At 64.6% G+C, this 112,230-nt stretch carries 109 protein-coding genes and 1 tRNA gene (2 of these 110 only partly in view); 60 read left to right on the top strand and 50 right to left on the bottom strand.

All coding sequences use genetic code 11. From position 1 onward, the window contains the following. The 8 genes from hisG to NSO95_RS14030 form a co-directional block, all read left to right on the top strand. Window positions 1-395, top strand: partial view of an ATP phosphoribosyltransferase gene (gene hisG, locus NSO95_RS14065; protein ID WP_257596940.1) — the 3' portion only. The gene continues 262 nt to the left of window position 1, outside the view; 395 of the gene's 657 nt are visible here — the last part of the coding sequence; the start codon falls outside the window, past its left edge; it ends in the stop codon at window positions 393-395. Next, window positions 395-1,687 (top strand): histidinol dehydrogenase, encoded by a 1,293-nt coding sequence (gene hisD / locus NSO95_RS14060; RefSeq protein WP_257596939.1) that lies wholly within the window; start codon window positions 395-397, stop codon window positions 1,685-1,687. The genes hisG and hisD overlap by 1 nt, the downstream gene beginning before the upstream one ends. Beyond that, window positions 1,684-2,130, top strand: coding sequence for a transcription antitermination factor NusB (gene nusB, locus NSO95_RS14055; protein WP_257596938.1), 447 nt, complete (start codon window positions 1,684-1,686; stop codon window positions 2,128-2,130). The genes hisD and nusB overlap by 4 nt, the downstream gene beginning before the upstream one ends. 231 nt (window positions 2,131-2,361) lie before the next feature. Beyond that, complete coding sequence (gene thiL / locus NSO95_RS14050; RefSeq protein WP_257596937.1) at window positions 2,362-3,237, top strand: thiamine-phosphate kinase; 876 nt, start codon at window positions 2,362-2,364, stop codon at window positions 3,235-3,237. Window positions 3,238-3,377: 140 nt separating this feature from the next. Next, window positions 3,378-5,525, top strand: a complete 2,148-nt coding sequence (locus tag NSO95_RS14045; protein WP_257596936.1) for a sodium-translocating pyrophosphatase — start codon at window positions 3,378-3,380, stop codon at window positions 5,523-5,525. A gap of 239 nt (window positions 5,526-5,764) precedes the next feature. Next, on the top strand, window positions 5,765-6,865 hold the full coding sequence (locus NSO95_RS14040) for a GNAT family N-acetyltransferase (RefSeq protein WP_257596935.1): 1,101 nt from the start codon (window positions 5,765-5,767) through the stop codon (window positions 6,863-6,865). Window position 6,866: 1 nt separating this feature from the next. Continuing rightward, window positions 6,867-7,748: a transcriptional regulator gene (locus NSO95_RS14035; RefSeq protein ID WP_436278040.1), complete on the top strand. Its 882-nt coding sequence runs from the start codon at window positions 6,867-6,869 to the stop codon at window positions 7,746-7,748. Between the two features lie 32 nt (window positions 7,749-7,780). Beyond that, on the top strand, window positions 7,781-8,692 hold the full coding sequence (locus NSO95_RS14030) for an acyl-CoA thioesterase (RefSeq protein WP_257596934.1): 912 nt from the start codon (window positions 7,781-7,783) through the stop codon (window positions 8,690-8,692). Window positions 8,693-8,870: 178 nt separating this feature from the next. Here NSO95_RS14030 and NSO95_RS14025 read toward each other — a convergent pair whose 3' ends face one another. Then, on the bottom strand, window positions 8,871-11,180 hold the full coding sequence (locus tag NSO95_RS14025; protein ID WP_257596933.1) for an EAL domain-containing protein: 2,310 nt from the start codon (window positions 11,178-11,180) through the stop codon (window positions 8,871-8,873). A gap of 226 nt (window positions 11,181-11,406) precedes the next feature. On the opposite strand from NSO95_RS14025, the gene NSO95_RS14020 reads away from it, so the two are divergent. The 4 genes from NSO95_RS14020 to NSO95_RS14005 all read left to right on the top strand — a co-directional run bounded on the left by NSO95_RS14020 (window position 11,407) and on the right by NSO95_RS14005 (window position 14,983). Beyond that, complete coding sequence (locus NSO95_RS14020) at window positions 11,407-12,906, top strand: carotenoid oxygenase family protein (protein ID WP_257596932.1); 1,500 nt, start codon at window positions 11,407-11,409, stop codon at window positions 12,904-12,906. Window positions 12,907-13,028: 122 nt separating this feature from the next. Next, window positions 13,029-14,180: an alginate export family protein gene (locus NSO95_RS14015; RefSeq protein ID WP_257596931.1), complete on the top strand. Its 1,152-nt coding sequence runs from the start codon at window positions 13,029-13,031 to the stop codon at window positions 14,178-14,180. A 315-nt stretch (window positions 14,181-14,495) separates the two neighbouring features. Further along, window positions 14,496-14,708 carry a cold-shock protein gene (locus NSO95_RS14010; protein WP_257596930.1) on the top strand — a complete coding sequence of 71 codons (213 nt, stop codon included), beginning with the start codon at window positions 14,496-14,498 and terminating at the stop codon, window positions 14,706-14,708. A gap of 65 nt (window positions 14,709-14,773) precedes the next feature. Next, window positions 14,774-14,983: a hypothetical protein gene (locus NSO95_RS14005; RefSeq protein ID WP_257596929.1), complete on the top strand. Its 210-nt coding sequence runs from the start codon at window positions 14,774-14,776 to the stop codon at window positions 14,981-14,983. A gap of 26 nt (window positions 14,984-15,009) precedes the next feature. On the opposite strand, the gene uvrC is transcribed toward NSO95_RS14005, so the two are convergent. Next, a complete protein-coding gene (gene uvrC / locus NSO95_RS14000) occupies window positions 15,010-17,055 on the bottom strand; it encodes an excinuclease ABC subunit UvrC (RefSeq protein ID WP_257596928.1) in 2,046 nt (681 codons plus the stop codon). Window positions 17,056-17,304: 249 nt separating this feature from the next. On the opposite strand from uvrC, the gene NSO95_RS13995 reads away from it, so the two are divergent. From NSO95_RS13995 to NSO95_RS13985, 3 genes are all read left to right on the top strand, one after another. Beyond that, window positions 17,305-18,234, top strand: a complete 930-nt coding sequence (locus NSO95_RS13995; protein WP_257596927.1) for a division plane positioning ATPase MipZ — start codon at window positions 17,305-17,307, stop codon at window positions 18,232-18,234. 108 nt (window positions 18,235-18,342) lie between these two features. Next, window positions 18,343-20,046: a WS/DGAT/MGAT family O-acyltransferase gene (locus tag NSO95_RS13990; RefSeq protein ID WP_257596926.1), complete on the top strand. Its 1,704-nt coding sequence runs from the start codon at window positions 18,343-18,345 to the stop codon at window positions 20,044-20,046. Beyond that, window positions 20,043-20,846, top strand: a complete 804-nt coding sequence (locus NSO95_RS13985) for an esterase/lipase family protein (protein ID WP_257596925.1) — start codon at window positions 20,043-20,045, stop codon at window positions 20,844-20,846. Before NSO95_RS13990 ends, NSO95_RS13985 begins: the two co-directional genes overlap by 4 nt. Before the next feature lie 7 nt (window positions 20,847-20,853). Here NSO95_RS13985 and NSO95_RS13980 read toward each other — a convergent pair whose 3' ends face one another. After that, window positions 20,854-23,859, bottom strand: coding sequence for a porin family protein (locus NSO95_RS13980; protein WP_257596924.1), 3,006 nt, complete (start codon window positions 23,857-23,859; stop codon window positions 20,854-20,856). 245 nt (window positions 23,860-24,104) lie between these two features. Between NSO95_RS13980 and infA the strand changes: the two genes are divergently transcribed. The 7 genes from infA to NSO95_RS13945 all read left to right on the top strand — a co-directional run bounded on the left by infA (window position 24,105) and on the right by NSO95_RS13945 (window position 31,472). After that, window positions 24,105-24,374 (top strand): translation initiation factor IF-1, encoded by a 270-nt coding sequence (gene infA / locus NSO95_RS13975; RefSeq protein WP_257596923.1) that lies wholly within the window; start codon window positions 24,105-24,107, stop codon window positions 24,372-24,374. A 6-nt stretch (window positions 24,375-24,380) separates the two neighbouring features. Further along, window positions 24,381-24,956 (top strand): Maf family protein, encoded by a 576-nt coding sequence (locus NSO95_RS13970; protein ID WP_257596922.1) that lies wholly within the window; start codon window positions 24,381-24,383, stop codon window positions 24,954-24,956. After that, the gene (locus tag NSO95_RS13965) at window positions 24,949-25,911 is read left to right on the top strand and encodes a ribonuclease E/G (RefSeq protein WP_257596921.1); all 963 of its coding nucleotides are present in this window, start codon (window positions 24,949-24,951) and stop codon (window positions 25,909-25,911) included. Before NSO95_RS13970 ends, NSO95_RS13965 begins: the two co-directional genes overlap by 8 nt. Beyond that, the gene (gene yacG, locus NSO95_RS13960) at window positions 25,908-26,084 is read left to right on the top strand and encodes a DNA gyrase inhibitor YacG (RefSeq protein ID WP_257596920.1); all 177 of its coding nucleotides are present in this window, start codon (window positions 25,908-25,910) and stop codon (window positions 26,082-26,084) included. Before NSO95_RS13965 ends, yacG begins: the two co-directional genes overlap by 4 nt. 2 nt (window positions 26,085-26,086) lie before the next feature. Beyond that, complete coding sequence (locus NSO95_RS13955; protein WP_257596919.1) at window positions 26,087-29,602, top strand: CHAT domain-containing protein; 3,516 nt, start codon at window positions 26,087-26,089, stop codon at window positions 29,600-29,602. A 107-nt stretch (window positions 29,603-29,709) separates the two neighbouring features. After that, window positions 29,710-29,785: transfer RNA gene (locus tag NSO95_RS13950), tRNA-Phe, on the top strand. A 58-nt stretch (window positions 29,786-29,843) separates the two neighbouring features. Continuing rightward, window positions 29,844-31,472: an AMP-binding protein gene (locus NSO95_RS13945; RefSeq protein WP_257596918.1), complete on the top strand. Its 1,629-nt coding sequence runs from the start codon at window positions 29,844-29,846 to the stop codon at window positions 31,470-31,472. A gap of 6 nt (window positions 31,473-31,478) precedes the next feature. On the opposite strand, the gene NSO95_RS13940 is transcribed toward NSO95_RS13945, so the two are convergent. Then, the gene (locus NSO95_RS13940; RefSeq protein WP_257596917.1) at window positions 31,479-32,378 is read right to left on the bottom strand and encodes an SDR family oxidoreductase; all 900 of its coding nucleotides are present in this window, start codon (window positions 32,376-32,378) and stop codon (window positions 31,479-31,481) included. A gap of 27 nt (window positions 32,379-32,405) precedes the next feature. Continuing rightward, window positions 32,406-33,287 (bottom strand): hypothetical protein, encoded by an 882-nt coding sequence (locus tag NSO95_RS13935; protein ID WP_257596916.1) that lies wholly within the window; start codon window positions 33,285-33,287, stop codon window positions 32,406-32,408. A gap of 167 nt (window positions 33,288-33,454) precedes the next feature. Here NSO95_RS13935 and purC point away from each other — a divergent pair, with 167 nt between their 5' ends. The 4 genes from purC to purQ all read left to right on the top strand — a co-directional run bounded on the left by purC (window position 33,455) and on the right by purQ (window position 38,164). After that, window positions 33,455-34,255 carry a phosphoribosylaminoimidazolesuccinocarboxamide synthase gene (gene purC / locus NSO95_RS13930; RefSeq protein ID WP_257597056.1) on the top strand — a complete coding sequence of 267 codons (801 nt, stop codon included), beginning with the start codon at window positions 33,455-33,457 and terminating at the stop codon, window positions 34,253-34,255. Window positions 34,256-34,298: 43 nt separating this feature from the next. Beyond that, window positions 34,299-37,151 (top strand): M16 family metallopeptidase, encoded by a 2,853-nt coding sequence (locus NSO95_RS13925; RefSeq protein ID WP_257596915.1) that lies wholly within the window; start codon window positions 34,299-34,301, stop codon window positions 37,149-37,151. A 96-nt stretch (window positions 37,152-37,247) separates the two neighbouring features. Beyond that, window positions 37,248-37,487, top strand: a complete 240-nt coding sequence (purS, locus tag NSO95_RS13920; protein WP_257596914.1) for a phosphoribosylformylglycinamidine synthase subunit PurS — start codon at window positions 37,248-37,250, stop codon at window positions 37,485-37,487. Beyond that, entirely contained in the window at window positions 37,487-38,164 is a 678-nt protein-coding gene (gene purQ, locus NSO95_RS13915; protein WP_257596913.1) for a phosphoribosylformylglycinamidine synthase subunit PurQ, read from the top strand. The genes purS and purQ overlap by 1 nt, the downstream gene beginning before the upstream one ends. Window positions 38,165-38,167: 3 nt before the next feature. On the opposite strand, the gene NSO95_RS13910 is transcribed toward purQ, so the two are convergent. From NSO95_RS13910 to NSO95_RS13885, 6 genes are all read right to left on the bottom strand, one after another. Further along, window positions 38,168-40,519 (bottom strand): putative bifunctional diguanylate cyclase/phosphodiesterase, encoded by a 2,352-nt coding sequence (locus tag NSO95_RS13910; protein ID WP_257596912.1) that lies wholly within the window; start codon window positions 40,517-40,519, stop codon window positions 38,168-38,170. Between the two features lie 100 nt (window positions 40,520-40,619). After that, window positions 40,620-42,443, bottom strand: a complete 1,824-nt coding sequence (gene glmS / locus NSO95_RS13905) for a glutamine--fructose-6-phosphate transaminase (isomerizing) (RefSeq protein ID WP_257596911.1) — start codon at window positions 42,441-42,443, stop codon at window positions 40,620-40,622. Window positions 42,444-42,459: 16 nt separating this feature from the next. Beyond that, window positions 42,460-42,825 (bottom strand): type II toxin-antitoxin system VapC family toxin, encoded by a 366-nt coding sequence (locus NSO95_RS13900; RefSeq protein WP_257596910.1) that lies wholly within the window; start codon window positions 42,823-42,825, stop codon window positions 42,460-42,462. Window positions 42,826-42,828: 3 nt separating this feature from the next. Further along, the gene (locus tag NSO95_RS13895) at window positions 42,829-43,107 is read right to left on the bottom strand and encodes a ribbon-helix-helix domain-containing protein (protein ID WP_257596909.1); all 279 of its coding nucleotides are present in this window, start codon (window positions 43,105-43,107) and stop codon (window positions 42,829-42,831) included. Window positions 43,108-43,138: 31 nt separating this feature from the next. Then, window positions 43,139-44,044, bottom strand: coding sequence for a DMT family transporter (locus NSO95_RS13890; RefSeq protein ID WP_257596908.1), 906 nt, complete (start codon window positions 44,042-44,044; stop codon window positions 43,139-43,141). Between the two features lie 77 nt (window positions 44,045-44,121). After that, entirely contained in the window at window positions 44,122-45,147 is a 1,026-nt protein-coding gene (locus NSO95_RS13885) for a glycosyltransferase family 2 protein (protein WP_257596907.1), read from the bottom strand. Between the two features lie 363 nt (window positions 45,148-45,510). On the opposite strand from NSO95_RS13885, the gene NSO95_RS13880 reads away from it, so the two are divergent. Beyond that, window positions 45,511-47,142 carry a hypothetical protein gene (locus tag NSO95_RS13880; RefSeq protein WP_257596906.1) on the top strand — a complete coding sequence of 544 codons (1,632 nt, stop codon included), beginning with the start codon at window positions 45,511-45,513 and terminating at the stop codon, window positions 47,140-47,142. Here the strand turns inward: NSO95_RS13880 and NSO95_RS13875 are convergent. Then, window positions 47,097-47,966, bottom strand: a complete 870-nt coding sequence (locus tag NSO95_RS13875; protein ID WP_257596905.1) for a hypothetical protein — start codon at window positions 47,964-47,966, stop codon at window positions 47,097-47,099. The genes NSO95_RS13880 and NSO95_RS13875 overlap by 46 nt on opposite strands. Then, window positions 47,959-48,609 carry a class I SAM-dependent methyltransferase gene (locus NSO95_RS13870; RefSeq protein WP_257596904.1) on the bottom strand — a complete coding sequence of 217 codons (651 nt, stop codon included), beginning with the start codon at window positions 48,607-48,609 and terminating at the stop codon, window positions 47,959-47,961. Before NSO95_RS13870 ends, NSO95_RS13875 begins: the two co-directional genes overlap by 8 nt. Window positions 48,610-48,835: 226 nt before the next feature. Between NSO95_RS13870 and NSO95_RS13865 the strand changes: the two genes are divergently transcribed. Further along, window positions 48,836-50,359 carry a TadA family conjugal transfer-associated ATPase gene (locus NSO95_RS13865; RefSeq protein WP_257596902.1) on the top strand — a complete coding sequence of 508 codons (1,524 nt, stop codon included), beginning with the start codon at window positions 48,836-48,838 and terminating at the stop codon, window positions 50,357-50,359. Between the two features lie 4 nt (window positions 50,360-50,363). On the opposite strand, the gene NSO95_RS13860 is transcribed toward NSO95_RS13865, so the two are convergent. The 4 genes from NSO95_RS13860 to NSO95_RS13845 all read right to left on the bottom strand — a co-directional run bounded on the left by NSO95_RS13860 (window position 50,364) and on the right by NSO95_RS13845 (window position 53,405). Beyond that, window positions 50,364-51,695, bottom strand: coding sequence for a tetratricopeptide repeat protein (locus NSO95_RS13860; protein ID WP_257596901.1), 1,332 nt, complete (start codon window positions 51,693-51,695; stop codon window positions 50,364-50,366). Next, on the bottom strand, window positions 51,695-52,381 hold the full coding sequence (locus NSO95_RS13855; RefSeq protein WP_257596900.1) for a DUF4331 domain-containing protein: 687 nt from the start codon (window positions 52,379-52,381) through the stop codon (window positions 51,695-51,697). Before NSO95_RS13855 ends, NSO95_RS13860 begins: the two co-directional genes overlap by 1 nt. Next, a complete protein-coding gene (locus NSO95_RS13850) occupies window positions 52,381-53,049 on the bottom strand; it encodes a DUF4331 family protein (protein ID WP_257596899.1) in 669 nt (222 codons plus the stop codon). Before NSO95_RS13850 ends, NSO95_RS13855 begins: the two co-directional genes overlap by 1 nt. 125 nt (window positions 53,050-53,174) lie before the next feature. Then, window positions 53,175-53,405: a hypothetical protein gene (locus NSO95_RS13845; protein WP_257596898.1), complete on the bottom strand. Its 231-nt coding sequence runs from the start codon at window positions 53,403-53,405 to the stop codon at window positions 53,175-53,177. 112 nt (window positions 53,406-53,517) lie between these two features. On the opposite strand from NSO95_RS13845, the gene NSO95_RS13840 reads away from it, so the two are divergent. Continuing rightward, window positions 53,518-53,646, top strand: coding sequence for an entericidin A/B family lipoprotein (locus NSO95_RS13840; RefSeq protein ID WP_257596897.1), 129 nt, complete (start codon window positions 53,518-53,520; stop codon window positions 53,644-53,646). Window positions 53,647-53,713: 67 nt separating this feature from the next. Here NSO95_RS13840 and NSO95_RS13835 read toward each other — a convergent pair whose 3' ends face one another. From NSO95_RS13835 to NSO95_RS13800, 8 genes are all read right to left on the bottom strand, one after another. Beyond that, the gene (locus NSO95_RS13835; RefSeq protein WP_257596896.1) at window positions 53,714-54,358 is read right to left on the bottom strand and encodes a DUF938 domain-containing protein; all 645 of its coding nucleotides are present in this window, start codon (window positions 54,356-54,358) and stop codon (window positions 53,714-53,716) included. Further along, window positions 54,307-54,759: an ABA4-like family protein gene (locus NSO95_RS13830; RefSeq protein WP_257596895.1), complete on the bottom strand. Its 453-nt coding sequence runs from the start codon at window positions 54,757-54,759 to the stop codon at window positions 54,307-54,309. The genes NSO95_RS13835 and NSO95_RS13830 overlap by 52 nt, the downstream gene beginning before the upstream one ends. Then, the gene (locus tag NSO95_RS13825) at window positions 54,759-55,466 is read right to left on the bottom strand and encodes an NAD(P)H-binding protein (protein ID WP_257596894.1); all 708 of its coding nucleotides are present in this window, start codon (window positions 55,464-55,466) and stop codon (window positions 54,759-54,761) included. Before NSO95_RS13825 ends, NSO95_RS13830 begins: the two co-directional genes overlap by 1 nt. Continuing rightward, the gene (locus NSO95_RS13820; RefSeq protein WP_257596893.1) at window positions 55,459-56,616 is read right to left on the bottom strand and encodes a deoxyguanosinetriphosphate triphosphohydrolase; all 1,158 of its coding nucleotides are present in this window, start codon (window positions 56,614-56,616) and stop codon (window positions 55,459-55,461) included. The genes NSO95_RS13825 and NSO95_RS13820 overlap by 8 nt, the downstream gene beginning before the upstream one ends. Before the next feature lie 67 nt (window positions 56,617-56,683). After that, window positions 56,684-57,382: an aspartate/glutamate racemase family protein gene (locus NSO95_RS13815; RefSeq protein ID WP_257596892.1), complete on the bottom strand. Its 699-nt coding sequence runs from the start codon at window positions 57,380-57,382 to the stop codon at window positions 56,684-56,686. Window positions 57,383-57,480: 98 nt separating this feature from the next. Continuing rightward, the gene (locus tag NSO95_RS13810) at window positions 57,481-58,458 is read right to left on the bottom strand and encodes an alpha/beta fold hydrolase (protein ID WP_257596890.1); all 978 of its coding nucleotides are present in this window, start codon (window positions 58,456-58,458) and stop codon (window positions 57,481-57,483) included. Beyond that, complete coding sequence (locus NSO95_RS13805; RefSeq protein ID WP_257596889.1) at window positions 58,455-59,438, bottom strand: SO2930 family diheme c-type cytochrome; 984 nt, start codon at window positions 59,436-59,438, stop codon at window positions 58,455-58,457. Before NSO95_RS13805 ends, NSO95_RS13810 begins: the two co-directional genes overlap by 4 nt. 38 nt (window positions 59,439-59,476) lie before the next feature. Further along, the gene (locus tag NSO95_RS13800) at window positions 59,477-60,688 is read right to left on the bottom strand and encodes a parallel beta-helix domain-containing protein (protein ID WP_257596888.1); all 1,212 of its coding nucleotides are present in this window, start codon (window positions 60,686-60,688) and stop codon (window positions 59,477-59,479) included. 101 nt (window positions 60,689-60,789) lie between these two features. On the opposite strand from NSO95_RS13800, the gene NSO95_RS13795 reads away from it, so the two are divergent. Continuing rightward, window positions 60,790-61,206, top strand: a complete 417-nt coding sequence (locus NSO95_RS13795; RefSeq protein ID WP_257596887.1) for a DUF2147 domain-containing protein — start codon at window positions 60,790-60,792, stop codon at window positions 61,204-61,206. Here the strand turns inward: NSO95_RS13795 and NSO95_RS13790 are convergent, their stop codons facing one another. The 6 genes from NSO95_RS13790 to NSO95_RS13765 form a co-directional block, all read right to left on the bottom strand. Further along, window positions 61,207-61,539 carry a hypothetical protein gene (locus tag NSO95_RS13790; protein ID WP_257596886.1) on the bottom strand — a complete coding sequence of 111 codons (333 nt, stop codon included), beginning with the start codon at window positions 61,537-61,539 and terminating at the stop codon, window positions 61,207-61,209. It lies immediately after the preceding gene. Window positions 61,540-61,633: 94 nt separating this feature from the next. Further along, window positions 61,634-63,136, bottom strand: coding sequence for an NAD(P)(+) transhydrogenase (Re/Si-specific) subunit beta (locus NSO95_RS13785; protein ID WP_257596885.1), 1,503 nt, complete (start codon window positions 63,134-63,136; stop codon window positions 61,634-61,636). Window positions 63,137-63,255: 119 nt separating this feature from the next. Further along, window positions 63,256-63,540, bottom strand: coding sequence for an NAD(P) transhydrogenase subunit alpha part 2 (locus tag NSO95_RS13780; protein WP_257596884.1), 285 nt, complete (start codon window positions 63,538-63,540; stop codon window positions 63,256-63,258). Further along, complete coding sequence (locus NSO95_RS13775) at window positions 63,540-64,370, bottom strand: hypothetical protein (RefSeq protein WP_257596883.1); 831 nt, start codon at window positions 64,368-64,370, stop codon at window positions 63,540-63,542. Before NSO95_RS13775 ends, NSO95_RS13780 begins: the two co-directional genes overlap by 1 nt. Before the next feature lie 23 nt (window positions 64,371-64,393). Then, the gene (locus NSO95_RS13770) at window positions 64,394-65,515 is read right to left on the bottom strand and encodes an NAD(P) transhydrogenase subunit alpha (RefSeq protein WP_257596882.1); all 1,122 of its coding nucleotides are present in this window, start codon (window positions 65,513-65,515) and stop codon (window positions 64,394-64,396) included. Between the two features lie 13 nt (window positions 65,516-65,528). Continuing rightward, entirely contained in the window at window positions 65,529-65,651 is a 123-nt protein-coding gene (locus NSO95_RS13765; protein ID WP_257596881.1) for a hypothetical protein, read from the bottom strand. A gap of 172 nt (window positions 65,652-65,823) precedes the next feature. Here NSO95_RS13765 and NSO95_RS13760 point away from each other — a divergent pair, with 172 nt between their 5' ends. From NSO95_RS13760 to NSO95_RS13750, 3 genes are read left to right on the top strand one after another with little or no spacing between them, the layout of a single operon-like run. Then, window positions 65,824-67,245 carry a sigma-54-dependent transcriptional regulator gene (locus tag NSO95_RS13760; protein ID WP_257596880.1) on the top strand — a complete coding sequence of 474 codons (1,422 nt, stop codon included), beginning with the start codon at window positions 65,824-65,826 and terminating at the stop codon, window positions 67,243-67,245. Window positions 67,246-67,258: 13 nt separating this feature from the next. Continuing rightward, window positions 67,259-67,705, top strand: a complete 447-nt coding sequence (locus NSO95_RS13755; protein WP_257596879.1) for a hypothetical protein — start codon at window positions 67,259-67,261, stop codon at window positions 67,703-67,705. A gap of 40 nt (window positions 67,706-67,745) precedes the next feature. After that, window positions 67,746-68,528 (top strand): SDR family oxidoreductase, encoded by a 783-nt coding sequence (locus tag NSO95_RS13750; RefSeq protein WP_257596878.1) that lies wholly within the window; start codon window positions 67,746-67,748, stop codon window positions 68,526-68,528. A 7-nt stretch (window positions 68,529-68,535) separates the two neighbouring features. On the opposite strand, the gene NSO95_RS13745 is transcribed toward NSO95_RS13750, so the two are convergent. Then, the gene (locus NSO95_RS13745; protein WP_257596877.1) at window positions 68,536-70,023 is read right to left on the bottom strand and encodes a vanadium-dependent haloperoxidase; all 1,488 of its coding nucleotides are present in this window, start codon (window positions 70,021-70,023) and stop codon (window positions 68,536-68,538) included. Window positions 70,024-70,075: 52 nt separating this feature from the next. Then, window positions 70,076-71,191 carry a dihydropteroate synthase gene (gene folP / locus NSO95_RS13740; protein WP_257596876.1) on the bottom strand — a complete coding sequence of 372 codons (1,116 nt, stop codon included), beginning with the start codon at window positions 71,189-71,191 and terminating at the stop codon, window positions 70,076-70,078. Window positions 71,192-71,882: 691 nt separating this feature from the next. Between folP and NSO95_RS13735 the strand changes: the two genes are divergently transcribed. Next, on the top strand, window positions 71,883-72,182 hold the full coding sequence (locus tag NSO95_RS13735) for a GIY-YIG nuclease family protein (protein ID WP_257596875.1): 300 nt from the start codon (window positions 71,883-71,885) through the stop codon (window positions 72,180-72,182). 166 nt (window positions 72,183-72,348) lie between these two features. Here the strand turns inward: NSO95_RS13735 and NSO95_RS13730 are convergent, their stop codons facing one another. From NSO95_RS13730 to rnhB, 3 genes are all read right to left on the bottom strand, one after another. Beyond that, window positions 72,349-73,128 carry a hypothetical protein gene (locus NSO95_RS13730; RefSeq protein ID WP_257596874.1) on the bottom strand — a complete coding sequence of 260 codons (780 nt, stop codon included), beginning with the start codon at window positions 73,126-73,128 and terminating at the stop codon, window positions 72,349-72,351. Between the two features lie 177 nt (window positions 73,129-73,305). Then, window positions 73,306-74,472: a site-specific DNA-methyltransferase gene (locus NSO95_RS13725; RefSeq protein WP_301332636.1), complete on the bottom strand. Its 1,167-nt coding sequence runs from the start codon at window positions 74,470-74,472 to the stop codon at window positions 73,306-73,308. A 431-nt stretch (window positions 74,473-74,903) separates the two neighbouring features. After that, on the bottom strand, window positions 74,904-75,527 hold the full coding sequence (gene rnhB / locus NSO95_RS13720; RefSeq protein WP_257596873.1) for a ribonuclease HII: 624 nt from the start codon (window positions 75,525-75,527) through the stop codon (window positions 74,904-74,906). Here rnhB and NSO95_RS13715 point away from each other — a divergent pair. From NSO95_RS13715 to NSO95_RS13690, 6 genes are all read left to right on the top strand, one after another. Then, complete coding sequence (locus tag NSO95_RS13715) at window positions 75,526-76,683, top strand: PQQ-dependent sugar dehydrogenase (RefSeq protein WP_257596872.1); 1,158 nt, start codon at window positions 75,526-75,528, stop codon at window positions 76,681-76,683. The genes rnhB and NSO95_RS13715 overlap by 2 nt on opposite strands. A gap of 66 nt (window positions 76,684-76,749) precedes the next feature. Then, a complete protein-coding gene (locus tag NSO95_RS13710; protein WP_257596871.1) occupies window positions 76,750-77,271 on the top strand; it encodes a GNAT family N-acetyltransferase in 522 nt (173 codons plus the stop codon). A gap of 174 nt (window positions 77,272-77,445) precedes the next feature. Next, the gene (locus tag NSO95_RS13705) at window positions 77,446-77,994 is read left to right on the top strand and encodes a DUF1285 domain-containing protein (RefSeq protein ID WP_257596870.1); all 549 of its coding nucleotides are present in this window, start codon (window positions 77,446-77,448) and stop codon (window positions 77,992-77,994) included. After that, the gene (locus tag NSO95_RS13700; RefSeq protein WP_257596869.1) at window positions 77,991-78,584 is read left to right on the top strand and encodes a CoA pyrophosphatase; all 594 of its coding nucleotides are present in this window, start codon (window positions 77,991-77,993) and stop codon (window positions 78,582-78,584) included. Before NSO95_RS13705 ends, NSO95_RS13700 begins: the two co-directional genes overlap by 4 nt. A 22-nt stretch (window positions 78,585-78,606) precedes the next feature. Further along, window positions 78,607-79,788, top strand: a complete 1,182-nt coding sequence (locus NSO95_RS13695) for a CCA tRNA nucleotidyltransferase (RefSeq protein ID WP_257596868.1) — start codon at window positions 78,607-78,609, stop codon at window positions 79,786-79,788. 7 nt (window positions 79,789-79,795) lie between these two features. Beyond that, complete coding sequence (locus NSO95_RS13690) at window positions 79,796-80,650, top strand: phytanoyl-CoA dioxygenase family protein (RefSeq protein ID WP_257596867.1); 855 nt, start codon at window positions 79,796-79,798, stop codon at window positions 80,648-80,650. A gap of 6 nt (window positions 80,651-80,656) precedes the next feature. On the opposite strand, the gene parC is transcribed toward NSO95_RS13690, so the two are convergent. After that, a complete protein-coding gene (parC, locus tag NSO95_RS13685; protein WP_257596866.1) occupies window positions 80,657-82,975 on the bottom strand; it encodes a DNA topoisomerase IV subunit A in 2,319 nt (772 codons plus the stop codon). Window positions 82,976-83,085: 110 nt separating this feature from the next. Here parC and NSO95_RS13680 point away from each other — a divergent pair, with 110 nt between their 5' ends. The 3 genes from NSO95_RS13680 (at window position 83,086) to NSO95_RS13670 (ending at window position 85,941) form a co-directional block, all read left to right on the top strand. Continuing rightward, a complete protein-coding gene (locus NSO95_RS13680) occupies window positions 83,086-83,625 on the top strand; it encodes a type 1 glutamine amidotransferase domain-containing protein (RefSeq protein ID WP_257596865.1) in 540 nt (179 codons plus the stop codon). A gap of 129 nt (window positions 83,626-83,754) precedes the next feature. Beyond that, a complete protein-coding gene (locus tag NSO95_RS13675) occupies window positions 83,755-84,708 on the top strand; it encodes a DUF4349 domain-containing protein (RefSeq protein ID WP_257596864.1) in 954 nt (317 codons plus the stop codon). Window positions 84,709-84,888: 180 nt separating this feature from the next. Then, complete coding sequence (locus NSO95_RS13670; RefSeq protein ID WP_257596863.1) at window positions 84,889-85,941, top strand: DUF4349 domain-containing protein; 1,053 nt, start codon at window positions 84,889-84,891, stop codon at window positions 85,939-85,941. A 9-nt stretch (window positions 85,942-85,950) separates the two neighbouring features. Here NSO95_RS13670 and NSO95_RS13665 read toward each other — a convergent pair whose 3' ends face one another. The 3 genes from NSO95_RS13665 to NSO95_RS13655 all read right to left on the bottom strand — a co-directional run bounded on the left by NSO95_RS13665 (window position 85,951) and on the right by NSO95_RS13655 (window position 88,554). Further along, window positions 85,951-86,280 (bottom strand): 2Fe-2S iron-sulfur cluster-binding protein, encoded by a 330-nt coding sequence (locus NSO95_RS13665; protein WP_436278045.1) that lies wholly within the window; start codon window positions 86,278-86,280, stop codon window positions 85,951-85,953. Window positions 86,281-86,297: 17 nt separating this feature from the next. Further along, the gene (locus NSO95_RS13660; protein ID WP_257596862.1) at window positions 86,298-87,383 is read right to left on the bottom strand and encodes a cysteine desulfurase family protein; all 1,086 of its coding nucleotides are present in this window, start codon (window positions 87,381-87,383) and stop codon (window positions 86,298-86,300) included. 121 nt (window positions 87,384-87,504) lie between these two features. Beyond that, window positions 87,505-88,554: a cysteine desulfurase family protein gene (locus NSO95_RS13655; RefSeq protein WP_257597053.1), complete on the bottom strand. Its 1,050-nt coding sequence runs from the start codon at window positions 88,552-88,554 to the stop codon at window positions 87,505-87,507. Between the two features lie 126 nt (window positions 88,555-88,680). Between NSO95_RS13655 and NSO95_RS13650 the strand changes: the two genes are divergently transcribed. Both NSO95_RS13650 and NSO95_RS13645 read left to right on the top strand, forming a co-directional pair. Continuing rightward, complete coding sequence (locus NSO95_RS13650) at window positions 88,681-89,337, top strand: alpha/beta hydrolase (RefSeq protein ID WP_257596860.1); 657 nt, start codon at window positions 88,681-88,683, stop codon at window positions 89,335-89,337. A gap of 242 nt (window positions 89,338-89,579) precedes the next feature. Then, a complete protein-coding gene (locus NSO95_RS13645; RefSeq protein ID WP_257596859.1) occupies window positions 89,580-90,266 on the top strand; it encodes an energy transducer TonB in 687 nt (228 codons plus the stop codon). Window positions 90,267-90,272: 6 nt separating this feature from the next. Here the strand turns inward: NSO95_RS13645 and NSO95_RS13640 are convergent, their stop codons facing one another. Then, the gene (locus tag NSO95_RS13640; protein ID WP_257596858.1) at window positions 90,273-90,491 is read right to left on the bottom strand and encodes a hypothetical protein; all 219 of its coding nucleotides are present in this window, start codon (window positions 90,489-90,491) and stop codon (window positions 90,273-90,275) included. 104 nt (window positions 90,492-90,595) lie between these two features. On the opposite strand from NSO95_RS13640, the gene NSO95_RS13635 reads away from it, so the two are divergent. The 3 genes from NSO95_RS13635 to NSO95_RS13625 all read left to right on the top strand — a co-directional run bounded on the left by NSO95_RS13635 (window position 90,596) and on the right by NSO95_RS13625 (window position 95,027). Then, window positions 90,596-90,973 (top strand): DUF3597 domain-containing protein, encoded by a 378-nt coding sequence (locus NSO95_RS13635; RefSeq protein WP_257596857.1) that lies wholly within the window; start codon window positions 90,596-90,598, stop codon window positions 90,971-90,973. 291 nt (window positions 90,974-91,264) lie between these two features. Next, a complete protein-coding gene (locus NSO95_RS13630; protein ID WP_257596856.1) occupies window positions 91,265-93,127 on the top strand; it encodes a DUF885 domain-containing protein in 1,863 nt (620 codons plus the stop codon). A 208-nt stretch (window positions 93,128-93,335) separates the two neighbouring features. Next, complete coding sequence (locus tag NSO95_RS13625; protein WP_257596854.1) at window positions 93,336-95,027, top strand: site-specific DNA-methyltransferase; 1,692 nt, start codon at window positions 93,336-93,338, stop codon at window positions 95,025-95,027. Window positions 95,028-95,364: 337 nt separating this feature from the next. On the opposite strand, the gene NSO95_RS13620 is transcribed toward NSO95_RS13625, so the two are convergent. From NSO95_RS13620 to NSO95_RS13610, 3 genes are all read right to left on the bottom strand, one after another. Further along, window positions 95,365-95,949: a DUF937 domain-containing protein gene (locus tag NSO95_RS13620; RefSeq protein ID WP_257596853.1), complete on the bottom strand. Its 585-nt coding sequence runs from the start codon at window positions 95,947-95,949 to the stop codon at window positions 95,365-95,367. A gap of 31 nt (window positions 95,950-95,980) precedes the next feature. Continuing rightward, window positions 95,981-96,337 carry a hypothetical protein gene (locus NSO95_RS13615; protein ID WP_257596852.1) on the bottom strand — a complete coding sequence of 119 codons (357 nt, stop codon included), beginning with the start codon at window positions 96,335-96,337 and terminating at the stop codon, window positions 95,981-95,983. A 123-nt stretch (window positions 96,338-96,460) separates the two neighbouring features. Then, window positions 96,461-98,071, bottom strand: a complete 1,611-nt coding sequence (locus tag NSO95_RS13610; protein WP_257596851.1) for a phosphoenolpyruvate carboxykinase — start codon at window positions 98,069-98,071, stop codon at window positions 96,461-96,463. Between the two features lie 239 nt (window positions 98,072-98,310). Here NSO95_RS13610 and NSO95_RS13605 point away from each other — a divergent pair, with 239 nt between their 5' ends. The 8 genes from NSO95_RS13605 to NSO95_RS13570 all read left to right on the top strand — a co-directional run bounded on the left by NSO95_RS13605 (window position 98,311) and on the right by NSO95_RS13570 (window position 104,475). Further along, window positions 98,311-99,060, top strand: coding sequence for a response regulator transcription factor (locus tag NSO95_RS13605; RefSeq protein ID WP_257596849.1), 750 nt, complete (start codon window positions 98,311-98,313; stop codon window positions 99,058-99,060). Further along, the gene (locus NSO95_RS13600; RefSeq protein WP_257596848.1) at window positions 99,053-100,633 is read left to right on the top strand and encodes a sensor histidine kinase; all 1,581 of its coding nucleotides are present in this window, start codon (window positions 99,053-99,055) and stop codon (window positions 100,631-100,633) included. Before NSO95_RS13605 ends, NSO95_RS13600 begins: the two co-directional genes overlap by 8 nt. Window positions 100,634-100,654: 21 nt before the next feature. Continuing rightward, complete coding sequence (locus NSO95_RS13595; RefSeq protein WP_257596846.1) at window positions 100,655-101,071, top strand: HPr kinase/phosphorylase; 417 nt, start codon at window positions 100,655-100,657, stop codon at window positions 101,069-101,071. Between the two features lie 61 nt (window positions 101,072-101,132). Further along, complete coding sequence (gene rapZ, locus NSO95_RS13590) at window positions 101,133-102,071, top strand: RNase adapter RapZ (RefSeq protein WP_257596845.1); 939 nt, start codon at window positions 101,133-101,135, stop codon at window positions 102,069-102,071. Between the two features lie 67 nt (window positions 102,072-102,138). Then, on the top strand, window positions 102,139-102,567 hold the full coding sequence (locus NSO95_RS13585; RefSeq protein ID WP_257596843.1) for a PTS sugar transporter subunit IIA: 429 nt from the start codon (window positions 102,139-102,141) through the stop codon (window positions 102,565-102,567). After that, a complete protein-coding gene (locus NSO95_RS13580; protein WP_257596842.1) occupies window positions 102,564-102,842 on the top strand; it encodes an HPr family phosphocarrier protein in 279 nt (92 codons plus the stop codon). The genes NSO95_RS13585 and NSO95_RS13580 overlap by 4 nt, the downstream gene beginning before the upstream one ends. Continuing rightward, on the top strand, window positions 102,842-103,660 hold the full coding sequence (locus NSO95_RS13575) for a TrmH family RNA methyltransferase (RefSeq protein WP_257596841.1): 819 nt from the start codon (window positions 102,842-102,844) through the stop codon (window positions 103,658-103,660). Before NSO95_RS13580 ends, NSO95_RS13575 begins: the two co-directional genes overlap by 1 nt. 83 nt (window positions 103,661-103,743) lie before the next feature. Continuing rightward, on the top strand, window positions 103,744-104,475 hold the full coding sequence (locus tag NSO95_RS13570) for a Crp/Fnr family transcriptional regulator (RefSeq protein ID WP_257596839.1): 732 nt from the start codon (window positions 103,744-103,746) through the stop codon (window positions 104,473-104,475). Window positions 104,476-104,605: 130 nt separating this feature from the next. Here NSO95_RS13570 and NSO95_RS13565 read toward each other — a convergent pair whose 3' ends face one another. From NSO95_RS13565 to NSO95_RS13555, 3 genes are all read right to left on the bottom strand, one after another. Beyond that, complete coding sequence (locus tag NSO95_RS13565; RefSeq protein ID WP_257596838.1) at window positions 104,606-104,776, bottom strand: hypothetical protein; 171 nt, start codon at window positions 104,774-104,776, stop codon at window positions 104,606-104,608. Between the two features lie 136 nt (window positions 104,777-104,912). Continuing rightward, window positions 104,913-105,629: a hypothetical protein gene (locus tag NSO95_RS13560; protein WP_257596837.1), complete on the bottom strand. Its 717-nt coding sequence runs from the start codon at window positions 105,627-105,629 to the stop codon at window positions 104,913-104,915. 75 nt (window positions 105,630-105,704) lie between these two features. Then, a complete protein-coding gene (locus NSO95_RS13555; RefSeq protein WP_257596836.1) occupies window positions 105,705-107,048 on the bottom strand; it encodes a DNA recombination protein RmuC in 1,344 nt (447 codons plus the stop codon). Window positions 107,049-107,143: 95 nt separating this feature from the next. Between NSO95_RS13555 and NSO95_RS13550 the strand changes: the two genes are divergently transcribed. Next, complete coding sequence (locus tag NSO95_RS13550; protein ID WP_257596834.1) at window positions 107,144-107,542, top strand: four-helix bundle copper-binding protein; 399 nt, start codon at window positions 107,144-107,146, stop codon at window positions 107,540-107,542. A 222-nt stretch (window positions 107,543-107,764) separates the two neighbouring features. On the opposite strand, the gene def is transcribed toward NSO95_RS13550, so the two are convergent. Genes def through recR form a run of 3 tightly spaced genes read right to left on the bottom strand, consistent with a single transcriptional unit; the run spans window position 107,765 to window position 109,199 of the window. Then, window positions 107,765-108,340: a peptide deformylase gene (gene def / locus NSO95_RS13545; RefSeq protein ID WP_257596833.1), complete on the bottom strand. Its 576-nt coding sequence runs from the start codon at window positions 108,338-108,340 to the stop codon at window positions 107,765-107,767. A 32-nt stretch (window positions 108,341-108,372) separates the two neighbouring features. Next, on the bottom strand, window positions 108,373-108,606 hold the full coding sequence (locus tag NSO95_RS13540; protein ID WP_257596829.1) for a hypothetical protein: 234 nt from the start codon (window positions 108,604-108,606) through the stop codon (window positions 108,373-108,375). Further along, window positions 108,603-109,199: a recombination mediator RecR gene (gene recR / locus NSO95_RS13535; RefSeq protein ID WP_257596828.1), complete on the bottom strand. Its 597-nt coding sequence runs from the start codon at window positions 109,197-109,199 to the stop codon at window positions 108,603-108,605. The genes NSO95_RS13540 and recR overlap by 4 nt, the downstream gene beginning before the upstream one ends. A 149-nt stretch (window positions 109,200-109,348) precedes the next feature. On the opposite strand from recR, the gene fmt reads away from it, so the two are divergent. The 3 genes from fmt to NSO95_RS13520 all read left to right on the top strand — a co-directional run. After that, the gene (gene fmt, locus NSO95_RS13530) at window positions 109,349-110,311 is read left to right on the top strand and encodes a methionyl-tRNA formyltransferase (protein ID WP_257596827.1); all 963 of its coding nucleotides are present in this window, start codon (window positions 109,349-109,351) and stop codon (window positions 110,309-110,311) included. A gap of 100 nt (window positions 110,312-110,411) precedes the next feature. Continuing rightward, the gene (gene truA / locus NSO95_RS13525; protein WP_257596825.1) at window positions 110,412-111,152 is read left to right on the top strand and encodes a tRNA pseudouridine(38-40) synthase TruA; all 741 of its coding nucleotides are present in this window, start codon (window positions 110,412-110,414) and stop codon (window positions 111,150-111,152) included. 136 nt (window positions 111,153-111,288) lie between these two features. After that, window positions 111,289-112,230: the 5' portion of a zinc-binding dehydrogenase gene (locus tag NSO95_RS13520; RefSeq protein WP_257596822.1), read on the top strand. The gene runs 168 nt beyond the window's last position; only the first 942 of its 1,110 coding nucleotides appear in the window; the start codon lies at window positions 111,289-111,291; the stop codon falls past the right edge of the window.

The raw sequence follows: 112,230 nt of genomic DNA, 5'->3' as shown, positions 1-112,230 counted from the left end.
TCTACGCCCCGGTCGATCTCGACATCGGCCACTGCCGCCTGTCACTCGCCGAGCCGAAGGATGGCGCAGCGAGCATCGACGGGGCGAGCCATGTGCGCGTCGCGACCAAATATCCCGGCCTCACCCGCCGCCATTTCGAGGCGCAGGGCATCCAGGCCGAATGCGTCAAGCTCAACGGCGCGATGGAGATCGCCCCCAGTCTCGGCATGTGCGGGCGGATCGTCGACCTGGTCTCGAGCGGGCAGACGCTGAAGGACAACGGACTGGTCGAAGTCGCCAAGATCATGGACATCACCGCGCGGCTGATCGTCAACCGGGCGGCGCTCAAGACCGATCCGAGGGTCGCCGCGCTGGTCGAGGCCTTCCGTGCCGATGCAGCGGCAAAGGCCGCGTGATGAAGTTCCTCAAGGCCTCCGACCCCGGCTTCGAGCGCGCTTTCGCCGCCATCGTCGACGACCGGCGCGAGAGCGACGAGGACGTGACGCGCGATGTCGCCTCGATCCTCGCGGATGTGCGCAACCGGGGCGACAAGGCGCTGGTCCAGCTGACCGCGCGGTTCGACCAGTATACGCTCGACACGCCCGAAAGCTGGCGGGTGGGGCCGGAGGACTTCGCCGCTGCCTACGCCGGGCTGGAACCGGGCCTGCGCGACGCGCTCGACCTCGCAGCGCAGCGGATCGAGGCCTACCACCGGGCGCAGCTGCCCGAGGACCGCGACTACACCGACGATACCGGGATGCGGCTCGGCGCGAAGTGGCTGCCGGTCGATGCGGCGGGGCTCTACGTGCCCGGCGGGCGTGCCGCCTACCCGTCATCGCTGCTGATGAACGCCATTCCGGCCAGGGTCGCGGGCGTGGAGCGCATCGTCGCGGTCTCCCCGACCCCCGGTGGCAAGCTCAATCCGCTGGTGCTCGCCGCCGCGCATGTCGCGGGGATCGATACGCTGTGGCGGATCGGCGGGGCGCAGGCGATCGCCGCGCTGGCCTATGGCACCGCGACGATCCCGCGGGTCGATGTCGTTACCGGCCCCGGCAACGCCTGGGTGGCGGAGGCCAAGCGCCAGCTCTACGGCGTGGTCGGGATCGACATGGTCGCCGGGCCGAGCGAGATCCTCGTCATCGCCGACGGCAGCAACGATCCCGACTGGATCGCCGCCGATCTGCTGAGCCAGGCCGAGCACGATCCCTCCAGCCAGTCGATCCTGATCACCGATGATGCCGCTTTCGCGATGCAGGTCGAGGACCGTGTCGACGTCCAGTCCGCCATGCTGTCCACCAGCAAGGTGGCGCAGGCAAGCTGGAAGGACCATGGGGTGATCATCCTGGTCGAGCAGATCGAGGATGCCGTGCCGCTCGCCAACCGGCTCGCCGCCGAGCATGTCGAGCTGGCGGTGGACGATCCGGACGCGCTGTTTGCGGGTCTGCGCCATGCTGGCAGCGTCTTCCTCGGCCGCACGACCCCCGAAGCGGTCGGCGACTATCTCGCCGGACCGAACCACGTGCTGCCGACGGGTCGCCGCGCGCGTTTTTCCAGCGGGCTGTCGGTGCTCGATTTCATGAAGCGCACCAGCTTCCTCTCCGCCAGCGAAGCGGCGCTGGCCGCGGTCGGTCCCGCCGGGATCGCGCTGGCCAATGCCGAGGGCCTGCCGGCCCACGCCCGATCGATCGAATTGAGATTGCCGAAATGACCTCCCGCTCGAAGGCCCGCGCGGCCGCCCGCCTCGCCGCCGTTCAGGCGCTTTACCAGCAGCATATGGAGCGCACCCCGCTCGCGCGGCTGCTCGACGAATTTCACCAGCACCGTCTGGGCCGGGAGATCGAGGACGAACAATATGCCGAGGCCGATGTCGATTTCTTCGACGATGTGGTGGCCGGCGTCGATGCCCGGCGCGACGAGATCGACGCGAAGCTGGCCGAGAAGCTGGCCGCAGGCTGGACGCTGGCGCGGATGGACAAGACCATGCTCCAGATCCTGCGCGCAGGCGCTTACGAGCTGATGGCGCGGCCCGATGTCACGGTAGGCACGGTGATCGACCAGTATCTCGACGTCGCGAAAGCCTTCTTCGACGACCGCGAGGCGAAATTCGTCAACGGCATCCTGGACGCGGTGGCGAAGGATGTGCGGGCTTAGGGGCGCTCACAGAGGCGCAGAGGTCTCGCTCCCGCGCCGCAGGCGGACCATTTTGACTCTCGCAAAGGCGCAAAGGCGCGAAAAGGTTGCCCCGCGTCTTCGCGCCTTTGCGCCTTTGCGAGCGAAAATTAGGAAAGCGCCTTCGGCGCGCACGTCCCCTCGTCTCTGTGCCTCTGCGCCTCTGTGAGCGCGAAAACTTCACTCTTCCGCCCAAACGGCTAACGTCCCTCCATGACCACTGAATTCGACCTCATCGCCCGGCTGCGCTCGCTTGCTACGCATCCCGCCGCGCGGGGGCTGAATGACGATGCGGCGGTGCTCTCCATCGGCGGGCAGGAACTGGTCGTCACCCATGACATGATGGTCGAGGGGATGCACTGGCTCACCGGTCAGGACATGGCCGATGTCGCGTGGAAGCTGGTGGCGGTGAACCTGTCCGATCTTGCGGCCAAAGGCGCGCAGCCCATTGGCCTGGTCCTGGGCCAGATGATGGGCGCGGATGACGACCGCTTTCTCGAAGGGCTGGCCGAGGCGCTGACGGCCTTCGAGGTGCCCCTGCTCGGCGGGGATACGGTGGGGGCGACCACCGGTCCGCGCGCGCTCGGGCTAACCGCGCTGGGCAAGGCGACGCATTCGCCCGTTCCCTCGCGCTCGGGCGCGCAGCCGGGGGACGGCGTGTTCCTCGTCGGCACCGTCGGTGGGGCGATGATGGGCTACGAGGCCCTGCGCGACGGGACCGGCGGCGAGACTGCCGCCTATCTGCGCCCTCAACCCCTGCTTGCCGAGGGGCAGGCCTTGGCACCGTTTGTCAGCGCGATGATGGATGTGTCGGACGGGCTGCTGCTCGACGCCTCGCGCATCGCTTATGCGAGCACGGTGACGATCGATCTCGATCCCTCGGCCGTCCCCCTCGGCGCGCCCGAATCCCGCCGCGACGACGCGCTGCGCTGGGGCGACGACTACGCGCTGCTGCTGACCGCCCGGCCCGGTGCCAAGCTGCCCGATTTCGCTTGGCCGATCGGCAAAGTTCTGCCGCGCGGCAAGCATGCGCTTCTGCTCGACGGCAACCCTCCTGCAGATGGGAAGCCGCTGGGTTATCAGCACTAGCTTGCGCAGAGTGCCAAATGCCGTGCAATTCGCCGCGATAGGGGCTTGCACGGACGCGACACGTACGTATAGCCGTGCGACCTTTCGCGGACCCGTAAGAACGGGCCGTTTCCACTCACAGGAATGATCGGGGGAACTTCGTGACACTCGTACAAATCGCAATCGCGCTGGGATTGCTGGCCATCGTCTATGGCTTCTTCACCAGCCGCCAGGTTCTCGGGGCTGATCCCGGGAACGCAAAGATGCAGGAAATCGCCGCGGCGATCCAGGAAGGCGCGCAAGCCTACCTCAACCGCCAGTACACCACCATCGGCATCGTCGGCGTGGTCGTCGCCGTCCTCGTCGGCTGGTTCCTTGGCCCGATTTCGGCGATCGGCTTCCTGATCGGCGCGATCCTCTCGGGCGTGGCGGGTTATATCGGGATGAACATCTCGGTCCGCGCGAACGTGCGCACCGCGCAGGCGGCGAGCAAGGGTCTGCAGGAGGGCCTCACGCTGGCGTTCCGCGCTGGTGCGATTACCGGCATGCTCGTGGCCGGCCTCGCGCTGCTCGCGATTGCAGTGTTTTACTGGGTCCTGACCGACCAGCTGGGCAACCCGATCAACGATCCGAACAACCGCGTGGTGGTCGACGGGCTCGTCGCGCTGGCCTTCGGTGCCTCGCTGATCTCGATCTTCGCGCGTCTCGGCGGCGGTATCTTCACCAAGGCGGCCGACGTCGGCGCAGACCTCGTCGGCAAGGTCGAGGCGGGCATCCCGGAGGATGACCCCCGCAACCCTGCCGTGATCGCCGACAACGTGGGCGACAACGTCGGCGACTGCGCCGGCATGGCGGCCGACCTGTTCGAAACCTATGTCGTCACCGTCGGCGCCACCATGGTGCTGACTGCCCTCCTGATGTCGAACGTCCCGCAGCTCGAAGGGCTGATGGCGCTCCCGCTGCTGATCGGCGGCGCGTGCATCGTGACCTCGATCATCGGTACCTATTTCGTCCGCCTCGGCGGAGGGAAGAACGTGATGGGCGCGATGTACAAGGGCTTCCTCGTCAGCGCCGTGCTCGCCATCCCGGCGATCTGGTACGCGACCGACGTCGCGCTCGGCGGCATCGCCACCGAGGTGACTATCAGCAGCAGCGGCACCAGCTTCACCGGCATGGACTTGTTCTGGTGCTCGCTGCTCGGCCTGGTCATCACCGGGCTGATCATCTGGATCACCGAATACTACACCGGCACCAACTACCGCCCGGTCAAGTCGATCGCCAAGGCCTCCGAAACCGGCCACGGCACCAATGTGATCCAGGGTCTCGCGATCAGCCTCGAGGCGACCGCGTTGCCGACGCTGGTGATCGTTGCGGGCATCATCATCGCCTACCAGCTCGCCGGCCTGATCGGGATAGCCTATGCGGCGACCGCGATGCTGGCGCTGGCCGGGATGGTCGTCGCGCTCGACGCCTATGGTCCGGTGACCGACAACGCCGGCGGCATCGCCGAAATGGCCGGTCTGGACGACAGCGTCCGCGAGAAGACCGACCTGCTCGACGCAGTGGGCAACACCACCAAGGCCGTGACCAAGGGCTATGCGATCGCTTCGGCCGGCCTCGCCGCGCTGGTGCTGTTCGCCGCCTATACCACCGACCTCAACGCCTTCGCCGACAAGCTCGGGCTGGAGACGGTCGACGGCAAGGCAGCGGTCAGCTTCAGCCTCGAAAACCCCTATGTCATCGTCGGCCTGCTGCTCGGTGCATTGCTCCCGTACCTGTTCGGTGCGATGGGCATGACCGCCGTGGGCCGCGCCGCGGGCGACGTGGTGAAGGATGTGCGCGACCAGTTCGCCAACGATCCGGGCATCATGGCCGGCACCAGCCGCCCCAACTATGCCCGTACGGTGGACCTGGTGACCAAGGCGGCGATCAAGGAGATGATCATCCCGTCGCTGCTGCCGGTGCTTGCCCCGGTGGTGGTCTACTTCGTGATCACCGCGGTCTCGCCCAATGGCGCGGCTGACGGTTTCGCGGCATTGGGCGCATTGCTGCTCGGCGTGATCATCTCGGGCATCTTCGTCGCGCTCTCGATGACCGCCGGCGGCGGCGCATGGGACAATGCGAAGAAGTACATCGAAGACGGCCACCACGGCGGCAAGGGCTCCGAAGCCCACAAGGCTGCGGTGACCGGAGACACGGTGGGCGATCCCTACAAGGACACCGCGGGTCCGGCGGTGAACCCGATGATCAAGATCACCAACATCGTCGCGCTGCTGCTGCTCGCGGCGCTGGCAGGCCACGGCATGTGACCTGATCCGCGCGATCTTCGCAAACCAATGCAGACCCCGTCCGGCGCGAGCCGGGCGGGGTTTTGCTTTGCCGCCGATAAATCGCGCCAACCGTTAAAACTTCGTCAGCCAATCCCCGGTAGGACCGGCAAGTGGCAGCATTTGCTGCGGGAAACGAAGGTTAACGCATGGCGGGCCGCTCATCGCCGGAAGCGAAAGGGACTGCACTTGCCCAGGTGCAAGGCGCCGACCCGCGCCCGGTGAGCATTCGGTCGCGGCCGTGGGGCGAAACGGCCTCGGACGGTCGATTTCTCGCCATGTGGCGCGGCCTGACGGAGAACGCGGCCGAACCCAATCCCTTCCTCGAACCGTGGGCCCTGCTCCCTGCGCTGGAGTCGCACGATGCTGCCCGGCGGTGTGACATCCTCACGATTGAAAGCGGCGACGCACTGATCGGGCTGATCCCGGTGGCTCGCCACGGCCTGTATTATCGCTACCCCCTGCCCCATCTGCGCAACTGGATGCACGGTAATGCCTTCCTCGGCACGCCGCTGGTTGCCTCCGGGCAGGAAGACGCCTTCTGGACCGCGTTGCTGGAATGGGCGGACGAACGCGCGGGAAGCGCACTGTTCCTGCATCTGTCGCAGCTTGACGAAGAGGGTCCGCTGCTGGCCAGCCTGCGCGGCATCCTGGCCGATCAGACCCGTCCGGCTGCCATCGTCCACCGCGAAGAGCGCGCCTTGCTCCAGTCCGATCTCGGACCGGAAGCCTATCTCGCAGCATCGATGAGCGGCAAGAAGCGCAAGGAGCTGCGGCGCCAGCATCGCCGCCTCGCCGAAGAGGGACAGCTCGAATTTCGCCGTGAAGGCGACGACACGGGCCTCCTCGCCTGGACCGACGCTTTTCTCGCGCTGGAAAAGGCAGGCTGGAAGGGCGAAAACGGCTCCGCTCTCGCCTGCGATCCGGCGACCGCGAATATGTTCCGCAAAACGCTCGGCGGTGCGGCATCGGCTGGAAAGCTCGAGCGCCTTTCGTTCTGGTTCGACGGCAAGCCGATCGCCATGCTGGCGAACTTCCTCACCCCGCCGGGCGCGTTCTCCTACAAGACGGCCTACGACGAGAGCTTCGCACGCTTTTCGCCCGGCGTGCTGTTGCAGCTGGAAAACCTCGCGCTGCTCGACCATCCGCAGATCGATTGGTGCGACAGTTGCGCGTCGCAGGACCACCCGATGATCGACCGCATCTGGCGCGAGAAGCGCACCATCGTGCGTGTCTCGATAGCCATCGGCGGACGCGCGCGGCAGTCGATCTGCCGCCAGATCCTGCGGCGCGAGGCGGGCACCGAAATGGGAGAATTGTGACATGGGCCTGATGCAGGAAATCGCGCCGGACGATACCGGTTCGCCGCCCGTTTTCGGCGCGCAAGCCCGTGCGACATTCGCCGCCAACTATCCCGAAACCCCGCATCTCCTGCGCCATGGGCTGGGAAGGAACGTCCTGCTCGAACTGGATTCGCTTGCCGTGCTGGCGGGCAAGCTGCCTCCTTCCTCGATCGAGTACAATCGCGGCGACCTGCCGATCGGGGTCGACGGCAAGCCCGGCAGCAACGGCCTGTCGATCGAGGACACCATCCGTCATATCGCGTCGAGCAACAGCTGGGCGGTGCTCAAGAACATCGAGCAGGTTCCCGAGTACGAAGCGCTGTTGCTCGACCTGCTGGGCGAATTGCGCGGCGAGATCGAGCGCAAGACCGGCGCAATGCTGCGCCCGCAGGGTTTCATCTTTATCTCGAGCCCCAATGCGGTGACGCCATACCATTTCGATCCGGAGCACAACATCCTGCTCCAGCTCGTCGGCTCGAAGGCGATGACCCAGTTCCCGGCAGGCGACAGCCGCTTCGCCCCCGACGAGGTGCACGAAACCTACCATTCCGGCGGGGCGCGCGAGCTGACCTGGCACGACAGCTTTGCGCAGCATGGCCGCGAATTCGCGCTCGGCCCGGGAGATGGGCTGTTCGTCCCCGTGATGACCCCGCATTTCGTGCGCAACGGCCCGGAAAGTTCGATCTCGTTGTCGATCACCTGGCGCAGCGACTGGAGCTTCGCCGAAGCCGATGCGCGCGGGTTCAACCGGGTGCTGCGGCGGTTCGGCCTCGCCCCGGCCCCCCCCGCGCGCTGGCCTGCCGGAAACACTGCCAAAGCCTTCGGCTATCGCGCGCTGCGGAAACTCCGTCTCGTGCGTTGACGTAGCCTGCATCGCGCCGCAAAGCGCCGGCGATGAGCGAAACGCAAAGCAACGCCCCGCCACCGCCAGAGAAGCTGGTCGAAAATCTCGTCCGTCTGCTGACTGTCGAACCGGCAGGAGACAGCGAGTTCGAAGGTCGCCCACAAAAGGGCGGAGTCGGGCGGATGTTCGGCGGCCAGGTGATCGCGCAGGCGCTCCAGGCGGCGCAGGCTACGATCACTGACGGCAAAGAGGCCCATTCCCTGCACGCCTATTTCCTGCGTGGCGGGCAGGAAGGCCCCCCGATCCACTATTCTACCGCGTGCGATTTCGAAGGCCGCAGCTTTGCCAACCGGCGGGTCGTCGCGAGCCAGGAAGGCCGCCCGATTCTCAACCTGACCGCCAGCTTCCAGTCCCCGGAGGAGGGCCTCGAGCATGTCGACGCACCCATGCCGGAGGTTCCGGCGCCAGAGGATCTCCGGTCGGACATGGATATCCGCAAGGGCGTGGTAGAGAAGCTGGGCGAGCGAATGTCCGAAACCCAGCGCAACCTCATGCTCCGCCCGCGCCCGATCGACATGCGCACCACCGACAAGCTGCACTGGATGAACAGCGAGAAAAAGGAACCGCAGGCGCGCAGCTGGTTCCGCACCGTCGCCCCCTTGCCCGACGATCCCGCGATCCATCGCGCAGTGATCGCCTATGCCAGCGACTTTACCTTGCTTGGCACCAGCGCGCTGCCGCACGGCCTCAGCTGGATGCGCGGCGAACTGGTCGGCGCGAGCCTCGACCATGCGATCTGGTTTCATCGCCCGGCTCGGGCGGACGAGTGGTTGCTGTATGCCACCGACAGCCCGTGGAGCGGCAGCGGCAGGGGCTTCAATCGCGGCCGCATCTTCAATCAGGCCGGCGAGCTGGTGGCCAGCGTAGCTCAAGAAGGCATGATCAGGCGTAAACGCAGCTGACTGCCCTATCGAGTTCGACCCGGAAAACAAAAAAGGGCCCCGCAAGGGACCCTTTCTAGTTCGTATGGATCAGGATCTTACTTGAAAATCCAATCGTAGATTGACTTCCAGCGCATGTTCTATCTCCTGCTGCGACTAGCACCAGAAGAATATGTTAACCGAGACGCTTTGTAAACTGTTAACCAATCCTGCGCATGATCCGCCCTCTATCTCTTTGTAAACCAAGCGTTTCACTCAACTCACCTAGGGTTAACGGGCGGGCGATATAGAAGCCTTGACCGATATCGCAGCCGAGATCTTTCAGCATTTCGTATGATTCGCGATCCTCGATTCCCTCAGCCACCGAAACCAGCCCGGTCTCTCCCGCCAGGCGGATCACGTTGGACACGATCGATCGCGCCATCTGCGAGGTGCGCATGCGGTGCACGAAGGCGAGATCGATCTTGATTTCATCGAACGGCAGTTCCGACAGGGCATCGAAATTGGCACTCGCGATACCGAAATCGTCGATCGAGAACCTGACACCCGACTTGCCGATCCGCTCGAAGACTTCACGCGCTACGGCAAAGTCCTCGATTCGCGCCGTCTCGGTTACTTCGATCACGAGATTTGCGGGGTTCATCCGGCATGCCGCGAGGTTCTCTTCGACCAGATCCGCAATCCTGTGGTCGACGAACTGGATGGCCGAGACATTGATCGAAATCTGTGGTTCGAACCCGTCCTCGAGGAGACTCTCGGCGGCCCGCAGCGTCTTGTGCGTGATGCGCTTGGTCAGATCGTCGAGACGCCCTGCCCTTTCGCACTGGAGTATGAACCGGGCCGGAGAGACATCGCCATGCTTTTCATCGACCCACCGGGCGAGCGACTCCGCACCGATGATCTCGCCCGTTTGCAGATTGGCCTGTGGTTGCAGCTTGATTCCGATGCGGTCTTCCGACAGCGCGTCTTCCAGTCGGGCCTGGAGCGAATAGTCCCATTCTTCGCTATCTGCTTCGAAATCGGATATAACGAAGACCGGGCGATAGGCCTCGCGGGCCTGATCGGCAGCGGCGATCGCTGAGTTGAGCCGGCTCGCCATCGGCTTCTCGAACGACTGGTCGACACCGACAGTCATCGAGACATCGAGGTCCCGTTGGGACAGGCTTACCGATTGCGACGCAATGGCGCGCAAGCCCTCCAGGTGACCCTGAAGGTCGTTATAGGCGGCGATCGGCAGCACGAAGGCGAGGTTCTTGCCGCCGTCGTAGTAGATTGTCTGGCTTTGCTCTCCCAGCGACAGTCGCCCGGCAATCTGGCGCAAATATCTGCCTTGATCTCCTTGCGACAGGGTCGCGAATATCGCATCGAGGCGGGCGATCTTGACGGCCACAATCGCTATGCGTTCGCCACCGATGCGATTGCCCAAATCCCGGTTCATCGCGACGAAATTGGGCAAGCCGCTGCGCTGCTCGATCTGAAGATGGCGACGCTTGAAGTTCGCGGCGAACCGAAGGATGGCAAACAGGCCGGCGATGCCGAGCGGTCCGGTGAAGATAATTCGAATGCCCAGTCCGGATGCGACAACAATGGCGAAACCGATGGCAAGCATCCACAGTGCGTAGCCGATCCGGCGGCGACGGCGGGTGCGCAATGTTGCGAGGAGGAGGAAGAACGCGATCCCGAATCCTGCGATCGAAATACCCCAGTCATAGAATTGGCCACTCCCGCGTTTCGCGGTTTCCGCGCCAACGATATGCACGAGACTGGAGGTTACGAAGCCCTCGTTCGGAACCTTGACCGAGCGGGCGGGCGAGCCGGTGGCGCCGAGGACTACAGTTTTGCCGGCCACCTCTATGGTCGAACCATTCATCAACGCGGTTGAGGTTCCATGTGGAACCGCCGCCGTCTGGACGGTGTAGTCGGGCTGGACCGGGCGCTTCTGATCGCCTTCGTCCGCGAGGACCGTCCACATGGCAGGCAGCTTCGACTGTCGGTGAGCGTAGTATGGGTCCACACCCCAGACGAAATCGAGGAAGTCAGTTTCGTAATCGCTGCTGACGACCCGCATGTCGCGCGTGAAATAGGGGTCGGTTTCGGCGACCGCCCTGCTCTCGAGGAGATCGGTCCGTACTGTGCGGGTGAGCACGGCCCTGTCACCCAATCCGAGCAGCGTCTCGCGCAGCTCGCTATCGAGTTTGTCCGCACCGCTCTTCCGGATCGGGAAATCGAGTACGACCCGCTTTGCGCCGTCGGCCTCGAGCTTGTTGAGCGTGTCGACGAGTTGCCGACTTGCCACCACGGCACCGGTCGAGGCGTCGGAGCTTTCGAGTGTGACCAGCGCGATCTCACCGCTCGGCTGCTTGTCGAACATCTTCGACTGCATCGACCAGATACCGATGTCGATCGGGCGGAAAATCGTGGCAGCAGAGAACAGCGCCGCCAGAATGATGGCGAAGCCCGCATGGCGGAGACGCTCGATGGCGTAGAGGGATCGCAGTTTCTGCAGCAAAGGCGGTTCCTTGGTAAGTTGGCGGTACACGAACAACGTAAAGATGGCGTTTCCACCAAAGTGGACCTTTCCCGGATAAGAACAGTCACAAAATCAGCGACTTAACCTTTCGACGGCCCTCTTATGGTTAATTTCGTCCTTCTGTTGCGCGCGATCGGACGAGAATCTCCACGGCTTGCGCGCAGGGATGCGCGCGCTACCCTGCAGCACCCAAGAGAGGACTGCCATGCAGATCACGAAGCTGCCGCCCGTTCGCACGACGTTAGAGCCGTCGAACCATCCCTACCTGTCGGGTGCCTGGACCCCATGCCACGAGGAAGTGACGGTCGACGAGCTCGAGGTGATCGAGGGTGCCATTCCGGCGGACATCGACGGCATCTACCTGCGCAATACCGAGAACCCGGTGCATCAGCCACTCGGCCGCTACCACCCGTTCGACGGCGATGCGATGGTGCATCAGGTCAGCATCAGAAACGGCAAGGCAAGCTACCGCAACCGCTTCGTTCGTACCCATTGCTTCGAGGCGGAGCAGGTCGCGGGCCAATCGCTATGGGGCGGGCTGATGGACCCGCCGGGGACATCGCAGCGCCCCGGTTTCGGCGCGCATGGCGGGCTCAAGGACACCGGCAGCACCGACATCGTGGTCCACGGCGGGGTGGCCTACGCCACCCTTTACCAATGCGGCGAAGCGTGGATGCTCGATCCGGAGACGCTGGAAAACCTCGGCAAGGCGCCGTGGGGTCCGCTCGACGGCGTATCGGCGCATCCGAAAGTCGACGAAGGTACCGGGGAGCTGATGTTCTTCAACTACTCCGTCCACGCCCCCTACATGCATTACGGCGTGGTCGACCAGGCCGGCAAGCGTATCCACTATGTGCCGATCCCCCTGCCCGGGCCGCGTCTGCCGCACGATATGGCGGTGACGAAGAACTGGTCGATCCTCAACGACATGCCGCTGTTCTGGGATGCCGACGCGCTCGAACGCGACATCCATGCCGCGCGGCTGCACGAAGGACTGCCGACGCGTTTTGCGCTGATCCCGCGCCACGGTCAGCCGGACGAGATTCGCTGGTTCGAGGCCGAGCCGACCTATGTGCTCCACTGGACCAACGCCTATGAGGCCAAGAACGAGCAAGGGCATGACGAGGTGGTGCTGGAGGGCTACCACCAGTCCTGCCCGATGCCGCAGCCGCTCGCGGAGCATGGCCGCTATGCCCACATGATGGCCTATGTCGACGAGCACAGTTTCCAGTGCCGCCTCCACCGCTGGCGGTTCAATCTTTCGACTGGCGAGTGCCGCGAACAGCGCCTGTCGGACCGGATCGTGGAGTTCGGCACCATCAATCCCGACTACGCCATGCGCCCGAGCCGTTACGTCTGGTCGACCACGACCAGGCCCGGCTGGTTCCTGTTCAATGGCTATTGCCGTCACGATACCGCAACGGGCGAGGAGCAGATCTTCACCCTGCCCGAGGGTGTCTATGCCAGCGAAAGCCCGATGGTGCCGCGCCAGGGTGCTGTGTCAGAGGACGATGGCTACCTCGTCACTTTCCTGATCGACGAGAACAACGGCACCAGCGAATTCGCTATCCTCGACGCGAGCGACATCGCCAAAGGCCCGATCTGCCGCTGCGCGCTGCCGCACAAGATCAGCAGCGGGGTGCATGCGACATGGGTGGAGCGAGCGCGCCTGAATGAGAGCGGCTCCCGGCAAGCTGCAATCTGACTGCTATGGCGAAGCTGACGCACGCCTCCTAAGGAAGCACCGGGGCTGACAGTTTCCGGTCGAAGCTTGTGGGGGGCAGAATGCGATTGCCGGGTATTGGTCTGATTGCCGCTGCCTGCCTGATGCCGGGGCACGGATCGGCGGAGGAAATCAAGCTAGAGCCGCAAGTCGACCTGCGCTTGCGATACGAATCGGCGGTGCTTGACGATGCGCTCCGCGATGCGGACGCGGTAACGCTGCGCGCGCGCGTTGGGGCCAAGGCGGTGTGGGCGGATTTCTCCCTGCTCGCCGAAAGCGAAGCAACCGCAGCGCTCGTAACCGACTACAACGCCTTTCCCTTTCCGCAGGCAGAGGATCAACGCCGTCTGACCTACGCGGCCATACCCGATCCCGCCAATATCGAGCTCAACCGGCTTCAGCTGGACTGGCGGAAGGGCGACACCGCGCTGACCGTTGGCCGCCAGAGGATCGAGCTCGACGACCAGCGCTGGATCGGGTCGGCCGGATGGCGGCAGAACGAACAGACATTCGATGCCGTGCGCGGTCAGACGGCGATCGGCCCGGTTCGACTGGACGCGAGTTATCTCGCGGCGCAGCGCACCCTGTTCGGGATCGATGCCGGATCGAGGCAGGCGGTCGACGGCGAATTCGTGCTGCTCGGCGCAGGTACGAAACTCGCCGGCTTCAATGTCAAGGCGTTCGCCTATCTGCTCGACTTCGACGAGGCCTTTGCGGTCGGCAATTCAAGCCAGACATTCGGAGTCCTGGCGCAAGGCGGGATGGCGCTGGGTAAGGCGAAAATCGATCTGAAGGGCAGCTATGCGCGCCAGGCGGACTGGCGCAATCCGGTGCGCAACTTTGCCGCCGATTACGGGTTGGCCGAAGTCAACGCCACGCTGGGCAGTTTCGCGGTCGGCCTGGGATGGGAGCTTCTCGGTTCAGACAACGGGTCGGCGGTCCAGATGCCGTTTGGCTCGCAGCACAAGTTCAACGGTTTCGCGGATGTTTTCGTGACCACGCCTCCGGATGGGCTCGAGGATGCCTACGCCAGTTTCAGCTATACGCTGCCGGTGCCCGGCAAGCCGCGCGCAAGCATAATCCATCACCGCTTTGGCAGCGCAGCGGGGAGCGTGGATTACGGCAGCGAATGGAATGCGGTGATCTCGGCGAAGATTGGCAAGGTCGGGCTGATGGCCAAATATGCCAATTATCACGCTGAGGGATTTTCGGTCGATACCGAACGGTTCTGGCTGCAGGTCGAGTTCGTGCTGTGATGCATCCGCGGTGAAGGCGGCGAATGCCGACCGGACCAAGAGGAGGCCGGCGCGGCGGTCCGAGCGTGAGACGAAGCGCATAAGGTGAGCGCGGATGGTGCCCACTGCAATAGATTAGGCGAATTCTCGAACCTGTGCTAAGGCACCCTCGCTGACGTCGAAATTTGCGACGGACTTCGAGATTTGCCGACGCCGCTTGCCCGTTCCGGGCCCCGGCGAAAACCAGACGACGACTTCCTTTCATCGGACGATTTGATGCACGACCTCCGGGCCTGTCGTCCGGGGGCAACCCAGTGTTCTTGAAAGGAACAATCCATGGCCAAAACTGGCACCGTAAAATTCTTCAACTCCGACAAGGGCTACGGCTTCATCCAGCCCGACGACGGCTCGGCTGACAGCTTCGTGCACATTTCGGCGGTCCAGGCTGCCGGGATGAACTCGCTCGATAAGGAACAGCGCCTCAACTACGACGTCGAGATGGGCCGCAACGGCAAGGAAAGCGCCGTGAACCTGTCGTCGGCAGACTGATTTTGCCTGCGGGGGCGCGGCGAATTCTCGTCGCACCCCCGCAGTCACCGACTGGAAGGTCCCGCATGTCGCAATCCTACGAATTCTACACCGAGCGCGCCGACGCCGCAGCAGCCGCTGCAAAGCAGGCAACGCTCGACAACGTCCGCGATCGCGAATTGCGGGCGGAGAAGACCTGGCGCGACCTCGCCAAGCAGGCACGCGCAGTGTCGGTCCAACGGGCGAAGACCGAAGCGGAAAAAGCCGCCGCTCGCGCTGCCGAAAGCAGCGTTTGAACCGTTAAGCTGAACGACGCGCCGGGTTATCCGCCAGCGTGATAGAAATCGTAAATCTTGCGCGCGACCGTATCGCTCACGCCCGGTGCGCGCTGCAAATCCTCCAGCGCCGCCGCTCTGACCTTGCTCGCTGTACCGAAGTGCAGCAACAGCGCGCGTTTCCTCGCTGGCCCGATACCTGGAATTTCGTCGAGCGGTGAGGCGCTGATTGCGCGGCTGCGTTTCGCCCGGTGCGCTCCGATCGCGTAGCGGTGGACCTCGTCGCGCAGGTTCTGGAGATAGAACAGCAGCGGTGAATTGGTCGGCAGCGTCTTCTCGCGCCCGTCAGGGAAGTGGAACACCTCGCGCCCCTCGCGCCCGTGGTGCGGCCCCTTGGCAATCGCGATCAGCGGGACGTCCTCGATCCCCATTTCCTCCAGCGTATCGCGGACCGATGACATCTGGCCCTTGCCGCCATCGATCAGGACGAGGTCGGGCCAGACGGTTTCGTGGGTCTCGGTCCTTCGAGACGATGCCTCTGCCATCGGCTTCGGCACCTCCTCAGGATGAGCGGGATGGGATGATTCCCGCTCATCCTGAGGAGGCGAAGACGCAGTCTGAGGCGTCTCGAAGGACGCCAATGACCGAAACCGCCGCCGCATCACTTCGCGCATCATGGCGAAATCGTCGTTCGCCTGCGCTTCCTTGATATTGAACTTGCGATACTGGTTCTTGAGGAACCCTTCGGGGCCCGCGACCACCATCGCGCCGACCGCCTTCGAGCCCTGGATATGGCTGTTGTCGTAAACCTCGATCCGCTGCGGCGGGCCGTCGAGCTCAAGGAATTCGGCAAGGTCGCGCAGGATCTTCGCTTTGGTACCGCTTTCCGCCAGCCGTCGGTCGAGCGCTTCGATCGCGTTGCGCTGCGCCTGCTCCATCAGCCGGCGCCGGTCGCCCCGCTGCGGGATCGAGATCGCGACCTTGCGTTCAGCCAGCGCGCCGAACGCCTCTTCCATCAATTCGCGCTCGGGCAGGTCGCGGTCGACCAGCACGGTCGGCGGCGGAGGCACTTCCTCGTAGAATTGCAGCATCACGTCGGACAGCACTTCGGCGTCGTCGACATCCCTGGTGTGCGCCGGAAAGAACGCACGATGGCCCCAGTTCTGGCCACCGCGGATGAAGAACGCCTGCACACCCACCTGCCCGCCTTTGGCAGCCAGCGCGAAGACATCGGCATCGCCCACGCCTTGCGCATTGATCGCCTGCGAACCCTGGATGAAGGTCGCCGCGCGCAACCGGTCGCGCAAGATTGCGGCAGTCTCGAAATCCAGCGCTTCCGCCGCCTTCGCCATCTGCCGCTCAAGATCGGTCTGCACCGCGCCCGATTTACCAGACAGGAAATCCTTCGCCTGGCCGACCAGCGCGGCATAGCCTGCCTGGTCGATCCGCCCGACGCAAGGCGCGGAGCAACGCTTGATCTGGTACAGCAGGCACGGCCGGTCGCGGCGGCTGAAGAAGCTGTCGGTGCAGCTGCGCAGCAGGAATAGCTTTTGCAGCGCGTTGATCGTGGTGTTGACGCTGCCTGCGCTGGCGAAGGGTCCGTAGTAATTGCCTTTCGCCCGCCGCGCGCCGCGGTGTTTCATGATGCGCGGGAAGTCATGCTCCGACCGCAGCAGGATGAAGGGAAAGCTCTTGTCGTCGCGCAGCAGCACGTTGAACGGCGGGCGGAACCGTTTGACCAGTTGCGCCTCGAGCAGCAGCGCCTCGGCCTCACTGTTGGTGGTGACGATTTCCATCGCACGGCACTGGCTGACCATACGCTGCAATCGGCTGGAGAGCGCCTGCACCTGAGTATAGTTCGCTACCCGGTTTTTCAGCGCGCGCGCCTTGCCGACATAGAGCACGTCGCCGCGCGCGTCGAGCATGCGGTAGACGCCCGGCACCGGCTTCAGGGTCTTCACTGTCTCGCGGATCGCCTTGACCCCGGCTTCTAGGTCCGGCTGCGCGCTGGCAACCGTATAGGTCGCGCGCTCCTCGTTGAAACGCTCGGCCCCTCGCGGGTCGTGTGGTGTGCCTGCGGGTGTTCGCGCCATTATGCCCAGCAACATAGGGCTTTGATCGGGTTGATGAAGAGGCAAACAGGCGATCGATCAATATGTCTCAGTGCAAGTCACAAACATGCAAATTTCTTGTGGATAACGTGATTCTAAGCAAGATTGCTTCTCGCGGAAGCGATTCGGGCTCGCAGCACGGCAATTGGTGAGGGGGTGGTTCGGGGCATGACACCTGATGGTTCTCATATTTCGATTTGGGTCAGCACGGCGTGCGAGCCGAATGGCGAGGTGGCTTCGCGCGTCGTGGACGACATGTCCAACCGCAAGCTGCCCAAGTTGCACACGATCCTGTTCGCTAACGAGAAAGGCGGCGTCGGAAAGTCCACGCTTGCTTTCCATACGGCAATCGCGCTCGCCAATCGGGGTCACGAGGTGCTTGCCATCGATCTCGATGCCCGCCAGCGCAGCTTTGCGCGAGCGATCGAAAACCGGCATGGAACTGCCGTCTGCCTCGGGATCGACCTGCCGACCCCGCGTTGCGTCGTGCTCGACAGGCCGAGCGGCGCGATGCTGGCGCAAGAGATCGCACGACTGGGTGCAAAATGCGATGTTGTGGTGATCGATGCCCCCGGGCACGATGTGCCGGTCGTCCGCCGCGCCGTTGCCATCGCCGATATGCTGGTGACCCCGGTCAATGCCTCGTTCTTCGATCTCGACGTGCTCGCGCGGTTCGACCCGGTGACCGAGACAATGCGCGAGGCCGGTCCGTTCGCGCGCACGGTGCTCGATCTTCGGGCCGAGCAGCAAAAACGCGGCAGCAAGCCGGCCGACTGGATCGTGGTCAAGAATCGCATCCGTATCGCCGAAAAATCGCACCTGGCGCGTACCAATCCACGCCTCGAACAGATCGCCGAAACCTTTGGCCTGCGGCTGGCGCAGGGGCTGCGCGAACGCGTCGCCTATCGCGCGCTGTTGCAGTTCGGCCTGACCGCCCCCGACATTGCGGCGATCCCGCAGTTGCATGGCATGCGCATGCGCGACGACGGAGAAATGGCGGGCTTCGTCGACAGCCTCGGGCTTGCAACCGCGCTGCCCCATCGGAACCGCCCGCTGCGCCGGTATGCTGCCAAGGTTCCGGCACGCACCCGCGAAGACTATGCCCGCTCGCTGCGAAACAGTTTTGCCGCCGATGCGGTTGACGAGGCGGTGCCCGCATGACGACGGAGCCATGGACAGCCAACCGCCGCCATTGACGCGGCACGGCAAGCTGTTACGCCTTGCACTCTAGAGACCTGCCTGAAGGCGGGCCGCAGCAGGAGAACGCCCTTGCGGCAATTGCAGGGCATGGATGCCAGCTTCGTTGCGCTGGAAACGCGCAATTCGCCGATGCACATCGGCTCGATCCTGATTTACAATCCGCAGACCGCGCCGGGCGGCTTTGTCCGGTTCAAGGACATCCTCGGCTTCCTGGGTGACCGGATGAAGATGTCGAAGACCCTGCGCCAGCGGCTGGTGCGGGTGCCGTTCGATCTCGACTATCCCTACTGGATCGAGGATCCGGATTTCGACCTCGAATACCACGTCCGCCACGTCGCTCTGCCCAAGCCAGGCGACTGGCGGCAGCTGTGCATCCAGGCCGCACGCATCTTCGCCCGCCCGCTCGACCTCGAGCGCCCGCCGTGGGAATTCACCGTGGTCGAGGGGCTCGACAATGTGGAGGGCATTCCCAGCGGCAGCTACGCCTACATCACCAAGGTCCACCACGCCGCGATCGACGGGATGAGCGGGATCGACCTGATGGAGGTCACCCACACGCTGAGGCCCGACGATCCACCGCCTGACATTCCCGATAGCTGGAAGCCGGAGAAGGTCCCCAACGCGGTCGAACTGCTGGGCAAGAGCTATTTCAATGCGGTGACCAATCCGCTCAAGCAGCTCGAAGTCGCCGCCCGCGCCGCGCCCGGCATCGCCAAGGCGATCAAGGGGTTGGTGACCAAGGAATTCGACCTCTCGCGCGAGATGATCGCGCCCAAGACGCGGTTTAACCGCAAGATCTCGCCGCATCGCGTGGTCGAGGGGCGGAGCGTCCCGCTGGCCGAGATCAAGGCGATCCGCGAGCTGGTGCCGGGGTGCAAGGTCAACGACGTGTTCCTTGCGATCATCGGCGGGGCGATGCGGTGCTATCTCGACAGCAAGGGCGAATTGCCTGCCAAGACGCTGACCGCGATGGCCCCGATCTCGGTCCGCTCGACTGGCGAGAAGGGCGATATGGGCAACCAGGTCGCGGCGATGATCGCCCCGCTCGGCACGCAAGTCGCCGATCCGGCGGAGCGGCTGGCCTTTGTGCACGACCGGACGACCAACTCCAAGGCGATGACCGATGCCATCGGTGCGCGCAACATGACCGAGGTGAGCAAGGTCAGCCCGGCGCTCTATATGGCGCTGGGTGCGCAGCTCTATACCAGGTTGAGCCTCGCTGACCGCGGAGTCGGCCCGATCTTCACCACCGTGGTGACCAATGTGCCCGGCCCGCCGGTGCCGATCTATTCGGCCGGCGCACGGCTCGAAAGCATGATGGGGCTGATCTGCCTGACCGATGGCATGGGACTGGCGCATGTGGTGCAGAGCTACACCAGCGAAGCTACGATCAGCTTCACCGCCGACCGCGAGATGATGCCCGATCCCGAATTCTACGCGCAGTGCATCCAGGACAGCTTCGAGGAACTGCGCGACGCAGCGAAGGCGGCGAGATCGTCCGGCACGGCGAAGATGAAGCCCGAAGCGCCCGCAAAGCGCGGCGCAACCGGCAAGCGCACGGCAGTAAATAAGGGCGGCTCTGCCTCCTCATCGACCCGCGCGGTCCGCGCCGCGCCCTTGAAGAGCGGCGCGACCGGAACCACGTCGACTGCGACAGCCAAACCTGCTGCGAAGAAGCGGGTCGCCCAGAAGCCCGCAACGAAGACGGGTGCCCAGAACAAGGCAGCGCCGAAGAAGCCTGCCCGGAGCAGCAAAGGAACTTCATCGAAATGAGCACCGCCACAGCTTTTGCCGAATCCACCGCGCGGCCGCCCAGCCGTTTGTTGACGCTCGCCGAACCCGGCCGCGCGATGGCCGAACTGGCGAGCTTCTATGCCTTGCGCCCGATGATGGCGGCGCTGCCGCGCGGCGACGGGCACGGGGTGCTGGTGCTGCCTGGCTTCATGGCGTCGGACACCTCGACCAAGCCGATGCGCCAGTTGCTCGACAGCCTCGGTTACGAGTCCGCCGGTTGGGGCCTCGGGCGCAACGTCCGGGTCGACAATGCCCGGATCGAGTCGATGCTCACCGGAGCGGACGAACTCTTCGAGCGGACCGGTCGCAAGATCTCGATTGTCGGCTGGAGTCTCGGCGGCGTTTTCGCGCGCGAACTGGCCAAACTTGCGCCGGAAAAGGTTCGTCTGGTGATCTCGCTCGGCAGCCCGATCAGCGACGATCGCAACCACACCAACGCACGCCGCCTGTTCGAATATCTCAACGGCAACGAGCCGGAGCCGATGAAAGACGGCAATTTTGCCAAGCTGGGCGAAGCGCCGCCGGTGCCGACGACTTCGATCCTGACCAAGACCGACGGGGTGGTCCATTGGCGCGGTTCGGTGCAGTTTCCCGGCGATGCCAATCACGGCCAGACGGAGAATATCGAGGTCCACGCCAGCCACTGCGGGCTGGGCGTCAACCCGCTGGTGATGTTCGCCATCGCCGACCGGCTGGCGCAGAAGGAAGGCACATGGAAGCCGTTCAAAGCCCGCGGGCTCGCCGCGCTGCTCTTCCCGCGTACCCGACTGCTCAACTAACCATCGGTCAGAACACTTTGCGGAATTCCACTTCGACCCGTCGTCCGAGCGGGTCGATCAGTCCCGGCTGATAGCTCAGCGGCACGGTACCGGTCCCGTCGGTCACGCGGCGCTGCGCGTCGAACACATTGTTCGCCCGTAGCGAAAGCCGCGCACCTTTCAGGAAGCCGGGTTCCTCGCCATATAGCCATTTCTGCTGCTCGAGGTCCATGAACAGGCGGATATCGAACGTAGCAAGGTCATCGAAGAACAGATCGGTCGACCCGGGCAGGCCAGAACCGTTGATCCGCGATGGGCTCAGGTAATTGCCCGAAAGGCGCAGGCCGAAGCCCCGATAGAACATCCCGCCTTCGAGCTGGACGGTATGGCGCGACACGCCGCCGCTGCCGAGCGCGTCACCATCGAGCAGATCGAACACCGGCACGCCCGGGGCGACGAGCGCCTCGTTTTCCAGCTCGACACTGTGAAACAGCGAAAGGAACCATCGCCCCTGTCCATCGCCGCCGCCGGGGCCGAAGCCGCCCGGCCCGCCGCCGCCGCCACGACCACCGCCACCGCCACCACGGCGGCCTTCGCCGCCGCCACGCCGGCCTTCGCCTTGCGCGCTGGCCTGCGCGCCGCCTTGCGACGCTGGCGCTGGCGTGTTGCACAATTGCTCGCGCAGCGCAGCCAGTCGCGCCGGGTCGATCTGGCCGTCCGCCCCGCGCAGGCGTTCGAGAAAGCGCTCGGGCAGCATTGAGAGATCGGGCAGGCTGCCGTCTTCGGGCACCGTGCAGATCGCGGTGCGCATGGCCGCGATCCGCTCAGAATCGAAGCCGCCGCCCGGACCGCCGGGCCCTGCCTCTTCCGAACAGAAGCGTTCGCGCAACTGCTTGACCCGTTCCATGTCGATCTGGCCATCTTCGCCGCGCAGCCGCGCGACCATCTGTTCCGGCAGTTTGGAGAAATCGAACGTCGTCGGGTCTTCGAGCGCGCAGAACTCCGTGCGGAGCTGGGCGAATTGCGCCGGGTCGAACGCCGGCCTGCCATCGCCCGGCCCCGTGCCGGGTGCGCCGACTGCCGGGGTTGCCCCCGCAACAGGCGCGCCGCCCGGCCGCCCGCCTCCGAAGCCGCCGCCGGGGCCTTCCGCGCTCGGCTTGCCCACCCTGCCCGACAGGTTGAAGCCATAGCGGACGCGTGAGCTGTTGCGCTCGGCAAATGTGATCGGCCGCCGGTCGATCGCGATCAGCCGGTCGTTGCTGTCGCGCGTGATGCGGTCGGGGAAGGCCGCTTCGACCGCCGGGCTCAGCACAGGGAAGCCCTCGGTCACATTGTCCGACCGGATGCGGAAGTACTCGACCTGGAGATTGGCCCGCTCGAACAGGTCGAGATCGTAGTAGGCACCCAGCTTGATGTCGCGCTGCTTTTCCGCCGCGAGGTTTGGATTGCCGCCGGTGGTGACGGTAGCCAAAACGGTTTCGTTGTTGGCCAGGTCGAACACCGGCACGTTGAAGGTCTGCACCTGCGGCGCTCCGAGCTGGGTCAGCGAGGGCGCTTCCTCGCGCTCGGTATAGCTGGCAGTCATGCTCAGCCGTTCGCCGAGGCGCCAGTTGATCCCGCTGCTCCAGTTGGTCAGCGTGCCGAAGTCCGACAGGTGATCAACCCCGCCGCTGAGATTGAGCGTGATATCGCCCACCGCGCCAAGCACGCCTTCGTCCTTGCTGGTCAGCGGCAATCCGGCACTGAAACCACTTTCTAGCCTGCCACGGGTCAGCTCGACAGCCCCGGCGGTGCTGCGCGTGTCGTCGCTCTCGATCCGGTTCCACTTGTAGCCGGATTTGAGCGTGAGCGAGGCCTCGCCGGCGGGAAGTACGAAAGGATTTGCCTGCGCCGTAAGCAGCGAATCTGCCGTCCAGGTGCGGCTGATCGCCTCGTCCGTCCCCGCGTCTGCTACAGTCGGCAGCGGTCCGTCGATCACCAGCGTGCCCGCTGCCGCCGCGTCGACCAGCGCCTGAGTGTCGCGGCGGCGATCAATCAGCGTGTCGTTCCATGTCCGGTTGGCATCGAGGGTGAAGGTCAGTTCCCAGTCCCCCACCGGCTTGCCGACCGATGTGCCGAACGACAGCGTGGTCGTCTCGGTGTTGCGCTCCAGCGCATTGCTATCAAGCGTGCGCAGTGCGGTCGCACCGTTGGGGCCGGTCAGCAGCACCGTGTCGAGACCGGACAGCGAGCGGGTGTTGCTGCGCTGGAGATTGCCGTTGAGCGAAACCGTCCCGTCGCCCGGATTCGGGCCGAGCACGGTGTTGTAGGTCGTCTGCAGTTCGTAGGTATCGCTTTGCGCGGCGAGGCTGCGAAACCCGGCTGGATCGGGATCGGTCGCGACCGTCGGGACACTGCCGTCCGTCTGGACGATGTTGCGCTCGTCTTCGGTCAGCAGGCTTTCGTACTGGTATTCGCCGCTGACCTGCAGACGGCGCCGACCGTCGATGGTAAGCATGGACACCTCGACCTGGGGGCTGACCCGCCCACCCGCCGTTGGCCCGCCATACTCGAGTTCGATTTCGCGGCTGACGAAATCATCCTTCAGGATGAAGTTGATCACCCGCTGGGTGGCGGGGAAACCGAACTGCAGCGCCACTTCTTCCGGCAGCACCTCGACCTTGCGGATCGCCTCTGGCGGATAGAGGCTGAATTCGCGGAAGCTCGACACACGTTGCCCGTTGACGAGAAACACCGGCCGACCGCTCCCGCGCCCGCTGCCGGAGGAAACCTGCGGGGTGAGCTGCGCGACGAGATCGGCGATGGAGTTGGAGCCGAAGGCCTTGATATCGGCCTCCTCCAGCTCGAGCACCGGCGGCAGGTCGGTATCGACCTGGCCCCTGATCCGTTCGGCAATGACGACGATGTCCGCATCGGGATCGTCGACCGGTTCTTCGGCCGGCTGGGCAAACGCCGTGTCTGCGTTGGGATTGCCCAGTGCCCCTCCGCCCTGTTGAGCGAAAGCGATGGCAGGCAAGGTGAGCGCGATCGCCATCAGCGAGGCGGTTGCATGGAACGGCTTCAAGAGTCTGTCTTCCCTGGCAGAAATTGGCACATACCCCGCCCAACGCAGCCCCTGCCAAGGTTTGCCCTTCGCATCAATGAGCGATTCGTAACCGATTGTCGCAGCAGCCCCGATCCCGGACGGATGCAGGCACTACGCACAACGCTTCCCTTTTATCCCGGCCAGAGCTATGTGCGCGCAACATTCATCGACAGACTGCAGGAAACCGGACACACATGGCGAAAGAAGAACTCCTCGAAATGCGCGGCAAGGTGGTGGAACTGCTGCCCAACGCGATGTTCCGGGTGGAGCTCGAAAACGGCCATGAAGTGCTCGGTCACACCGCCGGCAAGATGCGCAAGAACCGCATCCGCGTGCTGGTGGGTGACGAGGTGCTGTGCGAGCTGACCCCTTACGACCTGACCAAGGCGCGCATTACCTACCGCTTCATGCCCGGCCGCGGCGGCCCCGGCCAGAATCCGGCGCAGGGCCCCGGCCCGCAGTAAGCTGCCGTGGGCCAGCCCACACTCATCCTCGCTTCTGCCAGCCCCCGGCGGCGCGAATTGCTCGCGCGGCTCGGAATCGAGCCTGTGGCGATCGCTCCAGCCGATATAGACGAGACCCCGCGCAAGGCTGAGTTGCCGCGCGATTACGCCCGCCGCATGGCGCGCGAGAAGGCCGAAGCGGCGGCGAGCGATACGGCGCATGTCCTCGCAGGCGACACGGTGGTCGCGGTCGGCCGCCGGATACTGCCCAAGGCAGAGGACGAAGCAACCGCGCGACAATGCCTCGAACTGATGTCCGGCCGCCGTCATCGTGTGCTCTCCGCCATCGCCCTGCGCGCACCCGACGGGACGATGCGCGAGCGGTTGAGCGAGACCATCGTTATCTTCAAGCGCCTCTCCGGAGAGGAGATCGCCGCATATCTCGCAAGCGGCGAATGGCACGGCAAGGCGGGCGGTTACGCCATCCAGGGGACGGCGGAAGGGCTGATCCGCCGGATCGACGGCAGCCATTCGGGAGTTGTCGGCCTGCCGCTCTACGAGACGCGGGCGCTGCTGAAAGCCGCCGGGTTCGACCTTGGCTGAGTGGCTGATTGAACGGGGCATCGGCGAGGACCGTGCCTTGCTGGTGGAAGGCGATGAAATGCTCGCCGCGAAACTTCGCTGGGCAGGCGAGCTTCATGCCGGAGAGATCGTCACTGCGAAGCTCGTAGCCAAACCTTCCGGATCGAATCGCGGTCTCGCTGTTGACGGCCAAGGCCACGAAATCTTGCTCGACCGCCTGCCGCCGGGCCTCACCGAAGGCGCACCTATCGGCGTCCAGATCACCCGCGCCGCGATTGCCGAGCGCGGCCGGTTCAAGCGCGCGCAGGGTCGGGCGATCGACACCGCTTCGGTGCCAGCCGAGCCAGCACAAGAATCTCTTTTCCCCAGCACCGAGATCCGCCGCTTCCCTGCAGGATTGTGGGAAGATGTGTGGGAGAACGCCAGTAGCGGGCAGATCGACTTTTCCGGCGGGACGCTTCTGTTCAGTGTCACCCCTGCGATGACCGTGGTCGATGTCGATGGCCAATTGCCGCCGCGCGAACTGGCGCTTGCCGCCGTCAAGCCGCTGGCCCGCTGGTTGCAGCTGTTCGACCTCGGCGGGTCGATTGCGGTGGACTTCCCATCGCTCGAAGCCAAGGCAGACCGCAAGGCGGCCGACGCGGCGCTCGATCTAGCGCTGCACGACTGGCCGCACGAGCGCACCGCGATGAACGGTTTCGGTCTGGTGCAAATCGTCGCGCGGCTGGAGGGTCCCTCTCTGCTCCACCGCATGGCGACCTCGCGGGTCGGTGCTGCCGCCCGTATGGCCCTGCGGCGCGCCGAAGCGGTAGAGGAACCTGGGTCGATCCTGCTGACAGTCCATCCCGCCCTGAAAGCAAAGCTCAAACCCGAATGGCTGGCTGAACTTGCCCGTCGTACGGGGCGCGAGGTGCAGGTTGAAACCGACCCCGGTATTGCCATCGAACGCAGTTTCGCGCAGGCGGTGCCCCTATGACGACCGTCAAACGCTGCCCGATCTGCCGCAAGCCGCGTGTCGAGGAGCACGTCCCCTTCTGCTCGACCCGCTGCCGCGATCGCGACCTTTCGCGATGGTTCAATGACGGTTATGCCGTACCCGGACCTCCAGCATCGCCCGAGGATGTAGTGGGAGCCGACGGGGGAGACTGACCATGAAGCATCGCGCTGTCACCTTGCTTGCAGGGGCCGCGCTGTGGATGCTCCCCGTCGCCGCACATGCGCAATCCGAACCGTCGCCCTTCGAGCGCCTTTCCGACGGCTTCGAAGCCTTGTGGAACGAGGCTGGCGAGAGCGGGCTGAAGCTGGAAGAGAAGCCGGTCGACCTCGAACCCTTACTTGTCGAAGTCGCGACGCCGTGGCGCGAGCGCCCCTATAGCGACCTCGAAAAGTTCGAAACCACTTCTCCCCCGCCCGTCGAGGGGGTCACCTACGGCGGCGATCCGATCCAGAACTGGCTCGATTGGTACGATCTGGAAATCGAGGCTGCGGGCAAAGCGAAGGACATCGACCGACTCGATTGCGCGTTCCAGGACCGGCTGTTTCTCGTCAACAGCCGCGTGCGCAGCGGCACCATGGTCGGGCCGTCGAGCTACGAATACCAGTCCGAACTGCGCAATTACATTGCCGCGATCGCTCCGCAGGTCGATCTGACCGGAATGACCATGCGTGAGGCAGTGGCGCTGACCCCGGAAGCAGCGGAAGAACTCGAACTGCAGGCGTTTCGCGCCATGCCCACGGCGCGGCAGGGCCGGTTCGAAAACGTCCTGCGGCATTATCTTTCCCTGATCGCGATCGAACAGGTCCAGGGCCCACCGATCGAGGGCGACGGATTGCAGGACAACGGAAGCTACCAGCTTGCGATGCTCGAGGATCTGCTGCGCCGACAGGGTCGGGCGGAAGACGCTGCCATCGTCACGCCCATCGTGCAGGCGATGGAAGAGAACGGCAAGATTTCCGCATACAACTGGTCGGTCAGCTATCGTTACCAGAACCTCGAGATGGGTAATCCCAAGGGTGCGGCTTCGTTTGCCCAGGCCATGGTGCGCAATCTTTCGGCCGCCGTTCCGAGTGACCATCCGCTCACGCTGCGTGTTCTGCTGCTTACCGTGGCAGACCATTTCGCCATCGGCGATACAACCAAGGCTGGTGAATACCTTGCGCTCGCCCGCGCGGCCTGCACTGATGCGCCTGCGTGCACCGACATCGCCGCACACCCGGCGGCGCTCGAAGGCCTGACGCTGCTAGAAGGGCAAGGTGCAACCGCACAGCTTGCGGCTTTCCGATCGGCACTTGGCGGTGCGGACCCATCCGCAAACCCCGAGATGACGGCGCTCGCCGCGCTCCCCGCACTCGAGCGCGAACTGAACACCTGCTATGGCAATGCCCCGGTCGATCCACGGACCTTCGCCATCACCCCCGAGGTCAAACTCGCCTTCGCCGAATGCGATTTTGCCATCGGGCCCGACCTTATCGCGGTGTACGAACAGGCGGGGACCGACTTTGCCAAGTCGCAAAAGCTGCAAACGGTCACCCAGGATGTGGCGGAAGCGGGATTGGTTCTCGGCAAATATGCCGAGGTCGAACCGTATTACGCGCAGCTTGTATCGGCTGCGCGTGCGCAGGGGCTCCCCTATGCGGACAATCTTGCGCTCAGTCATGCGGTGACGCTGGTCGAAACCGGACGATATGCCGAGGCCGATCGGGTGCTGTCGGAAACGCGAGTGTCGAGCGAGGCATCGATGCTCGCCGGGTTGTCCTACCCGAGCGACTATTCCAATCGCTTCCGCGGCATCGAAGCGCTCACCGTGCAACGCTATCTCGCCGATCCTGCGCAGGCGCACCTTGCTTACGAGGTCGCAAAATCCCGCGCCGAGGATTTCCGCCGCTTCCGCCAGTCGCAAGTGGGTTCGGTGCGCAGCGAGACGAACCTCGCGCGGATCATCGGCTGGAACGGCACATTTCTCGAGGCCGCCGATGCTGCCTGGGCATTTGCCGCCAAGGAGCCCGCCCGGCGCAGCGAAGCCCGCGACGTGGCCTTTGCCGCGGTGCAGGATGCGCTGACCGACGGCACGTCGTTGTCGCTGGCCTATGCCATGGCCGACAAGGCCGATTTCAACAGCGATCCGCAAACCGCCGATCTCATCGCACGGCGGCGCGAACTGCTCGAGATGCTGGCCCCTTACGAGGGCGTCGAAGCGAAGGACCGAAGTTTCGAACTGCCCGGCAGCACCCGCGAAGAGATCGAGCGGCGCCGTGAATTCGAATTGGTCGATGCGCTGTCGGAAGAATACCGCGCGATCAACCTCCAGCTTGCCGAGGCCGCGCCGGACTATTTCAAACTGATCCGCCCCGAACCGCTTTCGCTCGACGATGCCCGTGCCGTCTTGCGCGAAGACGAAGCGGTGCTGATGCTGATCCCCAGCGCGGGCGGCACGCACAGCATGGTGCTGACGACGGAAGGCGTCGAGTGGCACCGCAGCGCACTGACCGTCGGCGAGGTCGACGCAGCGGTTCGTCGCCTGCTGTGGTTCAGCGGTGCCAATGTCGAGGTCGATGGCCGCGAACAGCGCGAGTGGGAAAGCGCGGTCGACGGCGGCCGCAACGGGTTCGACCGCGACACCGCTTATCGGCTGTACTCCGAACTGCTGATGCCGCTGGAGCGCAACTTCGCCGGTAAGCGGCACCTGTTCGTGGCTGCGGGCGGATCGCTTGGCTCGCTCCCGCTCGGCATTCTGGTCACCGGCGAGCCGGAAGGTCGTGACGACGATCCCGCCGCACTTCGGCGGACCCCGTGGCTTGCCGGGGACGCAAATCTCGTCCGCATCCCCTCGCTCCAGACGCTCGCGTATCAGCGCCGCTTTGCCAGCGCAGCGGACCGCTCTGAAGAGTTCCGCGGGTTCGGCGATCCCGTGCTCGACGGCGCGGCGCAGACCAGGAGCCGCGGCCAGCGCAGTGGGAGCGGGCTGACTGCGGCATCGATCTTGCGGCGAGACGGTGATGAAGGCGGCATAGCCAATGTCGCCAAGCTGCGCTCGCTCGCGCGCCTGCCCGGTACCGAGGTCGAACTGACCGCGATGGCGCGCGCTTTCGGCGCCGACCGCAACGCTTTGAACCTCGGTGCCAACGCAACCGAGAGCCGGTTCAAGGAAAGCGACCTTGCGGCGCTCTCCGTTCTCGCACTTGCAACCCACGGCCTGACTGCGGGCGAGGCCGACGGCAGCGGTGAGCCCGGGCTTGTTTTCAGCCCTCCTGTGACCGGCGATTCCTACGATGACGGCTATCTCACCGCGAGCGAGGTGGCTCAGATGCGCATTGGGGCCGACTGGGTGATCCTTTCGGCGTGCAACACGGCTGCGGGCGACGGCAGCGCCGGGGCACCCGGCCTTTCAGGACTCGCACGGGCGTTTTTCTACGCCGGGGCGAGCAATCTTCTGGCATCGCACTGGCCGGTGCGCGACGATGTCGCGGCACGACTGACGGTGCGAACGATCGAACTGGCACGCGACGATGCCGCGATGAGCCGGGCCGAAGCCTTCACCGCCGCGATGCACGAAATCCGCGACGATAGATCGGCGGACGGCAAACTGGCAGACGGCTACGACGCCACCTTCGCCCACCCCAGCGCGTGGGCGCCATTCGAATTGATCGGAGATGCCGGCGTTCGCTGACGGAGTCGGCGCCGCGTGCCGAATCCCCCCTTGCCAAGCCCGTCCGGCTTCGCCATAGGCGCGCTTCCAACCGCCGGGCGGCCCCGCTGCCAGCCCGCGCCGTGTATGCCTCGGTAGCTCAGTTGGTAGAGCACGCGACTGAAAATCGCGGTGTCGGTGGTTCGAATCCGCCCCGAGGCACCACTCCCGATCCTTGAAAATTGGCACTAGGCGCAGCCGCGCTTTGCGCTAGTCTCGCCGCATGACATGGCGGGGAGAGAACTTCGGCGTCGCGCTCAAGGCGCTGGCGTCCGGAATTGAGCCGGGTCGCCCGGCATTGCTGCACGGCGACCGGGTGATCGACTGGCAGGCGTTCGACCGGATCACCGATGGGATTGCGGCAGGGCTGATCGCGCGCGGGCTCAAACCGGGAGACGCGGCGGGACAGATGCAGCGCAACTCGCCCGAATATGTACTCGCCTATTTCGGCTGCGCCAAGGCAGGCGTCCGGCCGGTCAATGTGAACTACCACTATCTCGCCAACGAGCTGGGCGACATCTTCACCCGCTTCGATCTCAAGGCGCTGTTCGTCGATCCCGAATTTGCCGAACGCGCACAGGCGGCCGACGCTCAGGGCCTGGCGCACGTTCTGGTCGCCGATCCGGACGCAGCGGCATGGCAGGAATTGTGCCGCACGCCGCTGCCCGAAGGTTACGCACCGCATCCCGATCCCGACGAAATGTTCTACATGGCGACCGGCGGGACCACCGGCATGCCCAAGGCGGTGATGTGGCCTTTTGCCGAGGCGTGGCAGGCGTTCCAGATCGCTCACTGGCCGACCCAGCTCGGCCAGCCGCCGGAGATCGTCTACACGCTTGAAGACCATGTCGAGCGCGCGGCGGCGTTGCCGCCCGATCACGCGGAGTCTTCCGCCCCCATGCTGCTACTGTGTCCGCTGATGCATGGCACCGGCCAGTTCGGCGCGATGATCCACCTGCTGCGCGGCGGCACGCTGGCGACTCTGCCCGGAACGAAGTTCGACCCCGATGCCGCAATCGATGCAGTTGTCAAACACCGGGCGCGCACGCTGGTGATGGTCGGCGATGCGTTCTCTATGCCGCTCGCCGATTGCCTCGAGGCACGCGCCGATGCGGCGGAGGCGATTGCGAGCCTCAAGGCGATGACCTCTTCGGGCGCGGTGTTTTCGCTCTCGGTCAAGGAACGGCTGGTAGCGGTCAATCCGATGATGGCAATCGTCGACACGCTCGGATCGAGCGAGAGCGGCGGCACAGCGGTCACCATCACCACCATCGCCGGCACCACCGGCGGAGGCCATTTCTCGCAGTTCCCCGGACGGGATATCGTCTTGTTGAGCGACGATCTTGAACTGATCCCGCCGGGTAGCGGCGCGGTCGGCATGGTCGCCCGCACCGGCCCGCTGCCGCTCGGCTATCTCGGGGAAGACCGCAAGAACGCGGAGACCTTCCCCGTGGTCGGCGGGCAACGCTACCTGATCACCGGGGACCGCGCACACTGGCGCGAGGATGGCTCGCTCGCCTTCATCGGGCGCGACAATATGTGCATCAACACCGGCGGCGAGAAGGTCTTCCCGGAGGAAGTCGAGGCCGCATTGCAAGCGCATGGCGATGTCGCCGACGTGCGCGTGGTGGGCATCCCCGATCCGCGCTTCGGGCGCAAGATCGCGGCGGTGGTGCTGCTGCGCGAGGGCTGCGAGACAGGCGATGCCGCGCTCGACGCCCATGTCCGTGCTGCGCTGGCAAGCTACAAGGTGCCGCGGCTTTATGTCTTCACGCAAGAAAGCCTGCGGCTCAACAATGGCAAGCCCGATTACCGGACCGCGCAGCGGCTGGCGGAAGAAGCCGCCGCCTGACCGGGGTCAGGTCGAACGCTCCGCCTTGTCCCTGGCGTTCGTGCCCTTGATCATCGCGCGCATCTGTTCCCATTCGGCATCGCCCAGCGGGGCGAGCGCCTGGTAGAAATTGCCGCTGTTGGCCTGATAGCCCGCCCCGTCGATCGCGATGGTCTGGCCGTTCACCCATTCCGCGCCCGGCCCCATCAGGAACACCGCGAGATTGGCCAGTTCGTGCATTTCACCGTGGCGGCCCATCGGGTTCATCCGGTCCGCCGAATTGCCCCCCTGCCCGCCGGGCGAAAGCCGCGCGCTCATCCCGTCGGTCGGGAACAGGCCGGGCGCGATGGCATTGAAGCGCATTCCATAGCGCCCCCATTCCACCGCGAGGCTTTGTGTCATTGTGTTGATCGCCGATTTCGACATGGCGGACGGGACCACGAAAGGTCCGCCGTTCCATACCCAGGTGGTGAGGATCGAGAGGAAACTCGCCCCCTTGCCCTCCGCGATCAACCGCTTGCCCAAATCGAGCGTGACGTAGAAGCTGCCGCGAAACACAATATCGGCAATCGCGTTGAAGCCATTGACCGACAGGTCTTCGGTCCGGCTGACGAAATTGCCCGCCGCATTGTTGACCACCCCGGTCAATGCCCCGCCTTCGGCCCAGATCGCGTCGATCATCGCGTGGACCGCGTCGGCATCGCGGATGTCGCAGGCGTGGCCGGTCACCTTGCCGCCGTGGCGCGCCATCAGTTCAGCGGCAGTTTCGTCCAGCTTGGCCTGCCGCCTCCCGCAAATGTGGACTTCGGCCCCGAGCTTGAGGAACGCCTCGCTCATCTCGCGCCCCAGCCCGGTCCCCCCGCCGGTGACGAGGATCCGCTGGCCCTGCATCAGCCCGTCGCGAAACATCAGCCTGTCGATTTCCATTGGCTTTTCCTCTCCATCGTGCGGGGATCAATAGTAGAAGGCGCAGCCCTTCTGCATGAATTCCTCGATACTCTCGCGCGTCCCGCAGAAGGTGACGATACCGGCCAGAGGCACGCCCTGCTCTGCCTTTGCGCCAGCCACCCGGAACACTTCGCCGGGCTTGCTGCGGATCAGTCGGTAGCTGCCTTGCGGCTCGAGTTCGCCGCCTTCTATGCCGCGTTCGACCGTCACCAGCAGCGTGCCACCCGGACCGCCCTCGAAACTGCGGAGGGTGTAGTCGGGCGTCCCGGGCATTGCCGCGCGGCTCTCGACCGCCATGACCTGCCGCAGCACATGATCCGCCCCGACCTCGAAATAGCGCTCGACGATCGCGTTGTAGACATCGCCGTTATGCGCGCGTTCGGCGAAGACGAGCATCTCCGGCCCATCCTCGACCGGTTGTTCGATGCGGAACACCGGCGGCTTGCCGAAACCGTCGAAACCGAAACTTTCGGTCCAGTCGGCCTCAAACGCCTGCGCGGCGCCTGCGGTCTTGCTCACCGGATCATAGGCCACCGCGACATAGATATCGCGCCCGAGCGGGAACTGTGCGCGCGTCAGATAGAGCTCGCGCCCTTCGATATCGTCAAGGCGGTAGGTGCCGTCGAGGGTTTCCCCACAGCCGACCGCCTCAGCTACATCCGGCGGGAAGGCCGACAGCGCCGCCCGGATCGCAGCCTTGGTGGCTTCCTGCGCCGGCTCGGGAACTTTGATCGCCTCGCCCGGTTCGCGCGGATCGATCCGCAGGCGGATGTCGCGCTCGATCGTGGCGAAGCCTGCAATCCGGCACTCGCTGAGCGCGTCCGACTCCGCCGCCGGGCCACAGGACACGATCGCCAGGGCGATCATGGCAAGAACCGGACTCCGCATCAAAGCCTGCGCATCTCCACCGTCATTCGCATGCGCTAGCCAGCCGCTGCAGGCGTGGCAATTGCTATCGCGCCCCAATCGCTGTATTGGCGAGGCACAGCCCCGGCGCAGCGAAGCAATTGGCTTTGCAGGCCGGGGCCACGTGTTTTCTCCGGAGTTTTTTGCGTATGTCGCGTCGCCGCCAGATCTACGAAGGCAAGGCCAAGATCCTCTATGAGGGCCCCGAACCGGGCACCATCATCCAGTATTTCAAGGATGATGCGACCGCCTTCAACGCGCAGAAGAAGGGCACGATAAACGGCAAGGGCGTGATCAACAACCGCATCAGCGAGTTCGTCTTCACCCGCCTGTCGCATATTGGCATCCCGACCCACTTCATCCGCCGCCTCAACATGCGCGAACAGCTGGTGCGTCAGGTCGAGATCATCCCGATCGAGGTGGTCGTGCGCAATGTCGCGGCCGGGTCGATCTGCACCCGCCTCGGCCTCGAAGAAGGTGAGCCGCTGCCGCACACGCTGATCGAGTATTACTACAAGGACGATGCGCTGGGCGATCCGCTGATCGCCGAGGAGCACATTGCCTGCTTCAACTGGGCCGGCCCCGAGGAGATGCAGGATATCGCCAGCATGGCGATCCGTATCAACGACTTTCTGTGCGGCATGTTCGCATCGATCGATATCCGCCTGGTCGACTTCAAGCTCGAGTTCGGGCGTATCTACGACCAGGATTACAGCCGCATCATCCTCGCCGACGAGATCAGCCCCGACGGCTGCCGCCTGTGGGACATGAAGACCGGCGAAAAGCTCGACAAGGACCGCTTCCGCCGCGACCTGGGCGGCGAGGAACAGGCCTATCAGGAAGTAGCGCGCCGTCTGGGTCTGCTCGACGGTGAAAACAGCGGTCCGGGCGAAGTGTTCGACCTCAACGCCCATCGCGGCAAGCTGCGCACCACACCGAAAAAGAAGTAGTCCGACCGTGCCATCGCAACGCTCCGGGCTCCGGACCTGCGGGATGCGGTTTACACCCTTCGCGGTCGCCCTGCTTGTTGGCCTGTCATTTGCTGCCCCGGCCTATGCCGGGGAGCCGCCGGAAGCGGCTGGCTCCGATGCCCCAGTCTGGCCCTTCGAAACGAGCGACATCGAGCCCGATCCGGGATTCGTTTTCGGCCGGCTGGACAACGGGATGCGCTACATCGTGCGGACGAACGACCGGCCCGAAGGCACCGCCTTGGTCAGACTGCACATCGGATCGGGATCGCTGTCAGAGACCGAGAGCGAGCGCGGCCTTGCGCATTTCGTCGAGCACATGGCGTTCAACGGCTCGAAGCGCATTCCCGAGGGGGAAATGATCAAGCTGCTTGAGCGCGAGGGGCTCGCGTTCGGGGCGGACACCAACGCCTCTACGGGTTTCGAGGCGACGACCTACAAGCTCGACCTGCCGCGCAACGAACCGGCCCTGCTCGACACCGCGCTGATGCTGATGCGCGAGACCGCAAGCGAACTGACGCTCTCGCCCGAGGCGATCGATCGCGAGCGCGGCGTCATCCTTGCCGAGCGGCGCGACCGGAACACCTATGCGCTAAAGGAATTGATCGACCGGCTCGACTTCGCCGCCCCCGGCGCGCTTCATACACAGCGGTTGCCCATCGGTCTCCCTGAAGTTCTCGAGGGTGCGACCGATGCCGATTTGCGCGGGTTCTATGCGCGTGAATATGTTCCGGCCAATGCCGTCCTGGTGGTCGTGGGGGACTATCCTGCCGAGGCGGCCGTAAGCGCGATCAATCGGCATTTCGCGGACTGGCGGCCAGCACCCATGCCCGCCGAGCCAGACATCGGTCCGATCGATCTCGCCCGTGGCGGGGTAACCGACATTTTTCTCGATCCAGCGCTGTCCGAAGCGGTCACCGTCTCGCGTCTTGCCCCTTGGCAGGAAAGATCGGACTCTATTGCGACCCGGCGCGACAACCTGATCCGCTCGCTCGGCTACGACATAGTCAATCGGCGGCTCGCGCGCCTTGCTGCGCAAGCCGATCCGCCGTTCCGCTCCGCCGGTTTCGGCACGGGCGATGTGTTCGAGGACGCGCGGACCACGAACCTCACCGTAAACACGATCGATGGCGGGTGGCAGCGCGGTCTCGATGCGGCAGCCGATACGCTGCGCACCGCCTTGGCTTACGGCTTCAGCCCAAGCGAGGTGGCCGAACAGCTCGCAACGACCCGCACCGCGCTCGAAAATTCGGTCGCTTCGGCCGAAACACGCACCAACGCCGCGTTGGTGAACAGTGCGTTGGCATTGATCGAAGACGAGCTTGTGCCGTCCACTCCCGAAGCAAGCCTCGCGCGCTTCGAAAGCTTTGCAGGCACGATCACTCCCGAGCAGGTGCTGGCGGCATTGCTCGATGATGCAGCAACACTGGCCGATCCCCTGATCCGGTTTCGCGGACGCGCGGCACCGGAGGGCGGCGAGCGTGCCTTGCGCGATGCGTGGAATGCGGCGGTCGCCCGTCCCATGGTCGCGCCCGAAGAGATCGCGGCCATGCCGTTCGCCTACACCCGGTTTGGTCCTCAGGGCGCCGTCGCATCGGATCGGATCGATGAACGGATCGGCTTGCGTGCCGTCAGTTTTGCCAATGGGGTGCGGCTCAATTTGAAGACCACAGCATTGAGCAAGGACCGGATATCCTTCCGGATGCACCTCGACGGCGGCTCGCTGCTCGACACCAGACAGAACCCCAACGCCACCGCGATGGTCAATTTCCTTACCGCCGGAGGATTGGGCGCGCACTCGCAAGACGAGCTGGCGACGATCCTTGCGGGGCGAACGGTCAGCTTCGGTTTCGGATCCGCAGCGGACAGTTTCAGCGCCGGCGGCACAACTACGCCTCGCGATCTCGAGTTGCAGCTTCAGCTGCTGGCCGCCCTGCTCTCCGATCCCGGATACCGGCCCGAGGGCGAATCGCGGTTCCGCCAGACGGTCGCCAATTTCTACAAGACGCTCGATGCCACTCCGGCAGCGGCCTATTCGAGCGCCATTGGCGGAATCCTTTCGGACAACGACCCGCGCTTTTCCCTCCAGAGCGAAGAGACTGTTGCCGCGCAAAGCTTCGACGATCTGGAGGCCGCCATCGGCGATCGGCTGGCAAGCGGCGCGATCGAACTGACCTTGGTCGGCGACTTCGACGAGGCGACCGCGATCGACCTGGTAGCGCGAACCCTCGGGGCCTTGCCGTCCCGAGAAGGCGATTTTCTGCCACGCGCCGGGAACCGCGATCGACGATTCACCGCCGACCGTTCCTTGCGTACCATCCCTCATCGCGGCGAACCCGACCAGGCAATGTTGCGACTGATCTGGCCGACCACCGACGACAGCGACCTGGAACTGTATCTGACCATGGAACTGCTCGAGCGGATCGCGCAACTGGAACTGCAGGATGAGCTGCGCGAGCGGCTCGGCCAGGCGTATTCTCCCGACGCGGGCAGTTCCCAGTCATCGATCTATCCGGGCTACGGCACCTTCTCGCTCACCGCTTCGCTCGATGTGGGCAAGGTCGACGATGCCCGCGCAGCAATGCAGCAAGTCGTCGAGCGTTTGCGCAGCGAGGCAACCGATCCTGACACGCTCGAACGCGCGCGGCGACCACTGCTCGAGCAATTCGACAATGCGCTCAAATCGAATGGCGGCTGGCTGTCGCTGGTCGACCGCGCGCAAAGCAAGCCGCACGAGATCGACCGGTTCCTGGCCGGCAAGGATGGCACGCTGCGCGTGACGCCCGAAATGATCCGCGCCGCGGCGGAGAGCTTCCTGACGAACGATGGCGCGGTCGAGATTCGCGTCTTGCCCCGGACAGGTCCCGAGCCGGAGTGAGCAATTGTTGACGGCGCAGTTAGTCCGATTGCGATCCGACCGACATCGTCTATAGGCGGCGCGACACCATTGCGGCACCGGCAAAGGAGATCCCCGATGAAAGTCCATGTCCACGTATCGCTCAAGCCGGGCGTGCTCGATCCGCAAGGACGCGCTATCCACCATGCGCTGGAAGGGCTCGGCTTCGAAGGGGTAAACGATGTGCGTGCCGGGCGGCTGATCGAACTCGATGTAGCCGACAGCGTCAGCGACGAAGCGCTCGACGAAATGTGCCGCAAACTGCTCGCCAATATGGTGATCGAGAACTACCGGATCGACAAGCTGGAGACGGCGTGATGGGCTTCCGGTCTGCGGTCGTCACCTTTCCCGGATCGAACTGTGATCGCGATATGGCGGTAGCTCTCGAGATAGCTTCAGGCACTCCGGCACTTCGGGTCTGGCATGGCGATGCAGAACTTCCAGAACGTCTGGATTTCATCGCCATCCCCGGCGGCTTTTCCTATGGCGACTACCTGCGCAGCGGCGCGATGGCGGCACGCAGCCCGATCATGCGGGCGATTGTCGAGGCCGCCGGTCGCGGTGTGCCGGTGCTGGGCGTGTGCAACGGCTTTCAGGTCCTTACCGAAAGCGGCCTGCTGCCCGGGGCGCTGATGCGTAACGCGAGCCAGAATTTCATCTGCCGCACGGTGTCGCTGAAGGTCGAGAATTCGCAGACGCTGTTCACGTCGCAATATGACCAGGGAGAGGAAATCCAGGTTCCTGTTGCACATCACGACGGCAATTTCTTTGCTGACACCGAAACGCTCGACCGGCTTGAAGGCGAGGGACGCGTGGCGTTCCGCTATCTCGATGCGGTGAATGGTTCTCAGCGGGACATCGCCGGTATCATCAACGGAGCAGGCAATGTGCTCGGCATGATGCCGCATCCGGAACGCGCGGTCGAACCGGCCCATGCTGGTACCGATGGCCGCAAACTGTTTGCGAGTGCCGTTGCCCGGCTGGTCGACGCCTGATCTTTACTGACTAGCCGCTTCAGCGCGGCGAAAGAGCGCGCGAACGTCTGCTATCGGCATTGGGCGGCCGAAATAGTAGCCCTGGATTTTGGTGCAACCGAGGCTTCGGATAAGGGCGACTTCCTCGGCGCTCTCGACCCCTTCGGCAGTGGTCGCCATTTCGAGGCTACTCGCCATCGCAACCACAGCGCGGATAATGGCGAGGCTCTCTGCACTGTTCTGCGCCGCGCCCTGCACGAAGCTGCGATCGACCTTGATGGTAGAGAAGCTCAACTTGCGCAGGTAACCGAGCGAGGAATAGCCCGTCCCGAAGTCGTCGAGCGCGATGGTGCAACCGATCGCCATCACCTGTTCCAGTGCAGCACGCGCAACATCGGCATCGCGCAGGAAGACGCTTTCGGTTACCTCGATTTCCAGTCTGCTTGCAGCAAGACCGCTGCCCGAAAGCGCGCGGACCACCGTGTTGGTGAAGTCCGGATCGACCAGCTGCTCGCCCGAAACATTGACCGCAACCCTGATATGTTCGGGCCAGTTGGTCGCTTCCCGGCAGGCCTGTTCCATCACCCAGGTGCCGATCGGCACGATCAGGCGGGTGTCTTCTGCAACCGGGATGAACTTGACCGGGCTGACGAAGCCGTGATCGACGCTGTTCCAGCGCACCAATGCCTCGAAGCTGACCAGTTCTTCGCTGGTGGCATCGACCACAGGCTGGAAATTTAGCGTCAACTCCTCGCGCTCGATCGCGCGGCGGAGCGAGAATTCGAGCTTGCGGCGCTCTTCGGCATGCGCGTGGAAGGAAGGTTCGTAAGCGAAGTGCTCACCGCCGCCTTCGTCCTTCGCGCGGTACAGCGCAAGATCGGCATTGCGCATGACTTCTTCGACCGTCGCACCGTCGCGCGGGCCGATAGCGCTGCCGACGCTCGCCCCGACGTAGAGCGTGTGATTGTCGATGTCGTATGGTTGCGACAGCCGCCCGATGATCCTGCGGGCGAGTCGCTCGACCGTGCCTTTTTCCGAGGCATCGCGAATAACGATCGCGAATTCGTCGCCGCCGAGGCGGCCGCACATCGCATTCTCGTCCATCAGCTCCTTGAGCCGTCCGGAGACCTCGGCCAGCAGCCGGTCGCCGACGAGGTGTCCGAGCGAATCGTTGACCGCCTTGAACCGATCGAGGTCGAGCATCAGGAAGGCACAGCGCGTTCGCCATTGTTCGGCGAACTTGATCGCGTCGCGCAGCGCCTCGTTGAGCATGAGGCGGTTGGGTAGCCCCGTCAGCGTGTCATAACGGGCGAGATAGGCGATCTTCTCGTTGGATTCGCGTGCCTCGGTCACGTCGGAACCGACACCACGGAAACCCATGTAAGCCCCGTTGTCGTCGAGGATCGGGGTCCCAGAGAGTTCCCACCAGCGGTTTTCACCGTCGATGGTCACCTTGACGATCAGGTTGGAGAAGTTCTCCCGCCGCTTGAGCCGTTCGGCCAGATCATGCAGGCTCAGTGCAAACTGGCCCGATTCCCAGGCATCGCCTGCTATCAGCTGGAGGAATGGCAGCCCGTCGATCTCTTCCGGAGGCTTGCCCAAGGCATAGGAAAAACGCGGCGAAGCCTTGCGCACGCGGCGGTTGGTGTCGATCTCCCACAGCCAGTCGGCGTGGTTTTCCTCGAATTCGCGCAGCAGCAGCGAGACAACTTCGCTCTGTTCATGGACCCCGGCTTCGGCAATCTTCGCAAGCAGAAACGTTCGCGCCACCGCGATCGAGCCGCTGACCACCAGGGCGACGAGCATGATGACGGCGGCTGCAAGGATGAACTGGCCGGAGATCAATGCGGCGAGCGCAGTCGCGGCCCCAGTAATCGCGGCGAATGCGGCGGTCGAATAGGGCAGTGCCGCGAGATAGAGTGCGGAACCCGCGATCATGGCGGCAAACACCGCCCAGATCATCAGCAACTGATCGGGCGTTCCGAACCAGCCAACCGCGAGCGGTGCTATCGACCAGACCGCACCAAGGATACACACTGAGACGCGATGGCTGCGCACTTCATCGACCGAAGGCCGGCGCGAATCGGTGTCGCGCAACTGGTTTATCCGCCGGTTGGCATGCCACAGTGCAGCACAGAGCAGCGTCATCCATACCACGGCAGCGATGATCCCGACGGCCGGGAAGCCTGCACCAATGACAAGCAGTGCCCCGATCAATTGCCCGCCAATTCTCACCGGCGCCTTGTCGGAAACGCTCGAATACTGCAGCCCGCGCAGGCGTGCCCAATCGCCGGACTCGGGGCTGGTCAGCCCGAGAACGGCGAGCGCTGGCAGATGCTCCGGCTGGGCCGGCGTTTCGGGCGTCGTTTCACTCACGCCGATCGGGGTAAGCAAAAAAGGTTAGGAGCCAGTAAAGGAAGCAAAGAAAAAACAACGCTGCCCGGCGGGCTCCACCGACACTGAAACCGCGTGTAACCTATTCAACCGTAACCGATTTGGCGAGGTTCCGTGGCTGGTCTACGTCGGTCCCCTTCACGCATGCGACATGGTAGGCAAGAAGCTGAACCGGAACCGCGTAAACCAGCGGCGCGATGAGCGGATGAACCTTGGGCATCTGGATCGTCGCGAGGCAATCCTCACCCGCTTCCGCCAGCCCTTCCTCGTCCGAAATCAGCACCACTTTCCCGCCGCGCGCGCGGACCTCCTGCATGTTCGACACGGTCTTTTCGAACAGGGGGCCCGAAGGCGCGAGCACGATCACCGGCACCGCCTCGTCGATCAGCGCGATCGGGCCATGCTTCATCTCGCCCGAGGCGTAGCCTTCGGCATGGATATAGCTGATTTCCTTCAGCTTGAGCGCGCCTTCCATCGCCAATGGATAGTCCGGCCCGCGCCCGAGGTAGAGTACGTCGCGCGCGGGGGCGATCAAATGTGCCATGCCGGCGATATCGTCGTCATGATCGAGCGCGGCATTGAGCGCGGCGGGGGCTTCGAGCAGGTGCTTGACCACTTCGCGCTCCTCGTCGCGGCTCATGTAGCCCTTCTTGACCGCCATATGCGCAGCGAGGGCGGCGAGCACCGCCAGCTGGCAGGTGAACGCCTTGGTCGAGGCGACGCCGATTTCCGGCCCCGCATGGGTCGGCAGCAGCAGATCGGCCTCGCGCGCCATCGAACTGGTCGGCACATTGACCACCACACCGATCGTCTGGCCATTTGCCTTGCAGTGCCGCAGCGCGGCGAGCGTGTCTGCCGTCTCGCCGCTTTGCGAGATAAACAGCGCCAGCCCGCCCGGCTCGAGCACCGGGTCGCGGTAGCGGAATTCGCTCGCCACATCGATATCGACCGGCACGCGGGCAAATTGCTCGAACCAGTACTTCGCCACCATCCCAGCGTAGTAGGACGTACCGCAAGCGACGATGGTTACCCGTTTGATCGCCGAGAGATCGAAGTCAACCTGCGGCAGGGCGACCGTTTCGTTCGCCTGGTGGACATAGCTCGACAGGGTTTGCGCCACCACGGTGGGCTGCTCGAAGATCTCCTTCTGCATGTAGTGACGGTAGTTCCCCTTCTCGACCGCTGCTGCCGAGGCGCCCGAGGTGGTGATCTCGCGCTCTGCCGGATTGTTCTCGCTGTCGAAGATCCGGACGGAATTTTTTTCGATCACCACCCAGTCGCCTTCGTCGAGATAGGCGATCCGCTGGGTCAGCGGCGCGAGCGCGAGCGCGTCCGAACCGAGGAACATCTCCCCTTCCCCGTATCCGACCACCAGCGGCGAGCCGAGCCGCGCGCCGATCAGCATGTCGGGGTGCTGGCGGAAGGCGATGGCGAGAGCAAAGGCCCCGCGCAGCCGCGGCAGGACGGTTTTGACGGCCTCCTGCGGACTCGCCCCCGCCTCGATTTCGCGGGAAATCAGGTGTGCCACGACTTCGCTATCGGTTTCGCTTTCGAGCGTGCGGCCATCGGCGAACAGTTCGTCGCGCAACTGCTTGAAATTCTCGATGATCCCGTTGTGCACCAGCGCGACTTCGGCGGTGGCGTGGGGGTGGGCGTTCTCCGCCGTCGGTGCACCATGAGTCGCCCAACGCGTGTGCGCGATGCCGATCGTGCCCGGCGCGGGGTTGCGCTCGAGCTCCGCAACGAGGTTCGCCAGCTTGCCCGGCGCGCGGCGACGGACCAGCGAACCATCATGGATGGTGCACACCCCGGCGCTGTCGTAACCGCGATATTCCATCCGCCTCAGGCCGTCGACCAGCCGGTCGGCAACCGCTTGCTGGCTCACAATTCCGATAATGCCGCACATCGAGCTTTTGCTTTCTTTACAGTGTGTAGGGAACCCGGATACCCGGCATTGCTGCCGGAAAATCCTTGGTATTTCGTGTAATCAGGATCGCACCGTTCACCTGGGCGGTGGCGAGGATATAGGCGTCCATCAGTTTCATCTTGGTCCGGTGACGAATATCGGCAGCGGCCATCGCGATCCGGGCATCAATCTCGACGACTTCAAACGCAGAGATAACCTGCCTTACGCCATCGCGATCCTCCAGCCGCTCGCCCGCCAGAACTTCTGTCCACACGATCCGGCTCACCCGGTGCCGTCGATACCGCAGCAACTCCATCTTGGCTTCAGGTTTGCGATTGAGCCAATCGATCACGATGTTGGAATCGAAGAAGGGATCGGACACCGATCAAAGCTCTTCGTAAGGTGTGCGATCTTCCCGCAGCGCGCGCTGATACTCCACCGGATCGCCCACATCGACGCGGCCGACCCAATATCCAAAGCCCCGCTCTATCCAGTCCTGATTGTCTGCATTCTGCACCAGATAAAGCTTCACCGCCTCGCGGATGGCCGCCGCGCGCGAGCTTTTCCTCTTGGCTGCGACAAGGTCGAGCTTTTCGATATCCTCGTCGGGAATGTCGGTCAGAATCCGCATCGAACCCTCGAAATTCTCTATCTGTGCCAGCAATGATATACTGATATCATATCATGATATCATGTCAATTGGCGGCTTGCGAAGTTTCTGCCCTGCGCGCGCTTTCGCGCCAGAGGTAGAGTCCGGCTGTGATGATGATCGCCGCGCCGCCGAGCGAGACGAGATCGGGCGCGTCGCCGAACCACCACCACCCGAGCACAACGGCCACCAGCAGCTGGATATAGGTCATCGGCGCGATGGTCGCAGCCCCGGCGCGCGTGGTGCCGAGATAAACCATCCAGTGCGCGGTGCTGGCAGTCAGCGCGACGAGAGCGCAGCGCGCGACGACGCCCCAGTCCGGCCAGCCGAACTGGAGAATCTCGGCTCCGCTTGCGCGCCCGACGAACATGGCCACGATCAGCACCGGCGCCGCGCCCAGAGCCATGAACGCCTGCATCGACAGTGCGCTGCCCTGCCCGGCAACCGCGCGATTGCCCATTACGATGAAGCTGAAAAACAGCGCGCTGCAGATCGGCAGGATCGCGACCCAGCCGACCTCGGCGAGGTTCGGTCGCAGCACGACCAGCACGCCCGCGAACGCGAGCAGCGAGGCAACAAAGGTCGCGGGGCGTACCTTTTCCTTCAGCACAGGGCCGCTCAGCAAGGCGGTGAAGATCGGCGAGACAAAGATCAGCGCGGTGGCCTCCGCCAGCGGCATCAGGAACACCCCGGTGAAGAAGCAGATCGTCGCCATCGCCAGACAGAAGCCGCGACCGAACTGGATCAACGGGCTGGCCGGAATAAATCCCTTGCGGCCTTCCGACCGCGCCAACAGTGCCGACAGCGCGATCGCGCCAATGGTGAAGCGCAACGCCGCAACGGCAATCGGCGACCATTGTCCCGCCATCGACTTGATCACCCCATCCCCGATGGCCAGCAAGGCAAAGCCCGCCAGCGCGATCAGCACGCCCGATCGTTCGTCGTGTGGCATGATGGATTGGTCCCGCGGAAGAAGCTGCCTCGGGGCCGCTACGCCGTCTGCGCCCGCTTGCAAAGCCCCGAAGGCGCTCAATCCAGCGTGCTGGCCGCAGCGATCCGTCGTTCGAGCTCGCGGTCGGCTACCGCGCCCGATTTCTCCGCGATGGCGTATTTGTCCTTCTCGCCGATGGTCCGCGCGAGGATAAGCTCGCCGAGCAGCCCCACGCCGATCAGTTGCCCGCCCGCAAGGACCAGTAGCATGCCGAACAGCAGCAACGGGCGGTCGCCGATCGGACCCATGCCAAGCGCCCACAGCACACTGAGATAGGTCAGGATCCCGCCGCCGAGCACCGAGGCAACGAGCCCGGTGCCGCCGAACAGGTGGAGCGGACGCGCGCCGTATCGCGTGGTGAGCCACACGGTCAGGAGGTCGAGCGCACCCTTGACCAGCCGCTTGGCGCCGAACTTCGACTTCCCGAACCGGCGTGCCCGATGCTCGACCGGGATTTGCGCGATGCGGAAGCCGCGCGCATGGAGCAGCGCAGGTACGAAGCGATGCAGTTCGCCATAGAGATTCAGTTCTGCGAGCGTTTCGCGGCGATAGGCCTTGAAGCCGCAGTTGTGGTCGTTGAGCTTGAGCCCGAACGCCTTGTTCACCGCGCCGTTGAACAGCTTCGATGGCAGGGTCTTGTCGACCGGATCGTTGCGCACCTGTTTCCAGCCGGAAACGACGTCCGCGCCCAGATCGAGAGCGGCAAGGAAATTCCCGATCTCAGAGGGGTTATCCTGCAGGTCCGCATCCATGCTGAACACGACGTCACCCTGCGCGGCGCCGAACCCGGCGGAAAGCGCCGCAGACTTGCCGAAATTGCGCCGGAAGCGCAGCAGCGACACCCGCGGATCGGCTTGCGCCAGCCTGCGGACAACCTCGGTCCCCGCATCGGTGCTACCGTCGTCGACGAAGACCAGCTCGAAAGTATTGCCCAGCGCCTCGCAGTTCTCGACGATCTCGCGATACAGGATTTGGAGGCTTTCGTGCTCGTTGAAAAACGGTATCACGAAACTGCAATCGGGGGCGGTGCCGAGCGATGGCTCGATCTTGCCTGCAAAGGACATGGCTAGCGGGTTCCCTCCATTGGTGAGGTATGTCTAGGCAAGGGATGGAAAGAAATCGTTAATGCTGTTTGGTAAGGATCGTTTGCGATGATCCTGTCGGCGCTCGCGACTGTGGGGATTGCCGTTCTGGCTATGGCACCGGGGCTTGCCCTGATGCGTGGCCGGGCGACGCGGCCAGGCCAGTTTGCTGCGGCTGCCGTCGCTTCCCTTGTCGTGGCCATGCTGGTGGCCGCAATGCTCGGTGCGGGCTGGCACGGGGTTACGGGTGGCAATCTGCCATCTATGGCCCTCGTGCCGGTGTCGCTCGCTTCGTTGCTCTGCGCCCTCCGCCTTCGCCCTCAACAAGCCGTGAGAGCACCGCGCATGGAATGGGAAGGCGTCGCGATTGCAGCGATCATGGTCGGCGTAGGTTTCCTGACCCAGTCACTCGCGATCGTCGAAGGCCGCGACGGTTCGCTGCTGGTGCACGCATGGTACAATGCCGACTGGTTCAAACATTTGGGCCACGTCGCCGCACTGGCCGATTATGGCCTTCCCGCGCGAGATATCTTCAACGCCGGCGAGCCGCTGCATTACTATTGGCTGAGCTATCTGCTGGCAGGAGCGGGTGCAGCAATCGGCGGCGATCACTGGGCGGCGCTGGCAAGCGCACAGGCGGTGATCGTCGCGCTGCTGTGCATGGTGTTCTACGGCGTGCTGCGGCTGGTCGCGAGTTCGCGCAAGGCAGCGCTGATCGTCGGACTGAGCGCATTCTTCCTCTGCGCGCCGCTCAGCGATGCAGGCGAATTCCTGCTCTACGGCGCCGACGCGATGATGAACGCGACCCGCGCGCCGCGTGGTCCTGAACTTCTTGGTTTTGTGCAATATATCCCGCAGCATGCGCTCGTCTTGGCCTTGTTGCTGGCGTGGTTCCTGCTCGATCGGCCGGAGCGCGGAGGTGACAGCCTGCCGAGGCTATTGGGGCTGGCGTCGCTGGCTTCGGCGCTTGCTGTCTCGACCCTGCTCGGTGCCATGGTGCTCGCCGTCTATGGCTTGGTCCAGTTGTGGCGTCGGCGCGAGAAAGCGCTGGCGGAGGTTGCGGTGATGGCCGTCATTTCTGCACTGTTGGTGCTGGCCTTGAGCGTGATCCAGTTGAACAATCCCTCCTCTGCGATCGACAGCCCTTTGCTCACCAATGAGATCGAACCGGGTTCGCTGCCGGTGAGGATCATCAACAGCATGACGATCATCCTGACCAAGCTTGGCCTGCCGCTGCTGGTGGCAGGGGCTTTCCTTGTTCGGTGGAAACCCCAATCCACCGATCAGCGCGATGCATGGCGCCTGGCGATCGTCCTGTTTGTGGTCGCTCCGCTCGCTTTGGTCGCGTCGGAAATCATGCTCAGCCCGCGGCTGGGCTTCGAGGCGCGGCTTCGAATACCCAGCTTGCCCGCATTGGGTATCGCTCTGGTTCTCGCCGCCGCACTAAGCACTGCTGTCTCGTCTTCCCGCAAGCATGCCGCCGGGGCAATGGTGGCCCTGACATCGCTGACCCTTGTCGCGTTGCCCAGCATAGTCATCCGCACGGCCTGGCATGGCAATCTGCGCGACAGTTTCACGACCGTGATCCCAAGGCAGGACCGGTTGGTCCTCGCTCATCTTGCTGCGCACTCGCAGCCGCGCGATCAGGCATGGCAATATCCCGAAGCGCCCTTCCTCGCCGAACCGCCCGGCCGCGATGCCTGGGTCGTCACGCAGGCCGGACGAACGGTCACCGGCTCGCAAAGGGCGACCGATTACGTAAGCGCCTTGCCAAGGATCGATGCTGCGACCCGCTTCTACGCCGGTGCACGGGATGCGGACATTCCGCCCGCGGTGAACTGGGTTTTTCTTTCCCGTACGCTGCATGCACAGACTTACGACCGGCTTGTCTCGCGGATGAGAGCGAAAACTGGTTGGGTCACGGCGTCGTGTTACGCCGATGCTTGCCTGTTCGAACGCCAGCCTGCCGAAAAGTAGTATGCTGCAAGACCGCAGAGCGCATCCCCCGCGATCGTGACCAGCCGGGTAAGGATCGCAAACACAGCGATAGCGGCCGAAGGGGCAAAAGGAGCTGCGAGGACCAGCAGCACGGACTCGCGAATGCCCAGCCCGCCCGGCGCAACCGGTACAAGGAACCCCGCGATCCACGCAATCATGAACAGGGCGGCTATGGTAGCCGGGTTTGGCAGGCCCAAGGCGTAGGCTGCCAGAACATAAGCCAGTGTCCCGAACCCGCTGAAAAAGCACAATTGCCAACCGATGGCCTGTGCCACTCCACTGCGTGAAAACTTTGCAACCAGAGCCCCTGCTGCGGCAATAATTGCGACGCCGTGAATACCCTCGAACAGCATGAACGCGGCCGCGACCGTGAGTGCCGAGGGTACGTGGATGAGCGCTTCCAGTAGGCTTGCGCGGACAATGCTGCTTTGGCTCCAGCCCTTTCGCGCACCAAGAACCTGTCGAGATGCATACTGGAATACCGAGCCGGGAATGTATTTTGCGATGACACCTGGGCCGTAGACCCGAAGTACCGCCGGCCAAGAAAATCCGGTCTGGCCCGAAGCGCATCCGGCCCACGCCCGCGCCAGCAGAACGAGCAAGCCGGCATAGATGACGGCGCTTGCCGCGCCCAGCGTCCAGCCCGTCGCTCCAAGCCGCCCAACCACGCTTCCGGTTTCGAGCCTTGCAAGCGCGAGGCCGATATACACCAGCCCGATGGCAAAGACGGCATAACCCAGCCACCGGATCGCCCCAGCAATCAGCGGTCGCTTGTGCAAGGGCCGGTCAGCCGCTTCAGCCATGGCGGACCAGCAGGCTCGTATGGTCAGGATAGGGCACACAGAACGAACGCCCGTGGAAGTGGCGCTCGTTCAGTCCGCAGCTTTCGATCCCGGCACGATACCGCGACCGCCCGGAATCGTCGAACAGGATCGCACCGTTCGGGACAAGCCGGGCCTTGGCCTTTTCAAGACACGAGACCCGCTGGCGCCCATCCACCACAATCAGGTCGAACGGATCGCTGCACTCCGCGATAGCATCGACGTAGCTCGAGGTCTCGATCGAGCGATGCATCAGACGGACATTATCGAACGGTTCGGTCTGCACCTCGAACTTTCCGAGCCAGTCCGCATCATGCTCGACCGAGATCACTTCCGTCGCGCGACGAGCCAGCCACACCGTGCTCGCCCCTGCCCCCCATTCGAACACCCGCGCACCCGGGCGCGCGGCGAGGAACCGCTCAACCTCACGGGTCGCCGCCACATTCCACCACGGGAGATCGAGCTCGACCATCCGCCCGGTATCGTAAATCGCGAGCAATGATGCAGCCCAGCGGCGCCACCCGTAAGGCGATCCGGCAGTTGCCGACTGCCCGAACTGGGCGAGCGGCCCCCACGCGGCCAGCCCCTGCATGGTGTCGACATATCGGCCCTTGAGCATGTGCATCGCTATCCTCCTGCGACCCAAGCGGCTAGCAAGAAAGAATTAACCAAAAGATACCAGAAGGGAGCGGTAACCCGGTTGGACTGACTGCAACCGGTTACGGGCCGAAGTGAAGGGATTGGTTTAGGAAAAAATAAGGTTTCCTGCCTATTCACCTTTTCTCGCAAGTCCATCTTCGCTGTGCGGCGACGAGGGACAGCAACGAACAGTCATCGAGTTGGGGGCCGCAATGAGCGCATTCGGACGGAAGAACGGACCAGCCGGGATGTCGCCCGGAGCACGTCCTTCATTCGGTGTTGCCCGCCCGATGCAGGGTGGCGGTGCCAAACCGTCTGCCGAAGCGCCGCCGCCGGGTGGCGAACAGTTCCCGCCCCTCCCCGGTGAAGGCATGGCTGCGGGCCCTACGGGTGCCCCTCCGAACAAGAACGACGCGATGACCCGCCTGACCGATCGGGCGAACCAGATCCACGAGCAGCAGGATATCGGCGGCTTCGAAGCCAGCGTTCACAAGATCAAGGAACAGGTGCTCCCGCGCCTGCTCGAACGCGTCGATCCCGAAGCTGCCGCCACGCTGTCCAAGGAAGAGCTGTCGGAAGAATTCCGCCCGATCATCATGGAAGTGCTGGCCGAGCTCAAGGTCACGCTCAACCGGCGCGAGCAGTTCGCGCTGGAAAAGGTGCTGATCGACGAGCTGCTCGGCTTCGGCCCGCTCGAGGAACTGCTCAACGATCCCGACGTGTCCGACATCATGGTCAACGGGCCCGAGCAGACCTACATCGAAAAGAAGGGCAAGCTGACGATCGCGCCGATCCGGTTCCGCGACGAACAGCACCTGTTCCAGATCGCCCAGCGGATCGTCAACCAGGTCGGCCGCCGCGTCGACCAGACCACCCCGCTGGCCGACGCGCGCCTCAAGGACGGCAGCCGCGTGAACGTCATCGTTCCGCCGCTCAGCTTGCGCGGCACCGCGATCTCGATTCGTAAATTCTCCGAGAAGCCAATCACCTTGGACATGCTCAAGGACTTCGGCTCGATGAACGACAAGATGTGCACCGCGCTCAAGATCGCGGGCGCATGCCGGATGAACATCGTCATTTCGGGCGGTACCGGCTCGGGTAAGACCACGATGCTCAACGCCCTGTCGAAGATGATCGACCCGGGCGAACGCGTGCTGACGATCGAAGACGCCGCCGAACTTCGCCTGCAGCAGCCGCACTGGCTGCCGCTGGAAACCCGCCCGCCGAACCTCGAAGGGCAAGGCGCGATCACCATCGGCGACCTCGTGAAGAACGCGCTGCGTATGCGCCCTGACCGCATTATCCTCGGCGAAATTCGCGGCGCGGAGTGTTTCGACCTCCTCGCCGCGATGAACACCGGTCACGACGGTTCGATGTGTACGCTCCACGCCAACAGCCCGCGTGAGTGCCTCGGCCGTATGGAAAACATGATCCTGATGGGCGACATCAAGATCCCCAAGGAAGCCATCAGCCGCCAGATCGCCGAATCGGTCGATCTCATCGTGCAGGTGAAACGCCTGCGCGACGGCTCGCGCCGCACCACCGAGGTGACCGAAGTGATCGGGATGGAAGGCGACGTGATCGTCACCCAGACGCTGTTCAAGTTCGAGTATCTCGACGAAAGCGAAGACGGCAAGATCCTCGGCGAATTCCGCTCGAGCGGGTTGCGGCCCTACACGTTGGAGAAGGCGCGCCAGTTCGGCTTCGACCAGGCCTATCTCGAAGCGTGTCTCTGATCCGTTAGTGATTGCCGAATGACAGGAACGCCGCGCGCTCGTCAAACGCGCGCGGGGTGATCGCGAGCGCCGAGCGCCGGGCCCTCTCCAAGCAGCCATCGTCGCGCAAGGCGCTGCAGGCATCGGCCAGCACGACATATTGTTCGCTCGATCGCCAGCCGGTGCGGTCGAGCTCCTCGATCAGCTTGCGGGACAGGCGACCATCACCGAGGGCCAGCGCCGCCCGCGCGAGGCCGATGCGGCTGTCGCCATAGGGCCGCGCGCGATAACTGGCGGCCGCGAGTGCGCCCGCGCGGCGAGTGTCGCCTTCCGCGAGGGCCGCGCCCATCGCATGATCGGCGTAGGCTTCGGGGTGGGATTTGACCTGCGCAAACCAGAGCGAAGCCGCCCGCGCCGCAAGCCCTTTCGCCTCCGCATCCCGGCCACCTTGCGCCGCGATCACCCCGGACAGCGCCTCCATCACCGCAGGCCGCTCGATGCCATCGGTCATCGTCTCGCGATAGAGGGCCTCGGCACGGGCATAGTCGCCTTTCGCAGCGGCCATTTGGGCCAGATGCGCCTTGGCCAGCCACCAGCCGGGGAAGGCCGCATCCGCCTTGGCGAATTGCGCTTCGGCGGCGTCCCAGTCGCCCTGCTGGAGATCGATTGCACCCAGTTGCAGCAGCACGCTGGCGCGGGTCCAGGCGGTCAGCGATGCACGGTCGGCTAGCGCCTCTTTGAGATAGCGCCGCGCCGTGTCGAAATCGCCCATGTGGCGGTACCAGTCGGCAAGCCGGACGCGAATTCCGGGACCGGGGGCCAGCGCCTCGGCTGCGCGATAATGCTCAAGCGCTTGCGGATACTTGCCCTCGTAGAGCGCGATATCGCCCTTGATCGAGGCCGCTTCGCCCTTGTCGCCCGGCTCGGGTTCGACAGCAAATCCGGCTATCCGCGCGATCTCTTCCCTAGCCGCTGCATTGCGGTGCATCGACAGCGAGACGATTGCCCTCGCAAGGACCGGCCCGCTTCCATCTGGGGCGGCAGCGCGCGAAGCGTCGGCGGCATCCAGCGCGACGGCGAGATCTTCGTGTGATCCGGTCAACTGGCCGCGGGCGTGGAGCACCATGGCAAGGCTTTCCTGCCGCATCCATGCATCGGGGTCGGCAGCAACCCGCGCCTGCTCCTTTGCCACATCGCGGTTCAGCTGGTCGAGCGCTTCCGCGTAGGTCGGCGGTGCCCAAGGTGCCGCGCGCGCTGTGCCGTCAGCCGGATCGGAGGAAAACCGGTCGAACCACTGGAACCCCGCCACCACCAGCAAGGCGGCAAGCAGCAGCAGCGCTATCCGGACGGGCCGCACTATTCCGGAATCGAGCAGGGTGTCAGGCCGGCCGCGACCAGATCGTCCCGCAAGACGTCGTGAAGAATCTTCAGCTGTCGGGTCAATTCGGGGACGTATTTGCCCGCTGCATCGTCCACCGGATCGTCATCGTTGTACGGGTTTTTCAACGGCCCGCCGATCAACGCCGGGGATACTGCTGGCATGCCTTGCCGGTCAACGCGCGTGAAGGCGCTGGCAGGCTGGTCGACAAAGGCGAAGCTGGTCGCAGTATCCGATCCCGAAATCGGCGGATTGCCCTGCGGCGGCGCGAGATAGGGGAAATCGGCCCGGAACGTCCGGTCGTTCGCCGGTGGATTGAGCGGGATCCGGAACAGCGTGTCGGGTGGATGCCGGTCGAGATCGAGGAAGATCACCGCCAGCGTGAGATCGACGACCGGATCCTGCAACCGGCGGCCGTTGGGGAAACCTGCGGGTGCATTGAGATTCAGAGTGATCGTATCGGGCACGATCAGCCCGGCGACCGTGGTGTTGGTACCCGGCACGATCTGGTTGAGGCACGGTGTTACGCTGAAGCTGGTGGTCGAGGGCGGAGTGGTTTGCACCGGGTCGGGCTCGGTGTTGGGACCGCCGCTGCCGCAGGCTGAAAGCGCAAGCGCGCCGATTGCCGACACGGCCAACGATCGTACTGGAAAATTGCGGGTCATCAGATTTGCCCTCCCAGACGATCGGCGCTGGTCCAGAAATCGAGCGTGTTGGTCCCGTTCTCCAGCCGTTCGCGCGGAATCTCGATCACGAATGAGGTGATGTTCTGGGCGCCGAAGAAGTCTCGGTCGTTGCGGAAGCGAAGCGTACCCATCTCGCGCGATTCGCGCAGACCTTGCGAATCGAAGAAGAACGGGTCGTCGGTCAGCCCGGTGAACACCCGCACGCCATCCTTGACCAGAGTGCGCTCGACCGATCCGATGATGTCGCCATTGACCCCGGGTACTCCGCGAACCCGCACGCCCCAGGGACCGTTGGCGGTACCGGTCTCCTGTGCGAACTGGAAGGTGATCTTATGATCGGAGGTGGTTTGCGGCGGACGGTTCGATATGTCCACGGTAAACAACACATTGGGATCGTATCGTGCGGCCAGACCAGTAGCCGCCGGTCCACCGAAGGTGACAATAACCGTCACCTTCGCTGCGTCATGGAAAACGTAGATATCGGCGATATCGGCCGGAAAGTCGGGCGTCGAATCGTTACTCGGGTTGGTTCGCGCAGGCGGGTCGAGGTGATCGGCAGCCGGAACCGGCGCTTCGCCAAGCGAATAGGCCAGCGGCACTAGGCAGGCCGCACCGATCAGAACCGCAACGGATACTCTTCGCAACATAACGCACGCCTATCCCTCTGCATGGAGGTGCATGGGCTGCGACCGGTCTTATGTTCTTGCCCGTTTCCAGATTCAAAGATGAAGCCAATCGGGGCAGTCGTCAATCGGTTACGCTGCGATGGCCGTCATCCGGCCGCCATTCCCTTGATCGCCAGGGCGATCAGTCCCGCGCCGATGATCAGGCACACGAAGCTGATTGCGAACCAAGGCATCCAGCCGACCTGATCGATCGCGTTGCGCTTCAACCTCCGTCGCTCGAAGAACCCGGCAACTAGTGCCAACGCGAGCAGACCGCCGCCCCACAGACCGACGGTTTCTGCTTCGCTGGCGAAGGTCAGGAAATGTTCGAACGACACGGCGCGCATTTGGTGCGCCCTATCGCTCATCACAAGACGCAATCATCGCGTCCGGGAACGAATTCCACTGTCTGGCGGTTTGAAATGTGAACTTCCCGAGAGGATCCGGAACATGATCAGGAAAGCACTCATTACGTTCGGTATTGCTGCCATCGCTCTCACCACGACTGCCTGCAACACGGTCAAAGGCCTCGGCCGCGATATCGAATCGGTCGGTGAAGCGGGCGACAGGGTGGTCTGATCCCAGCGGCCCGCAATGCCCCCGCAGGGTCGCAGGCGCCCGTCGGAGCAATCCGGCGGGCGTTTCCCTATGGGCGTCGGGTCCAAACAAGTGTGAGATTGTTCGCCGGCATTTCATGGCGCGCGGAGCGTTCCAGGCGGACATCTCGTGCCAGCCGGTCACAATCCTCTACCTTACGAATTCCCCAGCGCGGATCGCGGGACCTGAGGCTGGCATCGAAGTCGAGGTTCGATTGCGCGGGCTCGACGCCTTGTTCGAAGAACGGGCCATAGACCACCAGCTTGCCGCCCGGTGCAAGGCACCGCCCTGCCCCGGCGAACAGGCCCATCGCGCTATCCCAAGGGCTGATATGGATCATGTTCGCGCAGAAAATCGCGTCGAGCGGTCCTGCGGGCCAGTGCTCGGTGGCGGCATCGTGCAGAACGGGCTGCGCGATGTTGGCGAGCCTGCTTTCCTCGCGCCATGCCTCGATCGAGGCGACGGCCTCGGGATCGGCATCGGTCGGCTGCCAGATAAAGTGGGGAAAGCGGCGCGCGAAGTGGACGGCGTGTTCGCCCGAGCCGCTGGCAATTTCCAATACCGTCCCCGGATTGGATAATTCGGCCGCCAGCACTTCGGCAATGGCTTCGCTGTTGCGCGCGGTGGCGGGTGCGTGGCGTTTCAGCGCGCCCTCCCCGCCTGCCGGGCGCGCTTTTCCCGCACGATCAGCCAAACGAGCAGGCCGATTGGCCCGGCAAGGAACGTCGCGAGCAGGATCGGTGCCTGCACAATACGGTTGAACCCCTTGGCGTCGGCATCCTTGGCGATCCACAGGCCGACGAAGAGGTCGAAGGCGAGGTAGTGCGTCCAGCCCACCGTTACCCCGCCGTCGCTGAGGAAAATTCCGCGCACCCCTTCGATGGTCGAGAAATTCGCCGCCGTATCGGCCGGGCCGACCGGATCAATCCAGCCGCCGACAATCGAGACGAGGAATACGGCGTAGATCGCGCACAACAGCCCGACCCCGAGGTAGAGAATGAAGGTCAGCAAAGTCGGCCATCGCGGCAGGAGGATCAGGCCGATCCAAGCAACCAGTGCGATGAGGTTCACCGCTCCGAATATCCCGTCCCACATCATGCTTCTCCTACCGCACCGGACAGGCGGGGCAGTTCCCCCGCCGCGAGTTTGAGCGCGTCGTGTTCGTGGCTAAAACGCCCGTTCGCCTTGCGGTGCGCCAGCACCAGCGCGGCCTGCGCCACATCCTGCGCGGAGATCGAGCGCAGCGAACGATATTTGCCCTGCATCAAGAGGTCCGTCAGCGGACTGACCACCATCGCCGCCTTTTCCAGAAAGCGTGGATCATCTGCCCGTTTGCCGCGCAACAGGCCGGGCCGCAACAGGTCGAGCCGCTTGAAGCCGATCTTCATCAGCGCTTGTTCGGCTTCGCCCTTCACCTTGGGGTAAAACATTTTCGCGCGCGGATCGGCATTGACCGAACTGACCACGACGCAGCGCTCGACCCCGTGCTCGTGCGCCGCGCGGGCGGTATCGACCACGAGATCGAAGTCGATCGCACGGAACGCATCCTTGTCACCGCCCATCTTGCCGATAGTGGTGCCCAGCGCGCTGATGAGCACTTGCGGTCGGAACTTGCCCATCACCTCGCCCCATGCCGTAGGTTCGGCCACCACGACATCCATCGTTGCGCCCGTCGGCACCGGCACTTCGCGCCGCGCTAGCGCAAGCAAGCGGTAATCCGCGCGCCCGACCGATTGCTCGATGATCGCCCGCCCGACCAGACCGGTCGCACCGACAAGCGCTATCCTAACCTGCTCAGACATTGCTCAACCCGTGGGGCTTGCGGCCATAGATCCGCTCATACTGGTCGATTGCATAGCGGTCGGTCATGCCGGCGATATAGTCCGCGATGTGGCGGCTGCGCGCCGGTTCGACATCGGGCAATGCGTCCCGCCACGCACCCAGCAGGCGCGCATCCTGGTCGTAGGCGGCATAGAGCCGCGCCACCACTTCGCGCGCCTTCTCCGCCGTCGCCAGTTGTTCGGGGTGGTAATAGAGATTGTCATACATGAAGCGCTTGAGCACCCGTTCCTGCGCCGCCATCCCGGGCGAAAAACCCGATAGCGACCTGCCAGCCCCGCGAATTTCCTCGAGCGCGACAACCCCCTCGGTTTGCGCCTGCGTGTGCCCAATCACGTCGTTGACCATCAGACCGATCTGCCCGCGAATGAGCTCACGCAGCTTGCGATCCTGCGGCGCAGCGGGAAAGCGCCGCTCGACCGCCCGCCACTGGTCTGCGACGAAATCGATGTCGAGCAGCTGGTCGAGCACCAGGAAGCCCGCCCGCAAGCCGTCGTCGATGTCGTGGTTGTCATAGGCGATGTCGTCCGCCACCGCAGCGACCTGCGCTTCGAGGCTGGGCCAGCGATCGAGCTCGAGGTCGAACGCCCGGTCGAGCTCTTCCAGCGCCCAGTTGTCCGCCGGGGTCGGGCCATTGTGCTTGGCCAGCCCTTCCAGCAGGTCCCACGTCAGATTGAGACCCGGATGGTCGCAATAGGGGCTTTCAAGCCGCATCAGCGTGCGTAGCGACTGGGCGTTGTGGTCGAATCCGCCATGCCGGGCGCTCGCCTGTGATAGCGCCTTCTCGCCTGCATGGCCGAACGGCGGGTGGCCGATGTCGTGCGCGAGGCACAATGCCTCCGTCAGGTCTTCGTCCAGCCCGAGCGCGCGCGCGATCACCCGCCCGATCTGCGCGACCTCCAGACTATGCGTCAGCCGGGTGCGATAATGGTCCCCGTCGGGCGCGATGAAGACCTGCGTTTTCGAGCGCAGCCGGCGGAATGCGATCGAATGGATGATCCGGTCGCGGTCACGCTGGAACTCGCTGCGCGGCCCGCGCGCGCCGTCACGGTTCTCGGGGAATTCGCGCCCGCGGCTGTGGAGCGGATCGGCGGCAAAGGTTGCGCGGGTCATCGGCCAGCGGCCTAGGCCACCACCGTGCTATCGACAACGGGAACAATCGGGCAACGCTGCACGGCGATCAGAAGTCGGTGCCGAAGATCCAGTCCGCCGCCGCAGCGCAGTGGATGCGCGCGGAATCGTAGATCGGCAGCACGTTCGCCTTGACGTCGACCACCATTTCCAGCTCGGTGCATGCCAGGACGATGGCTTTCGCCCCGGCCTGTTCCTTCTGGGTGATGATCGTCTTTAGCGCGCGTTCCGCATCGCGGGTCGCCTTGCCCAGCATGAGTTCGTCGTAAATATAGCGATCGAGCACTTCGACATTCGCCATATCGGGCGGCAACAGATCGATCCCGTGGCTCACCAGTCGCTGGCGGTAGAAGCTCTCGGTCATCACGTTGCGGGTGCCGATCAGTGCCGCGTTGGTTACCTTGTCCGCCGCCATCCTGCGCCCGACGCAATCGGCGATGTGGAGCACGGGGATGGCGACCGCTTCGGCAACCCGATCGTACTCTCGGTGCATCGAATTGGCGGCGATGACCAGCCCCTGGGCACCCGCGCCCTCGAGCCGCCGGGCGGAATCGACCAATATGCCGGCCGCGCGACCCCAGTCCTCGCTGCTTAGCAGGCCGGACAGTTCGCGGAAATCGAGACTTTCGATCAGCAGCGGTGCACTGCTCATCGCCCCGGCGCGCTTCTGCACCGAGAGATTGATCGCTTCGTAATAGGTTCGGGTGGAGACCCAGCTCATCCCCCCGATCAGCCCAAGCTTGCGCACGCGTTATTCCCTCGTCTCCGGGCCCTGAACCCGGTCTATTTGCAGATACCGTTGATGGTTTCGATTGGCTTTAACCGACTTGAACGCGCGGGAGTGAATTAATTTCCCGTAGTTTTGGTAAATCCGCCCTCCACCAGCCAGCCGCGCAGCGCCGCGAGCGAGTCCTCCGGTGCCTCTTCCATCGGCAGATGGCCGATGCCCTTCAGCGCGTGGAACTCGGCGTCTGGCAGCTTCTCGTTCAACCATTGCCCGGCCGAGAGCGGGATCAGGCGATCCTCCTCGCCCCACAGGATGAGCGCGGGCATCGCCAGACCCGATAGCTGCGCCTCGGTCAGCGGTTCATAGTCCTGGCTGAACCGGAAGATCGTGGCTTCGCGATTGCCCGGATAGCGCAGCAATTCCCAGTACCGGTCGACCGCTTGGGAGGTGACGATCGCCTGATTGCTGACGCTCTGCGAAAGGCTCTGCTCAACCACGCTGCGCGGCGTTATGTGCTTCATCAGCTGGTTGAGCACCGGCGTGGGGGCGATGGTGAAGCCGATATTGCCGCCTTCGTCCTTATCCGCGCTCTGCATCCTTGGGGGGCCCGAGGCATCGACGAGGATCATCGCCTGCACCCGCTCTGGGTGCGCCAACGCATAATGCAGCGTGTGCCCGCCGCCCATCGAATTGCCGCCGAGGATGAAGCGCTCGAGACCGAGCGCGTCGGCCACCTCGTCGATCGTTTCGACATAGGTCGGAATCGAATAGTCGCCGCCGGGGATGGCCCCCGTCAGCCCGTGGCCCGGCTGGTCGAAGCGGATCACGCGATAGTCCGCCTTGAGCCCGTCGACCCACGGTTGCCAGGTGTGGAGGTCGGAATTCGAGCCATGCAGGAGGATGATCGCGGGCGCATCGCGCGGTCCTTCGTCGCGCAGGTGCACCTTTGCTCCGTTGGGCAGCTCGACGAATTGCGACGGTGCAGCGCCGTATTTGGCGCGCATTTCGACCGGATCGGTGTCGGGCGTTCGCAAGACGAAAAACGCGACCACCAGCACCGCAGCAAGCACACCGACGATCTTGAGCAGGCGCTTCATGGCTCCATCTCCGCGATCCACTGCGTGAGCAGCGTCATACCTTCCTTATGCACCGTCGCGCGGCCGATCTCGGGCATGGCAACGCCCGGATCGAGGCTGTGCATCCGGTACAGCAGGATCGAGCGTTCCGGATGGCCCGGCTCGATGATGAAATCGTAAGATCCGCTGCCCCGCCCCGCCGCGACAGGACGCTTGAGATAGCCGCTCGCCGGATGGTCTCCGACCGGCTCATCGTAGAACAGCCCGCTGTTGCTCGCCGCGCCGCTGCGGCTGTGGCAATGCGCGCAATTGGCATAGAGATAAGCACCCGCACGCTCGGCCAGCGTCTCGGTAGGGTCGTCCCACCGGGCCATGGCATAGAGCCCGTTCTTCGGAAATCTTGCCTGCACTTTCAGGCGCTCACGGTCGCTCTCGCGCTCGAACTCCATATCGGGCCAGACCGGGCCGATGGGGGACAATTCGCCGTCGCGGCTATGGCATTGCTTGCACAGGTTCTTGTTCGGCACGCCGTAGCTGATCGAATGGCTTTCACCCGAAGGATCCTCGAAAGTGACCGGGATGCGCGTGCCCGCGACCTTGAGCACCGCGTCGGTTCGCTCGGCGTTCCACACATAGGGCAGCGCGATCCAGCCGTCCGCGCGGTGCAGCAACACGCGCGTTTCGAGCGTGTCGAGCGTACCACTATCGCTTCGGTAGCCGAAGCTCTTGATCAATGCGGTGCCGACAGGAAACTCGATCCGCCCGTCCGAGCCGACCCTGAACTGCGCCCCTTCCGGCAGGTGGATGAAGCGCGTCTTTTCGGCATAGTCGGAAAACAGCGGATTGCGCAGGCCGTAGCGGATCAGGCTCGGCTCCGGCCGGTCGGGACTGCCGGCGAAGAAACCGTATTCGGACAGCGTGCGAGGGAGCGAGTCCTCGCTGATCGCCGCCTGCACGACCGCATTCTGGCCCGTCGCGCGCACGCTGGCGGCCCCCGTCAATACGAGGGCGGCAAGCGCACAAGCGAAGGCCAGACGCCTCACTTGATCCGCGATTCCAGCTCGGCAGGGGCTCCGACCGATTCGAGGGCGAAAGCCCCGTCCGGCGTGGGGACGTCGAGCGGGCCGGGCTGCGCCGTGGCCATGTCCTGCCCGGGGGTCTTGAGATTGAGCGTCCAGCCCGCCACCCCATCGGCAACGCGGAGCCCGTTGTCACTCTCGACGATGCCGTCCCACATTACCGGCGGCAGTGCCCCGCCGAACGCCGCAAGCAGCATTTCCTTGCCGTCCAGCTGCGGATCGTCTCCGCCGCGACCGAACATGTTGTCTCCTACCACGACGTTGCGGGCGTAGGGATTGTAGGTCGCGTCGTCGAATTTCAGGCTGTAGGCCACGACCATGATATGTGCGGTCGGGTTGTTCTCGAGGATGTTGCCTTCGATCAACACGCCGTCGTTGGCCATCACCAGGATGCCCGTTCCGCGGCGCACGCCGGCGACGATATTGCCAGGTGGAGCAAAGTTGGCGGTGTCGTTATCGACCACCAGATTGCGCCGCAGCACCACATTGCCGCCGCCCATCACCGGAAGGTTGGGCAGGTCGAACACCAGCAGCCCGCCGGTGTTGCGAGTGGCAATGTTGTTTTCGACCAGCGCGTTGCGGCTGTTCTCGATCTCGATCCCGGCGACATTCGCCTCGACGATCGAATTGCGCACGGTGATGTCTTTGCTCTGCCCGACATAGATCCCTGCGTCGGACGCGCCCGAGACTTTTGAGCCACTAACCAGCACCCCGGTGCTTTCGACCGGGTAGATGCCGTAGGCGCCGTTGTTCGCGTCCGGCCCGCCCGTCCAGGTCACGCGGATGCGGTGGTAGACGATGTTGTCCGCGCCCTTCGATTTGACCCCGTCGCCCTTGGGGTTCTCGAGCGCGAAGTCGCGCAGCGTCACATTGTCGCTGGTCACCAAGAGCCCTTCGCCCGAACCCTGCTGGGTGGTGAAGTCCAGCACCGTCTCGTCCATTCCTGCCCCGCGCAGGGTTACTCCGTCGATATCGAGGCTGAGCCCGTCGGTCAGCACGAAGCGGCCCGCACCCAGCACAACCTCATCCCCTGCTTCGGCGAGGATCAGCGCTTCCTGCAACCGCTCCTGCGCGCCCTCGCCCGCAGAGACTTCGACCGTCTTGGCGGCGAGCGGCTGCGCGATTACGATCGCCGAAGCGGCCGCCAGCCATCCGAAGTTCATTCTCGACATGCAATCTCTCCCATTGTCGCTACACTGTGCGACAAATCCGCTGCGAAACCAAGACGGGTTGCGGTGAGAAATGCGATAACCGGCCCGATGTAGGAGTGCCCATGCGACTTTCCCTGACGACCCTTGCTGCACTGACTGCCTTTGGCCTCGCGACTCCTGCGGTGGCCGCGCCAGCTTCCATCGCGGGCAAATGGAAGACCGACGACGGAAAGTCGGTGATCAGCTTCTACCAGTGCGGCAGCGCGATGTGCGGCAAGATCGACCGCTTCCTCGTCGCCGAACCGGCAGGCGGCGCGCGCGATAGCAAGAACCCCAAAAAGGATCTGCGGAGCCGTAAGCTGCTCGGCCTGCGGATCTTCTGGGACCTCAAGGCCGACAAGGATAGCTACGAAGGCAAGGGCTACAGCCCGCAGGACGGTCGCTATTTCAACGCCGACATCCGGCGCGACGGGAACCAGCTCAAGGTCAAGGGCTGCGTGATGGTGATCTGCCGCACGGTCACCTGGACCCGTGCCTGATCAGTCGGCTTGATCCAGCCCGACCGCGCAGATTGCCGCAGAACTCGAGGTGACCGTCAGCACCTCGACATCGCCCACCCGGCGCACCCGCTCGACATAGCCGCTCAAGGTGGTCGGCCGTTTGGGTTCGCCCTTGCGCGGCTTGAGCTGTTCGAGCTTGCGAAGCTGGGAGATGGTCAGCCGGTCGACCATGCGCTGCGCCATACAGGCGGAGTTGCGTTCGGAGAGCCCGGCATCGAGCAGCGCCGACTTGACCTTGCTCTCGGCGATCTTCTCGACGCAGCCGGTGAGGAGGAGTGCTCCCAACAGGGCAAGGATCAGCTTCTTCGTCATTGCGAGCGACTGAAAGTCGCGCGGCAATCCAGTGCTGCAACGTGCTGCTCTGGATTGCTTCGCTTCGCTCGCAATGATGATTTGTCGTTCCGGGTCAATCGAGCGCCTTCACGATTTCCTCGACCATCTTCTTCGCATCGGCGAGGAGCATCACGGTCTGGTTCATGTAGAACACGTCGTTGTCGACCCCGGCATAGCCGACGCCGCCCATGCTGCGCTTGATGAAGAACACCTGCTTGGCCTTTTCCACATCGAACACCGGCATGCCATAAATCGGGCTGGTTTTGTCGGTCTTGGCAGCCGGATTGACCACATCGTTCGCGCCGATGATGAAGGCGACATCGCACTGAGCGAATTCGCTGTTGATGTCCTCCAGCTCGAACACCTTGTCGTAATCGACGCTGGCTTCGGCTAGCAGCACGTTCATGTGCCCCGGCATGCGGCCCGCCACGGGGTGAATCGCGAACTTCACCTCAATGCCCTTTTCCTCGAGCACGTCGGTCATTTCGCGCAGCGCGTGCTGCGCCTGCGCCACCGCCATGCCGTAGCCGGGGATGACGATGACCTTTTCCGCCTGTTCGAGCATGAAGGCGGCGTCTTCCGCGCTGCCGGTCTTGTAGGGACGTTGCTCGCCCCCGCCTCCGCCGCTCGCGCCGCTTTCCGCGCCGAATCCGCCCGCGATCACGCTGAGAAAACTGCGGTTCATCGCGCGGCACATGATGTAGCTGAGGATCGCGCCCGAGCTGCCGACCAGCGCCCCGGTGATGATCATCGCCGTATTGCCGAGCGTGAAGCCCATCGCCGCCGCCGCCCAGCCGGAGTAGCTGTTGAGCATCGAGACCACCACCGGCATGTCCGCCCCGCCGATCGGGATGATCAGCAGGAAGCCGATGAGGAAGGCGAGCACGGTGATTGCGATGAAATAATGGAGCTGCGTGTCACCATGCACGCCGCCGACTCCGAAATAGAGAAAAGCGATAAGCGCCAGGATGACAGCCAGAACACCGAGATTTATGACATGCCGAGCGGGAAGCAGGATCGGCGATCCGCTCATCTTTCCGGACAGCTTGGCGAACGCAATGACCGAACCGCTGAAGGTGATCGCACCAATGGCGACACCCAGACCCATCTCAATCAGGCTGATAGGCTGCACCAGCTTCCCAGCCAGCGGATTCTCGGCACCGAACTTCAGCATTTCTGACGGAACGGCGATGCCGAATGCGCTGGGATTGAGGAACGCCGCCCAGCCGACCAGCACCGCGGCCAGCCCGACGAGGCTGTGAAACGCCGCGACCAGTTCGGGCATCGCGGTCATCGCGATACGGCGAGCGACCACCAGACCGAAAGCGCCGCCCACGAAGATGGCGATGCCGATCTCGACAATGTTGGCGATGTCGTGGGTGATGAGGGTCGTCGCGACCGCGATCAGCATCCCCGCCATGCCGAAGCGGTTACCCGTCCGGCTGGTCGAAGGCGAAGACAGCCCGCGGAGCGCAAGGATAAAGAACACACCCGCGACGAGATAGGCAAGCGCGACCCAAGGGTTGACCGCTTCACCGGTGGAGGCGGAGGCCGGTGAAGCGAGAAATGCAGTCAAAAGAACAACCGTCACCCCGGGCTTGATCCGGGGTCCCGCTACCTTGAGCGCACCACCAAAAGAAAGCGGGACCCCGGCTCGGGGGCCAGGGTGACGAAGGAAGGAAGTGGTGCCCTGCATCACTTCTTCTCCTTCTTCTTGTACATCGCCAGCATCCGCTCGGTCACAGCAAAGCCGCCGAAGATATTGACGCTCGCCAGCACCACGCCGGCAAGGCCGAGCCACTTGGCGATATCACTCCCCGCCTCCGCGCTGGCGATCAGCGCGCCGACGATGATCACAGAGGAAATCGCATTGGTCACCGCCATCAGCGGCGTGTGCAGCGCCGGGGTGACCGACCACACGACGTAATAGCCGACAAAGCAGGCCAGCACGAAGATCGAGAGGATCGAGATAAAGTCCATTACGCCCCCGGAAGTTCGGCATAGAGCAGCGAGCCGCTGTTATAGCCATCGTGGATCTCCACGAATTTGACGGATCGCCCACCAAACGGTCGCAGGATGCGCATCCGGACATCTTCCTTCCGCCGTTCGAGCAGTTCAAGCTCCAGCCCGGCGATGGAAAGCACCGATGGGAAAGCCGAACTCGCGCACTGTGACGGCAGAGTTGCTTCGCGACATTCGCGAACCATCCACTCGCGTCTCTTTTCCCGGCCCACCTTGAAATGGAAGCGCACCATGTCGCCCCCTTCCTGGGTCAGCGGGATCTGTATGCCGCCATCGAGGATGCGCTGATAGTGAAACGAGAGATAGGGGGCATCGGTCATCTCGGCCGGATCGAGTGTCGCAAGTTCGACCGGCTTGACCGACACCAGCTTCCGCTCCGACAGCTCGCCTTCGAGCGACATCCAGTAGTCACCGCCCATGCCCTGCGAGAATGCCGTGTCGACTGCTCCATCGCGGTCGCTGTCGAGCACGCAGACGCGGTTCGATTTCGCTTTGCCTGCTGCCGCCTTGTTGACGTTACAGGCCATCGGATATGGCCCGTTTACAAGAACCATCTGGGTGTCACGGGGAACCAGTAACGCACCCGCTGCGTCCACCACATCCGCCTCGGGAGCGAACAGTCCGCGCGGACGAAGGCGGGTCGAAACGACTTCTCCCTGTTCCTTGACCCAGAACGGCTCGGCAGGAACTTCTGTCGCGACGATGTCCCAACTCAGCTCATACTTTCCCGAAACCCCGGCGGATGCAGGCCCTGCCGAAATCAGCAAGACCGAGGCTATAACGGCCAAAGCCGCTTTCGAAGCTAGACCGATCACCCCAACAACCTCTCATGCACCGCCTTGCCGCCCTGCGTGAGCCGGATAGCGTTCCCGATCTCCTCGTCCAGCACCGGCTTGCCCGCCTCCTTGTCCCAGAAGGCGGAGAGGAAGTTGTAGTGGTTGCGCGCAAACAGCGCGCTGGCATCCGCCGCCAGATGCGCAGGGGTGTTCGAATAGCCCATGATGAAGACGCTGTGCTTCTCGACCACCTGGTCGGGGACCGAGCCTTCGACATTGCCGCCTTGCGCCACGGCAAGGTCGAAGATCACGCTGCCCGGCTTCATCGTCGCGATCTGCGCATCGGTGACCAGACGGGGCGCGGCGCGGCCCGGGATCAATGCCGTGGTGATGACGATATCCTGCTTGGCGATATGGCTGGACACCAGTTCGGCCTGCGCCTGCTGATATTCCTCGCTCATTTCGGTGGCATAGCCGCCCGAGCCTTCGCCCTCAATCCCGGCGACGCTCTCGACGAACACCGGCTTCGCTCCCAGCGACTGGATCTGCTCTTTCGTCGCCGAGCGGACGTCGGTCGCGGAGACCTGCGCACCGAGCCGCTTGGCGGTCGCGATTGCCTGCAGCCCGGCCACACCGACCCCCATAATGAACACCCGCGCGGCCTGGATCGTCCCGGCGGCGGTCATCATCATCGGGAAGGCGCGGCCATATTGGTCGGCAGCGGCAAGCACTGCCTTGTAGCCTGCGAGGTTCGACTGGCTGGAGAGCACGTCCATGCTCTGCGCGCGGGTGATACGCGGCATGAATTCCATGCTCAGCGCTTCGAGCCCTGCTGCCGCATAGGCCTCGACCCGGTCCCTGCGGCCGAACGGATCGAAGCTCGCGGCGACCCATGCGCCCGGATTTGCGCCCTTCAGCAGGTCGGCATCGGGGGCTTGTATGCCAAGGACGATATCCGCACCCTTGACCACCTGTGCCGCCGAAGCGACCTCGGCCCCGGCCTCGGCAAAGGCCACATCGGATAGCGCGGCTGCGTCGCCCGCCCCCTGTTCGACCGCGACGGTGGCACCCAGCGCGATGAATTTCTTCACCGTTTCGGGCGTGGCGGCAACACGGGTCTCGCCCGCTGCCCGCTCCTTGAGGACGGCTATCCGCAACGCGCTGGCGCGGTCAGCTCGAGATCAGCACGACGACGATGGCGGTGATCAGCAGGATCACCGGCACCGACCATTTGAGCGTGCCGATGAAGCTGGTGTAGGTTTTCTCCGCCGCTTTCATGTCGTTTGCAGCCATGGATCGTATTCCCCGAAATGTGATTGGTTTCGGTGCAAGGCTCTATCGCGCCCGCCCGCGCGCTTCAAGTGCCGTGGATCGATGTGCGCAGCCTTAATCCGGCCTTTACCCGTTGCCCCTAAACGGGACGCTTGTTTCACCTTGGGACGGCGATCCGAGCCGTTGGGGGATTATGGCCGACACCGAGACGCGCCTGCTGATGCTGATCGACGACGAACCGGCGCAGAGCCGGCTCATCTCCGCGCTCGCCGCGCGGGAGGGTTGGCGCACGCTTGTGGTGTCGGATGCGGAGACCGCGATCGCGACGCTCGGCACGCGGCAGGGCATGCAGCTTTCGGCCATCATCCTCGACCAGTGGGTCCCGAGCGAGAACGCTTGCGAACTGATCGAGGAATTGAAGGAGCGCCGTCCCGCGCTGCCGATCCTAGTGCTCACCGCCAGCGCTTCGCCGCTGCTTGCGGTGCAGGCGATGCGCTCGGGTGCGACCGACTATCTGATCAAGCCCGTCGCGCCGGACCGGCTGATGCAGGCGCTGCGCAGCGCGACCAAGCACGAGGCCCCGCGCGACGAGCTCCAGCCGCTGACCGAGAAGCTTTCGCCGGTGCTCGATTTCGAATCGATGATCGGCACCGCGCCCAATTTCCGTGCCGCGCTCGCCAAAGCCGCCAAGGCCGCACGTAATCACGGCAACGTGCTGATCGAAGGCGAAAGCGGCACCGGCAAGGAAATGCTGCTGCGCGCGATGCATGCCTCCAGCCCGCGGGTGAAAGCCCCGTTCCGGATGATCAATGTGCGCGGGATCCCCGCCAATTCGATCGAATCGGTGCTGTTCGGGCACGAGCAGAACGCCTTCCCCGGCGCATTCGATCGCCAGGCGGGAGCGTTGCAGCATTGCGACACCGGCACGCTGGTGCTCGACGAGATCGACCGGCTGAGCCTCGACCTGCAGGCCAAGCTGGCCGAAACCCTGTCGACCGGCATCGTTCGCCCGGTCGGCGCCAAGCACGGGTTCAAGATCGATGTCCGGCTGCTGTGCGCCAGCAACCTGCCGCTGGCCGACCTCAACGGCCAGGGATACTTCCATCCCGCCCTGCTCGAGGTGATCTCGCAAACCAAGATCACCATGCCGCCGCTGCGCGAGCGGGCGGGCGATATCCCCTCGCTGTCGCGCTATTTCCTCAGCCGGATCGGCGCGCAACCCGGCTTGCGGGCGCTGTCGATCAGCGACAGTGCGCTCGCGCTGCTCAACGCCTTCGACTGGCCGGGCAACGTCCGCCAGTTGCAGGCGGTGCTGTTCCGCGCCGCAGTCTATTGCGAGAGCGAGACGCTGAATGCCGACAGCTTCCCGCAACTCTCCGAACTGCTCGGCGAGATCGCCGACGAACCGCGCAACCCGATGCAGGAAGGCGTCGGGGTCATGCTCTATTCGGCGGACGGCAATCTGCGCCCGCTGGAGGAGATCGAGGCCGACGTGATCCGTCTCGCCATCGGGCATTATCGCGGCCGGATGACCGAAGTGGCGCGTCGTCTGGGGATTGGGCGCTCCACTCTTTACCGCAAGCTCGCCGATCTCGGCATCGACAACGCAGCATAGGAATTCCAGGAACATGGTCGATGGACCCGTCTCCCCCGCAGCCAATGAAACGGCAACCGCGTTCGCTGGCGATACGTTGCGCGACGCACTCGACCTGCTGTCGCACAAGATCGACGCGGGAAATTTCGAGCGGATGCGCTGGGCCCGCGACGAGGCCCCGAAGCTCGCCCGCTTGGTCGAACTCGTAAAGGGTGCGGTCGCCGACCGCGACGATGTCGAAATCAACGAGGAAGGCGGCGAGGGCAATACCAAGCGCTTCGTCATCAAGGTCCACGGCCAGCGCATCGCGCAGCTGGCGGTCGCGCTCGACAAGGGCCGTGCGATCGCCGCGATCGGCCCGGTCGAGCGCAGCGCCTACAGCGTTGCACAGGGCCAGCCGATCCACGCCATGTTTGAAGAAGTCGACGATGTCTGGATGGCGCGCACCATCGCAAAGCTGTCGGAACGGATCGGCGGCTGATCCCATTGCACCTTGCCTCGGGCGCTCCTAGTCTGGGGCAATGGCAAGACTTCAGGGCAAGCGATGTGTCGTCACCGGCGGCGCAAGGGGGATCGGGCGCGGCATTTGCGATGCTTTCGTGCGCGAAGGCGCTTCGGTCCTGCTGACCGATATCGACGACGCGGGAGGCCAGGCGGCTGCCACAGAGATGGGGTGCGACTTCCTGCGGCTCGATGTCCGCTGCGAAGCCGACTGGACCGCGCTCGAACGGGGCGAACCGGCGATCGACGTCATGGTCAACAACGCCGGGATCACCGGGTTCGAGGATTCGCCCGGCCCGCACGATCCGGAGCACAGCTCGCTCGAGGACTGGCGCGCGGTCCATGCGGTCAACACCGACGGCACCTTCCTCGGTTGCCGCTACGCGATCCGGGCGATGAAGGCGGCGGGCACGGGGTCGATCATCAACATCTCCTCGCGCTCGGGCCTGGTCGGGATCCCAGGGGCGGCGGCCTATGCTGCGAGCAAGGCGGCGATCCGCAACCATTCCAAGTCGGTCGCGCTCTATTGCGCGCAGCAAGGCTGGGCGATCCGCTGCAACTCGGTCCACCCCGCCGCCATCCTCACCCCGATGTGGGAGGCGCTGCTGGGCGACGGGCCGGACCGCGAGGCGCGGATGGCGGCCTTCGTCGCCGACACTCCGCTCAAACGCTTCGGCACGGTCGAGGAAGTCGCCGCGCTGTGCGTCTTCCTTGCCAGCGACGAGAGCGCCTATATGACCGGCGCCGAACTTACCCTCGACGGCGGGTTGCTCGCCGGGTCCTCCGCATCGCCGGGGGAGTAGCGAACCATCACGCGTGCCCGAACAGGTCCTGCGCCCGCTGGTGCACCACCTGCCCCACGCTGCGGCCCATCTTCAGCCCTTCGACATTGTCCGCCTGGATGTGATAGCCGCCCATCACCCGGCTGATCCCGGCCATTTCCGCTGCGCCCGAGATGGTTGGCAGCCATAGCGTCACGTCCTGCCCGATCGCGTCCGGCTCGGTGATCTCGCCCGGGCGGCGGATCAGTTCGACCTCGAGCCGGTCGGTCCCGGTGAACAGCTTCATCGTCTCGGCGCAGGCGGCGCTGACGGTCGAGTGGCCCGAGATATAGCTCGGGAACGGCGGGCTGACGAAGACATAGGGCGAATAGGGGTACCAGTCGGCCCCCTTCAGCTCGATGGTGCCCTTGCCCGGCCCGCCCCAGCCCTTGATCGTCTGGTCGCCGTAATAGTGGCGAACCAGCGTCCATGGGCGCGAGGTGTCCCAGTAACGCTTGGTATCCCACGAGGCGATGAAGGCATCGTGCGCGCATTGCCCGACCTGGAAGAACAGCTTCACATCCTGGTCGAGATCGTAGCGATCGCGGCGGCTGATATCCTGCGCGAAGCGCAGCCAATGGCCCGACTGCCCGGTCGATCCCGGCCCGTCGCGCATGAATTCGACGATCGCCTTCTGCTCGTCGGTCAGCCCGGCGTTGTAGGCGATAACCTCGTCGATCTCGGCCTTGAGCTGGTCCGATCCCACCCGCGGCGGTTCGGGCGCGCGGAACTGGCTCGGGCTGGAGAGCGCGAAAGGCTCGACCCGGTACCAGTGCGGGGTCAGGAATCCGGGCGCGAAGGTGCTGCCATCGTCGCGGCGGAAGGTGATCGGCTGCCAGCGGTCGGGGTTCCAGATCTTGTCGGCCGTATTGACCGGGACGTAACCGGTGTAGTCGGAAAACGGCGCGCCGGCGGAGCCGACCTCGTCGCCCAGCTGGTTCGCGCCGTCGACATGCTTGTGCGCGCACAGCTTCTCGCCGACCAGCACGCCGATCCCGGCGGCGCTGGTGCGCGAGGCGACGCCCACCGCCGGGTCGTAGCCGAAGCGCTTCAATGCCGCGTCGACCATCGCGCCGGATTCGGGATACTGGTCGCGCATGGCGCAGGCGGCGGCGAAGCTGATCGCGGCCTGCTTGTTCGCCAGTGTGCGTTCCGAGGCCGGCCGGCGCAGGCTGTCGCCGAACATCACCCCGCGCGCCTTGTCGTCGAACGGAGCCCAGGCTTCATACATCGCGCCGGTCACTACCGCCATCGAGCGGGCGAGGATGGTCGGCCGCGCCGCGTTGCGCCGCACGTCTTCCACCGCCACATCGAGCAGCACGTCGAGCCAAAGATAGGCAAGCGACTGGTCCGCCCCGCCGACCGCAGTGCCGGCGTGCTGGAAGCGCCGTTCCTTCGCCAGAACGCCGCTCGACATGAGGCTTCCGCCGACCAGCGCGAGCGACGATCCGGCTTTCAGCAATTGACGGCGATGCATGACTAACCCTTCCCTGTCCTCGCGCCGACTATCCTTTACCCGGCGAGCGAAATCAACCCTCTGGCAGCTCGGCAAAATCGGTCAGCGCGGCGTCGCGCAGGCCGCGCCAGACGTTGCGCGCCTGCACCGTTTCGGCGACATCGTGGACCCGCAGCAGCTGCACCCCGGCGTTCATCCCCGCGACGGCGAGCGCGATGCTGCCGCCCAGCCGGTCCTCCACCGGTGCCTCGTGGCTCAGCGCACCGATCATCCGCTTGCGGCTCGCACCCAGCAGCAGCGGGCAGCCGAGCGCGTGATACATCGGCAGCGCATTGATCACCGCGAGGTTTTCCGCCAGCGACTTGCCGAAACCCACGCCCGGATCGAGCACGATCCGCGCCGGGTCGATCCCCGCCGCCACCGCCGCGTCGCGCCGCTCGCGCAGGGCGTCGAACACGTCGAAGGCAACATTGGTGTAGTTCCCGTCGGCATGCGGGTCCGCGCCGTCGCCGGGCGCGTGCATCAGCACCACCGGGCAGCCGCGCGCGGCGACGAACTCGCGGCTGCGCGGATCGTGGCGCAGCGCAGACACGTCGTTGACCACATGCGCCCCGGCATCGAGCGCCGCCTGCATCACCGCCGCGCGGCGGGTGTCGACGCTGATTGCCGCGCCCATCGCGGCGCAATACTCGACCGCCGGGACCACCCGCGCGATCTCGTCCCCTTCCCACGTCGCGGGCGCGCCGGGGCGGGTGCTCTCCCCCCCGATATCGACCATCGCCGCGCCGGCCTCGAGCATGGCCGAGGCATGCGCCCGCCCCGCTTCGGGGTCGTCGAGGAACTTGCCGCCGTCGCTGAAACTGTCGGGCGTGACGTTGAGGATGCCGACCACCTGCGGCTGGTCGAGCCGGATGGTCCGCTCGCCCAGCTCGAGCGCGGGGTGGACCCGGCACAGCGCATCCCACTGCGCCTGCGCTTCGGCGGCGAGGCTTTCGGGCAATTCGGCCAGCACCCCGGCAATGGTTTGCGGCGAGGCGAGCCAGCGCTCCGCAACCATACCATTGCGCCGCAGGATCACCGCAAAGCGATGCGCATAGACCATCCCACCCGCCAGCCGCACCGCATCGCCATGCTCGGCCTGCGGCGCGGGAGTGGTGCCGACGGGGCGGATGTAGACCTGCTCGCTCATGCGGCGTTCCTGGCGGGGTGTTGACAGGGTTGACACTGTGATCGCGATTGGCGCGGGCTTGACGGAAGTAGACAAAGTTTGCGCCCTTTGCGCGATCCAGAGGGTCGGGAAGTGGAACCCGGAAACCCCCGTTTTGCGAAACTCTTCACGGATCGTTTCCTACTGAATATCAGGACCATGGTAGCCATATTGCGGCGCGTAGTGTCACCTTCCGTTTGCCTGCCTCCCGGCAGATCGCCGACACTGCCAGCTTGACGCCGGCGACGCCACACTGCGCGCAAGTTGCGCTGCTCTGATGCGGAACAGGAACGAAGTGAATCGTGCGAAACGGAGAAGGCGAAACGTCCGGCCATCACGCGAACCTAGCGCGTTCGCACGTTGTAGGACAGCGCGCATGAAATCCCTTTCCCGTCATTGCGAGCGACAAAGTCGCGCGGCAATCCAGAGCGGCGGGCGACGCATCCTGGATTGCCACGTCGCCTGCGGCTCCTCGCAATGACGGGAGAGGGGAAGATTCTCCCTAGTGCTTCCTCGTCACCCCAGCCCTGTGCTTGGGTCCCGCTCCATTTCGAGAGCTGCGCCCAGGAAGCGGGAACCCGGCTCGGAGGCCGGGATGACGAATTGTGGCAAATCCTCACCCAACCGTCGCCCCGGGCTTGACCCGGGGTCCCGCTTCCTGTTGCCTCGCCCGATGGATCGCGAAACCCTCGGCGGTTGGGTGTACCTCATGGCGGACCGATATCGCGGCACGCTTTACGTAGGAGTGACATCCGACCTCGCGGCGCGTGTGACACAACACCGCGACGGCGGCGGATCGGACTTCTGCAAACGCTATGGCCTGACCCGCCTCGTCTGGGCCGACCGCTGCGGCACCATCGATGAAGCGATCGCGCATGAGAAGCGCCTCAAACGCTGGCGGCGGCAGTGGAAGATCGAACTGATCGAGAATGCGAATCCGGAGTGGGACGATTTGTTCGAGACGCTGCTTTAGCCTGCTTCCGTTCCGACTCGCCGACCGGCGCCTCAACTCCCTCCCCAACCCAGTCACCCCGGCCCCCGAGCCGGAGTCCCGCTGCTTTTTTGGGCCTTGGTGCTGCTCCGCTTAGAAGCGGGACCCTGGGTCAAGCCCGGGGTGACGTGAAGGGCTAGGGCGCAAACTATTCGCGCCGATCCGCTGCGGGAAGGTTGTCGAGGATATGACCGATCCAGAGTTCGACTGTAGCAAAATCTGCCAACAGCTGAGGATGGAAGAGCGCATTGGCACCCTGATTGACCGAAGTCGCTATCATCGGTCGGAAAAACCGCAAACCATCTCTTGCTCCAATCAAAGCATGATAATCGTCCAATCTATTCTCACTAAGTGCATTATACGCCTGCTCATTGAGATCTTTGTATTGAGCCGCATTTTCAGGATCGATCATAAAGGGGGGAATATAAAGCGGTATCCGATGTGCAGTGGTGTGACGCACTTCCTCGAGATGGGCGAACCACCGATCCATGTCTTGCAACTGTTCTTGTAAATTTTGCGGTAGAGAAGCCCTGACAATTGCACATTTCGGCGCGAGGCCAACTTCACTTGCAGCCAATTCGCGACCGTTTGGACGTCGCACTTCGTATTCTGAAACCCAAACCCGTGCCAAGTTGTCCATGCAGCCATACGTATTGAACGAAACGGCTTGAATATGAGCAGTGGCTTCTGACCGCTGTTCGGAAGTAGGTATGTCATCTAAATCAGGTGGAAGAGTCTCGAACACCCGTCCGATTGAATAAGCGATATCGGCGACTCGCCTTGCAATTCCGTGAGTGGCGAATTCTGTCGCAGTCTCGGTTCTAAAAGTATGCGATAGAATACGTTCCGTCAGCGTCGCTCGCCTATCCATCACGGTCAGCGATTTTTCAACCAATGAAACAATCTGATCTTCTCGAAAAGTGGGCATTCAGATACGCTAGTCAAAACGCCATTCACCCTCAATCCTCCAAGACTCCTCAACCCGTCACCCCGGCCCCCGAGCCGGGGTCCCGCTGCTCTTCGAAGCCAGTTGCTACCCCGCCCAAGAAGCGGGACCCCGGATCAAGTCCGGGGTGACGGAGTGAGAGACGAAGCGGAAGCCCCCTCAATCCTCCACGCTGAGCAGATACACCTGCCGCGCCGCGTCGATCGGTTTCACTTCCATTCCACACGGGCCAGCCACCTCGTAGTGCCAGAAGCTCCAGCCGTTGCAGCTCGGCGCTCCTTGCAGCTCCTTGCCCAACCCGTGGATCGAACCGGTCTGCTTCTCGTAAGCCAGCGACCCGTCCGCCCGCACCGTCGCCACCCAACGGCGTTTCTTGTCGAACAGCTGCGTTCCTGGCGGCACCAGCCCGGCCTCGACCAGCGCGCCGAAGGCCACCTTGGGCGCGGCGCGGCCGGCCTGCATCGTGGTGAGCGCGCTTTCGTCGAGCGGCAGTTCCTTTTCGATCCGCTTGAGCGCCGCATCGCGGTAGACGTTCTCGCGCTCGCAGCCGATCCAGTGGCGGCCGAGGCGTTTGGCGACTGCGCCGGTGGTGCCGGTGCCGAAAAACGGGTCGAGCACCACGTCGCCCGGCTCGGTGGTCGAGAGCAGCACGCGGTAGAGCAGGCTTTCGGGCTTCTGCGTCGGGTGGACCTTGTGCCCGCCCTCCTTCAGCCGTTCCGCGCCGTTGCAGATCGGCAGCACCCAGTCGCTGCGCATCTGCAATTCATCGTTGAGCGTCTTCATCGCGCGGTAGTTGAAGTGGTATTTCGCCTTCTCCCCCTGGCTGCACCACAGCAGCGTTTCATGCGCATTGGTGAAGCGGGTCCCCTTGAAATTGGGCATCGGATTGGTCTTGCGCCACACGATATCATTGAGGATCCAGAAGCCCAGATCCTGCAGGATCGCGCCGACGCGGTAGATGTTGTGGTAACTGCCGATCACCCACAGCGCGCCGTCGGGCTTGAGGATGCGCTTCGCCTCGATCAGCCAGTCACGCGTGAAATCGTCATAGATCTTGAAGCTGTCGAACTGGTCCCAGTGGTCGGTCACCGCATCGACATGGCTGCCGTCGGGCCGGCTGAGATCGCCACCGAGCTGGAGGTTGTAGGGCGGATCGGCGAAGACGAGATCGATCGAGGCATCGGGAATGTGCCGCATCGCCGCGACGCAATCGCCGGGGATGATCTGCCCCAGGGGCAGGTCCGCGAGTGCGACCGGCGCAGGCTTTGCGATGCGCCCGCCCGAAGAAAACGGCGCACGCGCCTTCGTGGTCTCGATGACCCCCATCCGTATGAACCCCTCTGTCAGTTATCCACAGGGTGAGTCCAACCGGACTCCACGTCAAGAACGGAGTTGTCGCAGCTTATGGTTAACGGGCTGCTAAGCATGAGAGAACATAAAGAGTCCCCCACAAGATATTGAGTCCAAGTCTCTTTGCCGGACTCGATATGATGGGGTGTGGCGCGAAGGACTCGGTTCGATCGCGAAGCGCGAATAATAGCTGATCTGTGCGGGCTATGGTCGCCTGGGATTTGTAATCGGCACGTCCAATGGAGTGAAAAATTCGCAATCAGCGTTCTGCGCCTCTTGGCCACATACCTCGCGATTGTTGATGGCCGCAAACAGCAGCAACGTGAGTGCAATCACAAACAGAAGGGTGAAGCCGAGAGCGATTTTGGTTCTCAAACGCATGTACGCTCAGCTCGCAACCAGCACGATCATACAAGCGACATCTGCGAAACCGGCGCGAAAGTCTTGCGGTGCAGCGGGGTCGGCCCGTGCATACGCAGCGCCTCCATATGCTCGCGCGTGCCATAGCCCTTGTTGCGGTCCCAGCCGTAATGCGGGTGCGCCCGCGCAGCCTCCAGCATGATCCGGTCGCGCCATTCCTTGGCGACGATGCTAGCGGCGGAGATCGCCGGCTCCAGCGCATCCCCGCCGATGATCGCCCGCGCCGGCCAGCACCATTCCGCGACCCGCCCGTGGGGCGTGGCATTGCCGTCGATCAGTACGTTGTCGGGCGCCTCGCCCAGCGCCTGCGCCAGCCCCGCGACCGCGCGGGTCATCGCCAGCATCGTCGCGGCAAAGATATTGATCCGGTCGATCTCCTCCGCCTCGACCACGCCGACCGCCCAGCCGCAGCACTGCCGGATCTCGAGATCGAGCTTCGCCCGGCGCGCAGCGGTGAGTTTCTTGGAATCGTCGAGGCCCTGCGGGCAAGGATCGCACAGCACCACCGCCGCTGCCACCACCGGCCCTGCCAGCGGCCCGCGCCCCGCCTCGTCGACCCCGAAAACACAGGGCTTGAAACCGTTCGCGTTTTCGGGTGTTCCGTAGGTCATGAACAACATCGCAGATTCCCGCCTCTCGCCCAAGCTGGCCCTCACCCTATCCCCCCTGGCTCTCGCACTCGCAAGCTGCAGCTATGCGCAGACGGGGGACAGCGGCGTTGAACCCGGCGTGTCCGATCCCTTCGCGATCACCGAGCACGGGGCCTACAACGAGCCCTGGGCGGCCGCCTTCGCGCCCGGGACGGAGGTGCTGTTCCTGACCGAAAAATCGGGCGCGGTGAAGTTCTACGATGTCGCCAGCGGCGAACGCGGCGAAGTGCGCGGCGTGCCCGAGGTCGACTATGGCGGCCAGGGCGGCCTGGGCGACATCGCCTTCCTTCCGTCAGAAGCGGGCGAGGTGCTTGGCCCTCGCACCATCTATCTCAGCTGGGCGGAAGCCGGCGAGAACGACACCCGCGGCGCGGCGGTAGGCCGGGGCACGCTGGTGTGCGAAGAGACCGCCGCCTGCACCATCGAGGGGCTGGAGGTGATCTGGCGGCAGAACCCCAAGGTCACCGGGCGCGGGCACTATTCGCACCGTTTCGCCTTCGCGCCCGACGGCAAGTACCTGTTCATCGCCAGCGGCGACCGGCAGAAAATGCAGCCCGCGCAGGACCCGAACAGCGATCTGGGCAAGGTGATCCGCATCCCGATCGATGCCAGCGGCAAGCCGACCGGCCCGGCGGAGCGCTACTCGCTGGGGCACCGCAACATACTCGGCCTGCAGTTCGATGGTGAAGGGCGGCTGTGGGATCTCGAGCACGGCCCCAAGGGCGGCGACGAGCTCAACCTCGTGCAGCAGGGCAAGAACTACGGCTGGCCGGTGGTGTCCGACGGCGACCATTACAGCGGCGAGAATATTCCCGATCACGCCACGCGGCCCGAGTTCGCCGCCGCGGCGATCGGCTGGACCCCGGTGATCGCGCCGGGCGATTTCACCTTCATTACCGGCAAGCTGTTCGGCGACTGGAAGGGCGATGCGATTATCGCGGGTCTCGATGCCGAGGCCCTGGTGCGGGTGAGTTTCGAAGGCACCGCAGCGACCGAAGCGGCGCGCTATCCCTTCGGCAAGCGCCTGCGCGAAGTGCTCGAAGGGCCCGACGGCGCGCTCTATGTGCTCGAAGACGGCGAAGGCGGGCGGCTGCTGAGGTTGGCCCCGAAGAAGTAGAGAGGCAGGTCGCCGCAAGCCGAAATTCGTCGACACGCCCCCTCCCCGTCCCTATCGGCGCGCGCCATGGCGAGCCTTGTTCCCCTATCCGCGATCGATCCCGCACTGATCGAGCAGTTGCTCGACTACGCCTTCGGGGCGGATCGGCACGCGCGGACCGCCTATCGCATCCGCGAGGGCACCGATTGGCTGCCCGGCCTGAGCTTCGCCGCGCTCGACGATGAGGACTATCTGGTCGGCACCATCCAGTTGTGGCCGATCGCGCTGACCGACCGCGATGGCCGCGCGCATCCGATGCTGATGGTCGGGCCGGTAGCGGTGGTGCCCGAACGCCAGAGCGAGGGGTTCGGCAAGGCGCTGATGTTTGCTGCGCTGCAGGCGGTCGATGCTTCTGCCAAAGAGGGCGCGCCTGCCTTGCCGCAAGTGATGATCGGCGATGCGCCCTATTACGGCCGCTGGGGCTTCACTGCTGCACCGACGCAAGGCTGGCACTGCCCCGGCCCGTTCGAGCGCGAGCGGCTGCTGGTCCGCTGCGCCAATCCGGCGGTGCTGCCGGCAGAAGGCATGCTGGGGCCGTGGTACAACTAGGCGGCGTTGGGACCCCACCCCGCTGCGACTAGCTTCACCTTCGGCTCAGCAAGTCTCGCCACCCCTCCCTCAAGGGAGGGGCAGTGAAGCTTGGCGAGCGAAGTGAGCCTAGCTGCAACGGGGTGGGCCACCGGCGGTTGAGGTCGGCACGACATTCTGCCAACGTTCCCCTCAATGCCCTATCAACCGCCCCCCGAACTGGCCGAGCTGACTCTGGCCGAAGTGGCCGAGCAGGTCGCCGCCCGCAAGCTGCCCCCGGTCGAGCAATGGGCGCCCGAGCGCAGCGGCGACAGCGAAATGTCGATCGCGGCAGACGGGACCTGGCTCCACCAGGGCAGCCCGATCACCCGCACCGCGATGGTGCGCGCTTTCTCCGGCCTGCTGATGCGCGACGAAGGCGGGCAGCACTGGCTGGTCACCCCGTTCGAGAAGCTCAGCATCGAGGTCGAGGACGCCGCTTTTATCGCCACCGATGTCGCCCAGCGCGACGATGGCCTCGCCTTTCGTCTCAACACCGACGAGCTGGTTATCGCCGGGCCGGACAACCCTTTGCGCGCGGCGGGCGATGCCGAGACCCCTGCACTGTACCTGTGGGTGCGGCGCGGGTGCGAGGCGCGGCTCAATCGCAGCACCTATGCCCAGCTGGCAGAAATCGCGCTGGCGCAGGGCGACGACTGGACGGTTTCGAGCCTCGGCGAAACCTTCTCGCTGCTGCCCGCATGAGTGCATTGTTCGACCGGTTGCAGCGGCTGTTCGAGGACGGGCACGCGCAGGACATCCCCGACCTGATGAGCGACGCGCGCTTTGCCGATGCGGCACGCACCGCCGATGCGGCAGTGCTGATCGCCGTCACCGACCGCGAGGAACCGGGCATCATCCTCACCAAACGCCCCGATTCGCTGCGTGACCACCCGGGCCAGGTCGCCTTCCCCGGCGGCAAGCTCGACCCGGGCGAGGATGCGGTGGCGGCCGCGCTGCGCGAGGCGGAGGAAGAGCTCGCGCTCGACCGCAGCCATGTGCGGCTGGTCGGCACCACCGATCGCTACCAGACCGGCACCGGGTTCGACATCACCCCGGTGCTCGGCGTGATCCCGCCCGATCTCGACCTCACCCCCAACCCGCGCGAGGTCGAGGCGTGGTTCGAGGCCCCGCTCGACCTGCTGCTGCGGCGCGAGAACTGGACCGAGCACGAGGTGTTCTGGAACGGCGCGATGCGGCAGTATCTCGAGCTGCACCACGGCGGCTTCCGCATCTGGGGGGTGACCGCGGCGATCATCGCCAACCTCTCGCGCCGGCTTGCTTGGCTCGACTGACGCGAGCGAGTATCAGCGCGCGATGGAAGAGAGATTGCCCCCCGCACCCTGGACGCAGCGCGAGGACCTTGCGCAACTGGTCGCCGCGCTCGGGGCGGTATATATGCGCTGGGTCGGCGGCGCGGTGCGCGATACGCTGCTCGGCATGCCGGTGAAGGATGTCGACGCGGCGACAACCCATCTGCCCGAACGGGTGATCGAACTCTGCACGGCCAAGGGCATCCGCACCGTCCCAACCGGGATCGAGCACGGCACCGTCACCGCAATTCTGCCGGGCGGCCCGGTCGAGGTGACCACGCTGCGCAAGGATGTCGCGACCGATGGCCGCCGCGCGACGATTGCCTTTTCCGGGGATTGGGAAGAGGACGCCGCGCGGCGGGATTTTACGATCAATGCGCTCTACGCGCATTCCGAAACGCTCGCCGTCTCGGACTATTTCGGCGGGCTGAGGGACCTTTCATCCCGCCGTGTTCGCTTTATCGGCAATCCTCATGAAAGAATTCGCGAGGACCACCTACGCATTCTCCGCTATTTTCGCTTTCAGGCGCGGTTCGGGGCGGAGCTGGATACCGCTGCGGAGGCCGCGTGCAGCGAACTGGCCGATACGCTCAAGGGCCTGAGCCGCGAGCGGGTGGCGATGGAACTGCTCAATCTCCTCACGCTGCCCGACCCCGCGCCCACAGTGGCGCGGATGCGCGCGCTGGGCGTGCTGCCGGTGGTGTTGCCGGAGGCCGGTGCACACGAAATCGGCGAACTGGAAAGGCTGGTCGCAGCCGAGGCACGCGAAGGCATCGCACCCGACCCGGTTCGCCGCCTCGCTGCGCTGCTTCCCGCCTTGCCGCCTGTGGTCGAGACAGTGGCTGCCCGCCTGCGCCTTTCGCGCGCCCAGCGCGACCGGCTGGTCTGCGCCGCCGAGCGCAAGCCCTCGGATGCCGCAGCCCCGCATGGGCTGGCCTATCGCGAGGGCATGGCCTGCGCCTTCGATCGGCTGCTGCTGGCCGGGGCTGAGACCTCTCCACTCGCGGGGTGGCAGGTGCCCGAATTGCCGCTCAAGGGCGGCGAGATCGTTGCCCGAGGGGTCGAAGCGGGCCCACAGGTCGCGCGGATGCTGCGCGCGGTCGAAGCGCGCTGGGTGGAAGAGGGCTTTCCCGATCGCACGCGGGTCGAAGCCATGCTCGATGAGGAATTGGCACGTGGGAATTGAGCCTGTGTTGAGCGCCGAACAACGCCGCGAATACGATACTTTGGGCTTTTGCCGCCTGCCTGGGCTGATCCCGCCGCCGGTGCTCGAACGCTTGCGCAAGTTCTTCGAGCCGATGCTGGTCGCCGACACCGTGCCCGGCAAGGCGATCGCCGATGCGCCGGACGGCAAGGTGGTGACCAATATCGACCAGCTGCTCAGCTGGGGCGATCCGGCGGTGCTCGAACTGCTCGCCGTGCCGGAGATCATGAACGTCGCCTCGGCGATCTGCGGCGACAATCTGTTCAGCGTGCAGGAATTCGCCGTGATCAAGCACCGCGGCGATGCCACGCCGGTGCTGTGGCATCAGGACATGGTGCATGGGCGCAGCGCGCCTGCCCTCTCCATGGGGCTCTATCTCGACGATGCGGACGCGGGCGAAGGTGCGCTGCGTTTCGTTCCCGGCAGCCACCTGCGCAGCGAACCGATCGACCAGCTCGCCCGGATGCCGGCGGTCGAGGTCCCGGCGAAGGCGGGCGACGTGATCATCCACGACATGATGACCGCGCACAGCTCCGAACCGATGGAGGGCAACAGCCTGCGGCGGGTGATCTACCTCGTGTTCCTCTCGACCGAACTGGTGCTGGGGGAGGACCTCTACCCGAGGGAATTCGTCGAGAACCGGCGTCGGCTGCTGTTCGCCGCGCGGCGCTACCGGCGCGAGACATTCCCTGCGGCGGGCTGCTTCAAACCGCGCCAGCGCGAACCGAATGCGCGCGACCGCAAGCGGCCGGCGCATGACATCATGGCCGAGGTCCATATGACCGAAACCCGGCTGCGCCCGTCGAACTACTGCTTCGAACGGATACCGGCGAACCTGGGCTAAAGCCCCTTACCCAAAGCGATTGTCGCGCGGAAAACCCTGCGGCGGCATCCGGCCTGCCGCGCCGCGCGCGACCTTCCATTGCCAGATGTCGCTCTCGGTCCGGGTCCGGTCGCCCTTGCCGCCCATCTGCCAGCTCAGCCCGTCCGCCAGCGTGAAGGTGATCGCGTCGGCAAGCCCACCGTCGCGGTAGCGCTGCAACGTCACCCCCTGCCCGCGCGCGAGCATTGGCAGTTCCTCCAGGTTGAACACGATCAGCTTGCGGTTGTCGCCCACCACCGCGACATGATCGTGCCCGGAAGGGATTTCGCGCACCACGCGCAGCTTTGCATCGCCCTTCAGATTGACCACCTGCCGGCCCTTCTTCGTCTCGGCGAGAATCTCGTCGGTTTCGGCGGCGAAGCCCTTGCCGGTCGTCGCGGCGAGCAGCAGCTGCGCCTTGGGCCGGTGCACCACCAGCCCCGCGATCGCCGCGTCGGCATCGATATCGAGGATATTGCGGATCGGCTCGCCGAAGCCGCGCGCGCCGGGCAGCTTGTCCCCGCCGAGGGTGTAGAAGCGCCCGTTGTCGGCGGCGATCAACAGCTTGTCGGTGGTCTGCGCGTGCAATGCAAAAGCCGGGCCGTCGCCTTCCTTGTATTTGAAATCGCCCATCCCGTCGGCCGAGGCGGCGAGATCGACATGGCCCTTGGCGCCGCGCACCCAGCCCTTCTGGCTCAGCACCACGGTGATCGGTTCCTTCTCGATCATCGCGTCCATACTGAATTCCACCGTCGGGGCGGCTTCGGCGATGGTCGTACGGCGGGCACCCAGCGCGGTATCCTCGGCATATTCCTTGCGCAGATTGGCCAGATCGCGCTTCAACCGCGTGCGCTGGCGGGCGGGCGAGGCGAGCAGCTTGTCGAGCTCGTCCTGCTCTTTCAGCAGTTCGTCCTTCTCGCGCCGCAGCTCCATTTCCTCCAGCTTGCGCAAGCTGCGCAGCCGCATGTTGAGGATCGCCTCGGCTTGCCGGTCGGTGAGGGAAAATTCCTCCATCATCACCGCCTTGGGATCGTCCTCGTAGCGGATGATGGCGATCACCCGGTCGAGGTTGAGGAAGGCGACGATATAGCCCTCCACCAGCTCCAGCCGCCGCGCAATCTGCTCGAGTCGGTGCCGGGCGCGCCGCTGGAGGATGTCGATCTGGCTCGCGGTCCAGTGGGTCAGCAGCTCCTTCAAGCCCATCACCATCGGCGTGCGCGTATGGTCGAGCACATTGAGGTTGAGCCCGAAACGCACCTCCAGGTCGGTCAGCTTGTAGAGCGATTCCTTGAGCAGTTCGGGATCGACATTGCGGCTCTTGGGCACCAGCACCAGGCGGATCTTCTCGTCGCTCTCGTCGCGCACGTCCTCGAGGATCGGCAGCTTGCGGTCGGCGATCAGCTGGGCGATCTGCTCGATCAGCTTGCCCTTCTGCACCTGGTAGGGAATCTCGCTGATCACCAGCTGCCATTGCCCTCCGCCGAGCCGCTCGATCCCGGCCTCGCGGTCGGCCTCGGACCCCGCTTCTGCCGCATGGAAGCGCCCGCGGATGCGGAAGCTGCCGCGACCGCTGGCGTAGGCGCTGGAGATCGCTTCGGGGCTGTCGACGATCAGCCCGCCGGTCGGCAGGTCCGGTCCCTTGAAGATTTCCATCAGCCGCGCATGTTCGACATGCGGGTTGTCGATCAGTTCCAGCGTCGCGTCGATGATCTCGTGGACGTTGTGGCTCGGGATATTGGTCGCCATGCCGACCGCGATCCCGCTTGCGCCATTGGCCAGCAGGTTGGGGAACAGCCCGGGCATCAGCTCGGGTTCCTGTTCCTCGCCATTGTAGGTCGGGATGAAATCGACCGTGCCATCGTCGAGCCCGGCCATCAGATTCATCGCGGTGCGGGTCAGCCGCGCCTCGGTGTAGCGATAGGCGGCAGCGTTATCGCCGTCGATATTGCCGAAGTTGCCCTGCCCCTCGACCAGCGGATAGCGCAGCGCGAAATCCTGCGCGAGGCGGACCATCGCGTCGTAGGCGGCGGCATCGCCATGCGGGTGGTACTTGCCGATCACCTCGCCGACCACGCGCGCGCTTTTCTTGAACGCATTGGTCGGGTCGAGCTTCAATTGCCGCATGGTCCACAGCAGGCGGCGGTGGACCGGCTTCAGCCCGTCGCGCAGGTCGGGAAGCGAGCGCGCGGTGATGGTCGACAGAGCATAGACCAGATAGCGCTCCGACAGCGCGCTATCGAAGGGGGCATCGACGATCGCGTCGAACGGGTCTTTCTCGCTGTCGAGGGTGGTGTCGTTGGCGGCCATGCGGCTCGCCCTATCACCGCCCCGGCCCGGCTAGAAGGGCGGAACCTACGCCTATCCCCACGCATTCAACCGGCACACCCCAACACCAATCCCCTCACAGGAGATACACTATGACGCGCGTCCTCATCATGGCCACCGACGGTTTCGAACAATCCGAACTGATGGACCCCAAGGCCAATCTCGAAAAAGCCGGATTCGAAACCGTCGTCGCCAGCCTCGACGAAGGCGAGATCAAGGGCTGGAAGGACAAGGACTGGGGCGACAGCGTCAAGGTCGACCTGACCGTGGACGAGGTCTCGGCGGGCGATTACGACGCGCTGCTGCTGCCCGGCGGTCAGATGAACCCCGATATCCTGAGGATGAACGAGCGCGCGATCGAAATCGTCCGCGAATTCGACGCGGCTGGCAAACCGATCGCGGCGATCTGCCATGCCCCGTGGCTGCTGGCCGAAGCGGGCATCGTGGAAGGCAAAACCGTCACCGCCTGGCCGTCGATCCGCACCGATCTGGGCAACGCGGGCGCCAATGTGGTCGACCGCGAAGTGGCCGAAGACGGCAATCTGATCACGAGTCGCAACCCCGACGACATCCCTGCCTTCTCCGAAGCGCTGATCGCAAAGCTCGGCGGGAAGGTCCGCCAAGCGGCCTGATTATCGCCTGAAAACAGATAGTTGAAGGCCCTGCCGCAGCGATGCGGCGGGGCCTTTTGCATTTCCCGCTTGACGAATGTGGCCGCCGCGTCATGATTATGGCGAAAATAAGGCACAAAGGAGGCCAAAATGAGGCAAATGAAGGCGAGAGGATTGAAATCGGGTTTGCTGGCAGCGGTTGCTGCGGCGAGCCTCCTGGCAGGCTGTTCGGACAATTCGGCCGAAAGCGGCTTTGAAGGAACCGGCGAGGAGGTGGCAGCCGACAGCACGCAAAGCTCCGCCGAAATGGCCGAAGCCGCTCCGGCAGAAGACGCGGTTGCGCGGGAAGAGGTCGCCGATCCGGTCGGCCCGCAAATCCCCAAGGCCGACATCCCCCTGTCGCTGCCCAAGATCGCCTATGTCTACAATTACGGCTTCAGCCTGCCGGGCGAGAACATCGCCAAGCTGCAGCAGGAACATGCCGACCTGTGCGAACAGCAGGGCCCCTATTCCTGCCGCATCATCGGGATGGACCACTCGGGCGAAGGCGGCGACTATGCCAGCGGCACGCTGCAGCTCGCGGTCGCGTCGGACAAGGCGCGCGCCTTCGGCAATCTGCTCGGCAGCGAGGCCGAGATGCTCGAAGCCGAGCAGACGACGCATTCGATCTCCGGCGAGGACCTGTCCAAGCAGATCGTCGACACCGAAGCGCGGGTCGAGGCGCGCACGGTGCTGCGCGACCGGCTGCTCGAGGTACTGCGCACCCGCAAGGGGACCGTCGCGGAACTGGTAGAAGCCGAACGCAGCGTCGCGCAGGTCAATGAAGAGATCGATCAGGCGCGCGCGTGGGTCAGCGAAATGAAGACCCGCGTCGCCTTCACCCGGCTCGACATCAGCTACGAATCGAGCACCCCGGTGGCGAGCGACTTCCTCGCCCCGATCAAGGGCGCGCTCGGCTCGCTCGGCTCGGTGCTGGGCGTGGTGATCGCGGCGCTGATCCTGCTCGCCGCAGTGCTGATGCCGATCGCCGGCGTGGTCTTCGGCGGCCGCGCGATCAACCGCCGGATGAACCGCCGGCCGGAACCGGCCCCGGCCGAAGCCTGACCCGACTGGTCGCCGCCCCCTCCTCCGGCGGCGACCCGCGAAGGGGTGCCCCACTCGTTGTCTCCCCCGATGGCACCCCTTCGCCCCCACTTGCGCAACTGCGGGACACCAGCAATCATGTGATGTTGTTACATTACATGATTGCTGGTAGGCATGGCTTGGGAAACGGAGGAGAAGGCCATGAACTACAAGGCTCTTGCTGCCAGTTGCGTCGTCACGCTTGGATTGCTGGGTTTCGCCCTGTCGGAAGCGTTCCGGCCGGATGAGGCGAGGAACGTAACCGAGAAGCTCACTTCGGCGAGCGTAGAAGACCCCGCTACCGCCTCGTCTGCATACATTGCACCAGATTACGAAGTCTCGCGCGAACCGTCGCCCCGCAATGCTGCCGCCCCGATGCTCATGCCCGACAATCAGGACCCCGACATGTCGCAAGTCGGCGCGGTGAGCGAAGCAATCGAGGAACTCAAGACCGGCAACGGCAGCTTCGATGCAAATTCGGGTCCGAAGATCGCCTATCGCTTCGGCTATGGGTTCCGCCTGCCGGGCAACGCGATCAAGAGCCTGCAGGAACGCCACGCCGACATGTGCGAGGCTCGCGGCTCGAACGTCTGCCGCATCATCGCGATGGAGCAGTCCGACGGGCAAGGCGGATACGCCACCGGGAGCCTGCAGCTGGCGGTCGCCAGCCCCGTTGCGCGCGCCTTTGGGAAGGATCTGACGTCGAGCGCCGAGGGGGCGGAGGCCGAACTGGTTTCATCCTCGATCGACGGGGAGGACCTGTCGAAGAATATCGTCGATACCCAGGCCCGCCTGCGCGCGCGGACCCTGCTGCGCGACCGGCTGATGGACGTGCTCGAGAACCGGCGCGGAACGGTGACCGAATTGATCGAGGCGGAGCGCGGCGTGGCGCAGGTCAACGAGGAGATCGACCGCGCGCAGAGCTGGCTCAGCGAAATGCGCGGGCGTGTCGAATTCGCGCAAGTGCGGATCGATTATTCGGCGGGCGAAGTCGCCCCGGAAGTCGGCGGCTTCTCCGCCCCGGTTGGTGAGGCGTTCAGCTCGGCGGGCAGCACACTCGGCTACCTGCTGGCAGCCCTTATCCGGCTGGTGACGGTGCTGGGTCCGCTTGCCCTGCTGGCATGGTTGGCGGTGATCGGCTGGCGCAAGCTGGGTCGTCCGGGCAGTCGTCTGGCGCGCGGCATCGGCGAGCGGATCGACGAGGTTCCTGCGTAAATCAGTTGGCTAAAACCCGCTCATATCCCTGCTCTCGGACGGGATGCGGACTTCGATGCCGTCCAGTTCCGGCGTCAGCACGATCTGGCAGCTGAGGCGGCTGTGGCGCTGGACGCCGGCGGCGAGGTCGAGCATGTCTTCCTCTTCCTCGCTCGGTTCGGGCAGGCGGGCGAACCATTCGGGCGCGACGATCACATGGCAGGTCGAGCACGCCATCTGGCCCTCGCAGGTCCCCTCGAGCGGCATCCCGGCGGCCTGCGCGACCTCGAGCAGCGGGATGCCCGGCTCGCCCGTCGCGGCGACCCGCTCGCCCTTCTCGGTGACGAAGGTAATCCCGATGCTCACAATCCCGATGCTCACAGGCCCTGTGCCTCCGCTGCGGCGTTGATCGCACGCGCCGCCTGTTCGATCTCTTCCAGCGTGGTGTAGCGCCCGAAACCCAGGCGGATAGAGCTTTTCGCCTCGCGGTCGGAGAGGCCGATCGCCCGCAGCACATGGCTCGGGCGGCCCGACCCGCTGGCGCATGCACTGCCCGCGCTGAACATGACGTCGCGGCAATCGCTCATCAGGCGGGCGACGTCGAGGCCGTCCCGCCGCATGTTGAGATTGCCGTGCCAGCGCTCCTCCGCGCTGCCGTTGAGCGTCCACCCGGCGAACAGGTCGCGCGCGCGGGTCCATAGCGTCTCGACATGCGCGGCATCCTCTTTCATCCGGCTTACCGCCAGCGCCGCCGCCGCGCCGAACCCGGCACACAGCGCGGGGCTGAGCGTGCCCGAGCGCAGGCCCTGTTCCTGCCCGCCGCCATCCGACTGCGGGACGAGTTTGACCCCGTCGCGCAGCCACAGCGCGCCGATGCCTTTGGGACCGTGCAGCTTGTGCGCGCTGACCGCGATCATGTCGGCTTCGAACAGCGGCATGCGGCCGGCCGCCTGCACCGCATCGCACAACACCAGCGCGCCTTCCGCCCGGGCCAGCGGGACGAGGTCGTCCCACCGCTGGATCGTGCCGCTCTCGTTGTTGACCTGCATCACCGCCATCAGCCCGATGCGCGCGGGGAACGGCTGCGACAGGTCGACCAGCCCCTCGCGGTCGACCGGCAATTCCGCCCAGTTGCCCACCGCCTTGCAGCTGTCGATCACGGCCGCATGCTCGATCGCGCTGAAGGCGACGCGCTCGCCCGCACGCAGCGCGACGCAGCCCTTGATTGCAAGATTGATCGCCTCGGTCGCGCCGCTGGTGAAGATCACCCGTCCCCCGCTCGGGAACAGCGCAGCAACCTGCTCGCGCGCCACCTCGACCGCTGCGGCGGCCATCCGGCCCATCCGGTGCGGGCTGTGCGGATTTCCGAAATTGTCGCCCTCCGGCCCGCCAAGCCAGCGCAGCATCGCCTCCCGCGCCTCGGGCGCGAGCGGTGTGGTGGCCTGGTAGTCGAGGTAGATCATGGCGTTGTCTCTATGGCCCAACCAACTCCATCCGTCATCCCGGACCTGATCCGGGATCCCGCTTTTCTTCCGGCGCTGGACCCAAGGCAGCGGGACCCCGGGTCAAGCCCGGGGTGACGGGTCAAACGGAGGATTTGGCCATCGCCAGCCAAGTCTCGCAAAAACGTTCAATATCGTCGGGAGTGGTGGACCAACCGACGCTGACCCTGATCGTATTCGCAGCGATTTCCGGTTCAACCTGCATGGCCCTCAGGACCCTGCTAACCTTCATCGTCCCGCTCGAACAGGCGCTACCCTGGCTGACCGATATGCCTTCCATGTCGAAGCGCATGACCTGCGCGCTTGCCCCAATGCTAGGCATGGAGATTGCAGAAATGAATGCGGTGTCGGAGGATAACCGGTCGGAAAGCCAGTCACCGCCGGCTTCGCGAACAACTTGGTCCATTGAATGAAACGCCCTGAGTGTATCCTCATCTGCAAATGACTCCGACAGTTCGATTGCAGCCGCCATGCCAAGTATCGCTGGCAGATTCTCGGTGCCGCGCCGGTACCCGCGCTCATGGCCGCCCTCCGGCTTGAGCAGGGCAAAGTCCTTCACCAGCAACGCTCCCACCCCGATCGGCCCCCCGAATTTGTGTGCAGAAATGATGGCCATCTCAGGAGAGTCGATGTTCATCTTGCCTGCCGACTGCGCGCAGTCGACGATGAGCATTCCGCCCGCTTCCGCCACCATATCCTGAATGAAGGAAATCACTTGGCGATTGCCAGTTTCTGAATTTACATCCTGAATAGCGACGACCGGTCGATCGCACTTCAACGCGGAAGCGAGTTCGTGAAGGTCGACCTGTCCATCCGGCAACACGGGGACATGATCCGCTCCCGTTGCAGCTTGCAGCACACAATCGTGCTCGACCTCTGTCACAATTCGCTTTCCGCCTACCGCGTTCCGCAACGCCAACGCCGCTGCCTCGCTCGCGCCCGAGGTGAAGATCACCTCGCCCTCCCACCCCAGCGCGCGTTTCACGCGTTCGCGCGCATCCTCCAGCGCGGCCTTGGCCTTGCGGCCCTCGGCGTGTGGGCTGCTGGGATTGGCCCAGATGCGGAAGCCTTCCTCCATCGCCGCGCGCGCTTCGGGGCGCAGCGGGCTGGTGGCGGCGTGGTCGAGGTAGATGCGGCGTGAGATGGCGGCGTCCCGTGGATGGTTAGCGCGATTGCGATTTGTCGAACAGACACTATATAGCCCGCTACTTCGCGCGCGCCACCCGCGCGGCAACCCTGTTCTGATAGGCCCGCCCCGATGCCCACAGTGATTTTCCCCGGCCCCGAAGGCCGCCTCGAAGGTCGTTTCTCCCCGCCGCCGCGCCCGCGCGCGCCGGTCGCGATGATCCTCCACCCGCACCCGCAGGGCGGCGGCACGATGAACGAGCGGATCACCCAGCGCCTTTACAAGACCTTCGTCGATCGCGGATTCGCCACACTGCGGTTTAATTTCCGCGGCGTGGGCCGCAGCCAGGGCAGCTTCGACAACGGGGTCGGCGAGCTGTCCGATGCCGCGTCGGCGCTCGACTGGGTCCAGTCGATCCATCCCGAAGCGCAGGTGACCTGGGTCGCCGGGGTCAGCTTCGGCGCGTTGATCGGCATGCAGCTGCTGATGCGCCGCCCGGAAATCCGCGGTTTCATCTCGGTCGCGGCGCCGGCCAACATGTACGATTTCAGCTTCCTCGCACCCTGCCCCGCGAGCGGCATCTTCGTGCAGGGCGCGGCGGACACGGTGGTGCAACCGGTCGCGGTGCAGAAGCTGGTCGACAAGCTGCGCACGCAGAAGCACATCACCATCCACCACGAGGAAATTCCCCGCGCCAACCACTTCTTCGAGAACGAGATCGAGGATCTGATGGGTTCGGTCGACAACTACCTCGATTTCCGCCTCGACCCGGCCTGCCCGATCAAGTGACGCAAAGCTCAGCCGCCGCAGGCGGCGCTTAGCTTTGCGTCATCCCCGCGAAAGCGGGGATCTCGGGCCACCCGCTCGACATTCCAGTCATTCCCTATTGAGGCCCCCGCCACTTCAGCGGCGCACCGCTGCCGATCGGTAGCCGTTCGAAACGCGAAATCGCTTGCTATGAATGTTATGTTGTAACATTCTCCGAGTCGGAGCATTGCCGCAGAGCGGTGCCGGAACGAGGAGAGCAAGCCATGGCCTATGTGGACCAGAATATGCAGGGCAGCCGGAAGGCCGGGATCATCGGCGTTGTCGCGATCCATGCGGTGCTCGGCACGGTGGTGGTGACCGGATTGTCGACCGTCATTCCGCTCGTGACCAAAGAGCCGCCGCTGACCGGCGGAAATATCGAAGTTCCGCTCGACCCGCCGGAACCGACCGAAATCCCCGATCTAGAGACGCCCTACAAGCCGCAAAAGCAGGATATCTTCGTTCCCGACAATCCGTTCAAGTTCGACACCGCTACGGATGTCACCACAACCGACCAGCAGCCCACCGAAGACACCTTCGTTTATGAGAACACCGCGTCTGGCGGTCTGGTCGAATCCGGCCCCAAGCCCACGCCGACGCCCGAACCGACCTTCGACCCGATCCTCGCCAAGCCGTCGAACGCCCCCGGTCGCTGGGTGACCAATGCGGATTACAAGCCGGCCTGGGTCCGCCGCGAAATGCAGGGCGTGGTGAGCTTTTCGCTTCAGGTCGATGCCAGCGGGCGGGTCAGCGATTGCCGCGTGACCCGGTCGAGCGGCTTCGGCGAGCTCGACGATGCGACCTGCCGCCTGGTTCGCCAGCGCGCGAAATTCACCGCCGCGCGCGACGGCAAGGGCCTCAAGATGCCCGGCAGCTACGCCAATTCGGTGCGTTGGGAACTGCCCGAATAGGCTAGCCTATCGGGCCGCACCTTCGGACTTCGCCGTCTCGAGCTTCTCGGCCGGCGAAGTCCCCGCTGCATCGGGCACGGTCCAGATCAGCACGTTGACGACCCCGACGGCGGCCAGCACCAGCATCAGCACCGCCTGCTGGCGCGCGCCGCGACGGAAGGCGAAGATCGCGGCACCGACCAGCACGATGGCGGCGAGCACGACAAGCGAAAGCACGGTATCCATTTTCGCAGGACTATTCGCTAATCCCGGTGCGGAAAAGAGCCTTTCATTCGAAACAAATGAGGACTAGCTCCATTGTCGATCCAGCAACAACAAGGAGCGGGCACATGGGTATTTTCAGCAGCATCAAGAACGCGATTTTCGGCTCGAAGGCAGAGGCGGCCGAGGTCAAACCCGCAGCACCAGCGCCAACCGCCACCGCCCCCGCCGCTCCGGCAAAGCCGGCTGCCATTTCCGAACTCGACGTTGCCGCGCGCCTCGACGCAATGGAGGGCGCGGACAAGCTCAACTGGCGCACTTCGATCGTCGACCTGATGAAGCTGCTCGGCCTCGACCCGAGCTTCGCCAACCGCAAGGAACTGGCCGGCGAGCTGGGGGATACGAATTATTCCGGCTCCGCAGACGAGAACATCTGGCTGCACAAGAAGACGATGCAGGAAATCGCCAAGAACGGCGGCAAGGTTCCGGCCGAATTCCTCGACTGATCCACCTGTCGAAATCAACATCGCAAAGGGCGGGCCGCAAGGTCCGCCCTTTCCTTTTGCCGAGCAGGTCATTGCAAAGACAAGGCACCTGTGTGCTCCGATTTCCTCCTCTGCTTGTCATCCCCGCGAAGGCGGGGATCCATGGCGGGTTTCGTCCGATGGATTCCCGTCTTTGCGGGAATGACAGAGAAGGGCAGGAGCGGTTTGCCACGGGTGGGCCATGTTGATAATGGCACCGACGCCACCGCTTTGCAGCTTTGACACGCGCCCCCGCCCGCGTCACACAAGGGCATGACAACTCAGACCTTCAGCATCACCCGCCGCAACGCCCTCGCCGGGCTCGGCGCGACGACCGCACTCACGCTTGCCGGATGTGTTCCCGCCGGGACCATCGCCACCGGTAGCGCCGACCCGCTCAGGATCGACGCGGCCAATGCCATGCTCGACAAGGTTGGCTACAACCTGCTCGCGCATGAGCCGGAGCGGGCGACCTCGCTCGGGGTCGACACCGGGGCCTATGCCGGTCTCCGGTCGAAGCTGGAAGACCAGAGCATTGCCGGACAGAATGCGCTTGCTGCCACGTTGCGGCAGGATCTCGCCACGGTGCGCGGCTGGTCGCGCGACGGGCTGGATACCGATACACTGACCCATCTCGAAGTGGTCGAGAGCTGCTACGATATCGCGCTGCAGGGATTTGCCCTGCCCTATGGCGATGTGCCGGTCGGCAGCTGGCGCACCGCGCCCTATGTCGTGATCCAGAACGTTGGCAGCTATCTCGACCTGCCGCGCTTCATGGACTCGACCCATCCGCTCAAGACCGACGACGATGCCGAGGCCTATGTTGCCCGGCTGGAGGCAATCCCCGGCGTGCTGGCGGGCGAACTCGAACGGATGCAGGCAGCCCGCGCGATGGGCGTGGTGCCGCCCGATTTCCTGCTCGCCAAGGCGATCGGCGCGATGCAGGCGACAATCAAGGACGCGATGGAAGGCGGCGCGCTGGCCGAACCCGTGCTGCGTGAATCGCTGAACTATCCCGGCGTCGCGCGGATCAATGTGAACCGGGCGCTCGACATCGTGAAGACCAGGATCGCCCCCGCCCTGGAGGCGCAATTGGCCGAGCTTTACGCCGAGCAGAAGGTCGCCGCTTCCGACCCCGGCATCTACGCCCGCCCGCGCGGCGAGGAGTTCTACGCCTGGGCGCTGCGTTCCAGCACCACCACCAGCCTCACCCCGGACGACATCCATCGCCAGGGGCTGGAGGAGCTCGAATCGCTCCACGCGCGGATGGACCCGATCCTGGGCGAGATCGGCTACACCACCGGCAGCGTCGGCGAGCGGATGCAGGGGCTGGCGCAGGACGAGCGCTACAAATTCGCCGAGGGCGATCCCGGCCGGGCCGAGATCATGGCCTTCCTCGAAGAGCGGGTGGCATGGATCAAGGCGCAGATGCCGCGCGCGTTCAACACGCTGGTCAATCCGAAGATGGAAATCCGCCGCCTGCCCCTGGCCGAGGAACCCGGCGCGCCCGGCGCCTATGGCGGCGCGGGCAGCAAGGACGGCAGCATTCCGGGGCGGATGTGGATCAATCTGCGCACCACCGACCTGCACCGCAAATACGATCTCGCCGATCTCGCCTACCACGAGACGATCCCCGGCCATGTGTGGGAAGGCGAATATTCCAACCGCCTGCCGCTGATCCGCTCGATCCTCGCCTTCAACCCCTTCTCCGAAGGCTGGGCGCTCTATGCCGAGCAACTGGCGGACGAGCTTGGCGCCTACGACGAGTTCAAGGTCGGGCGGCTCGGCTATCTCCAGTCCCTCGCCTTCCGCGCCTGCCGCATGGTGGTCGACACCGGCCTCCACGCCAAGGGCTGGAGCCGGCAAAAGGCGGTCGATTTCTTCGTCCAGCGCAACGGGTCGAAGGCGGAGGAAGTCGCCAGCGAGGTCGACCGCTATTGCAGCTGGCCGGGCCAGGCGACCGGCTACAAGCTGGGCCACAGCCGTATCACCGGCCTGCGCGCGGAGGCACAGGCCAAGCTTGGCTCGGCCTATGACCTCAAAGCGTTCAACGACGCGGTGATCCTCGGCGGCAACGTACCGATGGACGTGCTGGCGAAGAATGTCGGGCGGTATATCGCAGGGGCGCAGGGCTAAGGCACTTACGACAACTCACCCGTCACCCCGGACTTGATCCGGGGTCCCGCTGCCTTTGGCGCCGTGCTTGAAGGACAGCGGGACCCCGGCTCGCAGGCCGGGGTGACGGGTAGAAGCTGGGTCGGCAAGAAACAGCACCCGCGACTCATCCCCCGCCACGGACACACCCCGGCTTGCCTTTTGCGCCCTGCGCGCCAGTATTCGCGCCATGCCCAACACGCTCTATTTCGGCGACAACCTGCATGTGCTGCGCGAACACATCGCGAGCGAGAGCGTGGACCTGATCTATCTCGACCCGCCGTTCAATTCGAATGCCAATTACAACATCCTGTTCAGATCGCCCGACGGCGACAACAGCGAAAGCCAGATCGAGGCGTTCGAGGACACCTGGCACTGGAACGACAGCGCGGAGGATGCCTTCGACGAGGTGATGCGCAGCGGGAACACCGACGCCTTCACGCTCCTTAGGGCGATGCGCGAGTTCCTGGGTGACAACGACATGATGGCCTATCTCGCCATGATGGCGGTGCGGCTGATCGAACTGCACCGGGTGCTCAAGCCGACCGGCTCGCTCTATCTGCACTGCGACCCGACCGCGAGCCATTACCTCAAGCTGCTGCTGGACGGGGTGTTTGGGGCGAGAGCATTTCGCAGCGAAATCGTATGGAAGAGATCAAGTGCGCATAACGATGCCAAACAGGGCTTGGCAAATTATGGGCACATTCATGACGTCATCTTTTTCTACTCAAAGGGTTCGAGCTGGACGTGGAGCCATCAATTTACGCCATATGAGGAAGAATACACTGGCCGTGATTACAAATTGGTCGATGAAGAAACTGGGCGTCGCTTTCGGCGGGGCGATCTAACCGCTGCCAAAGGCGGCGGGGATACAAGTTATGATTGGCGGGTGAAGAAGCGTTCCGATCAAAAGGAGCGTTGGGTCGCAGATTTGGACGAGGAGCATCTTCATCCGCGAGAGGGTTGGGAATATAAGGCCACTAGGCCCTATAGCGGTCGATATTGGGCTTACTCTCAGGACAATATGCGGAAGTTTGCCCTTGAGGGGAGGCTCCGACATACCTTCGATGGAATGCCGGAGTACAAGCGTTTCCTTGATGAGATGCCGGGCGTTTCACTTCAAGACCTTTGGGCCGACATTCGACCGCTCCAAGCACATGAACGACTCGGCTATCCTACTGAAAAACCAGTTCCACTCCTCGAACGCATCATCGCGGCCTCCTCGAACGAGGGCGACGTGGTGCTCGATCCGTTCTGCGGTTGCGGCACCGCCGTCCATGCGGCGCAGAAGCTGGGGCGGCAGTGGGTCGGGATCGATGTCACCCATCTCGCCATCGGCCTGATCGAGAAGCGGATGAAGGATGCCTTCCCCGGTCTCGCCTTCGAGGTGAAGGGCCGCCCGCAATCGCTCAAGGCGGCGGAAGACCTGGCCAAGCGCGACAAGCACCAGTTCGAACTGTGGGCGCTCTCCGTGGTCGATGCCGACCCGTGGAAGGGCGGGCGCAAGGGGCCGGACGGCGGGATCGACGGGATCATCTGGTTCAAGCCCGACGGCAAAAAGACCGAGAAGGCGATCGTCGAGGTCAAGGGCGGAGCCACCGGGGTGAAGGATGTCGGCCGCCTCGCGCAGGTGATGGAGCGCGAAGGCGCGAAGATCGGCGTGCTGATCACCGCGCAATTGCCGACCCGCGCGATGGAGCGCGACGCGGCGGCGGTCGGCGTGTGGGAAAACGAATACACCGGGCGTAAGCACCCGCGCCTGCAAATCATTACCCTCGCCGAACTGTTCCAGAACAAGCGGCCCGATATCCCGTGGGTGGACACGTCGTCGCAAAAGCGCGCCAAGCGGGAAGAGACGGGCAAGCAGGGCAAGCTGCTGTAGGCGGCAGGTCCGCGCACCGCCGGGGCCGAACCCCCATCCCGACCCTTTTCCCCCACGGGAAGGGCTTTGTCGCAGGGTCGAATGTCGCAGTCGTTCGCAGCCTCACCTCACCTCCCCATGAGGTGGGGCCTGGGCGGGTCTATGGCACCCGATCGGGGCGCGCCAGTGCAGGCGGCGGGGCCTCCCGCCCGGTTTCCCGGCAACCCCGCATGGCGCTCCGGCCGCTGGGGACCGTGCTACGGCAGGGAGAATATCACCGCGTCACGCCTGCCCCTCCGCCGATAGAGCGGCAGCGCGGGTTTGCCAACGCAGCCCGCCCGTTCCTGTGCCCGGACCGCTAGCGAACCATCCCGGCCACGACCTGCGTCAGGATGCCGCCGAGCGCACCGCCCAATCCGCCGCCACCACTATCGCCCGCCTGGGCACCACCTTGCTGCCTGTTCATCATATAGCCGACCACCGCCATGGCGAGGATCGGAAGCATTTTCTTGAGGATGTCCGAGCTGATCCCGGTCGATCCCGCGACTTCCTCGGCAACGCCCCGACTGACATCCTTGCTGCCGAAGATCTGACCGAGAATGTCATTGCCGGGCTGGGTTGGGGTCGGTTCCTGTTTCAGCACCGCATCGAGCAGGATGCCGCCCAGCGCGCCGCCCAAACCACCGCCCAATCCGCCGCCAAGACCCCCGCCGCCAGATTGCGGGGCCGTGCCGCCAAGTCCGCTCTGAGCCAGCGAACCGAGAATATCGGCCAGACCGCCGCCGCCGCTGGCCGGTGCGGCCGTTGTCTGACGGCCGAGACCGGCAACAATCGCCGGAAGCAGGGCACCGGCCCCGACCCGCGCGGTCTGTTCATCGATCCCCAATTCGCGTGCCATCGACGTGATGACCCCGCTCTGCTGCAATACCTGTGCGAGACTCATTGCGACCTTCTCCCTGATTTTGTCCGCGGGGCTATTTCTTCCCGAACAGTCCCTTGGCCATTCCGGCAAGATCGTTCAGTGGATTGCCGTCGCCGTCCTTGTCGAACAACTTGCCGATGCTGGCCGGGTCGTTCTTGATCGCGTTGGCGAATTCGGTGAGCGAGCCTTCGCCGCCGATCTGCTCGACGATCTGCTTGAGCGTGCCCGTACCCAGCCCGGTCTTGGCCGCGGCGAATTCCACAGTGTCGCCTTCCGCCTGGTGACCCTGGCCGAGCGCGGCGATCGCCTTTTCCGCCATTTCGGGCGGAATGCCGATCTTGGCGGCAAGGTTCTTCACATCGTCCGGCGCGCCGCCGATGTTCTTCAGGATTCCGTCGAAAAAGCTCATGCCCTGCCTCCGATTGGTGCGATTCTCTCCGGCTGGATACAGCATCCCGGCGCGGTCCGGAAACGATAAAGCCCCCGGTCCGGTTTCCCGGCCGGGGGCCCCTCTCCAACCGTGAATTGCGCGTCAGGCCGCTTGCGGGGCCGCCCGCCGGACGCCTTCGTCGACATGGCTTTCGAACTGGGCGAAATTGGCCACGAACAGCTGCACCAGATTGTGCGCCGTGCGGTCGTACTCGTCCTTGTCGGCCCAGGTCGCGCGCGGATCGAGCAGCGTCTGGTCGATGCCCGCTTCGGCCAGCGCGGGGACCGAAACCGGCACATCGAAGCCGAAATTCGCGTCCTTGCGGAATTCCACCCCGTCCAGCTTGCCGTCGAGCACGGCGTTGAGCAGCGCGCGGGTGGCCTTGATCGGCATGCGCTGGCCCACGCCGTACTTGCCGCCGGTCCAGCCGGTGTTGAACAGCCAGCACTGGACGCCGCCCTTGGCGATGCGTTCCTTCAGCAGGTTACCGTAGACCGAAGGGTGACGCGGCATGAAGGCGGCACCGAAACAGGTGCTGAAGGTCGCCTCGGGCTCGGTCACGCCGATTTCGGTCCCGGCAACCTTGGCGGTGTAGCCGCTGAGGAAATAGTACATCGCCTGATCGGGCGTCAGCCGCGCGATCGGGGGCAGAACGCCGAAGGCATCGGCGGTGAGCATGATGACGTTGGCCGGTGCCGGGCCGAGGTTCTTGTCCGAGGTGTTCGGGATGTATTCGATCGGATAGGCCCCGCGGGTGTTCTCGGTCTTGCTGCCGTCGGTAAAATCGAGTGCGCGGGTTTCGGGATCCATCGTCACGTTCTCGAGAATCGTGCCGAACATCCTGGTCGTGGCGTAGATTTCCGGCTCGCCTTCGGCCGAGAGGTTGATCATCTTCGCATAGCAGCCGCCTTCGAAGTTGAACACCGCCTGGTCCGACCAGCCATGCTCGTCATCGCCGATCAACGTACGGCTGGCATCGGCGGAAAGAGTCGTCTTGCCGGTGCCCGAGAGGCCGAAGAAAATTGCGCTCTTGCCGTCCGCGCCGATATTGGCGCTGCAATGCATCGGCATCACGCCCTGCGCGGGAAGCAGGTAGTTCAAGAGGCCGAACACGCCCTTCTTCATCTCGCCCGAATATTCGGTGTTGCCGATCAGGATGAGCTTGTCGGTGAAGTTGACCGCGATCACAGTGTCGCTGCGGCAGCCATGACGCTCAGGATCGGCCTTGAAGCCGGGCAGGTTGATGATCGTGTATTCGGGGATGAATCCGGCCAGCTCTTGCGCACTCGGGCGGACCAGCAGCGTGCGGATGAACAGGTTGTGCCACGCCATCTGGTTGATGACCCGCACGTTGACCCGGTATTCCGGCTGCGAACCCCCGAACAGATCGGCGACATAGAGTTCGTCCTGATCCTGCACTGCGGCAAGGAAATCGGCCTTGAGATTGGCCCAGTGCGCGGGGTCCATCGGCTGGTTGATCGCCCCCCAGTTGATCGTGTTCTCGGTCATCGTGTCGCGGACGATGTACTTGTCCTTGACGCTGCGCCCGGTGAACTTGCCGGTATCGACCAGCAGCGCACCATCTTTGGTCAGTTCGCCCTCACCTTTCTTGAGCGCGTGCTCGACCAGCGCAGCAGTGCCGAGGTTGGGGTGGATGGTGGCCCGGGTGGCAATGCCCTGGGCTTCGAGCGGATGGGAAAGCGCGATCGTCACGAGTATCTCCTGGCGGTGTCTGGCCTGCATGGGGGGCGCAGGCCGAGTCGCATGCATACCTATGCACGGGGAATTGCGGCTGCGCATAATCTCGCGCCGCCGTCGCGTCAAATCCGCACTCGCGGGAATATGCGCGGCGAAGCCGGGCCGGGCGCAAAACGCGTTGCCGCGTTGTCTATTGGAGCAAGGGCGGCTAGCGTCGGCTGCCCAGGAACACGACCCTGAAATGCGGAGCAAGCATGTCCGACAAACTGGCGGAATCGACGGACGGCCAGCAAGTTATCGCGCTGGTCGATGATGACCGCAATATCCTCACCACTGTGTCGATCGCTTTGCAGGCGGAGGGATATGCCACGCGGCTCTATTCCGATGGCGAAGCGGCATTGAAGGCATTGCTCGAGAATCCGCCCGATCTCGCGGTGTTCGACATCAAGATGCCCAAGATGGACGGGATGGAACTGCTGCGGCGCCTGCGTCAGAATTCGGCCCTCCCTGTAATCTTCCTCACCAGCAAGGACGACGAGCAGGACGAGGAAGCGGGGCTGGAACTCGGGGCGGACGATTACATCGCCAAGCCCTTCAGTATCCGCCTGCTGACCGCGCGCATTCGGGCGATCCTGCGCCGCAGCGATGCGCTGGCGATGGTCCAGATCGACGACGGTTCGGGCGAAGATGGCAACGAGAACGCGATCGCCACGCGCGGCAGGCTGCTGATGGATCCGGCCCGCCACTTCGTCAGCTGGGGCGGCATGCCGGTTTCACTGACCGTTACCGAATTCCTCATCCTCGAAGCGCTCGCGGTGCGCCCCGGGGTGATCAAGTCGCGCAACCAGCTGATGGACGCCGCCTACCCTGACGATATCTTCGTCGACGACCGGACGGTGGACAGCCACATCAAGCGGATGCGGCGCAAGTTCCGCTCGGTCGATCCGACCTTCGGAGCGATCGAGACCCTTTATGGGGCGGGTTACAGCTTCACCGATGGCTGAGAGCGCCAGATCGGGCCGTTTCGGTGCCGGGCTCGAGCGGCTCAGTTGGGCCAACCGGCTATCGCTCACCTCGCGCATCCTCGCAGTCAACCTGCTGCCGCTAGCGCTGCTTGGCGGGGGGCTGTTCTATCTCGACGGCTATCGCAAGCAGTTGCTCAGCGAACGCTACAAGCTGGCCCGCATCGAAGCGCAGATCACCGCCGAAGCACTCGCCGGGGCGACACGGCAGCGGCAGGAGGCGCTGCTGGTGCAGATCGGTAAGGAGCAGCGGATGCGCGTGCGCATGTTCGATGCCGAAGGCAATCTGTGGGCCGATAGCTTCGCGCTGGCCGAACCGTCGTTCACATTCGCCGACACTTCGATGGACGGATGGGGCGAGGATTGGGCGCAGACCCTCGACCGGATCGTCGATACCGTCGTTTCCGCCGAGCCGGTGGAAGACTACATCGAGCCCGAAGCCAACATCGCCGATGCCTGGCCCGAACTCGCCCGCGCGCGCGAAACCGGACTGAGCCAGATCCAGCTGCGCGACTGGCCGGACGGATCGCCGGTGATTACCGCCGCTGCGCCGGTCGGAACCAACGGCGCGACTCTGCTCACGACGCGCAACGCGGTGGATATCACCGAAGCGGTGCGCAGCGCCCGTTCTTCGCTCGGGCTTGCGGTGACGATGGCGCTGGTCGCCTCGATCCTGCTGTCGCTTTATCTGGCGCGCACGATCGTCCAACCCCTGCGCAGCCTGTCCAACGCGGCGCAGCGCGTGCGGCTGGGTCGCGACCGGCAAGTCGAAGTGCCCCGCCTGCCGCATCGCCGGGACGAGATCGGCCTGCTGGCGCGCGCCGTGTCCGACATGACCGACGCGCTGCGCGACCGGATCGATGCGGTCGAGCATTTCGCCGCCGATGTCGCGCACGAGATCAAGAATCCGCTCGCATCGCTGCGCAGCGCAGTGGAATCGCTCGGGCGCGTAGAGGATCCGGCCCTGCGCGAACAATTGCTCGACATCGCGTCGCACGATGTCCGGCGGATCGACCGGCTGGTGACGGAGATTTCCGATGCCAGCCGGGTCGACGCGGAGATATCGCGTGCCACGCTGGAAGAAGTCGATCTCGGCGCGCTGACCGAAGCGATCATCGAGCGACGCGAAAACCGGGGCGAGAACGGTGGCCGCCGCATCGCCCTCAACAAGCCGCTGGGCCGCGCCGTGGTCCGCATCGTCCCTGCACGGATCGAACGGGTGATCGAGAACCTGCTCGACAATGCGGTGTCCTTCTCGCCCGTAGAGGGCCAGATCGACATCAACATTACTATGGATGACGAATTTGTCGCGCTGGTGATCGAGGACGAGGGACCGGGTATTCCCGAAGATTCGCGCGAGAAGGTGTTCCAGCGATTTCATTCGATCCGGCCTGATGCGGAGGATTTCGGCCACCATTCGGGACTGGGCTTGGCGATAGCACGCACCATTGCCGAAGCGCATGATGGCGCGCTGGTCGCGATGGCACGCGACAAGTGCAGACCGGGCGCGAAGCTGGTGCTACGCCTGCCGCGCGCGACCCGGCGCATCGCGTGACCCGGCCGTGCGGGTGACAGGGTGAGGCTCCGGCAAGCCACTGCAGTCGCGATCGGCGGGCGGGCGGTCATGATCGAAGGTCCTCCCGGATGCGGCAAGTCATCCCTCGCTTTGATGTTGACCGATCGCGGTGCCGTGCTGGTGGGCGACGACGGGGTCGGGTTGCACGTCGAGCGGGAAAGGCTGATCGCCAGCGCGCCGGAAGCTACCGCCGGGCTGCTCGAAATCCGCAATGTTGGGCTGGTACGGTTGCCTTGCCGCTCCGCCCCGGTCGCACTGGTGATCCGCTGCGACGACGATGCCCCGCGTTTCGTCGAGCAAGCAGATCGGCTGGAAATAGAGGGAATCGCGCTGCCTCTTCTGCGGATGCGGCTGGGCAACCCTGCCGATGCGATCCGGGTCGAGCAGGCGCTGGCGCTGCACGGGCTCCGGATGTGAGCGGGGGCAGGCCGAAATGCCCCCTTTTCACCGCCGTGGTTAGCGCGCAAACCCGCTCGCAATGGCGGGTGATTCGTCCTTGACCGAAGCGGGGCAGCAGGCCGACGGACGCCAGCGGATCCTGCTGGTGACCGGCGTCTCGGGCGCGGGCAAGACCACGGCGCTGCGCGTACTGGAAGACCTCGGCTGGGAAGCGATCGACAACTTCCCGATCCGCCTGCTGGGCCGCCTGCTCGGCAGCGAAGGCGAACAAGGTCAGTCCGGGCCACTGGCTATCGGCTTCGATTCGCGCACCCGCGGTTTCGTCCCTGCGTCCATCATCGATCGGGTCAAGAAGCTGTCGCAGCGCCCCGACCTGCTGATCACCACCCTGTTCATCGATTGCGGCAGCGGCGAGCTCGAGCGCCGCTACAACGAAACCCGCCGCCGCCACCCCATGGCATCGGGTCGTCCGGTCCATGTCGGCATCCATGCCGAGCGGGAATTGCTCGAGCCGCTGCGCCGCTGGGCCGATGCGGTAATCGACACCACCGATTACACCAGCAACGATCTGCAGCAGGCGATCCGCGAAGGCTTTGCCGCCGGCGCGCCGCAGGATATGTCGGTCATTCTGTCCAGCTTCGGCTTCGCGAGGGGCACCCCACCGCTGGCCGATCTGGTGTTCGACATGCGCTTTCTCGATAATCCGCACTGGATCGAGGGGCTGCGCGAACAGACCGGGCTCGACGCTCCGGTTGCGGAGCACATCCAGCAGGATCCGGCCTTCGACACCGCGTTTCGCCAGATTCGCGAGCTGCTCCTCACCTTGCTCCCGCGTTACCGGGCCCAGGGCAAGAGCTACGTCCACATCGCCTTCGGCTGTACCGGCGGGAGACATCGGTCGGTTTTCGCCGCCGCGAAAATGGACGAGGCCTTGCGCAAGGAAGGATTTTCGCCCACGGTCATACACCGCAATCTGGGTTCACGCGCGGCTGACGAAATCGAAGGACCCAAGGCATGAGGATGGCTGGCTTCCCGCTCCGCGCTCAGGGAAGGTTAAGCACCCGGGGTATCAAGCAAAGCAACCTATGATCGGACTGGTTCTCGTCACCCACGGCAATCTCGCCGACGAATTCGTCCACGCGATGGAGCATGTCGTCGGCCCGCAGGAAGCCATCGCCACGGTCTGCATCGGGCCGAGCGACGACATGGAAAAGCGGCGCAAGGATATCGCCAATGCGATCAAGCAGGTCGACAGCGGCAAGGGTGCGATCATCCTGACCGACCTGTTCGGCGGCACCCCGTCCAACCTCGCGATCTCGCTGCTCGATGCCGGGCGGATCGAGGTGATCGCGGGGATCAACCTGCCGATGTTGATCAGGCTCGCGGGTGCCCGCCAGAAAAACGATGTCTACACCACCGTCTGCGCCGCGCGCGAGGCGGGCCGCGCCTATATCACCGTCGCCTCCGAGCTGCTCGGGCAGGATACCAAAAAGGCCGGCGGGGCTGCTGGATGAACGAGCAGCGCAAGACTATCACCATCGTCAACCAGCGCGGCCTGCATGCGCGCGCCAGTGCCAAGTTCGTCGGCGCGGTGGCGGAGCTTGACGGGGCGACGCAGGTCCGCGTGGCCAAAGGCGCGAACGAGGCGGGTGGCGGCTCGATTCTCGGCCTGATGATGCTCGGCGCAGCCAAGGGTGACACCGTCGAGGTGATCGTTTCGGGCGACAATGCCGAGACGGTTCTGGCAGACCTCGCCGCCCTGGTAGAGAACGGCTTCGGCGAAGAGTGATGCCCGACCCCCGCCGGAGGCAGATCACCGGCTTTTCGAACCCCACGGTCAAATACCTGCGCTCCCTGCGCGAGAAGAAGCATCGCAAGGCGGCGGGCAAGTTCCTCGCCGAAGGCTTGCGCCTGCTGACCGATGCGCGCGAATGCGGCCGGGTGCCCGAAATGCTGGTGATGGCCGAAAAGCGCGATCCGCATCCGCTGCTGGCCGCGCTGGAAGCGGCGGTCCTCGATTCCGGAGGCGAAGTGATCGAGACCTCCACCGACATCCTGTCCAAGATCACCGGCAAGGACAATCCGCAGGCGGTGGCGGGCGTGTTCGCCGAATTCGACACCTCGCTCGCCGCGCTCGACCGTTCGCGTTCAAATATCTGGCTCGTCGCCCAGGCACTGAGGGACCCGGGCAACCTGGGAACCATGCTGCGCACCGGCGATGCGGTCGGCGCAGGCGGGCTGATTTTGATCGACGATTGCGCCGATCCGTTCGGGGTCGAAGCGGTGCGCGCCAGCATGGGTGCGGTGTTCACCCAGGCCATCGCGCAGGCGCGGTGGGAGGAATTCCTACCGTGGCTGCGGGCGGAAACAGGCCAGCTGGTCGCCGCCTCGCTGCGCGACGCGGTCCCCTATCGCGGCGCGCCCTACGCCGCGCCGTGTTTCATCCTTGTCGGCAACGAATCGCAAGGTTTGCCCGAGGAGTACGAGCTGGCCAGCGACCTGCGCGTGACAATGCCGATGCGCGGGCGGGCCGACAGCCTCAACGCCGCCGTCGCGGCAGCGGTGCTGGCGTATGAAGTCCTCGCCACATTGCCCGCAACGGATTGAACAGCCTCACCGATCGGATTATCGCTCACGCTGGGAAAGCGTCATCGTCAGGCTGGCGAATGCGCTTGCGAAGGGGTCGAAAAATGCGGGACGTGCTGGCGAAGTATGGCAGGATCGTGCCCCTGCGGCCCGACGAGGAAGCGACGATCCGCAACCTGTCCACCACCAAGCGGCATTACGCCGCGGGGACCGCGCTCGTCATCGGCGAGCTCGACGAACCCGACCAGCTTTTCATCGTCGACAAGGGCTGCCTGTTCGCTTCGGTCGATCTGCCGGGCGGAGACCGCGCAATCACCCGCCTCTACTTTCCCGGCGATATTGTCGGGACCGCGAACATCCCTTTCGATCGCGCGACCCACAACATCACCACCAGCTCGGCCGCCGACCTGTTCATTTTTCCGCGCCGCAAGCTGGTGGAGGCGTTTTCGACCATGCCGCGGATCGCCGCCGTGTTCTATACCTTTGCGGCGATGGAGAATGCCATCCTGACCGACCGGCTGGTGTCGGTCGGGCGGACGCGCGGCCTGGCGCGACTTGCGGCGCTGATCCTCGAGATCGATGCGCGGCAAGGCCTGCTGCACACGCCGCCGGGCAGCCGGTTCTCGCTAGGCCTCACACAGGCACAGATCGCCGATGCGATCGGGCTGACCGATGTCCAGGTGAACCGCTTGCTTAGGGAACTGGTCGAAGGAGGCACGATCTCCCGCCATGGCAAGGCGATCGAGATTCTCGACAAACCCGCCCTGATCGAGATCGGCCAGTTCACCGACCGGTATGCGGATCTCGATCTCGGGTGGTTCACCGAAGACGTCTGAACCAGAACCGGTGTTTGCCCCGCCAGGATGGTGGATTCCCGGCGGGGCGAGACCGACGAGGCGGCCCGCTAGGACTGCTTCCATCGACCTCTGTCTCGAACATCGAGCAACTGGGACGCCTGCCTGGCCGTTACTTCCTGCGGTTCGCACCCACGATCCGCCACAGCCCGTTGCTGTCGACCAGCTGCATGCGGCAGACCTCGACGCCGTCCTCGTGCAACTCGGCCCATTCGCTCACCACAAGCCGCTTGGCGACCTCGAGCGCGCCGTCGAGCGACACGGCTTCGAAGGCATGTTCCATATTCCCGGTCCCGTCCGGCGTCCGATAAGTCAGAGTATAGTGTCGCAATCGTTGTCTCCCGAGCCGCGCCTTATAGCGACCGGGATCGGGTCCACCTTATCATATGATGGGTTGCGCCAAAGGCCCCGCGGTCGGATCAGTCGCCCGCGACGAAGCTGACGATCTGCCAGCGCTCGCCATTGCGCGCGATGTACAACCGGTAGTCGACCGGCGAGCGCAGCATGGCATTGGCGATGAAGCCGGGCTTGCCGCTGCGGCTGGTCACGGCGGCGAATTCCGCCGCGGGATCGAAGCCATCGGCCAGCTGCACCGTATCCCACGCGATCGTCTCCACCACAGGGGCGGATTTTTCGGGACGCTCGCGCATGACGACATCGGGTCCGAGCGTGACCATGGTGGAGAACGGATCGTCCACGCCAAGGTCCTGCGCGAACAGCCAAGGCAGGACCATGTCCCCGCCTTCATCCACCGCACAGCCGAGATCGAGCAGTTTGTCGAGTTCTTCCCACAGCTTGCCGTCCTTGTCGGCCAGGCGCTCCTTGAAGGTGGTCAGCCCGCCGCCGCCGCCGAAATCCAGCTTCACATCGGCGGCCGTGAGTTTCAGCAGCGCATCGACATCGCGATCGCGCACGGCCTTGCCCAGATCGACGAAGAACAGCTTGGCACCCGGCAGCTCGACGCATTCGTTGCGCGGTGCGAAGCGGCCTGCGGGTGCGGGTTCCGGCTGGTCGGGAAACACACCTTCGGACGGCTGGCCGGATGCGGTCGCTGCCGGGTCGGAGCCCGAACAGGCAGCCAGCGTCGCCAAGGCAACCGGCACAAGCCACATCGCCGAAGATCGGATCATGCGCATGGTATTTCTCCCGTATCCCCTGTGCGTTCCTCCACCCAACGAAACCGCAACTCACCCGTTCCGCCTTGCGCGCCGTCAGTCGGCAGCCCGAGCGGTATCATCGGCCAGCGAATCCGCCGCAGTGTAGCGCGGGGCGCTTTCCACCAGCGGGACATCGTCGATCTCGCGCTTGCCGATCTCGATGCCCTTTTCGGCCAGACGCTTGCCGGAAGAGAGTACATTCCTCTCAAAAGATCCGACGAACTTGTTGTAATTGTTCACCGCGCTCTCAAGCCCGCCGCCCACGCGCTTCAAGTGCTCGGCGGCAGTGGCGAGGCGCTCATAGAGTTCGGCACCCATCCGCCCGATCTCCTGCGCCTCGCGCGCGAGCCCGTCCTGCCGCCAGACCTGTGCCACCGTCCGCGCAATCGCCACCAGATTGGTAGGAGTGGCGAGCAAGACCCTCTTGTCGAAGGCGAAATTCCACAGCTCGGGGTCGTGTTCGAGCGCGGCGGCGACGAAATGTTCGCCGGGCACGAACATCACCACATAGTCGGGCGCTTCTTCGAATTGGCTCTGATAGCTCTTCGCGCCGAGCGTCTGGACGTGATTGCGCATCGAGCGGACATGCTCGCCCATCGCCCGCGCGCGGACCTCCTCGTCGCTGGCTTCGAACGCTTCCTGATAGGCGTTGAGCGAGACCTTGGAATCGATCACCAGCATCTTGCCGCCGGGAATCCGCACGATCGCATCGGGGCGGAGCCGCCCGTCCTCGGTATCGATCGAATGTTCCATCGCGAAATCGGTATGCTGCGCGAGGCCGCATTGCTCGAGCAGGTTCTGCAGCGCCCGCTCGCCCCAGCGCCCCCGCGCCTTGGGCGCATTGGTGAGCGAATTGCCCAGCCGCTGCGCCTCGCGCCGGACCTGCTCCTGCCCCTGCCGCATCTGCTCGATCACCCCGGCGAGCTGGCCGAAGGCATCGACCCGCTTCTCCTCCAGCGACTTGACCTGTTCCTCATAACTCTTGAGCCGGTCGCCGACCGGGGCGAGCAAAGCCTTTAGCTTCTCCTCGCTCGCCTTTTCCGAATGGCCCAGCCGCTCCTCGGCGCGCTTGAGGAATTCCTCCTGGCTGCGGCTGAGCACTTCGCCGCCAACCGCCTTGAACTGCGCGAGCATCTCCTCGCGCGCTTCCTTCATCGCCTCGAACTGCTTGTCGAAACTGGCGGCATTGGCCTTGAGCGTCGCCAGCTCGATCTGCGACTGGCCGAGTTCGGCAACGGCGCGCTTGAATTCGGCTTCCTGCCCGTCCGCTTCGGTCTCTGCTTGCTTGAGGCGGGTTTGCAGTTCGGCAACCGGGCGGGAACCTGCGAACCACCCGGCGAGCCCGCCGAGGATGAGCCCGCCGAACAGGGCAACGAGGATGTAGAGCATGGGGTCCATCGGTGGAACATAGTCGGAACGCGGCGTATCGCCAAGCGCCTTTGCGGAACCAATCCCCCGCCCCGTTCGCTCCTTTCGAAGAAGGAGATATCACCATGTCGATCAAGGAAATGATCAAGGAACACCCGCAGGTCGGGGCGGACTGGAACGAGGATCTGGGCGAGGCGGTCAAGCACGCGATGTATTGCGCGGCGATCTGCAACAGCTGCGCCGATGCCTGCAGCGCCGAGGAAATGGATATGCGCACATGCATCCGCCTGTGCATGGATTGCGCCGATATCTGCACCGCTACCTACCGCGTCGCGTCCCGGCGGACGAGCGGCAACGTTGGCGTGATCGAGAGCATGCTGCGGACCTGCATCGCCGCTTGCGAAGCCTGCGTGGAAGAATGCGAGAAGCACGACACCGACCACTGCCGCCGCTGCGCGCGGATGTGCCGCGAATGCGCCGACGATTGCACCAAGGCCCTCGAAGGGATGCTGCAGCACGCCTGAGCCGCGCGGGGCCGGGAAAAGCATTTTCCTACACGGCCCCGGCTTGCTAGCCTCGCCTTTCGCTCTTTCCCATCGTCGTTCGCCAGCGTGCAAATCCATGGGCCGCCGTGTAGGTTTTTGGTGTCGCTTTAGTGTCGCCTTTCGGCGTTGGCCCGGCCGCGGTGGTCACGAAAAAGGCCGCCGGAGCGAACCCCGGCGGCCTTTTCAACCCGCTTCGCAGCGTCAGGCTGCGCGCAGCTTTTGCAATTTCTTCAGCGCCATGCTGCGCTTCAACCGGCTGAGGTGGTCGATGAACAGGATCCCTTCGAGGTGGTCCATCTCGTGCTGGATGCAGGTCGCCATCAAGCCCTCCATCGCCTCGGTATGCACCTTGCCGTCGAGGTCTTGGTAGCGGACCGTGCAGGTCGCCGGGCGGTCGACATCGGCGTAGATCTCGGGGACCGAGAGGCAGCCTTCCTGGTAGGTCGCCAGCTCCTCCGCCGGGTCGAGGATTTCCGGGTTCACGAACACGCGCGGGTCGTTCTTGATCGGGTAATGCTTGTGGCTGCCCTTACCGTCGCCATGGTCGTGGCCGCATTCTTCCGGCTCGGCATCGTAGTCCGGTTCCTGCAGGTCGATCACCAGCACCCGCTTGGGCACGCCGACCTGGATCGCCGCCAGGCCGATGCCGGGCGCGTCGTACATGGTTTCGAACATGTCCTCGACCAGCGTGCGCAACTCGTCGTCGAACTCCGTCACCGGTTCGGACACGACTTTCAGCCGGGGATCCGGCACTTCAAGGATTTCACGGATAGCCATGGGCGGTAATTTAGGGGGTGGACGCTTGGGAATCAATCGCCCGGACGGCGCACAAAACCGATAAACATGAGCAGACCGGAAGTCGGTATCGAAACGAGCGCGAATTCCACCGCGAGCAACTTGTAGAAATCGCGAGTCCAAGGCTCAGCAATCAGCCCTTCTATGTCCGCTCTTGCGATCGGGTCGGTGAGGTCGTGATACGTGACCGCCGCCACGACCAGAATTCCGAACACTATGCCGACCAGTATCGACCGCAGCGGGCTCATCCCACGGGCCTCCGAGCCCTCAGCGCCTGCGCCAGCGTGCCCTCGTCGAGATAGTCGAGCTCTCCCCCCACCGGCAGGCCATGCGCCAGCTGGGTGATCCGCACCGGAAACCCCTCGAGCCGTTCGGCGAGGTAGTGGCTGGTAGTCTGCCCCTCCAGCGTGGCGTTCATGGCGAGGACGACCTCGTCGATCCCGCCCGCCTCGACCCGGCCGAGCAGGCTGGCGATGTTGAGATCCTCCGGCCGCACCCCGTCCAAAGCCGAGAGCTTGCCGCCGAGCACGTGGTAGCGCCCGGCGTAGAGCCTGGCCCGGTCGAGCGCCCACAGATCGGCCACATCCTCGACCACGCAGAGCGAGCGCTGGTCGCGGCGCGGGTCGGCGCAGATGCCACAGGGGCTCTGCGTATCGACATTGCCGCAAGTGCCGCATTCGACCAGCCGGCCGCGCACCGCCTCCAGCGCTTCGAGCAGGCCGGGCAGCGCGCTGTCGCGCCGCTTGACCAGCCACAGCACCGCCCGCCGCGCCGAACGCGGGCCGAGACCAGGGAGCCGCGCGAGGGCGGAAGCCAGCTGCTCGATCTCTTGCGATGCCATGGGCAGGGAGATAGGGGCGCAGGCGAGAAAAGAGAACCCAAAACCCCTCCCCCTTGAGGGGGAGGTCGGGTGGGGGTGTACGGCGCACCTTATCGAGCGCCGACCCCCACCCCCGGCCCCTCCCCACCGGGGAGGGGGGAGGAATGATGATGCGGATAATTTTCATGGGTACGCCGGAGTTTGCCGTGCCGACGCTACGCGCGCTGGTGGCAGCGGGGCATGAGGTGGTCGCCGCCTATACCCAGCCGCCGCGCCCGGCGGGACGGGGCAAGAAGCTCCAGCCCTCGCCGGTGCAGATAGCGGCCGAGGAACTGGGGATCGAGGTTCGCTCGCCCAGGTCGCTCAAGTCGGCGGAGGAACAGGCGGCCTTCGCCGCGCTCGATGCCGATGTCGCGGTGGTGGCAGCCTATGGCCTGATCCTGCCGCAGCCGGTGCTCGATGCGCCGGAGCACGGCTGCCTCAATGTCCATGCCTCGATCCTGCCGCGCTGGCGCGGGGCGGCACCGATCCACCGCGCAATTCAATCGGGCGATCCGGTGACCGGCGTCACCATCATGCAGATGGAAGCGGGGCTCGACACCGGCCCGATGCTGGCGACGATCCGCACGCCGGTGGATGACAAGACCACTGGCGAGCTAACCGAGGAACTGGCCGAGCTGGGTGCGAACCTGATGGTCGAAACCCTGCGCGAACTGGGCAAGCATGTACCGGTCACCCAAGACGACGACGAGGCGACTTACGCCCCCAAGATCGACAAGGCCGAGGCGCGGATCGACTGGACGCAGCCCGCCGAGCAGGTGGTCCGCCACATCCACGCCCTCGCCCCCTTTCCCGGTGCCTGGTGCGAGATCGAGGGGGAGCGGGTCAAGCTGCTGCGGGCGGTATTGTGTCCCCGCGAAGGCGGGGACCTCAGCCCGCAAGAGCAGACATCCGACCAGGACGGCAGAGGCCCTCGCCTTCGCGGGGGCACGGTGCTGGACGACCAGCTCACCATCGCCTGCGGCAGCGGCGCGATCCGGCCCGAGCGGCTTCAGCGCGCGGGCAAGCCGTCGATGGACCTCGAGGACTTCCTACGCGGTTTTCCGGTTGCTGCGGGGACCGTATTGCCATGAGCCGATACCCGTCATCCCAGCGCAAGCTGGGATCGCTACCCGCCAGCGCCGAGCTTTCGGCAACCGATCCCAGCTTGCGCTGGGATGACGGATTCTGGGCATGACTCGCTTCGCCCTCACCCTCGAGTTCGATGGGACACCGTTCCAAGGCCTGCAGCGGCAGGCGCATGGGCCGAGCGTGCAGCAGGCGGTCGAGGAAGCCGCGCACGCGGTGACAGGAGAGCAAGTGACGCTCCACAGCGCCGGACGGACCGACACCGGGGTCCATGCCCTCGCCATGCGCAGCCACTTCGATGTCGAGACCGGCCTACCGCCGTTCCGCATGATGGAGGCGCTCAACGCGCATCTCAGGCCCGCCCCCATCGCGGTGACTCATTGTGAGATCGTGCCCGACGACTGGCACGCCCGCTTCAGCTGCATCGGGCGGCGCTATATCTATCGCATCGCCAACCGCCGCAGCCCTTTGACGCTGGAGCTCAACCGGGCGTGGCAGGTGCCGCAAGAGCTCGATCACGAGGCCATGCACCGCGCGGCGCAGGCGCTGGTCGGGAGCCATGACTTCACCACCTTCCGCTCGGCCCATTGCCAGGCGCAGAGCCCGGTCAAGACGCTCGACCGGCTCGATGTCGAGCGAAACGGCGAGCATGTGCTGATCCACGCCGCCGCGCGCAGCTTCCTCCATCATCAGGTGCGCAGCATGGTCGGCTGCCTTGCACTCGTCGGCATGGGGCGCTGGCGTGAAGAGCAGGTCGGCGAGGCCCTCGAAGCACGCGAACGGCAGGCGCTCGGCCTCAATGCCCCTCCGCATGGGCTCTACTTCGTCGAGGCGGTTTATCCTTAGCCACCTGACGTTAGGTCACCCTAGCCAACCCGTCATTGCGAGCGTAGCGAAGCAATCCAGATCGGAATCGCTCGACGCCCTGGATTGCCGCGTCGCCTGCGGCTCCTCGCAAAGACGAAAATGAGAGGAATCGACCATGACCACCGGCAAGCAGCTCTTCACCACCCTCCAAGCGGACGGCACCCTCACCGTCGGAATCGAGGAAGTGACCTTCCCTGAGCCGACCGGCAACCAGGTGCTGGTCAAGATGGAAGCGGCGCCGATCAATCCGTCGGACCTCGCGATCCTGACCGGCGCGGCCGACCTCGAGAACGCGGCCTATTCGCCCGGCAAATATGTCGCCACCATGCCCGAACCGTTCAACAGCGGCTCCAAGGCGCGCCACGGGACGAAGCTCCCGGCAGGCAACGAGGGCGCAGGCACGGTTGTCGCCACGGGCGACAGCGACATGGCAAAAGCGCTCATGGGCCAGCGCGTCGCCTGCGTCCCGGGCAGCGCCTACAGTCAGTATTGCATCGCCGATGCGATGATGTGCCTTCCGCTGGGCGATGTCAGCTGCGAGGATGGCGCGAGCGCCTTCGTCAACCCGATGACCGCGCTGGGCTTTGTCGAGAACGCCAAGATGGACGGGCAAAAGGCGATCCTGCACACTGCCGCTGCCTCGAACCTCGGCCAGATGCTGGTCAAGATTTGTCAGGAAGACGGCATCGAACTGGTCAACATCGTCCGCAAGGCGGAGCATGTCGAGATGCTCAAGGGCCTCGGCGCGAAGTGGGTGGTCAACTCCTCCGACCCCGATTTCATGAAGCAGCTGCGCGAAGCGATCGACGCGACCGACGCTTTCTATGGCTTCGACCCGATCGGCGGCGGTCAGGCGACCGACACTGCCTTCAAGGCGATGGAACAGGTCGCGGTCGGCAAGATGACCGAATATTCGCGCTATGGCTCGAACCAGCCGAAGCGGATGTTCATCTATGGCCGGCTCGACAAGGGGCCGACCATCCTCACCCCCAGCTACGGTTTCGGCTGGACCCTGTCGGGCTGGCTGCTGACCCCGTTCCTGCAACAGGCGGGCATG

This window comes from Parerythrobacter lacustris, assembly GCF_024626475.1.
GTDB lineage: Bacteria > Pseudomonadota > Alphaproteobacteria > Sphingomonadales > Sphingomonadaceae > Parerythrobacter_A > Parerythrobacter_A lacustris.
Note: the sequence above shows the minus strand (reverse complement) of the source record. Positions and strands in the feature narration are given on the sequence as shown.

What these genes read in the sequence shown, in the direction of transcription:
- rnhB (WP_257596873.1), bottom strand. Translation starts at nt 75,527, where the DNA reads ATGACCTACGGAACACCCGAAAACGCGAACGGTTTCAAGCCCTGTGTT.
- NSO95_RS13925 (WP_257596915.1), top strand. Translation starts at nt 34,299, where the DNA reads ATGCGGTTTACACCCTTCGCGGTCGCCCTGCTTGTTGGCCTGTCATTT.
- NSO95_RS13585 (WP_257596843.1), top strand. Translation starts at nt 102,139, where the DNA reads ATGATCGGACTGGTTCTCGTCACCCACGGCAATCTCGCCGACGAATTC.
- NSO95_RS13705 (WP_257596870.1), top strand. Translation starts at nt 77,446, where the DNA reads ATGCCCTATCAACCGCCCCCCGAACTGGCCGAGCTGACTCTGGCCGAA.
- NSO95_RS13565 (WP_257596838.1), bottom strand. Translation starts at nt 104,776, where the DNA reads ATGGAACATGCCTTCGAAGCCGTGTCGCTCGACGGCGCGCTCGAGGTC.
- NSO95_RS13885 (WP_257596907.1), bottom strand. Translation starts at nt 45,147, where the DNA reads ATGTCCTTTGCAGGCAAGATCGAGCCATCGCTCGGCACCGCCCCCGAT.
- NSO95_RS13755 (WP_257596879.1), top strand. Translation starts at nt 67,259, where the DNA reads ATGGTCGATGGACCCGTCTCCCCCGCAGCCAATGAAACGGCAACCGCG.
- NSO95_RS13605 (WP_257596849.1), top strand. Translation starts at nt 98,311, where the DNA reads ATGTCCGACAAACTGGCGGAATCGACGGACGGCCAGCAAGTTATCGCG.
- NSO95_RS13810 (WP_257596890.1), bottom strand. Translation starts at nt 58,458, where the DNA reads ATGAAGCGCCTGCTCAAGATCGTCGGTGTGCTTGCTGCGGTGCTGGTG.
- NSO95_RS13575 (WP_257596841.1), top strand. Translation starts at nt 102,842, where the DNA reads ATGCCCGACCCCCGCCGGAGGCAGATCACCGGCTTTTCGAACCCCACG.
- NSO95_RS13675 (WP_257596864.1), top strand. Translation starts at nt 83,755, where the DNA reads ATGAGGCAAATGAAGGCGAGAGGATTGAAATCGGGTTTGCTGGCAGCG.
- purQ (WP_257596913.1), top strand. Translation starts at nt 37,487, where the DNA reads ATGGGCTTCCGGTCTGCGGTCGTCACCTTTCCCGGATCGAACTGTGAT.
- NSO95_RS13635 (WP_257596857.1), top strand. Translation starts at nt 90,596, where the DNA reads ATGGGTATTTTCAGCAGCATCAAGAACGCGATTTTCGGCTCGAAGGCA.
- NSO95_RS13955 (WP_257596919.1), top strand. Translation starts at nt 26,087, where the DNA reads ATGAAGCATCGCGCTGTCACCTTGCTTGCAGGGGCCGCGCTGTGGATG.
- NSO95_RS13765 (WP_257596881.1), bottom strand. Translation starts at nt 65,651, where the DNA reads ATGGCTGCAAACGACATGAAAGCGGCGGAGAAAACCTACACCAGCTTC.
- NSO95_RS13695 (WP_257596868.1), top strand. Translation starts at nt 78,607, where the DNA reads ATGGAAGAGAGATTGCCCCCCGCACCCTGGACGCAGCGCGAGGACCTT.
- NSO95_RS13710 (WP_257596871.1), top strand. Translation starts at nt 76,750, where the DNA reads ATGGCGAGCCTTGTTCCCCTATCCGCGATCGATCCCGCACTGATCGAG.
- NSO95_RS13670 (WP_257596863.1), top strand. Translation starts at nt 84,889, where the DNA reads ATGAACTACAAGGCTCTTGCTGCCAGTTGCGTCGTCACGCTTGGATTG.
- purS (WP_257596914.1), top strand. Translation starts at nt 37,248, where the DNA reads ATGAAAGTCCATGTCCACGTATCGCTCAAGCCGGGCGTGCTCGATCCG.
- NSO95_RS13600 (WP_257596848.1), top strand. Translation starts at nt 99,053, where the DNA reads ATGGCTGAGAGCGCCAGATCGGGCCGTTTCGGTGCCGGGCTCGAGCGG.
- NSO95_RS13540 (WP_257596829.1), bottom strand. Translation starts at nt 108,606, where the DNA reads ATGAGCCCGCTGCGGTCGATACTGGTCGGCATAGTGTTCGGAATTCTG.
- parC (WP_257596866.1), bottom strand. Translation starts at nt 82,975, where the DNA reads ATGGCCGCCAACGACACCACCCTCGACAGCGAGAAAGACCCGTTCGAC.
- infA (WP_257596923.1), top strand. Translation starts at nt 24,105, where the DNA reads ATGGCGAAAGAAGAACTCCTCGAAATGCGCGGCAAGGTGGTGGAACTG.
- NSO95_RS13660 (WP_257596862.1), bottom strand. Translation starts at nt 87,383, where the DNA reads ATGATCTACCTCGACTACCAGGCCACCACACCGCTCGCGCCCGAGGCG.
- NSO95_RS13795 (WP_257596887.1), top strand. Translation starts at nt 60,790, where the DNA reads ATGCGACTTTCCCTGACGACCCTTGCTGCACTGACTGCCTTTGGCCTC.
- NSO95_RS13650 (WP_257596860.1), top strand. Translation starts at nt 88,681, where the DNA reads ATGCCCACAGTGATTTTCCCCGGCCCCGAAGGCCGCCTCGAAGGTCGT.
- NSO95_RS13825 (WP_257596894.1), bottom strand. Translation starts at nt 55,466, where the DNA reads ATGTCTGAGCAGGTTAGGATAGCGCTTGTCGGTGCGACCGGTCTGGTC.
- NSO95_RS13800 (WP_257596888.1), bottom strand. Translation starts at nt 60,688, where the DNA reads ATGTCGAGAATGAACTTCGGATGGCTGGCGGCCGCTTCGGCGATCGTA.
- NSO95_RS14035 (WP_436278040.1), top strand. Translation starts at nt 6,867, where the DNA reads ATGGGCCTGATGCAGGAAATCGCGCCGGACGATACCGGTTCGCCGCCC.
- NSO95_RS13630 (WP_257596856.1), top strand. Translation starts at nt 91,265, where the DNA reads ATGACAACTCAGACCTTCAGCATCACCCGCCGCAACGCCCTCGCCGGG.
- NSO95_RS13945 (WP_257596918.1), top strand. Translation starts at nt 29,844, where the DNA reads ATGACATGGCGGGGAGAGAACTTCGGCGTCGCGCTCAAGGCGCTGGCG.
- NSO95_RS13745 (WP_257596877.1), bottom strand. Translation starts at nt 70,023, where the DNA reads ATGCATCGCCGTCAATTGCTGAAAGCCGGATCGTCGCTCGCGCTGGTC.
- NSO95_RS13865 (WP_257596902.1), top strand. Translation starts at nt 48,836, where the DNA reads ATGAGCGCATTCGGACGGAAGAACGGACCAGCCGGGATGTCGCCCGGA.
- NSO95_RS13550 (WP_257596834.1), top strand. Translation starts at nt 107,144, where the DNA reads ATGTCGATCAAGGAAATGATCAAGGAACACCCGCAGGTCGGGGCGGAC.
- recR (WP_257596828.1), bottom strand. Translation starts at nt 109,199, where the DNA reads ATGGCATCGCAAGAGATCGAGCAGCTGGCTTCCGCCCTCGCGCGGCTC.
- NSO95_RS13620 (WP_257596853.1), bottom strand. Translation starts at nt 95,949, where the DNA reads ATGAGTCTCGCACAGGTATTGCAGCAGAGCGGGGTCATCACGTCGATG.
- NSO95_RS13820 (WP_257596893.1), bottom strand. Translation starts at nt 56,616, where the DNA reads ATGACCCGCGCAACCTTTGCCGCCGATCCGCTCCACAGCCGCGGGCGC.
- NSO95_RS13940 (WP_257596917.1), bottom strand. Translation starts at nt 32,378, where the DNA reads ATGGAAATCGACAGGCTGATGTTTCGCGACGGGCTGATGCAGGGCCAG.
- NSO95_RS13780 (WP_257596884.1), bottom strand. Translation starts at nt 63,540, where the DNA reads ATGGACTTTATCTCGATCCTCTCGATCTTCGTGCTGGCCTGCTTTGTC.
- NSO95_RS13790 (WP_257596886.1), bottom strand. Translation starts at nt 61,539, where the DNA reads ATGACGAAGAAGCTGATCCTTGCCCTGTTGGGAGCACTCCTCCTCACC.
- NSO95_RS13570 (WP_257596839.1), top strand. Translation starts at nt 103,744, where the DNA reads ATGCGGGACGTGCTGGCGAAGTATGGCAGGATCGTGCCCCTGCGGCCC.
- NSO95_RS13680 (WP_257596865.1), top strand. Translation starts at nt 83,086, where the DNA reads ATGACGCGCGTCCTCATCATGGCCACCGACGGTTTCGAACAATCCGAA.
- NSO95_RS13890 (WP_257596908.1), bottom strand. Translation starts at nt 44,044, where the DNA reads ATGCCACACGACGAACGATCGGGCGTGCTGATCGCGCTGGCGGGCTTT.
- NSO95_RS13855 (WP_257596900.1), bottom strand. Translation starts at nt 52,381, where the DNA reads ATGACCCGCAATTTTCCAGTACGATCGTTGGCCGTGTCGGCAATCGGC.
- NSO95_RS13715 (WP_257596872.1), top strand. Translation starts at nt 75,526, where the DNA reads ATGAACAACATCGCAGATTCCCGCCTCTCGCCCAAGCTGGCCCTCACC.
- folP (WP_257596876.1), bottom strand. Translation starts at nt 71,191, where the DNA reads ATGAGCGAGCAGGTCTACATCCGCCCCGTCGGCACCACTCCCGCGCCG.
- def (WP_257596833.1), bottom strand. Translation starts at nt 108,340, where the DNA reads ATGGCTATCCGTGAAATCCTTGAAGTGCCGGATCCCCGGCTGAAAGTC.
- nusB (WP_257596938.1), top strand. Translation starts at nt 1,684, where the DNA reads ATGACCTCCCGCTCGAAGGCCCGCGCGGCCGCCCGCCTCGCCGCCGTT.
- NSO95_RS14010 (WP_257596930.1), top strand. Translation starts at nt 14,496, where the DNA reads ATGGCCAAAACTGGCACCGTAAAATTCTTCAACTCCGACAAGGGCTAC.
- NSO95_RS13875 (WP_257596905.1), bottom strand. Translation starts at nt 47,966, where the DNA reads ATGGCTGAAGCGGCTGACCGGCCCTTGCACAAGCGACCGCTGATTGCT.
- NSO95_RS13735 (WP_257596875.1), top strand. Translation starts at nt 71,883, where the DNA reads ATGGATCGCGAAACCCTCGGCGGTTGGGTGTACCTCATGGCGGACCGA.
- NSO95_RS13935 (WP_257596916.1), bottom strand. Translation starts at nt 33,287, where the DNA reads ATGCGGAGTCCGGTTCTTGCCATGATCGCCCTGGCGATCGTGTCCTGT.
- NSO95_RS13985 (WP_257596925.1), top strand. Translation starts at nt 20,043, where the DNA reads ATGAGCACCGCCACAGCTTTTGCCGAATCCACCGCGCGGCCGCCCAGC.
- truA (WP_257596825.1), top strand. Translation starts at nt 110,412, where the DNA reads ATGACTCGCTTCGCCCTCACCCTCGAGTTCGATGGGACACCGTTCCAA.
- NSO95_RS14030 (WP_257596934.1), top strand. Translation starts at nt 7,781, where the DNA reads ATGAGCGAAACGCAAAGCAACGCCCCGCCACCGCCAGAGAAGCTGGTC.
- fmt (WP_257596827.1), top strand. Translation starts at nt 109,349, where the DNA reads ATGCGGATAATTTTCATGGGTACGCCGGAGTTTGCCGTGCCGACGCTA.
- NSO95_RS13625 (WP_257596854.1), top strand. Translation starts at nt 93,336, where the DNA reads ATGCCCAACACGCTCTATTTCGGCGACAACCTGCATGTGCTGCGCGAA.
- NSO95_RS13560 (WP_257596837.1), bottom strand. Translation starts at nt 105,629, where the DNA reads ATGCGCATGATCCGATCTTCGGCGATGTGGCTTGTGCCGGTTGCCTTG.
- purC (WP_257597056.1), top strand. Translation starts at nt 33,455, where the DNA reads ATGTCGCGTCGCCGCCAGATCTACGAAGGCAAGGCCAAGATCCTCTAT.
- NSO95_RS13980 (WP_257596924.1), bottom strand. Translation starts at nt 23,859, where the DNA reads ATGGCGATCGCGCTCACCTTGCCTGCCATCGCTTTCGCTCAACAGGGC.
- NSO95_RS14015 (WP_257596931.1), top strand. Translation starts at nt 13,029, where the DNA reads ATGCCGGGGCACGGATCGGCGGAGGAAATCAAGCTAGAGCCGCAAGTC.
- NSO95_RS13830 (WP_257596895.1), bottom strand. Translation starts at nt 54,759, where the DNA reads ATGTGGGACGGGATATTCGGAGCGGTGAACCTCATCGCACTGGTTGCT.
- uvrC (WP_257596928.1), bottom strand. Translation starts at nt 17,055, where the DNA reads ATGGCGCGAACACCCGCAGGCACACCACACGACCCGCGAGGGGCCGAG.
- NSO95_RS13730 (WP_257596874.1), bottom strand. Translation starts at nt 73,128, where the DNA reads ATGCCCACTTTTCGAGAAGATCAGATTGTTTCATTGGTTGAAAAATCG.
- NSO95_RS13700 (WP_257596869.1), top strand. Translation starts at nt 77,991, where the DNA reads ATGAGTGCATTGTTCGACCGGTTGCAGCGGCTGTTCGAGGACGGGCAC.
- glmS (WP_257596911.1), bottom strand. Translation starts at nt 42,443, where the DNA reads ATGTGCGGCATTATCGGAATTGTGAGCCAGCAAGCGGTTGCCGACCGG.
- NSO95_RS13640 (WP_257596858.1), bottom strand. Translation starts at nt 90,491, where the DNA reads ATGGATACCGTGCTTTCGCTTGTCGTGCTCGCCGCCATCGTGCTGGTC.
- NSO95_RS13615 (WP_257596852.1), bottom strand. Translation starts at nt 96,337, where the DNA reads ATGAGCTTTTTCGACGGAATCCTGAAGAACATCGGCGGCGCGCCGGAC.
- NSO95_RS13880 (WP_257596906.1), top strand. Translation starts at nt 45,511, where the DNA reads ATGGAATGGGAAGGCGTCGCGATTGCAGCGATCATGGTCGGCGTAGGT.
- hisD (WP_257596939.1), top strand. Translation starts at nt 395, where the DNA reads ATGAAGTTCCTCAAGGCCTCCGACCCCGGCTTCGAGCGCGCTTTCGCC.
- NSO95_RS13580 (WP_257596842.1), top strand. Translation starts at nt 102,564, where the DNA reads ATGAACGAGCAGCGCAAGACTATCACCATCGTCAACCAGCGCGGCCTG.
- NSO95_RS13555 (WP_257596836.1), bottom strand. Translation starts at nt 107,048, where the DNA reads ATGGACCCCATGCTCTACATCCTCGTTGCCCTGTTCGGCGGGCTCATC.
- NSO95_RS13850 (WP_257596899.1), bottom strand. Translation starts at nt 53,049, where the DNA reads ATGTTGCGAAGAGTATCCGTTGCGGTTCTGATCGGTGCGGCCTGCCTA.
- NSO95_RS13750 (WP_257596878.1), top strand. Translation starts at nt 67,746, where the DNA reads ATGGCAAGACTTCAGGGCAAGCGATGTGTCGTCACCGGCGGCGCAAGG.
- NSO95_RS13870 (WP_257596904.1), bottom strand. Translation starts at nt 48,609, where the DNA reads ATGCACATGCTCAAGGGCCGATATGTCGACACCATGCAGGGGCTGGCC.
- NSO95_RS13760 (WP_257596880.1), top strand. Translation starts at nt 65,824, where the DNA reads ATGGCCGACACCGAGACGCGCCTGCTGATGCTGATCGACGACGAACCG.
- yacG (WP_257596920.1), top strand. Translation starts at nt 25,908, where the DNA reads ATGACGACCGTCAAACGCTGCCCGATCTGCCGCAAGCCGCGTGTCGAG.
- NSO95_RS13645 (WP_257596859.1), top strand. Translation starts at nt 89,580, where the DNA reads ATGGCCTATGTGGACCAGAATATGCAGGGCAGCCGGAAGGCCGGGATC.
- NSO95_RS13840 (WP_257596897.1), top strand. Translation starts at nt 53,518, where the DNA reads ATGATCAGGAAAGCACTCATTACGTTCGGTATTGCTGCCATCGCTCTC.
- rapZ (WP_257596845.1), top strand. Translation starts at nt 101,133, where the DNA reads ATGGCGGGTGATTCGTCCTTGACCGAAGCGGGGCAGCAGGCCGACGGA.
- NSO95_RS14020 (WP_257596932.1), top strand. Translation starts at nt 11,407, where the DNA reads ATGCAGATCACGAAGCTGCCGCCCGTTCGCACGACGTTAGAGCCGTCG.
- thiL (WP_257596937.1), top strand. Translation starts at nt 2,362, where the DNA reads ATGACCACTGAATTCGACCTCATCGCCCGGCTGCGCTCGCTTGCTACG.
- NSO95_RS14005 (WP_257596929.1), top strand. Translation starts at nt 14,774, where the DNA reads ATGTCGCAATCCTACGAATTCTACACCGAGCGCGCCGACGCCGCAGCA.
- NSO95_RS13725 (WP_301332636.1), bottom strand. Translation starts at nt 74,472, where the DNA reads ATGGGGGTCATCGAGACCACGAAGGCGCGTGCGCCGTTTTCTTCGGGC.